82 protein-coding genes and 1 other RNA gene (1 of these 83 only partly in view) are annotated in these 81,556 nt (G+C 45.3%); 60 read left to right on the top strand and 23 right to left on the bottom strand.

Annotation, left to right across the window (positions count from 1 at the left end; translation table 11 throughout):
• Window positions 1-485 precede the first annotated feature (485 nt).
• From L3C95_RS23085 to rpsG, 3 genes are all read left to right on the top strand, one after another.
• On the top strand, window positions 486-776 hold the full coding sequence (locus L3C95_RS23085) for a hypothetical protein (protein ID WP_236391096.1): 291 nt from the start codon (window positions 486-488) through the stop codon (window positions 774-776).
• Between the two features lie 131 nt (window positions 777-907).
• Window positions 908-1,288: a 30S ribosomal protein S12 gene (gene rpsL, locus L3C95_RS23080; RefSeq protein ID WP_012789278.1), complete on the top strand. Its 381-nt coding sequence runs from the start codon at window positions 908-910 to the stop codon at window positions 1,286-1,288.
• A 33-nt stretch (window positions 1,289-1,321) separates the two neighbouring features.
• The gene (gene rpsG, locus L3C95_RS23075; protein WP_236391094.1) at window positions 1,322-1,789 is read left to right on the top strand and encodes a 30S ribosomal protein S7; all 468 of its coding nucleotides are present in this window, start codon (window positions 1,322-1,324) and stop codon (window positions 1,787-1,789) included.
• Between the two features lie 533 nt (window positions 1,790-2,322).
• Here the strand turns inward: rpsG and L3C95_RS23070 are convergent.
• Genes L3C95_RS23070 through L3C95_RS23055 form a run of 4 tightly spaced genes read right to left on the bottom strand, consistent with a single transcriptional unit; the run spans window position 2,323 to window position 8,418 of the window.
• A complete protein-coding gene (locus tag L3C95_RS23070) occupies window positions 2,323-6,168 on the bottom strand; it encodes a hypothetical protein (RefSeq protein ID WP_236391092.1) in 3,846 nt (1,281 codons plus the stop codon).
• 30 nt (window positions 6,169-6,198) lie between these two features.
• The gene (locus tag L3C95_RS23065) at window positions 6,199-6,675 is read right to left on the bottom strand and encodes a hypothetical protein (RefSeq protein WP_236391090.1); all 477 of its coding nucleotides are present in this window, start codon (window positions 6,673-6,675) and stop codon (window positions 6,199-6,201) included.
• Window positions 6,676-6,715: 40 nt separating this feature from the next.
• Window positions 6,716-7,894 (bottom strand): type IX secretion system outer membrane channel protein PorV, encoded by a 1,179-nt coding sequence (porV, locus tag L3C95_RS23060; RefSeq protein WP_236391088.1) that lies wholly within the window; start codon window positions 7,892-7,894, stop codon window positions 6,716-6,718.
• A 20-nt stretch (window positions 7,895-7,914) separates the two neighbouring features.
• Window positions 7,915-8,418, bottom strand: coding sequence for a T9SS type A sorting domain-containing protein (locus L3C95_RS23055; RefSeq protein ID WP_236391086.1), 504 nt, complete (start codon window positions 8,416-8,418; stop codon window positions 7,915-7,917).
• A 393-nt stretch (window positions 8,419-8,811) separates the two neighbouring features.
• Here L3C95_RS23055 and fusA point away from each other — a divergent pair, with 393 nt between their 5' ends.
• Window positions 8,812-10,959, top strand: coding sequence for an elongation factor G (gene fusA, locus L3C95_RS23050; RefSeq protein ID WP_236391084.1), 2,148 nt, complete (start codon window positions 8,812-8,814; stop codon window positions 10,957-10,959).
• 220 nt (window positions 10,960-11,179) lie between these two features.
• Here fusA and L3C95_RS23045 read toward each other — a convergent pair whose 3' ends face one another.
• On the bottom strand, window positions 11,180-11,380 hold the full coding sequence (locus tag L3C95_RS23045; protein ID WP_236391082.1) for a hypothetical protein: 201 nt from the start codon (window positions 11,378-11,380) through the stop codon (window positions 11,180-11,182).
• Window positions 11,381-11,550: 170 nt separating this feature from the next.
• Here L3C95_RS23045 and L3C95_RS23040 point away from each other — a divergent pair, with 170 nt between their 5' ends.
• From L3C95_RS23040 to carA, 33 genes are all read left to right on the top strand, one after another.
• Window positions 11,551-12,150: a porin family protein gene (locus L3C95_RS23040; protein ID WP_236391080.1), complete on the top strand. Its 600-nt coding sequence runs from the start codon at window positions 11,551-11,553 to the stop codon at window positions 12,148-12,150.
• Window positions 12,151-13,466: 1,316 nt separating this feature from the next.
• Window positions 13,467-13,772 carry a 30S ribosomal protein S10 gene (gene rpsJ / locus L3C95_RS23035; RefSeq protein ID WP_012789286.1) on the top strand — a complete coding sequence of 102 codons (306 nt, stop codon included), beginning with the start codon at window positions 13,467-13,469 and terminating at the stop codon, window positions 13,770-13,772.
• 211 nt (window positions 13,773-13,983) lie between these two features.
• Window positions 13,984-14,604 (top strand): 50S ribosomal protein L3, encoded by a 621-nt coding sequence (gene rplC / locus L3C95_RS23030; RefSeq protein ID WP_176842418.1) that lies wholly within the window; start codon window positions 13,984-13,986, stop codon window positions 14,602-14,604.
• Between the two features lies 1 nt (window position 14,605).
• A complete protein-coding gene (gene rplD, locus L3C95_RS23025; protein WP_199657757.1) occupies window positions 14,606-15,244 on the top strand; it encodes a 50S ribosomal protein L4 in 639 nt (212 codons plus the stop codon).
• Window positions 15,245-15,300: 56 nt separating this feature from the next.
• Window positions 15,301-15,600: a 50S ribosomal protein L23 gene (gene rplW, locus L3C95_RS23020; RefSeq protein ID WP_089809394.1), complete on the top strand. Its 300-nt coding sequence runs from the start codon at window positions 15,301-15,303 to the stop codon at window positions 15,598-15,600.
• An 85-nt stretch (window positions 15,601-15,685) separates the two neighbouring features.
• A complete protein-coding gene (gene rplB / locus L3C95_RS23015) occupies window positions 15,686-16,519 on the top strand; it encodes a 50S ribosomal protein L2 (protein WP_199657756.1) in 834 nt (277 codons plus the stop codon).
• Between the two features lie 84 nt (window positions 16,520-16,603).
• A complete protein-coding gene (gene rpsS / locus L3C95_RS23010; RefSeq protein ID WP_089835258.1) occupies window positions 16,604-16,870 on the top strand; it encodes a 30S ribosomal protein S19 in 267 nt (88 codons plus the stop codon).
• Between the two features lie 85 nt (window positions 16,871-16,955).
• On the top strand, window positions 16,956-17,315 hold the full coding sequence (gene rplV, locus L3C95_RS23005) for a 50S ribosomal protein L22 (RefSeq protein ID WP_236391078.1): 360 nt from the start codon (window positions 16,956-16,958) through the stop codon (window positions 17,313-17,315).
• 43 nt (window positions 17,316-17,358) lie between these two features.
• Window positions 17,359-18,156 (top strand): 30S ribosomal protein S3, encoded by a 798-nt coding sequence (gene rpsC / locus L3C95_RS23000; protein ID WP_236391076.1) that lies wholly within the window; start codon window positions 17,359-17,361, stop codon window positions 18,154-18,156.
• A 41-nt stretch (window positions 18,157-18,197) separates the two neighbouring features.
• A complete protein-coding gene (rplP, locus tag L3C95_RS22995) occupies window positions 18,198-18,617 on the top strand; it encodes a 50S ribosomal protein L16 (RefSeq protein ID WP_012789294.1) in 420 nt (139 codons plus the stop codon).
• 72 nt (window positions 18,618-18,689) lie between these two features.
• Window positions 18,690-18,896 (top strand): 50S ribosomal protein L29, encoded by a 207-nt coding sequence (gene rpmC / locus L3C95_RS22990; protein ID WP_110054718.1) that lies wholly within the window; start codon window positions 18,690-18,692, stop codon window positions 18,894-18,896.
• 62 nt (window positions 18,897-18,958) lie between these two features.
• Entirely contained in the window at window positions 18,959-19,216 is a 258-nt protein-coding gene (gene rpsQ, locus L3C95_RS22985; RefSeq protein ID WP_199657752.1) for a 30S ribosomal protein S17, read from the top strand.
• Window positions 19,217-19,287: 71 nt separating this feature from the next.
• The gene (gene rplN, locus L3C95_RS22980) at window positions 19,288-19,656 is read left to right on the top strand and encodes a 50S ribosomal protein L14 (RefSeq protein ID WP_012789297.1); all 369 of its coding nucleotides are present in this window, start codon (window positions 19,288-19,290) and stop codon (window positions 19,654-19,656) included.
• A gap of 159 nt (window positions 19,657-19,815) precedes the next feature.
• On the top strand, window positions 19,816-20,154 hold the full coding sequence (gene rplX / locus L3C95_RS22975) for a 50S ribosomal protein L24 (RefSeq protein ID WP_106604075.1): 339 nt from the start codon (window positions 19,816-19,818) through the stop codon (window positions 20,152-20,154).
• Window positions 20,154-20,729 (top strand): 50S ribosomal protein L5, encoded by a 576-nt coding sequence (rplE, locus tag L3C95_RS22970; RefSeq protein ID WP_236391074.1) that lies wholly within the window; start codon window positions 20,154-20,156, stop codon window positions 20,727-20,729. Before rplX ends, rplE begins: the two co-directional genes overlap by 1 nt.
• Window positions 20,730-20,801: 72 nt before the next feature.
• Complete coding sequence (rpsN, locus tag L3C95_RS22965) at window positions 20,802-21,071, top strand: 30S ribosomal protein S14 (protein ID WP_199657750.1); 270 nt, start codon at window positions 20,802-20,804, stop codon at window positions 21,069-21,071.
• Between the two features lie 126 nt (window positions 21,072-21,197).
• Complete coding sequence (gene rpsH / locus L3C95_RS22960; RefSeq protein WP_199657749.1) at window positions 21,198-21,596, top strand: 30S ribosomal protein S8; 399 nt, start codon at window positions 21,198-21,200, stop codon at window positions 21,594-21,596.
• A 150-nt stretch (window positions 21,597-21,746) separates the two neighbouring features.
• Window positions 21,747-22,301, top strand: coding sequence for a 50S ribosomal protein L6 (gene rplF, locus L3C95_RS22955; RefSeq protein ID WP_236391072.1), 555 nt, complete (start codon window positions 21,747-21,749; stop codon window positions 22,299-22,301).
• Between the two features lie 86 nt (window positions 22,302-22,387).
• Entirely contained in the window at window positions 22,388-22,741 is a 354-nt protein-coding gene (gene rplR, locus L3C95_RS22950) for a 50S ribosomal protein L18 (RefSeq protein ID WP_089835441.1), read from the top strand.
• A gap of 38 nt (window positions 22,742-22,779) precedes the next feature.
• The gene (gene rpsE, locus L3C95_RS22945; RefSeq protein WP_106604070.1) at window positions 22,780-23,298 is read left to right on the top strand and encodes a 30S ribosomal protein S5; all 519 of its coding nucleotides are present in this window, start codon (window positions 22,780-22,782) and stop codon (window positions 23,296-23,298) included.
• Between the two features lie 69 nt (window positions 23,299-23,367).
• Window positions 23,368-23,553 carry a 50S ribosomal protein L30 gene (rpmD, locus tag L3C95_RS22940; protein ID WP_089835247.1) on the top strand — a complete coding sequence of 62 codons (186 nt, stop codon included), beginning with the start codon at window positions 23,368-23,370 and terminating at the stop codon, window positions 23,551-23,553.
• Between the two features lie 111 nt (window positions 23,554-23,664).
• Window positions 23,665-24,111, top strand: a complete 447-nt coding sequence (gene rplO, locus L3C95_RS22935) for a 50S ribosomal protein L15 (RefSeq protein WP_089835246.1) — start codon at window positions 23,665-23,667, stop codon at window positions 24,109-24,111.
• 175 nt (window positions 24,112-24,286) lie between these two features.
• Window positions 24,287-25,630 (top strand): preprotein translocase subunit SecY, encoded by a 1,344-nt coding sequence (gene secY / locus L3C95_RS22930; protein WP_236391070.1) that lies wholly within the window; start codon window positions 24,287-24,289, stop codon window positions 25,628-25,630.
• A gap of 119 nt (window positions 25,631-25,749) precedes the next feature.
• Window positions 25,750-26,550: a type I methionyl aminopeptidase gene (map, locus tag L3C95_RS22925; RefSeq protein WP_236391068.1), complete on the top strand. Its 801-nt coding sequence runs from the start codon at window positions 25,750-25,752 to the stop codon at window positions 26,548-26,550.
• A gap of 115 nt (window positions 26,551-26,665) precedes the next feature.
• Window positions 26,666-26,884, top strand: a complete 219-nt coding sequence (infA, locus tag L3C95_RS22920; RefSeq protein WP_012789309.1) for a translation initiation factor IF-1 — start codon at window positions 26,666-26,668, stop codon at window positions 26,882-26,884.
• Window positions 26,885-26,910: 26 nt separating this feature from the next.
• Entirely contained in the window at window positions 26,911-27,027 is a 117-nt protein-coding gene (gene rpmJ, locus L3C95_RS22915; protein WP_012789310.1) for a 50S ribosomal protein L36, read from the top strand.
• Between the two features lie 36 nt (window positions 27,028-27,063).
• Window positions 27,064-27,444, top strand: a complete 381-nt coding sequence (gene rpsM / locus L3C95_RS22910) for a 30S ribosomal protein S13 (protein ID WP_089835243.1) — start codon at window positions 27,064-27,066, stop codon at window positions 27,442-27,444.
• A gap of 92 nt (window positions 27,445-27,536) precedes the next feature.
• Window positions 27,537-27,938 carry a 30S ribosomal protein S11 gene (gene rpsK / locus L3C95_RS22905; RefSeq protein ID WP_110054730.1) on the top strand — a complete coding sequence of 134 codons (402 nt, stop codon included), beginning with the start codon at window positions 27,537-27,539 and terminating at the stop codon, window positions 27,936-27,938.
• Window positions 27,939-28,099: 161 nt separating this feature from the next.
• Window positions 28,100-28,705 carry a 30S ribosomal protein S4 gene (gene rpsD / locus L3C95_RS22900; protein ID WP_236391066.1) on the top strand — a complete coding sequence of 202 codons (606 nt, stop codon included), beginning with the start codon at window positions 28,100-28,102 and terminating at the stop codon, window positions 28,703-28,705.
• Window positions 28,706-28,831: 126 nt separating this feature from the next.
• Window positions 28,832-29,827 (top strand): DNA-directed RNA polymerase subunit alpha, encoded by a 996-nt coding sequence (locus L3C95_RS22895; protein ID WP_089835240.1) that lies wholly within the window; start codon window positions 28,832-28,834, stop codon window positions 29,825-29,827.
• A 69-nt stretch (window positions 29,828-29,896) separates the two neighbouring features.
• Window positions 29,897-30,379: a 50S ribosomal protein L17 gene (rplQ, locus tag L3C95_RS22890; RefSeq protein ID WP_236391064.1), complete on the top strand. Its 483-nt coding sequence runs from the start codon at window positions 29,897-29,899 to the stop codon at window positions 30,377-30,379.
• A gap of 171 nt (window positions 30,380-30,550) precedes the next feature.
• Window positions 30,551-31,378 carry a hypothetical protein gene (locus tag L3C95_RS22885; RefSeq protein WP_236391062.1) on the top strand — a complete coding sequence of 276 codons (828 nt, stop codon included), beginning with the start codon at window positions 30,551-30,553 and terminating at the stop codon, window positions 31,376-31,378.
• 95 nt (window positions 31,379-31,473) lie between these two features.
• A complete protein-coding gene (carA, locus tag L3C95_RS22880; RefSeq protein WP_149695111.1) occupies window positions 31,474-32,583 on the top strand; it encodes a glutamine-hydrolyzing carbamoyl-phosphate synthase small subunit in 1,110 nt (369 codons plus the stop codon).
• 597 nt (window positions 32,584-33,180) lie between these two features.
• Here the strand turns inward: carA and L3C95_RS22875 are convergent.
• Window positions 33,181-34,407: a pyridoxal phosphate-dependent aminotransferase gene (locus L3C95_RS22875; RefSeq protein WP_236391060.1), complete on the bottom strand. Its 1,227-nt coding sequence runs from the start codon at window positions 34,405-34,407 to the stop codon at window positions 33,181-33,183.
• Between the two features lie 159 nt (window positions 34,408-34,566).
• Entirely contained in the window at window positions 34,567-34,959 is a 393-nt protein-coding gene (locus L3C95_RS22870; RefSeq protein WP_236391058.1) for a DUF1573 domain-containing protein, read from the bottom strand.
• 208 nt (window positions 34,960-35,167) lie between these two features.
• On the opposite strand from L3C95_RS22870, the gene L3C95_RS22865 reads away from it, so the two are divergent.
• Together L3C95_RS22865 and L3C95_RS22860 are read left to right on the top strand one after the other, a co-directional pair.
• Entirely contained in the window at window positions 35,168-37,567 is a 2,400-nt protein-coding gene (locus L3C95_RS22865; RefSeq protein WP_236391056.1) for a thiamine pyrophosphate-dependent enzyme, read from the top strand.
• Window positions 37,568-37,995: 428 nt separating this feature from the next.
• Entirely contained in the window at window positions 37,996-38,706 is a 711-nt protein-coding gene (locus tag L3C95_RS22860) for a response regulator transcription factor (RefSeq protein WP_236391054.1), read from the top strand.
• A 73-nt stretch (window positions 38,707-38,779) separates the two neighbouring features.
• Here the strand turns inward: L3C95_RS22860 and L3C95_RS22855 are convergent, their stop codons facing one another.
• Window positions 38,780-39,490, bottom strand: coding sequence for a YebC/PmpR family DNA-binding transcriptional regulator (locus L3C95_RS22855; RefSeq protein WP_089835233.1), 711 nt, complete (start codon window positions 39,488-39,490; stop codon window positions 38,780-38,782).
• A 163-nt stretch (window positions 39,491-39,653) separates the two neighbouring features.
• On the bottom strand, window positions 39,654-41,150 hold the full coding sequence (locus L3C95_RS22850; RefSeq protein WP_236391052.1) for an amino acid permease: 1,497 nt from the start codon (window positions 41,148-41,150) through the stop codon (window positions 39,654-39,656).
• Between the two features lie 197 nt (window positions 41,151-41,347).
• Between L3C95_RS22850 and L3C95_RS22845 the strand changes: the two genes are divergently transcribed.
• The 3 genes from L3C95_RS22845 to L3C95_RS22835 all read left to right on the top strand — a co-directional run bounded on the left by L3C95_RS22845 (window position 41,348) and on the right by L3C95_RS22835 (window position 44,805).
• Window positions 41,348-42,715: a dicarboxylate/amino acid:cation symporter gene (locus tag L3C95_RS22845; RefSeq protein ID WP_236391050.1), complete on the top strand. Its 1,368-nt coding sequence runs from the start codon at window positions 41,348-41,350 to the stop codon at window positions 42,713-42,715.
• Window positions 42,716-42,848: 133 nt separating this feature from the next.
• Entirely contained in the window at window positions 42,849-43,514 is a 666-nt protein-coding gene (locus L3C95_RS22840; RefSeq protein WP_236391047.1) for a DedA family protein, read from the top strand.
• A gap of 13 nt (window positions 43,515-43,527) precedes the next feature.
• The gene (locus L3C95_RS22835) at window positions 43,528-44,805 is read left to right on the top strand and encodes an MFS transporter (protein WP_236391045.1); all 1,278 of its coding nucleotides are present in this window, start codon (window positions 43,528-43,530) and stop codon (window positions 44,803-44,805) included.
• Between the two features lie 35 nt (window positions 44,806-44,840).
• Here the strand turns inward: L3C95_RS22835 and L3C95_RS22830 are convergent, their stop codons facing one another.
• The 3 genes from L3C95_RS22830 to L3C95_RS22820 all read right to left on the bottom strand — a co-directional run bounded on the left by L3C95_RS22830 (window position 44,841) and on the right by L3C95_RS22820 (window position 47,083).
• A complete protein-coding gene (locus L3C95_RS22830; protein ID WP_236391043.1) occupies window positions 44,841-45,302 on the bottom strand; it encodes a MarR family winged helix-turn-helix transcriptional regulator in 462 nt (153 codons plus the stop codon).
• A gap of 254 nt (window positions 45,303-45,556) precedes the next feature.
• Window positions 45,557-46,495, bottom strand: a complete 939-nt coding sequence (gene mdh, locus L3C95_RS22825) for a malate dehydrogenase (protein WP_236391041.1) — start codon at window positions 46,493-46,495, stop codon at window positions 45,557-45,559.
• Window positions 46,496-46,573: 78 nt separating this feature from the next.
• On the bottom strand, window positions 46,574-47,083 hold the full coding sequence (locus tag L3C95_RS22820) for a peroxiredoxin family protein (RefSeq protein WP_236391039.1): 510 nt from the start codon (window positions 47,081-47,083) through the stop codon (window positions 46,574-46,576).
• A gap of 363 nt (window positions 47,084-47,446) precedes the next feature.
• On the opposite strand from L3C95_RS22820, the gene efp reads away from it, so the two are divergent.
• From efp to accC, 3 genes are all read left to right on the top strand, one after another.
• The gene (efp, locus tag L3C95_RS22815) at window positions 47,447-48,013 is read left to right on the top strand and encodes an elongation factor P (protein ID WP_236391038.1); all 567 of its coding nucleotides are present in this window, start codon (window positions 47,447-47,449) and stop codon (window positions 48,011-48,013) included.
• Between the two features lie 53 nt (window positions 48,014-48,066).
• A complete protein-coding gene (gene accB, locus L3C95_RS22810) occupies window positions 48,067-48,546 on the top strand; it encodes an acetyl-CoA carboxylase biotin carboxyl carrier protein (RefSeq protein ID WP_236391035.1) in 480 nt (159 codons plus the stop codon).
• A 109-nt stretch (window positions 48,547-48,655) separates the two neighbouring features.
• Window positions 48,656-49,993 carry an acetyl-CoA carboxylase biotin carboxylase subunit gene (gene accC / locus L3C95_RS22805; protein ID WP_236391033.1) on the top strand — a complete coding sequence of 446 codons (1,338 nt, stop codon included), beginning with the start codon at window positions 48,656-48,658 and terminating at the stop codon, window positions 49,991-49,993.
• A 77-nt stretch (window positions 49,994-50,070) separates the two neighbouring features.
• Here the strand turns inward: accC and L3C95_RS22800 are convergent, their stop codons facing one another.
• Together L3C95_RS22800 and L3C95_RS22795 are read right to left on the bottom strand one after the other, a co-directional pair.
• Window positions 50,071-50,898, bottom strand: a complete 828-nt coding sequence (locus L3C95_RS22800) for a hypothetical protein (protein ID WP_236391031.1) — start codon at window positions 50,896-50,898, stop codon at window positions 50,071-50,073.
• A 184-nt stretch (window positions 50,899-51,082) separates the two neighbouring features.
• Window positions 51,083-53,281 carry a glutamine synthetase III gene (locus L3C95_RS22795; protein WP_236391029.1) on the bottom strand — a complete coding sequence of 733 codons (2,199 nt, stop codon included), beginning with the start codon at window positions 53,279-53,281 and terminating at the stop codon, window positions 51,083-51,085.
• A gap of 364 nt (window positions 53,282-53,645) precedes the next feature.
• Between L3C95_RS22795 and purL the strand changes: the two genes are divergently transcribed.
• Window positions 53,646-55,898 (top strand): phosphoribosylformylglycinamidine synthase subunit PurL, encoded by a 2,253-nt coding sequence (purL, locus tag L3C95_RS22790; protein ID WP_236391027.1) that lies wholly within the window; start codon window positions 53,646-53,648, stop codon window positions 55,896-55,898.
• 792 nt (window positions 55,899-56,690) lie between these two features.
• On the opposite strand, the gene L3C95_RS22785 is transcribed toward purL, so the two are convergent.
• A complete protein-coding gene (locus L3C95_RS22785) occupies window positions 56,691-57,938 on the bottom strand; it encodes an aminotransferase class I/II-fold pyridoxal phosphate-dependent enzyme (protein ID WP_236391025.1) in 1,248 nt (415 codons plus the stop codon).
• A gap of 119 nt (window positions 57,939-58,057) precedes the next feature.
• Between L3C95_RS22785 and pafA the strand changes: the two genes are divergently transcribed.
• The 3 genes from pafA to L3C95_RS22770 all read left to right on the top strand — a co-directional run bounded on the left by pafA (window position 58,058) and on the right by L3C95_RS22770 (window position 61,396).
• Entirely contained in the window at window positions 58,058-59,749 is a 1,692-nt protein-coding gene (gene pafA, locus L3C95_RS22780) for an alkaline phosphatase PafA (protein WP_236391022.1), read from the top strand.
• Window positions 59,750-59,845: 96 nt separating this feature from the next.
• On the top strand, window positions 59,846-60,625 hold the full coding sequence (locus L3C95_RS22775; protein ID WP_236391020.1) for an enoyl-CoA hydratase/isomerase family protein: 780 nt from the start codon (window positions 59,846-59,848) through the stop codon (window positions 60,623-60,625).
• A 108-nt stretch (window positions 60,626-60,733) separates the two neighbouring features.
• Window positions 60,734-61,396: a hypothetical protein gene (locus tag L3C95_RS22770; protein ID WP_236391018.1), complete on the top strand. Its 663-nt coding sequence runs from the start codon at window positions 60,734-60,736 to the stop codon at window positions 61,394-61,396.
• A gap of 419 nt (window positions 61,397-61,815) precedes the next feature.
• Here L3C95_RS22770 and L3C95_RS22765 read toward each other — a convergent pair whose 3' ends face one another.
• Entirely contained in the window at window positions 61,816-62,199 is a 384-nt protein-coding gene (locus tag L3C95_RS22765) for a hypothetical protein (RefSeq protein ID WP_236391016.1), read from the bottom strand.
• Window positions 62,200-62,351: 152 nt separating this feature from the next.
• On the opposite strand from L3C95_RS22765, the gene L3C95_RS22760 reads away from it, so the two are divergent.
• The 3 genes from L3C95_RS22760 (at window position 62,352) to L3C95_RS22750 (ending at window position 65,570) form a co-directional block, all read left to right on the top strand.
• Window positions 62,352-63,782 (top strand): tetratricopeptide repeat protein, encoded by a 1,431-nt coding sequence (locus L3C95_RS22760; RefSeq protein WP_236391014.1) that lies wholly within the window; start codon window positions 62,352-62,354, stop codon window positions 63,780-63,782.
• Between the two features lie 279 nt (window positions 63,783-64,061).
• Window positions 64,062-64,826, top strand: a complete 765-nt coding sequence (locus L3C95_RS22755) for a phosphosulfolactate synthase (protein ID WP_236391012.1) — start codon at window positions 64,062-64,064, stop codon at window positions 64,824-64,826.
• A 9-nt stretch (window positions 64,827-64,835) separates the two neighbouring features.
• Window positions 64,836-65,570: a shikimate dehydrogenase family protein gene (locus tag L3C95_RS22750; RefSeq protein ID WP_236391010.1), complete on the top strand. Its 735-nt coding sequence runs from the start codon at window positions 64,836-64,838 to the stop codon at window positions 65,568-65,570.
• A gap of 128 nt (window positions 65,571-65,698) precedes the next feature.
• Here the strand turns inward: L3C95_RS22750 and L3C95_RS22745 are convergent, their stop codons facing one another.
• Complete coding sequence (locus tag L3C95_RS22745) at window positions 65,699-66,496, bottom strand: class I SAM-dependent methyltransferase (RefSeq protein ID WP_236391008.1); 798 nt, start codon at window positions 66,494-66,496, stop codon at window positions 65,699-65,701.
• Between the two features lie 103 nt (window positions 66,497-66,599).
• Here L3C95_RS22745 and truB point away from each other — a divergent pair, with 103 nt between their 5' ends.
• Complete coding sequence (gene truB, locus L3C95_RS22740) at window positions 66,600-67,292, top strand: tRNA pseudouridine(55) synthase TruB (RefSeq protein ID WP_236391006.1); 693 nt, start codon at window positions 66,600-66,602, stop codon at window positions 67,290-67,292.
• A gap of 81 nt (window positions 67,293-67,373) precedes the next feature.
• On the opposite strand, the gene L3C95_RS22735 is transcribed toward truB, so the two are convergent.
• Window positions 67,374-69,806 (bottom strand): BamA/TamA family outer membrane protein, encoded by a 2,433-nt coding sequence (locus L3C95_RS22735; RefSeq protein ID WP_236391004.1) that lies wholly within the window; start codon window positions 69,804-69,806, stop codon window positions 67,374-67,376.
• A 109-nt stretch (window positions 69,807-69,915) separates the two neighbouring features.
• Here L3C95_RS22735 and L3C95_RS22730 point away from each other — a divergent pair, with 109 nt between their 5' ends.
• Window positions 69,916-70,662, top strand: a complete 747-nt coding sequence (locus L3C95_RS22730) for a TrmH family RNA methyltransferase (protein ID WP_236391003.1) — start codon at window positions 69,916-69,918, stop codon at window positions 70,660-70,662.
• Window positions 70,663-70,699: 37 nt separating this feature from the next.
• Here L3C95_RS22730 and L3C95_RS22725 read toward each other — a convergent pair whose 3' ends face one another.
• Complete coding sequence (locus tag L3C95_RS22725) at window positions 70,700-71,932, bottom strand: ABC transporter permease (RefSeq protein ID WP_236391001.1); 1,233 nt, start codon at window positions 71,930-71,932, stop codon at window positions 70,700-70,702.
• A gap of 105 nt (window positions 71,933-72,037) precedes the next feature.
• Between L3C95_RS22725 and L3C95_RS22720 the strand changes: the two genes are divergently transcribed.
• Window positions 72,038-73,330, top strand: coding sequence for a DUF5103 domain-containing protein (locus tag L3C95_RS22720; protein WP_236390999.1), 1,293 nt, complete (start codon window positions 72,038-72,040; stop codon window positions 73,328-73,330).
• A gap of 185 nt (window positions 73,331-73,515) precedes the next feature.
• Here the strand turns inward: L3C95_RS22720 and L3C95_RS22715 are convergent, their stop codons facing one another.
• From L3C95_RS22715 to ffs, 3 genes are all read right to left on the bottom strand, one after another.
• The gene (locus tag L3C95_RS22715; protein WP_236390997.1) at window positions 73,516-74,835 is read right to left on the bottom strand and encodes an NAD(P)/FAD-dependent oxidoreductase; all 1,320 of its coding nucleotides are present in this window, start codon (window positions 74,833-74,835) and stop codon (window positions 73,516-73,518) included.
• Between the two features lie 484 nt (window positions 74,836-75,319).
• On the bottom strand, window positions 75,320-75,970 hold the full coding sequence (gene fsa, locus L3C95_RS22710) for a fructose-6-phosphate aldolase (protein ID WP_089835205.1): 651 nt from the start codon (window positions 75,968-75,970) through the stop codon (window positions 75,320-75,322).
• Window positions 75,971-76,203: 233 nt separating this feature from the next.
• An RNA gene (gene ffs / locus L3C95_RS22705) (signal recognition particle sRNA small type) lies at window positions 76,204-76,303 on the bottom strand.
• Window positions 76,304-76,550: 247 nt separating this feature from the next.
• Here ffs and L3C95_RS22700 point away from each other — a divergent pair.
• Entirely contained in the window at window positions 76,551-76,997 is a 447-nt protein-coding gene (locus L3C95_RS22700; RefSeq protein WP_236390996.1) for a DUF5684 domain-containing protein, read from the top strand.
• Between the two features lie 58 nt (window positions 76,998-77,055).
• Here the strand turns inward: L3C95_RS22700 and L3C95_RS22695 are convergent, their stop codons facing one another.
• Entirely contained in the window at window positions 77,056-77,781 is a 726-nt protein-coding gene (locus tag L3C95_RS22695) for an RDD family protein (protein ID WP_236390993.1), read from the bottom strand.
• A gap of 232 nt (window positions 77,782-78,013) precedes the next feature.
• Here L3C95_RS22695 and L3C95_RS22690 point away from each other — a divergent pair, with 232 nt between their 5' ends.
• The 4 genes in view from L3C95_RS22690 to L3C95_RS22675 are tightly spaced (at most 44 nt apart) and all read left to right on the top strand, a layout consistent with a single transcriptional unit that may run on beyond the window.
• Entirely contained in the window at window positions 78,014-78,997 is a 984-nt protein-coding gene (locus tag L3C95_RS22690; protein WP_236390991.1) for a stage II sporulation protein M, read from the top strand.
• Window positions 78,994-79,854, top strand: a complete 861-nt coding sequence (locus L3C95_RS22685) for a DUF4129 domain-containing protein (RefSeq protein ID WP_236390989.1) — start codon at window positions 78,994-78,996, stop codon at window positions 79,852-79,854. The genes L3C95_RS22690 and L3C95_RS22685 overlap by 4 nt, the downstream gene beginning before the upstream one ends.
• A 44-nt stretch (window positions 79,855-79,898) precedes the next feature.
• Complete coding sequence (locus tag L3C95_RS22680; protein WP_236390987.1) at window positions 79,899-81,086, top strand: DUF4350 domain-containing protein; 1,188 nt, start codon at window positions 79,899-79,901, stop codon at window positions 81,084-81,086.
• Window positions 81,086-81,556: the 5' end (the start) of an AAA family ATPase gene (locus tag L3C95_RS22675; RefSeq protein ID WP_236390985.1), read on the top strand. Its footprint extends 510 nt past the window's final position; 471 of the gene's 981 nt are visible here — the first part of the coding sequence; its start codon is at window positions 81,086-81,088; the stop codon falls past the right edge of the window. Before L3C95_RS22680 ends, L3C95_RS22675 begins: the two co-directional genes overlap by 1 nt.

Genomic DNA, 81,556 nt, shown 5'->3' with positions numbered 1-81,556 from the left:
TGCAATAATCTGACGCCTAATCAGGCTCATTTAGCCAGTGGAGCATTAAAGCGAAGATGGATCGCTAAAAAGAAGGTAAAAACAACAGAAATAGCAGTGTAAAGCTTAATTTGCACATCTGTAAAGCTTAATTTGCGCATCTGTAAAGCAAATAATGAATTATTTCAATAACCTGTAAAGTCAATCCTGAAACTTCTTGCAAAAACTGTAAAGTTTTTCTGTACTAAGACAAGGTGGTTATTTTGCCGCTTTGATGCCGCTTTGATACCGCTAATCCTACGTTGATCCTACGTTCATGAACGTAGGATCAACGTAGGATTAGCGGTATCAAAGCGGTATCAAAGCGGACTAAAACCGAAGCTTAAAAGAGTAAATCTGCCCATAATGGGTGCAATTAGACAGGTTTGGTTGATTGTTCCGAACATTTTGTGGGAGAGTGGGCCAATAGGCTAGGCATTCACGGGGAAAAAATGCATCTTTGCAGGATGACACTTTCAGCTTTTCTGGACTCCCTCAGCCAGGATACGCCTCCCGCAGGCATCTCATCTTATCTGACCTCCCTTTGGTGGGAAGGTAAAGGAAACTGGCAAAAAGCGCATGATATAATAGAACACCTGGAAGACGATACAGCCGCCTGGGTGCATGCTTATCTTCACAGGAAAGAAGGGGACCGTGGCAATGCCCGTTATTGGTATGCCAGGGCAGGCCGGAAAATGCCGGAAGTATCATTAGACCAGGAATGGAAAGACATTGTGGCCGATCTGTCAGGTCACTAGCGGGGCCTCTCCAAAAAAATGTTTAAAACATTTTGTTATTAACATGGAGAAATGTACCTTTGCCCTCCCAAATTCCCATTCTGGGTGATTTGGATGTCATTGTAAACCGACAGAAAAAAAACTTAGGTAGAATGCCTACTATACAACAATTAGTAAGAAAAGGAAGAGAAATTATCCGGGCTAAATCCAAGTCCAGGGCTTTAGATAGCTGTCCTCAGCGTCGTGGTGTTTGTACTCGTGTGTACACAACCACTCCTAAAAAGCCTAACTCTGCGCTGCGCAAGGTTGCAAAGGTGCGTTTGACCAATAAAGTAGAGGTGATCGCTTACATCCCTGGTGAAGGACATAACCTGCAGGAACACTCCATCGTGCTGATCCGTGGTGGTAGGGTAAAAGATCTGCCAGGTGTTCGTTACCATATCGTACGTGGTTCCCTGGATACTGCTGGTGTGAAAGATAGAAAGCAGAGCCGTTCCAAGTATGGTACCAAAAAGGAAAAGGCTAAGAAATAATACATTTACAAATAGTTGAAATTTTTCAGATAAATGAGAAAGCAAGCTGCAAAAAAGATGCCTTTGGCTCCGGATCCGCGCTTTAACGACAAGCTGGTTACCAGGTTTGTTAACAACGTGATGGAACAGGGCAAAAAGAGCATTGCCTATAGGATATTTTATGATTCAATTGACAGAGTAAGCCAGATCACCGGTGAAAACGGTTACGAGGTTTGGAAGAAAGCTCTGGCAAACGTAACTCCTTCTGTAGAAGTTAGAAGCCGTCGTATCGGTGGTGCTACCTTCCAGATCCCTTCTGAGGTTCGTCCTGACAGAAAGATCTCCCTGTGTATGAAATGGTTAATCCGTTACGCTGGTGAAAGGAATGGTAAGAGCATGGCTGAGAAACTGGCTAACGAAATCGTAGCTGCAAGCAAAGGTGAAGGTGCTGCTTTCAAAAAGAAAGAAGATACTCACCGTATGGCTGAAGCTAACAAGGCATTCTCCCACTTCAGGATCTAAAATCTACTACCGCTTAAGGTAGATGGTTTATAAAGATATAAGGGAAACATCCTCCGGGCTATACCGGGGGATGTTCTCTTTTTTTGTGCCCGGTATGACCGGATACATATATCGTCTTATGGCTGGACTGCTGTAGAAAGAGCGGCCTGATTGTAAAAGGAGTGTCATTGGCAGGAGCATCGCCTTGAAGAAAGCATACGCCGTTAGGGCCGGTAGAAAGAGAATATACCAGGTATACGCTATGAGAGCACTTCCCATGCGAGGGCTTAAGCTATAGAGAGCAGGTACACGCTATGAGAGCATATGTCACACAAAAGCTTATGCTATAAGAAAGCAAGTAGACGCCAGGAGAGCATGTCGTACGAGAGCTTGGGTTATTGGAGAGCTCTATTGCCACAGGGATGGAGCAGTACTAAGGAACGATCATCTCCATTAGCGAATCTTCCAGTCTGAATACACACAGATAACTGAGAAATAAAACGGCCGGATAACATTCCGTCATCCAGCCGCTTTGAAGTTGTAGTACTTACTATTTATCTGACGTTAACCAATACCCTGATCTTCCCGGGACCTTCCCCATTAAAGTTTTCAAGGGCCTTACCAATTACCTGACCAGGTTTAACCTTATCCAGGTCTGCCTTCATTGCATGTCCTGCTTTGCTGGAAGTTACGAGCAGATCTCCCCTGCGGATAGGACCATTCTCGCCACATACTTTTGTAGGAATCACGCCTATAACACCCATTGGTACTTTATCATCCAGATCACTATCAATATCTTCCTCTGTTAATAGTACCCCCGGTTTGGTTGCATACACACCTGCTACCAGGGTGGAATACGGTTTGGAAGATAGCTCAACGGTTCTGTCGGCGTCTGCTGCTATTACCAGCACATCACCCGGACTATAAGCCTGCACATTTCCGGTCACATCAAATGCTTCCGCCACGTCAGCACCACTGTTCTGGGTACCGCCATTGAAGAAGCCTCTTCCTGCCTTATTAATGCGGGCTACATTAACACTGCTGCTCTGAAATACCGCAATACTACCTGACGGTCCCTGGTGGTTGATCAGCTGTGTAGCGCCGGTACCGGTAGTAGTGATGTGTACCACAGGCTGGGAGTTGGCATTGTTGAAATTGGCAAAGCGGCCGGCTTTACCTGTTCCGAAATTGGGCACGAAACCGGATATGGCGTTGCCAGATCCGTCGCAACTGGCCTCCACGCCGTCGCCATTGCCACCTGCATTGGCAGTGATAGCATTACCGGTACCTTCAGTCAGTGCAACAACCGCAGGGCCATTACCGCCAGGATTGGACGAATAGAACAGTCCCGCATAACCACCGGTGCCGGATGACTCACCAAATATACCTGCAGTGCCGAAGTTGGCGAACATTGAATTTACCTCTCCTTTTACTGCCGGAGATGTAGCCGTGGTCTTGTCTACCATAAAGTTGCCTGCTGTACCATTACCAACAGTCTTTACCGTAATGACGTCGTTTGTGTTGCTTTCATTAAAGATCTCGAATCTGCCTGCCCGGCCTGTAGAAAATGTAGGTACCCAGGCGTATAGGGCATTGCCGGCCCCGTCGATATTGGTCTCCACGCCATTACCATCTTTACCGGCATTGGCAGTGATAGCATTACCATTCCCGTCCGTCAGCGATATCAGGGCTGCGCCATTACCTGAAGGGTTGGAAGCATAAAAAAGCCCTGCGCGGCCACCCGTACCAGATGAAATACCGAAAATACCTGCTGCGCCAAAGTTGCCGAAGATGGTATTTACCTCTGCTCTTACGGCTGCACCTACACTATTAGTATTATTCAGGAGGAAAGAGCTGGCGTTACCGAGTGTGTTATCAGGAATATTACCATTGCCGTTACTAACTACCTCCAGGGTGTTTGCTTCTGTATTAGTCTGATTGCTGTTCTCAAACCTACCGGCCCGGCCAGTACTACCGCCTACGCCTACCTGTCCGAATACACCTATGCCGGTGTTACTGTTGTTGGTGGCAACGAAACCTCTTACACCATAACCTCCCCCGTCATTACGACCGACTACTGCACCTGTTGCATCTGAAGTGGTACGGCCTACAACGGCCTCACCGCCGCCATTATTATCACCCACCACGCCGGCTGAAGTCGGCGAGCTGGTAATGCCATGCAAACCAAAACCTGCAGCGGTGCTGCTACGTACGCCAGCCCCATTACCTGAAGTAGTTACATTGACCACAGTACCATTGCCTACCGATGAGACACTTAATGCGTTATTATTATTCGCATTGTTAAAAATAGATATGCTGGCGGGAATACCATTGTTTGAAGTGGCGGTCAGGCCTGTCCCGGTATTGCTATTTGCATATACGCCGATACCGTTGGCGGAAGCATTACCATATACGCCCAGACCGTTTGGTGTTACGCCATACACTCCCCATCCGGAGCCGTTCTGAGATCCATAAACACCCACACCCAGACCGCCGGTACCATTGTTGACTCCTCTTACAGCGGCCGAAAATCCGCCGGGAGAGGTGCTGGTTATCAGACCTCGCACCGCAGCAACATTGCTGGTGGTGGTATTGTTAACGCCTTCTATAGAAGTGCCGTCTCCGTCGTTGGTGATGGAAAACAGTGTGGCTGCGTTATTTTCGGTCGTAACGTATGGTAAAGAAAATCCGCCGCCACCCAGTGGAGAAGGCGTCCAGCTTGCACCATCGTATTTTAATATTTGTCCGGCGACAGGTGCTGCATTGGATACAGGTATATTTTGCAGACGAACTACATTCGGATTTGGATAAGTACCACCAAGATCACCTCCTGCAGCGCCTTCGGGAGGCAGGGAAGCTGGTATCACACCGGAAGCCAGTTTAGCGAGGGTGATAACACCGTCGGCTACTACAGGATTAGGGTAGGTACCGCTCAGATCACCGCCTGCGGGTACACCGTTAATATCGCCTGCAGGGCCAGCAGGTCCAACGGGGCCGGCGGGACCAACGGGACCTGCTGGGCCAATAGGTCCAATAGGCCCAACCGGACCGGCGGGACCGGGATCACCCTGTGCACCGGCAGGGCCAACGGGGCCAATAGGACCGACAGGGCCAACTGGACCCGGAGTACCAGCAGGGCCAGCGGGACCAACCGGGCCGATCGCACCGACGGGTCCAACAGGTCCAACAGGACCGATAGGGCCAACTGGACCCGGAGCACCAGCAGGACCAGCGGGACCAACCGGGCCGATCGCACCAGCGGGTCCAACTGGACCAACAGGGCCGGCGGGACCGGGATCACCCTGTGCACCGGCAGGGCCAACAGGCCCAATAGGACCGATAGGGCCAATGGGACCGGGAGCACCAGCAGGACCAACGGGACCAGCAGGGCCAATCGCACCAGCGGGACCAACAGGGCCCACAGGGCCGGCAGGCCCAGGATCACCTTGTGCACCGGCAGGTCCGACAGGTCCAATAGGACCCGGGGCACCAGCAGGGCCTACAGGACCAGCAGGGCCAGGATCACCTTGTGCACCCGCAGGTCCAATAGGGCCGATAGGGCCAATGGGACCCGGAGCACCAGCAGGGCCTACAGGACCAACAGGACCGATCGCACCAGCGGGACCCACAGGGCCCACAGGGCCGGCAGGACCAGGATCACCTTGTGCACCGGCAGGTCCGACAGGTCCAATAGGACCCGGGGCACCAGCAGGGCCTACAGGACCAGCAGGGCCAGGATCACCTTGTGCACCGGCAGGTCCAACAGGTCCAATAGGACCGATAGGGCCAACTGGACCCGGAGCACCTGCAGGACCTGCAGGACCAACCGGTCCGATAGCACCGGCGGGCCCAACGGGACCTATAGGACCGGGATTACCCTGTGCGCCGGCAGGACCAACGGGGCCGATAGGGCCAACTGGTCCCGCAGGTCCAGCTGCTCCCGCCGGTCCAGCCGGTCCTTGAGGACCAGCAGGACCCTGAGGACCTGCAGGACCGGGGTTACCGTTAGCCGCATAAAGGGCGTAAGGAACGCTCATTAGTTCTGATGCGCCCAGATTCACGAAACCGCTACCGGTATTCACTTCTACTTTCAGATATTGGTTTGCATTGGCCCAGGGTACGCCGGCAAAAGTGCCGGTGGTGGCATTCCCTTTACCAACTTTAACATTGAATAATCCGAGGGCACTGGTTGCCACCTCATGGGTTTCTTCATATTGCACAGGGCCGACAGCAGAACCGCCCAGAATGGAAATACGCACCGTAATATCCTTATTGGCAACCAGCGTACCGTTGGGGTTACGAACTACCGCCTGGTAATTTGTACCTGAAAGCCCGTTCTGGGCATAGGCACCGTAGCAGGTGGCGGCCAGGAGTATAAGCAGGAGATATAATTTCTTCATGACAATGTGTTTTGTATGCTTACAGGGGATTTACTGTTTCTTACGTTCGAATGATCTCTTTGCCGGGGCGGCGGTTGGAACGGCTCCTTTCGCCGGGGCAGTTATAATTGGAGGCGCTGTTTTTAACGGACTATTATTCCTCTCAGATTCATTGCCCTGTGTAGGGGGCGTTTGGGGTGCCGGCAAATTAACCTCTCTGGCTTTAATTGTTTTTACGGCCTCCGCAGCGCCGACATCTGAGGGGTTTTTACCTGTAGCTGCGCTGCCCGCCTTTAATGTATTGGCACTGCCCTGACGGGTATTGTGCTGGGGACGATAGTCTGTAAAGATCTGCTCCCGGGTGGTGCGGGCATCTTTTGTCTGAGCAGCCTGTTTATTTTCTTTTTGGCGCAGTGCTGAATAGTCCTGTTGGAATGAGGGGAACAATTTGTCCCGGGTACGCTGCTGTGCCTGGGTAGTGCCAAGGACTAAAAGGAGCAGCGTGACCAATAGCATATACGGTTTCATATGTTGGAGTTAATAGATATGTGAGTGATGAAAATGGTATCTATTGACGGTTTCCTGTGCCGATGTGATAGGCAACCGAAAATTTGAGGGTGCGTCGCTGATAAAGACTATTAGCCGTAGGCATGATATAAGCCATGTCTATGGAAACGCCTTTGATGCGGGTACCAACTCCGGCGGAGAAGTGTTGCCGGTAACCTTTTTGCGGATGCTCATAGAAGTAGCCGGTACGTATAAATAGCTGATGCTGGTAAGTGTATTCCATTCCTGCGGCTATTGAAAACTCACGGAGTTCTTCCTGGACACCGCCGGGAGCATCCCAGAACGAGGTAAACAGGGCTGATGTCATACTGCGGTTCGGATCTTTTCCATCCAGTATTTCCCCGGTGGGCTCTCCATTTGCATCCAGCTTATATGTAGGAGGGGTGGGGATAAGCAATTTATTGACATCTGCGAGCACGGTGAACTGATGCTCGACGGTATTGACAAATGAGTAGCCGCCACCGATGCGCAGGTTAGCAGGAAGAAAAGCCCTCCGGTTGTTATCATCGGTATAATTCAGTTTAGAACCAATGTTGGTAAAGGCAATACCCCAGCAGTAGCGGTTACCGGCAGGATCGTTCTTCGCGTAGTTCTGTGAGTAGAAGCCGATATCGCCCGCTACAGCGCTGGCGGGTTTTTGCTGGAGGCCGTTATAACTACCCTGGCCAAGATCACTGCGGATGTAACGGAGGGAGATGGCCAGTGAATAACGGGTCCCCAGTTTACGGGCATACGTTGCATCGATGGCATATTCTCTTGGCTTATAACGTTGCAGTTCAGTACCGTTATCGTCTCTGAAGATGAGCGTGCCATTGGTAAAATAGCGCATGGATACGCCAACGCCTTCGGTATTGTTATTGAAGTTCTTAAAGGCGGCGAGATAGCCCATGTTGGTACGCTGGTCGCTATTGTTGAGGTCCCACATCCAGGGTGAATAGGAAGCGCTGACACCCCAGTCGTCCGCAAAGACGATTTTAGCAGCATTACCAAACAGGGAGTTTGCATCAGCCTCCAGTCCGGTCATGGCATCGCCGGTGCCGCTGCTACGGGCATCAGGGTTCACCATCAGGAAGGCGGCCGCTGTATTGATCGCCTTGATCCCTTTTGTCTGCGCCGTTACGGACGTGCTATGGACAAGCATTCCGGTGGCACATAGCCATATGGTAAATTTTTTAATCATGATCGTTTGTTTTTGAGAGGTTATTGTATCACCAGTTTTTCCTGGTACATATGCCCACCTGCTTTCAGGATGACGGTATAGATACCAGCGGCGAATCGGTTGACGGGCAGCGTGATGAGGATCCTGCCCGCGCCATATGTCCGGGTCTCCTGGTGTACCAGCTGTCCACCGCTGTTGACAATGAGCAGTGCTACAGCATTGTTGGAGAGCAGGTCAAACTGGATCTTCAGGTTGGTGGATGCCGGATTGGGGTAAAGGAGCATGTTGACAACCAGTTCAGTACCTGCGGGAACAGGGGGAAGTTCTTCCGGTTGATGGAAGCCCTGGGTCAGGAGCATGTTCCCTTTCTGGAGGGAGCTGACGGTTATTTCGCCAATGGTGTACTGGAAGATGTAATTACCGGAGGAGCCTCCTCCTCCTGTACTGGCGTTTACCTGCCTGTTGAGTATGAGCTGGGCCCGGGCGGCCGGAACGCCACCGGCAGCAAGGCATAACAGCAGGAATCGTTTGTAGATAGTCCGCATTGAAGATATGTTTGGGGGTGAATTAATGACAACGGCAACAGCATCCCTGCATGACAATGACACAAAATAATTGGGGGTATGGGGTCAGGACATTAACATGATCATATACAAATATGTTTTAAAGGGGAAAAAAAGACAATGGGTAATTATTGGGTGGCGGAATTAATGTTAAAACCGGTAGCGGAAATTGGACAATTGGTTTTCAGGGAGATGTCAGCCTGCGGTCAGGTCGTGAAATTAGTGTAACTTTGCGCCGTTAATCACGGGAGCAAATCCCCTTCTGTAAAGGAATTCTTAAATAACTATCTGGCAAGGCGCCAGGTTTTATTTATTGGTAAAAATCATTTACCTTTGCCCCCCAAATTGCATTAGTAATACAGTCATTTTAATATTATGGCAGACTTAAAATTTCAAAGAAACTTTGGTATTGCGGCGCACATTGATGCGGGTAAAACCACTACCACAGAGCGTATCCTGTACTATACAGGTAAATCCCACAAGATAGGGGAGGTGCACGAAGGTGCTGCCACCATGGACTGGATGGCACAGGAGCAGGAGAGAGGTATTACCATTACATCTGCTGCTACTACCTGTTTCTGGAAATTCCCAACAACCCAGGGAAAGCTTCAGCCAGATACAAAAGAATACAAATTCAACATCATTGACACTCCGGGTCACGTGGACTTTACTGTAGAGGTAGAGCGTTCCCTGCGTGTACTGGATGGTCTGGTAGCATTATTCTGCGCTGTATCCGGTGTAGAACCACAGTCTGAAACTGTTTGGCGCCAGGCTAACCGTTACCGTGTACCTCGTATCGGTTTCGTTAACAAAATGGACCGTGCCGGTGCTGACTTCCTGAACGTGGTAAAACAGGTGAAGGATATGCTGGGTGCTAACCCTGTTCCCCTGATGCTCCCAATCGGTGCTGAAGATACTTTCAAAGGCGTGGTTGACCTGATCACCATGAAAGGTATCATCTGGGACGAAGAAGGTAAAGGTGCTACTTACCAGGAAGTTGAGATCCCTGCTGACATGAAAGATGAGGCAGAGGAGTGGAGAGCTAAACTGGTAGAAGCTGTTGCTGAATACGACGACACCCTGATGGAGAAATTCTTCGAAGATCCAAATTCAATCTCTGAAGCTGAGATCCACGAAGCTATCCGTAAGGCTACTATCGATATCGCTATCATTCCGATGCTGTGCGGTTCTTCCTTCAAGAACAAAGGTGTTCAGAAGATGCTGGATGCGGTTTGCCGTTACCTGCCTTCTCCGCTGGACATCGAAGCAGTAAAAGGTGTTAATCCTGATACTGGCGCTGAGATCTCCCGTAAACCAGATGCAAAGGAACCATTCGCTGCACTGGCGTTCAAGATCATGACCGATCCATTCGTAGGTCGTCTGGCGTTCTTCCGGGCTTATTCCGGTCACCTGGATGCAGGTTCTTATGTACTGAACACCCGTACTGGTAAGAACGAGCGTATCAGCCGTATCATGCAGATGCACGCTAACAAGCAGAACCCAATTGATTTCATCGAAGCTGGTGATATCGGTGCTGCTGTAGGTTTTAAAGATATCAAGACAGGTGATACCCTGTGTCATGAGGACAATCCGATCGTTCTGGAGTCTATGACCTTCCCAGAGCCGGTGATCCACATCGCTATCGAGCCAAAAACTCAGGCGGACATGGACAAGATGGGTATGGCTATCGCGAAACTGGTAGAAGAAGATCCTACCCTGAAAGCAAAAACTGACGAAGAAACCGGCCAGACCGTATTGAGCGGTATGGGTGAGCTTCACCTGGAAATCATCGTTGACCGTATGCGTCGCGAGTTCAAGGTAGAAGTTAACCAGGGTGCGCCTCAGGTTGCGTTCAAAGAAGCATTTACTGCTAAAGTTGAGCACCGTGAAGTGTACAAGAAACAGACTGGTGGTCGCGGTAAATTCGCTGACATCCAGGTTGAGATCGGACCTGCTGATCCAGAATGGCTGAAAGAGAACGATGGTAAGACTTTCCAGTTCATCAACGACATCTTCGGTGGTTCCATTCCAAAAGAGTTCGTTCCTCCTGTACAGAAAGGTTTCGAAAGTGCAATGAACCAGGGTGTACTGGCTGGCTATCCGCTGGACAACCTGAAAGTTCGTCTGTTTGACGGTTCCTTCCACCAGGTTGACTCCGATGCAGTATCTTTCGAGTTGTGCGCAAGAGCTGCTTTCCGTGAGGCTGGCCGTAAGGCTAAACCAGTTCTGCTGGAGCCTATCATGAAAGTTGAAGTACAGACTCCTGACCAGTACATGGGTGACGTAACGGGTGACCTGAACCGTCGTCGTGGTATGCTGGAAGGTATGGAAATGAGAAATGGTGTACAGGTGATCAAAGCTAAAGTGCCACTGAAAGAAATGTTCGGTTACGTAACTCAGCTGCGTTCAATGTCATCTGGTCGTGCAACTTCCATCATGGAGTTCTCTCACTATTCACCTGCTCCGAACAGCATCGCTGAAGAGGAAATAGCAAAAGTGAAAGGTAAAGTGAACGCTGACTAATTATTAGCAGATTCATATCAGAGTTATAAAAAGAAGGGGTGCCTGAAGGCATCCCTTCTTCGTTTACGGCATGTCTGCGCGCCATAGTGTAAGGGCCGGAAATTAATGGGGCAGGCATGCTTCAGAAAGGCATCCCTTTTTGGTTTGCAGCATGTCCGTGCGCATAGTGTAAGGACCGGAAATTAACGGGCCAGGCCTTGCCTCGGAAGGCATTTCTTCTTCATTTACAGCATGTCTGCACACATGGTATGGCCCGTAAAGCAATGGGCCAGGCCTGCTTCCAGCCTGTCTTTCCAGGGAAAATATTGTAGCTGCTGATGCCCGTTGTCCGGGCATTATTTCTTACCTGTGCGCAATGCCGTTGGGTACTGGTGGCTGCTTCCATTGTGTGTTTATCTTTTTTCTCCTCTATTCTATTCATTTTCAATAGCTTTTATTGCCTGAAAGTGCTACGTGGCATTAAATTTGGTAACCCCTTCATATCCCACTTATGTCAATAAGTTATTAAGAGTCATGACTTAACATTTTCACTGCTCCTATGGGCATCTATAATTTTTGATGGCAGCTATTTATCAATTTAAAATTCAGAACATGAAAAAAATTCGTCTATTAACCCTTGTGCTGACTGCATCATTATTGGGCACAACCGCAGTCGCGCAGACGCAACAAGGTAACCTCATGGTAGGATCCGACATTACTGACTTAGGCTTTAATTTTCAAAAGGAGAGTACCATTTTCCATTTCAACCTGAATCCTAAACTGGCTTATTTTATCAAGGACGATCTTGCATTGGGAGGTTATGTGAATTTTGGTCTTCAGACCACCGGAGGCAATGGAACGGATGTGAATTATGGTATTGGGGCATTGGCCCGGTATTACATTCACGATGCGAATGTGCGCAAGCTGGAGTTTTCGAAGCGTGTACGTTTCTTTGGAGAGGCGAATGCGGGATTTGGGGGCAGTAATCCGGCGAATGGTGCTTCGACTAATGGTGTTCAGTTGGGGATAGGGCCGGGATTATCTTATTTTATCACGCCTAATGTGGCATTGGAGGGTTTATTGAAGTATGATGTGATTATAGGCGGGGGTAATTCGACCACGTCACATCAGTTGAATCTGGGTTTAGGCTTCCAGATTTTCCTGCCAACGGCGCGGGCGCGGGCGATCATACAGGAAGAGAGGGGGAAGTAATGTGAGGAGAGCGGGCTGGCATGCTGTCTGAACAGTTTGAATGAACTGGTTGCTAATGAATACAAATGAATGAGAGTTGAATAGTGATCACACTTTACCTTTATCTGGTTCGCGGGGGACGATGTTACTGCGGACTGGAGTTTGCCGAAAACCATATAGAGTAGGCGTGACACCCCTTAAATTCAGTTTTATGACAGCTGCTATTCTCGCTGCAATCCTTGCATTTGTGAACACGATCTTACGTGCTGTGTAACACACGGGCATTATTATTTAAAATGTTTAAGCCCTGGCAATTTGCCGGGGCATTTTTTTGCAAGGTGGTTGGCTGCCGCAGCGGTGACAAAAAGCAGCGGACTTATTTAGTAGTGTGTACGAACTGAACAGAATGACATAACTGATTGAAGATGAATGAAAGTGAATGTTTTAATGTTATGGTGAGCCTTTAAATTCGCGGCGGGATTAGATGATCATCACCTTTGGGATTACCGAAAACCAAGAAGAGAGTAGGTATTAATCAACAATCTAAGTAAATGGATCTGTTAAATCAGTTACTGGCAACACTTATTGCGTTCCTGAATTCTTTATTAGGCGGCCTGTAAAGTTAGGTTTCCTTGTTCCCCAGGAATCCGTTCAGCAGCCACGAGGCTGAACGGTTCCAAGTTATTGGAGCTCTCCGGTTGGGGAGCTCTTTTTATTTGTACTGGAGACCACTATTCCTGTTCATTATTAGCCCTTTTGTTCATTTTCTGTTCAGTCTTTCCATCTATACGAACCGACTGATAATGAATGAAATGAATGGATGTTATTTCCGGGCATGCGCTTAACTTAGGCCCATGCTCCATTAAGTGGTCTGCATTTGGGATTGCCGAAAACCAAGAAGAGAGTAGGCATCACCTTATGGAAAACCTTTTTCAACAACTATGGATTTAATAAACCAGTTATTGGCTTTAGGTCTTAGCTTGCTGAATTCTTTGTTGGGGAATTTACCCATCTGAGGTTTGACAGGTTGAGAAATATTGCTTATTGCATTCCCAGACAGGACAGGCCACCGGTTCCCCGGAGGCCTGTTTTTTTATGGCGGTTATGGGATTACATTGTCTTTGGCAGCCTGTACAATGATTTTTTTGGTATTTAATTGAAAAACAGTATTTTGCTGATCCTCGCTATACTTCTTTGTGTAATATGAAAGGCTGTCCCGGCCTCATATTCACAGTTCCTGATTTATTTTTCCACAAATTATTTGTGAAGTAAAAAAAAACGGGTTACCTTTGCCCTCCCAAATTGTAAGGGTAAAAACAAGAAGAAGTTCATTGCATATGTCTCAGAGAATTAGAATCAAGCTGAAGTCCTACGATCATAATCTGGTAGATAAATCTGCTGAGAAGATCGTTAAAACCGTGCGTAACACGGGCGCCGTGGTAACAGGTCCAATTCCTTTACCAACCGAAAAGAAAATTTTTACGGTGCTGCGTTCACCGCACGTTAACAAGAAGGCACGTGAGCAATTCCAGCTGTGCACGCACAAGCGTCTGTTGGATATCTACACTTCTTCTTCTAGGACAGTAGACGCGCTGAGTAAGCTCGATTTACCTTCCGGTGTGGAAGTTGAAATCAAGGCGTAGGACATCGGCAGGTGGGCGAAAGGTCTGCCTGATTTGATTTAATATGACTGGTTGTTGCCTGGCAGAGGGGTTGAATCACCTTTGCCGGTCAGATAACAACACTCAACGAAATATAGGCCATGCCTTCTGGGTGGCCGCCCAATAAAGCATTTAAACCGCCCATCCTGGGGATAGCAAGATCCACCCCCAGGCGCTGGGTAAAATATATATAATAATGAAAGGTATTATTGGTAAAAAGATCGGCATGACCAGCATCTTCGAACCGAATGGTAAGCAGACTGCTGTTACCATCATCGAGGCCGGTCCTTGCGTTGTAACTCAGGTAAAGACAGTAGAAACTGATGGGTACAACGCTATTCAAGTTTCATTTGGTGAGAAGAAAGAAAAGAACACTCCCAAAGCTGAACTTAATCACTTCGCGAAAGCAAGCACCTCCCCTAAAAGATTTGTAAAAGAGTTCCGCAACCCGGATGTACAAAAAGCTCTTGGTGAGACCATTACCACCGAAATATTTGCAGAAGGAGAAACTATTGAAGTAGTAGGTACTTCAAAAGGTAAAGGTTTCCAGGGTGTTGTAAAGCGCCATGGATTCTCCGGTGTGGGTGAAGCTACACACGGTCAGCACGACAGAAGCAGGGCTCCTGGTTCTGTGGGTGGTTCCTCTTATCCTTCCCGCGTTTTCAAGGGTATGCGTATGGCTGGTCAGACCGGTAACGAACAGGTGAAAGTGAAAGGTCTGAAGATCCTGAAGATATTCCCTGAAAAGAATTATATCCTGGTAAGTGGTTCCGTTCCCGGCCACAATGGTTCAATCGTTTTAATCCAGAAGTAACATGCAAGTTGATATTTTAAATAAAGAAGGTAAGAAAACCGGCAGGACTATTGAGCTTCCTGAGGAAATTTTCGGTGTGGAGCCTAACAACCACGTTATTTACCTGGCTGTAAAACAGTATCTGGCCGCTCAGCGTCAGGGTACTCATAAGGTTAAGACCAGAGCTGAAGTGAAGGGTGCTTCCCGCAAACTGCACAAACAGAAAGGTACTGGTGGTTCCCGTAAAGGTAACATCCGTAACCCGTTGTATAAAGGTGGTGGTACCATTTTCGGTCCTAAGCCACACAGATATGATATTAAGCTGAACAGAAAGGTGAAAGATCTGGCTAAGATCTCTGCCCTGTCTACCAAAGCTAAAGAGAACAGCATCATCGTACTGGAAGATCTGAACCTGGATGCACCTAAAACCAAACAGTTTGCAGGTATCCTGGCTAATCTGAATGTAAATGTAAACGGCCGTAAGACTTTATTCGTACTGCCTGAGTACAATGATAATGTTTACCTGTCTCTGAGGAACATTCCTACCGTTGATAGTGTAATGCTGAGCGATATCAATACTTATGATATCATGAACAGCAACTACATCGTTCTCACGGAGAGTGCTGCTAAGATCTTCACTGAAGAGCCGGTAGAAGCTTAATTGTCAATATTACAAAAACACAGCTTGCGGGCAACCGCAACTCAAAGCTATAAAAGATGAGACTTTCAGACGTTTTAATCAAACCGGTGGTAAGTGAAAAGGTGAACAAAGCCACTGATAAATTCAACCGCTACTACTTCATCGTGGATAAAAAATCCAACAAACTGGAGATCAAAAAAGCAGTGGAAGAATTTTACGGTGTAACCGTAGCTGAAGTGAATACTGCCGTAATGCCGGGTAAGGCTAAACAGCGCTTTACTAAGGCTGGCTTCATCGCTGGTAAAAAACCTTCTTACAAAAAGGCGGTTGTTACACTGGCTCAGGGAGAAACTATAGATCTGTATGCTAACATATAGTGCTCATTCCTGTTAACTACAGGATGATGGATGTATATGCAGATCACTTTTTATAATAGAAACTAGTTAAACACGACACTAGATCATGGCACTGAAGAAATACAAACCGATGACAGCCGGTACCCGTTGGAAAATAGGCAACGCGTACGCAGAGCTGACCACGGATACTCCTGAAAAAAGCCTGCTGGAGCCTGTTAAGAAATCCGGCGGTAGAAACGTACAGGGTAGAAGGTCTATGCGCTACATTGGTGGTGGTCACAAACAACACTACCGTATCATAGATTTCAAACGTGATAAACACAACATTCCGGCTACAGTTAAGACTATCGAATACGATCCAAACCGTAGCGCATTCATCGCTCTGCTGAACTATGCAGATGGTGAAAAACGTTACATCCTGGCTCCTCAGGGTCTGCAGGTAGGTGCTACCGTACTGAGCGGTCCTGATGCAGCTCCGGAAGTTGGTAATGCACTGGTGCTGAAGAACATGCCACTTGGTACTGTTGTTCACAACATCGAGTTACAGCCTGGTAAAGGTGGTGCTATCGCGAGAAGCGCCGGTACTTATGCTCAGCTGTCCAACAAGGAAGAAAAGTATGCCGTACTGAAAATGCCTTCTGGTGAACTGCGTAAAGTGTTGATCACTTGTGCTGCAACTGTAGGTACTGTTTCCAACTCAGATCACGCGCTGCAGTCCATCGGTAAAGCAGGTGCTAACCGTTGGAGAGGTATCAAGCCTCGCAACCGTGGTGTGGCGATGAACCCAGTGGATCACCCGATGGGTGGTGGTGAAGGTAAATCTTCCGGTGGTCACCCAAGATCCAGAACAGGCAAATATGCGAAAGGTCTGAAGACAAGAAAGCCGCATAAGAGCTCTGATAAACTGATCATCAGCAGGAAAAACGGTAAGAAATTATAAAACTTAACGCCTTAACAGTTCCGCTGACGCAGAGAACGCAAAAGCGGAACTGGTAAAGCGGATCAGGAATAAAAACAACAAGACATGGGTCGTTCCATAAAAAAAGGTCCTTACGTTGACCAGAAATTAGAGCAGAAAGTTGAGAAAATGAATGAAGGCACCAAGCGTACTGTTATCAAGACCTGGAGCCGTCGTTCTACTATCACGCCTGATTTTGTAGGCCACACATTTGCGGTACACAATGGTAACAAGTTCATCCCTGTATACGTGACTGAATTCATGGTTGGTCATAAACTGGGCGAATTTGCACCTACCCGCAACTTTAAAGGACACGCTAACAAGAAAATGTAGTAAATCGTTTGAAGTTTAAAGTTTGAGGTTTTGATTCACCTCTAAACCCAAACTTCGAACCTCAAATCACAAATTATAATAGAAAATGGAAGCAGTAGCTAAGCTTAACAATAATCCTACATCTACCCGCAAAATGCGTTTGCTGGCGGATCTGATCCGTGGTCTGGATGTAGAAAAAGCTCTGAATATTTTGAAATTCCATCCTAAGCATCCCAGCGTTCCGTTGGAAAAACTGCTGTTGTCTGCCGTTGCTAACTGGAAAGTGAAGAACGAAGGTACAAGAGCGGAAGATGCTAACCTGCATGTTAAAACCATCTTCGTTGATGGCGGCCGTATCCTGAAGAGAATGCGTCCAGCGCCACAGGGTAGAGGTTATCGTGTTCGCAAGAGAAGCAACCATGTAACAATCGTTGTTGACAGCCGTCCTGCAGTGGAAGCAAAATAAAAGAAACTAAAACTATTTATCTAATAGACAAATAAACCAGAACATGGGTCAGAAAACAAATCCTATTGGTAACAGGTTAGGTATCATCAGAGGATGGGACTCCAATTGGTATGGCGGCAAGAAGGACTTTGCTGGCAAACTGATCGAGGATAACAAGATCAGAACTTACCTGAATGCCCGTATCAACAAAGGCGGCATTTCCAGAGTAGTGATTGAAAGAACTTTAGGTAAACTGATCATCACCATTCATACATCTAAACCTGGTATCATCATAGGTAAAGGTGGTGGAGAGGTAGACCGCATCAAGGAAGAGCTGAAGAAACTGACAGGAAAAGAAGACGTACAGATCAACATCCTGGAGATCCGTCGTCCGGAAATAGATGCAAACATCGTAGCTGAAACCATCGCCAAGCAGATCGAAAGCCGTATCAACTATAAACGTGCGATCAAAATGGCTATCGCGACTGCGCTGAGAATGGGAGCTGAAGGTATCAAGGTTAAAGTAGGTGGCCGTTTAGGTGGTGCTGAAATTGCCCGTTCAGAAGAAATGAAGCAGGGTCGTGTACCTTTGCACACTTTCCGTATGGACATCGATTATGCTTCTCTGTTCGCACTGACTGTATATGGTAAGATCGGTATCAAGGTATGGATCTGTAAAGGTGAAGTACTGGGTGAGCGCGATCTGAATCCGAACGCTATTTCTGCTAAAGACGGTGAAGGCCGTACAGGTGGTGGCGAAAGAAGAGGTGGCGATAACCGTGGTGGTGAAAGAAGAGGCGGTGACAACCGCGGCGGTGGCGAAAGAAGAGGTGGTGACAATCGTGGTGGTGGCCGCAGATAAGCTTACTTAACAATTAACATTAACAATTAACTAATACCAAGATGTTACAGCCAAAGAGAACGAAACACAGGAAGATGCATAAAGGCCGCATCAAAGGTAACGCTAAGCGCGGCGCGGCGATTTCCTTTGGTAGTTTCGGTCTGAAAGCATTAGAACCTAAGTGGATCACCGACAGGCAGATTGAAGCTGCCAGGGTGGCTCTGACCAGGCATATGAAACGTGAAGGTAACGTGTGGATCCGTATATTCCCGGATAAATCTATTACCGCCAAACCACTGGAAGTGAGGATGGGTAAAGGTAAGGGTGCTCCTGACCATTGGGCTGCAGTAGTGAAACCAGGCCGTATCTTATTTGAAGCGGATGGTGTTCCTTTACAGGTAGCTAAAGAAGCAATGGAGCTGGCTGCACAGAAACTGCCAATCAAAGTGAAATTTGTAGTGCGTCCCGATTACGTTGCATAATCCGGCAACCTGCAGGAATGCAAACGCAACGAGAGATAACTATAAACGATAAACCAGAAATTTTATAAAACAATGGCAAAAGATAAGCTGGATCTGAAAGGTTTAAGCGACCAGGACCTGAGAGAGAAAATCTCTGAGGAACAATTACGCCTGAAGAAAATTACATTCAGTCATGCAATTACGCCGATCGAGAATCCAATGAGCATCCGCTCTCTCAGGCGTCAGATCGCACAGCTGAAAACCGAGCTGCGCAAAAGAGAACTGGGCGCACAAGCCTAAATAATAAAATTCATTAATCCTGTCGTGAAAGCGGGAGGGTTGAAGAGTAAATACTTTCAACAATGATCGAAAGAAAATTAAGAAAAACCAGGATTGGTGTGGTATCCAGCAACAAGATGGAGAAAACTATCACTGTAAGCGTTGAGCGTAAGGTGAAACACCCTATCTATGGTAAGTTCGTTAAGAAAACTACCAAGTTCATGGCGCACGACGAGAAAAACGAGTGCAGCATTGGCGATACCGTTAGAATCATGGAAGTTCGCCCTCTGAGCAAGAACAAATGCTGGAGACTGGTAGAAGTTATCGAAAAAGTAAAATAATTATGTGTTTCAAGCTCCTTCCGGCAATCCCGGGTTGAGCCGCTGACTAAACAACTTACAAATCTCATAAGATGATACAACAAGAATCAAGGCTGAATGTGGCTGATAACAGCGGTGCCAAAGAGGTACTGTGTATTAGGGTATTAGGCAACTCAGGCCAGGATTACGCTAAAGTGGGTGACAAGATCGTTGTGACTGTGAAGGATGCAATCCCAGGTGGTGGCGTAAAGAAAGGTATGGTAACCAAAGCTGTTATCGTAAGAACAAAAAACAAGCTGCGCCGTAAAGACGGATCTTACATCCGTTTTGACGATAATGCCGTTGTATTGCTGAACAACTCTGACGAGCCACGCGGTACCCGTATTTTCGGTCCGGTTGCCCGTGAGCTGCGCGATAAGGGATACATGAAGATTATCTCTCTGGCTCCCGAGGTGCTGTAAATCAAAGCATTATAGAGAGTTGAAAGCATAAAGCCAAAAGTTACAACCTTTAGGCTTTGTGCTTTCAGCTTAAAAGCATATCTTTGCAGCCCGTTTCAAAAACGACAATATTAATCAAGCGAAGCAGGTGTTTCGCTTGGCGTTTTAAATAAACAAATAATGAAAACGAGATTCAAGCCTAAGTTCAACATTAAGAAAGGCGACACGGTAGTGGTGATTGCCGGTGATGACAAGGACAGGACCAAGCCCCGCAAGGTGCTGGAAGTGATTCCTGACAAGGCACGCGTTCTGGTAGAAGGTGTGAACATCATCACCAAACATACCAAACCAACTGCTCAGAACACCAAAGGTGGTATCGTTAAGCAGGAGGCTCCTATCGCTATTTCTAATGTAATGTTATGGGATGCTAAGGCTGGTAAACCTACCAAAGTAAGCAGGCAGCGTGATAACGGTAAATTAGTTCGTATAGCTAAAAAATCAGGGGAGGTAATTAAATAATGGCAAACACTACATATACACCCAGACTGCAGGCTAAATACCGTACTGAAGTAATTAGCGCACTGCAAAAGAAATTTAACTACAAAAGCGTAATGCAGGTACCCCGTCTGGTTAAGATCTGTCTGAACCAGGGTATCAATGGCGCTGTTGGAGATAAAAAGCTGGTAGATATTGCTGTTGACGAGATGACCCGTATCTCTGGTCAGAAAGCAATCGCTACTATGTCCAAAAAGGATATCTCTAACTTCAAACTGAGGAAGAACATGCCGATTGGCGCCCGCGTAACACTGCGTGGTAACAATATGTACGACTTCCTGGATCGTTTGATCGCAGTTTCCCTGCCTCGTGTACGTGACTTCAAAGGTGTGAATGAAAAAGCTTTCGATGGCCGCGGTAACTATACCCTGGGTATCACTGAGCAGATCATTTTCCCTGAGATCGATATCGATAAAGTAACAAAGATCTCCGGTATGGATATCACTTTTGTTACTACGGCTAATACCAACGAAGAAGCTTATGAGCTGCTGAAAGAACTGGGTATGCCGTTCAAGAATATCAAAAAGGATAATCAATAATATCTGATAGCAAATTCCAATCCCTGAAAGGGTTTGGAATTTGGAATTTATAACTGGAATCATAAACTTAACATGGCAAGAGAATCCGTAAAAGCCCGTGAGAGGAAGAGAGCTGCACTGGTTGCTAAGTTTGCAGAAAAGCGTGCTACCCTGAAAGCAGAAGGTAACTACGCTGCACTGGACTTACTTCCAAAGAATGCATCTCCTGTTCGCCTGCACAACAGGTGTCAGCTATCCGGCCGTCCAAGAGGTTACATGCGTCAGTTCGGTATGTGTCGTAACATGTTCCGCGACCTGGCCCTGGCTGGTAAAATCCCTGGCGTAAGAAAAGCAAGCTGGTAAGCCAACACCAGTTCCCGAATACCTGTAAAACAGTACTTCAGGACAAACCGGCATTAGTTATTTGATTTTCCTATCTATTACTGATTGGATATCGCATTGTAAAATAGTTTTTAAATTTTAAGAACAATGGTTACTGATCCAATAGCAGACTTCCTGACCAGAATCCGGAACGCGCAAATGGCCAACCACAGGATTGTGGAAATTCCTGCCTCCAAACTGAAAAAACGTATCACCGAGATACTGTACGACAAAGGTTACATCCTGAAGTACAAATTTGAAGAAGATACTAAACAGGGCGTTATCAAGATAGCTCTGAAATATGACCCACAGACCAAAGTACCTGCTATCACTGATATGCAGCGTATCAGCCGTCCAGGTTTACGTCAATATTCTAAGCCAGCTGATTTCAAACGTATCAAGAATGGTTTAGGTGTTGCTATCATCTCTACTTCCAAGGGCGTAATGACCGACAAAGAAGCCAAAGCTCAAAACGTTGGCGGAGAAGTTGTTTGCTACGTTTATTAATATATATGCCCGTTGATGACACAGACTGGTATCCGGTTATGGCTGTCAACAACAGGGAGAAACCAAATGGACCTTCTGACAATTAAGCTTTCTATACGGCGCTGAACACGGAAGAGATCTAATCCAAACATAACAGTAAAAACTGCAATTATGTCTCGTATAGGTAAAAGTCCTATCAAATTGGCCAGCGGTGTAACAGTATCTGTTTCCCCTGCTAATGAGCTGACTGTAAAAGGCCCAAAAGGTGAACTGAAAAGGAACATCGACAGGGATATCAAGATAGAAGTGAAGGATGGCGTTCTGACAGTAGTACGTCCTACTGACCAGATCCGTCACCGTGCACTGCATGGTCTGTACCGCGCACTGATCGCCAACATGGTGACAGGTGTTACAGACGGTTTCAAGAAACAACTTGAACTGGTGGGTGTGGGTTATAAAGCCGCTCACAGCGGTCAGTTACTGGACCTGTCTTTAGGTTACTCTCACAACATCGTTGTTGAGATCCCTAAAGAACTGAAAGTATCTACCCTTACTGAAAAAGGTGCTAACCCTAAGATCATGCTGGAAGGTATTGACAACCAGCTGTTAGGTCAGGTAGCTGCTAAAATCCGTAGTCTGCGTAAACCAGAGCCTTACAAAGGTAAAGGTGTTCGCTACAGTGATGAAGTGGTTCGTAAGAAAGCAGGTAAGTCTGCAGGTAAATAATTTTTAGTTAGCTAATTGGCGGTATCGTCAATTAGCTAATTCAACACCATTCCGGCAGTATCGGAATGAATAAAAATGAAAGAGAAATGAGTACAAAAGTTAATAGGAGACAGAAGATCCGCTACCGCATTCGTAAAAAGGTGGTGGGTGTTGCACAGAAGCCGAGATTATCTGTATTTCGCAGCAATAGCGATATTTACGTGCAATTGATAGATGATACCAATGGTGTTACTTTGGCTGCTGCTTCTTCCCGTGATAAAGATATCAAGGCACAGAAAGGTACCAAGAGCGAGAAATCTAAACTCGTAGGTGCTGCACTGGCTACCAAAGCAAAATCATTAGGTATTGAAACCTGTATTTTTGACCGCGGTGGTTATCTGTATCATGGTCGCGTAAAGAGCGTAGCTGATGGTGCCAGAGAAGCTGGCCTCCAATTCTAATATCGAAATTGATTAAATCGTAATTCGCAAGTAAAAAAATGGCAAAGAATACATTTAATAGAGTAAAGGCCGGTGACCTGGAGCTGAAAGAGAAGGTAGTGGCTATCAACCGTGTTACCAAAACCACCAAAGGCGGACGTACTTTCAGTTTTTCTGCCCTGGTAGTAGTAGGTAACGAGCACGGTGTAGTAGGACACGGTCTGGGTAAGGCTAAGGAAGTGCAGGAAGCTATCACCAAAGGTATCGACGATGCCAAGAAGAACCTGATCAAGGTTCCGGTGATGCACGGTACTATTCCTCACGACCAGTTGGCTAAAGAAGGTGCTGCTAAGGTGCTGATCAAGCCAGCGGCTCATGGTACTGGTGTGATCGCCGGAGGTTCAATGCGTGCCGTTCTGGAAAGCGCAGGTATCACCGACGTTCTGGCAAAGTCCCTGGGTTCTGCTAACCCGCACAACGTGGTAAAAGCTACATTCAAGGCATTAGGCCTCCTGCGTGAGCCGATCCAGATAGCAAAAACCAGAAGCGTATCGCTGAAGAAAGTATTTAACGGATAATAACACTATCCAGTTAGGCAGGACAGGTATTCTGTTCTGGCAAATTGTAAAGTGGCAATTCAAATAACAATGGCAAAGATCAAGATCACTCAAGTTAAAAGTGGTATAGACCGTCCTGAACGCCAGAAACTCACCCTGAGGGCGCTGGGACTGAAAAAAATGCACGCCACTGTAGAAGTGGAAGCTACTCCCCAGATCCTGGGTATGGTGCGTAAAGTGAATCATCTGGTAAAAGTTGAAGGAGAACAGGCGTAATAAATTTTATTACCCGGGAAATAATCCTACATTTATATCCGAAGATTTACGAATAACATTTTACATTTTAAAGCGAGCGGTTAATTTCCGCGTAAGTAAAAACAATTAGAAATGAATCTGCATACGTTACAACCTGCAAAGGGTTCCGTACATAAAGAGAAGCGCCTTGGTCGTGGTGAAGCATCCGGTAAAGGTGGTACATCTACAAAAGGTAATAAAGGTGGTCAGTCACGTGCTGGTTATCAGAGCAAAAGAGGTCACGAAGGTGGTCAGATGCCAATTCAGCGTCGTATGCCTAAACGTGGTTTCAAGAGCTTAAATCCTACTGAATACCAGGTATTTAACATCGGTCAGATCGATCACCTGGTTGAAAAATATGGTCTGCAGGACTTCTCTCTGGAAAACCTGTACATGAATGGGTTGATCAACAGGACCGCGAAAGTGAAGATCCTGGGTCAGGGAGAACTGAAGGCTAAAGTAACCGCAAAAGTGAATGCGATCAGCGAAAAAGCCAAGCAGCTGATAGAAGCAGCGGGTGGAACGGTAGAGCTGGTATAAGATTTCACGACTGAGGAGACGCCTACGGAGTAGTGCGTCTTTTCACATTTTATCAAGCCAGAGAAAACAACACAAATCCCGGCCAGAGTTACTGGATAGCAGCTAATGCAGGTTCGGAATTTGGTCTCGCCTGAGGGGCGGGATGAAATTTTGAATATTAAACATTCATCTTCCTGTGAAGAAATTTATCGAAACGATTAAGAATATCTGGAGCATCGAGGATTTGCGTAACCGCATTCTCACCACATTGCTTCTTGTCCTCATCTATCGTGTAGGATCCTATATCGCGTTACCCGGTATCGATGCCAACAGTTTGGGTATGGGAGAGTTTGCCAACAAGTCAGAGAAAGGTATCCTGGGACTGTTCAATATGTTTGCTGGAGGTTCATTCTCCAGGGCGTCCATTTTTGCCCTTGGCATAATGCCCTATATCTCTGCATCCATAGCCATACAACTGCTTACAATTGCCGTGCCTTATTTTCAGAAACTCCAGAAAGAAGGCGAAAGCGGTAGGAAAAAGATTAATCAGTACACCCGTGTACTGACAGTAATAGTAACCGGTTTCCAGGCGAGCGCATATGTTGCCTTCCTGAAACAGCAATCTGCCGGTTCCATTATTCCTGAATATGGTTCTGCCTTCTTCTGGCTGACCACTACCATCGTACTTACAGCAGGTACCCTGTTTGTAATGTGGCTGGGAGAAAAAATCACAGACAAAGGTATCGGTAACGGTACGTCTATTATAATCATGGTCGGCATCCTTGCCCGTCTGCCACAGGCTATCATCCAGGAGTTCTCCTCCAGGAATGCCCAGAGCAACGGTGGCCCGATGCTGTTCCTGATAGAGCTGGCAGTGTTTGTTCTGATCACTATCGGTCTGATCCTGCTGGTGCAAGGTACCCGTAAGATCCCTGTAAACTACGCAAAACGTATAGTTGGTAACAAACAGTTTGGTGGTGTACGCCAGTTCATTCCGCTGAAAGTAAATGCTGCCGGTGTAATGCCGATCATCTTTGCCCAGGCGATCATGTTTATTCCGGCTACAGCGATTGGTTTTGCTACAGACAGCGGATCCGGATTCATCCGTATCTTCAGTGATCACACCAACGGCTGGTACAACCTGATCTACGCTGTACTGGTAATAGTGTTCACTTACTTCTATACTGCATTGATATTCAATCCGACCTCTATGGCGGATGAAATGAAACGTAACAATGGTTTCGTTCCGGGTGTTAAGCCTGGTAAGGCTACTGCCGACTATATCGGCGCCGTAATGGATCGTATCACGCTGCCAGGCGCATTCTTCCTGGCACTGGTAGGTATCCTGCCTGGTATAGCAGCAGCGGTGAATATCAACAGCAACTTCGCTACCTTCTTCGGAGGTACATCTCTGCTGATCATGGTGGGCGTTATCCTGGATACGCTCCAGCAAATAGAAAGCCAGCTGCTGATGCGCCATTACGATGGGCTCATGAGCACAGGTCGGATTAAAGGAAGAACAGCTCCGGCTAACGTCTGATTAATCCAGGCTACCTGGTATAAAAGCCACAGAAGCATAAGACCAACAGAGTCGTATCTGATGGTTTTATGCTTGCGTGGCTTCATCTTTTAAGTACTTTCCAACCCGCTTTTTTTAGTATGGTGCATTATAAAACGAAGGAAGAAATTGAGCTGATGCGCAAAAGCGCATTATTGGTGAGTGCTACATTGGAAGAAGTGGCTAAGCATCTGAAACCGGGAATGTCCACCCTTGATATCGACGCTATAGTGGAGAAATTCATCGTGGCAAACGGGGCGGTGCCATCTTTCAAGAACTACAGGGGATTTCCAAAGAGCTGCTGTATTTCTGTGAATGCCGAGGTGGTACATGGTATTCCAAATTCCTACGTGTTACAGGATGGAGACATTGTGAGCGTAGATGTAGGTGTATTATTGAACGGATATCACGGCGACAGTGCCTATACATTCGCCATTGGCAATGTGAAACCGGAGGTGCTGGCGCTGATGAAGGCTACTAAAGAAGCCCTTTATAAAGGTATTGAGAAGGCTGTAGCGGGTAACCGTATCGGTGATATCGCTCATGCCATCCAGGAACATACGGAAAAGCAACGTGGTTATGGCGTGGTGCGTGAGCTGGTAGGACATGGCCTGGGCCGTAATCTCCATGAAGATCCACAGGTTCCTAATTACGGGAAGCGTGGAAGTGGTCCGATCATGAAAGAAGGATTGGTGATCGCAATTGAGCCGATGATCAACCTGGGGGTAAAAGAGGTAGAATACATGGAAGATGGGTGGACGGTGATCACCCGCGATGAGAAGCCTTCCGTTCATTTTGAGCATAACGTGGCGGTAATGAAGGGGAAACCTGACATACTTTCGTCTTTTGAGGGGATAGAGAAGGCTGAAAAAAATAATTCAGCATTGAACTCAAGCTATTGATAATTAATGAGTAAGCGTGAAATTGAAATATTATCCACAATTAATTATTCACGTTTATTTGATTAATTTTTCTTTTTCTTAAGATTTCGCTATCTTTGCAGTCCTAAAAATTTTTATGGCAAAACAGGCACTCATTAAACAGGATGGAATAATACTAGAAGCCTTGTCTAACGCTATGTTCCGAGTTAAGTTAGAGAACGGGCACGAGATTTTAGCTACCATTTCTGGGAAGATGAGAATGCACTATATCCGCATCCTGCCTGGTGACAAAGTGGGGGTCGAGATGAGTCCATACGATTTGAGCAGAGGCAGAATAATATTCAGATATAAATAATAATACAGACTTATAACTTATAACTTATGAGGGTAAGAGCTTCCATAAAAAAAAGAAGTGCAGATTGTAAAATTGTGCGCAGGAAGGGTAAATTGTTGGTGATCAACAAAAAGAATCCCCGTTTTAAACAACGTCAGGGATAATCAATTAATACATAACAAGTAAATTAAAATACAAATATGGCACGTATAGCCGGTATCGATCTTCCTAAAAATAAACGTGGAGAAATTGGCCTGACCTACATCTTTGGTATTGGTCGTTCTACCGCTCAGTATATTCTGGAGAAGTCTGGTATAGACTTGAACAAGAAAGTTAAGGATTGGAACGATGATGAGCAGGCTGCTATCCGTAACATCATTAACAGTGAGTTTAAGGTAGAAGGTCAGCTGCGTTCTGAAGTACAGATGAATATCAAGCGTTTATTGGATATCGCTTGTTATCGCGGTCTTCGTCACAGGAAGGGCTTACCGTTGAGAGGCCAGCGTACCCGTACCAATAGCCGTACCCGTAAAGGTAAACGTAAAACGGTTGCAGGTAAAAAGAAAGCGCCTAAGAAATAAACTTGATAATACAAATAACAAGTTCCGGTTTCCAGTAGTCGTATATATGGCAAGAGGAATCTGGAACCTGGAACCTGGAATTTTATATAATTATGGCAAAAGCAACAAATACAAAAACTGCTGCTAACAAAAAGAGGGTAGTTAAAGTAGATAACTACGGTGATGTACACATCTCTGCTAGTTTCAACAATATCATCATCAGCATTACCAACAAGCAGGGTCAGGTTATTTCCTGGTCAACTGCAGGTAAAATGGGCTTCAAGGGTTCTAAGAAGAACACTCCTTATGCAGCTCAGCTGGCTGCTTCTGACGCTGCTAAAACAGCAATGGAAGCAGGTCTGAAAAGAGCAGATGTTTTTGTAAAAGGCCCTGGTGCTGGTCGTGAGAGTGCTATCCGTGCTATCGCTAACTCCGGTATCGAGGTTAACATGATCAAAGACGTTACTCCTTTACCTCACAACGGTTGCCGTCCTCCTAAGAAGAGAAGGGTATAGGATCGATATAATTTGCGGTATTTCGAAAGTGGAGAGTTGGACTTAGCTTCCGCTTCCTGCTTTCGAATTGCCGTTTAAGACTTTTATTAATAATGGGTGTATGATCAGGTTTAAGATTTTTTAAAGATCATATACCGGAACTAAAAAATCTAACAAATAACATGGCAAGGTATACAGGACCAAAGACCAAGATCTCCAGAATTTTTGGAGAACCGATTTTAGGAAACGGTAAGTATTTAGGTAAGAACAGCAACCCTCCGGGTCAGCATGGTGTAACCCGTAAGCGTAAACAGCTGGGTGAATACGCGCTGCAGCTGCGTGAAAAACAGAAAGCGAAATACACTTATGGTGTACTGGAGCGTCAGTTCGCTAATCTGTTCGTTGAGGCTAACCGTCGTAAAGGTGTTACCGGTGAAGTATTGATCAAATTACTGGAGGCTCGTCTGGATAACGCGGTATTCCGTCTTGGTATCGCTCCTTCCCGTCCTGCTGCCCGTCAGCTGGTTTCTCATAAACACATCACTGTTAACGGTGAAGTAATGAACATCCCTTCTTATCAGCTGAAACCAGGTGATATCATCGGACTGAAACCATCTGCAGCAACTAACACTGCTATTACCAGCAACATTCGTGGTAAGAATCCTAAATTCAGCTGGCTGGATTGGAATGAGAAAGAAATGAAAGGTACTTTCATTGCATATCCAGAGAGAGAGAGCGTTCCTGAGAACATTAAGGAGCAGCTGATCGTAGAATTGTACTCTAAATAATAATATGTCTTTAGCCGTTAAGCATGGGTCATTAGTTGCCGACGTAATAATTTTACGTAGGTTACTAAGGGCTGCATGTTAATGGCTAAAGGCAGTTTTACATAAACAATTAAACTTAACATATCAATGGCAATTCTGAATTTCCAAAAGCCTGATAAGATCGTTTTGCAGAAGTCTACTGACTTTGAAGCTCAATTCGAATTCCGGCCGTTAGAACCGGGTTATGGGGTGACTGTGGGTAACGCGCTGCGTCGCGTGCTGCTATCGTCTCTGGAGGGTTATGCCATTGTGGGAATAAAGATAGAAGGTGCAGATCACGAGTTTGCAACTTTAAAAGGAATCACTGAAGACGTAACTGAAATCATCCTGAACCTTAAGCAGGTGCGTTTCAAACGTATCGTTGAGAACGAAGTTAGCAACGAAAAGATTCAGATTTCTATTAAAGGAAAAACTGAGTTCCGCGCTGACATGATCGAAAAAGCTACCAGTGCTTTCCAGATCATGAATCCTGAATTGCTTATCTGTACGCTGGATCCATCTGCAAAGCTGGACATTGAGCTGACTATCGGTAAAGGCCGTGGTTATGTGCCAGCTGAAGAGAACAAACCTAAAGATGCCGTTTTCGGTTACATCGCTATCGACTCTATCTTTACGCCTATCAAGAACGTAAAATATAGCATCGAGAATACCCGTGTGGAACAAAAGACTGACTATGAGAAGCTGATCATGGAAGTGATCACAGATGGCACCATCCACCCGGAAGAAGCTGTAAAACAGGCTTCCCGCATCCTGATCCAACACCTGATGATCATCACTGATGAGAACATCAGCTTCGATACTAAAGACACTGAGAAAGAAGATGTTGTAGACGAACAGACACTGCAGCTGCGTAAGATACTGAAAACGCCGCTGGAAGATCTGGATCTGAGCGTTCGTGCTTTCAACTGTCTGAAAGCTGCTAAAATCAACTCCCTGAGCGAACTGGTACAGTACGAACAGGAAGAGCTGATGAAGTTCAGAAACTTCGGTCAGAAATCCCTCAGCGAAATTGAGCAGGTACTGAACGAAAGAGGTTTACATTTCGGTATGGACCTGTCCAAACTGAAGTTAGACGAAGAATAGAAGAATTAATATCTAAATAAGTACCCTGTAATTCCTGACACGGTACAGGGGAATCAAAAACAAAATGTCATGCGTCACGGAGTAAAATTAAACCACCTCGGCAGAACTGCCGCACACCGCAAGAGCCTGATGGCTAATCTTGCAATGGAGCTGATCAAGCACAAACGTATCACTACTACCCTGGCTAAGGCTAAGGCACTGCGTGTATACGTTGAGCCATTGCTGACAAGAGCAAAGAGCGATTCTACCCACAACCGTAGGATTGTGTTCAGCTATCTGCAGGATAAAGAATCCATCAAGGAACTGTTCGGTGCTATCAGCGAAAAGATCGCTAGCCGTCCTGGTGGTTATACCCGTATCATCAAGTTAGGCAAACGTGTTGGTGACAACGCTGAAACTGCGCTGATCGAACTGGTTGACTTTAACGAGATCTACGGTGGTAAAGCTGAGAAAGAAGCAGCTCCTGCCAAGAAAACACGCCGTGCTGGTGGTAGCAAGAAAAAAGCTACTGAAGAAGGCACAGCAGCAACTGAAGAAAAAGCAGCTGAATAGTTTTAGTTTGCTTCAATTCATAGGAATCCCGGAGATTACTCCGGGATTTTTTTTTGCTTGATTTCCAGAGTACTGTAAAACCATAATGTAGATTAATTATATTTTTTTGTAATATCGTGCTTGTATTGGAAATTGTACGGGAAGATCCGTTTAAAAATCGCTCTATATCTTATGATTTACCTGAAATGTAAAAGCTGTGGGCATTACAATGAGCTCAAATCAGAGTTTCTCACCTTTTGCGCTGAATGTGGCAAAAAGTTGCCTGCTAACTATGCTGAATGGAAGCTAAAACGACCTGAAGGAACCTTTGAAGACTTCCAGCGGGAAAAAGGAGTTAAGCCCAAAAAAGCCAGGAAAAACCACCTGGGCGAACTGCAACAAAAGTACTTAGCATGGGCTGGCCGGCGCGGAGCAATCATCACTGTAATACTGGTAATTGGCCTGGCGGCGGTAGCGGGTGGCTATATTGGCAAGCGTGTGGTGTTCAACCTGATTTATCCGAAAATAAATAAGGCATGGCTGTATTCTTCCTGGGAGACGGCGAAAATAGGCAGGCAGACTATTGAAATCAGCACGCCGATGCATCTTGGAGTGAATGACAAGCCACTCGCTCCTGAAGTGGCCCAGTTCGTTGAGTACGCTAAAAGCTACAGGAACAGGGTAGAAGAGGGGATGCAGGTTGAAGTAAATATGTACAGCTTCCGGCCAAATGTCTCCAACGACCTGGAGATTGCAGGGGCTGCCACCGCCAGCGAGATGAAGAAGAATGAGGAGATCTCAGATCTGAAGTATAAGACAGATACCATTATGCAGAGTGGGATGAACGCCCTGCTGCAGGAAGGCAGTTTTAATTACAAGAGCGGTATCAGGCTTTCTTTCTGTAATTTATTACTTGTAAATGGCCCGCATCGTTGGGAAGTAGTAATCCGTTACCGGGAAGATGACACTACTGCTGCTGCGACCGCACATCGTATTATAAAATCGATTCATGTCAAATAATTGAGGGTAAAGATTAACAATTTGTCGGGAGAAATCTCGATTGTTAATCTTTTATTCAATAACTTTGCACGATTTTTTAAAACGAAAAAATAAGCATGCCTCAGACTAGATCGATCCAGCCAGCCATACTGTTGTTAGACGACGGTACGGTATATCAGGGAAAAGCTTTTGGTAAAATTGGCACCGCCGCCGGTGAATTGTGTTTTAACACTGGAATGACAGGATACCAGGAAGTATTTACGGATCCTTCATATAAAGGCCAGGTACTGATCATGAATAACTGTTACGTAGGTAATTACGGCGTGAAGAAAGACGACGTAGAGAGTGACAGTGTGAAGATCAGTGGATTGATATGCAAGAATATTGCTTATAATTATTCCCGTCAGATGGCTGACGGCTCACTGGAGAAGTTCCTGGTTGATAACAATCTTGTGGCTATCTACGATGTGGATACCAGAGCGCTCGTTGCACATATCCGCAGTAAAGGAGCGATGAACTGTATCATTTCTTCGGAGATCCTGGATGTTGAGCAGTTAAAGGCCGAATTGAAGAAAGTTCCTTCCATGGAAGGCCTGGCGCTATGTGCTGAAGTGTCAACGAAAGAAGCCTACAATGTAGGCGATCCTGCGGCTGATATCCGTATTGCGGTGCTTGACAATGGAGTGAAAAGGAACATGTTGAAGTGTTTGTCCGAAAAAGGTGCTTACCTGCAGGTATTCCCTACAGATACAGCTTTCGAGGAGTGTGAGAAGTTCAAACCACATGCTTATTTCATTTCAAATGGTCCTGGTGATCCTGCGCCACTGAAATATGCAGTAGATACGGTTAAAAAGATCCTGAATGCCAACAAACCAATGTTTGGTATTTGCCTCGGACATCAGTTGCTGGCGCTGGCCAATGATATTCCTACCTACAAAATGCATCATGGTCACCGAGGTTTGAACCATCCGGTTAAGAACCTGGCGACAGGACGTTGTGAGATCACCACTCAAAACCATGGGTTTGCTGTAGATCCAAAAGCGATAGCTGCGAGCCAAACGGTAGAGGTGACGCACGTCAACCTGAATGATTCATCAATAGAAGGTATCCGTATTAAGAACAAACCGGCATTTTCGGTACAATATCACCCTGAGTCCACTCCGGGGCCATATGATAGTCGTTATCTGTTCGATGACTTCTTTAATATGATTAAAGAGAACATGTAATCTTCTTTAGATAAATTGAAAGAGGCGGTCCTGGTTACAGGCCGCCTCTTTTTTTATATAGATTTTTAAAGGTTAAAGCAGGGATTGGAGATTTATGATTTTCTTTAATCGTTGATTATCAATATTATTTGAGGGTATTGGGCAAAAAAATACGGCTCTGTGATCAGAGCCGTTTGCCTTTATAAATTCCACGTTATGAAAAACTGATACAAAAATACGGTATTTAGCTAAAACGTTTTAGTATATCTTAAACTTTTTTACAAAAAGTTGATAATTCCTTTCTGAATGTTAATAACTCAAAGTTCAGAATTATAAAACGCTTCCTGAAATTATTAAGGTTAAATTTATGCTAAACAAGGTTTCGTTATCTCTTCTCTTCCATTCCCTTCGACCTGTTCAGGTGCCTTTCGCAGTTCAAAGATACAAAGAAAATTAACGTAAAAAACATTTTTCTTACTAAAAATCGAATCTTGACGAAAAATGTTGTACATATTATTTTTCTTAATGTAAAAAAAGAGCGTTTTTTGGACCAAAATGTAAAAAAAGGCGATAATCATATTATATGTACTTATTTATAATATGATTATCTCACACCTTCTATATCTTTCCCTCCAGTAGTTCTTCCTTTATAGCTACCCTTCCAGGATAAACTTCCAGTGCCTTCGCCAGGCAGATCATAGCCTTTTTAAGGTCTTCCTTATTCAGTACGTATGCTAACCGGACTTCATTGGCCCCCAATCCTTTCGTTGCGTAGAATCCTGTAGCAGGAGCCAGCATTACCGTCTGCTGTTCATGAGAGAAGGATTCCAGCAGCCATTGGCAGAACTTATCAGCATTGTCAATGGGTAATCTTGCTATTGCATAGAATGCGCCACCCGGGTTAGGACAGAATACGCCTGGAATATCGTTCAGCATCTTTACCAGTATATCCCGGCGCGCCTGGTATTCGGCCTTTATTCCATCAAAATAATCCAGTGGAAGATCTACTGCCGCCTCACCTGCGATCTGGGCAAAAGAAGGTGGGCTAAGCCTTGCCTGGGCAAATTTCATGACAGCATCAAGCACTGTCTGATTTTTCGTAACAAGGGCGCCAATTCTTCCGCCGCAGGCACTGTAGCGCTTGGAGATAGTATCCATGAGAATAACATGATCTTCCAGGCCTTCGAGGTTCATTGCGGAAAAATGCTCTCCTGTATAGCAAAATTCTCTGTATGCTTCATCAGAGAACAGATAGAGGTTATGTTTCAAACACAGCTCCTTTAGCACGGAAAGTTCTTCCTTGCTATACAGATAGCCGGTGGGATTATTGGGATTGCAGATCATTATCGCTTTGGTCCGTGGCGTGATTGCCTGTTCAAAAGCATCCATGGCTGGCAAAGCAAATCCGCTTTCTATGTTAGCTGTTATAGTACGTACATGGATTCCGGCTTCAACCGCAAAACCATTGTAGTTGGCATAAAATGGCTCTGGTACGAGTACTTCATCTCCTGCATCCAGGCAGGCCATGAAGGCAAAAAGAATGGCTTCTGAGCCACCTGTAGTAACAATGATCTGCTGGTGATTCAGCTTGATGCCAAACCGCTCGTAGTAAGTAACCAGTTTACGACGGTAACTTTCATTGCCTGCGCTGTGGCTGTATTCAAGTACTTTGAACTCTGAGTGGCGTACAGCATCCAGTACTGGTTTTGGTGTTTCAATATCCGGTTGCCCGATATTGAGATGATAGACTTTGGTTCCCTTCTTTTTAGCTGCTTCCGCATAAGGGACCAACTTCCTGATAGGAGAAGGAGGCATTTGTTCCCCCCTCTTACTAATGGTAGGCATAAATTGTCTTGATTTTGAGTATACAAAGGTAGTTGATATTAGGGGATATGCGGGCGAAGTCCAGCGTGGAATCTGTCAGGGCTGCAATAAAAAGGCCTTACAGCTCCAGCTGCAAGGCCTTTTTATATCACTTATACGGGTAGTATCTGTATTGATTGATTAGTTTTCAACAGTACCAGTCAGGTGCAGTTCTTTATCCTGATCAACACCTTTTAATCTTACCCAAACAGTCTTATTCTGCTGGCCTACGCTGTTTGCGGAATAGTTGGCAGTGATTTTACCTTTTTTACCTGGCAGGATTGGTTCTTTAGTCCAGCTAGGAGTGGTACAACCACAGCTTGCACGTGCTGTTTCGATCAAAACAGGTTCTTTTGTAGTATTGGTAAATTCGAAATCAACTGATACTGGTTTATTCAGTTTAGTTTTACCAAAATCGATAGTTTCCTGTTTGAATTTCACTTTGGCATCAACAGGGTTGCCGGTCTGTGTTTGCGCCCAGAGAGCAGTGGTTAACAGCATGCTCGCAAATAGGGATAAGATGAATTTTTTCATGTATAATGTGGTTTTAAAACGATTGGTTAAAAAATAGATCATCGTTTAACTTAATAACAAATTTACAGCCAAAATTAATGCAGCACTAAAGAATTTATTAAAATCTTATTAAAAAAAATCAAATTATTTTACGCGTTACATTTTCAAACGTTTTGCAACTGTATAATTAACTATAATTAACCTTACTTTTGTACTTTAACCAAGAGGCATGATAGAAAACAATGAACTGACTATGAATACGGAAAGCCGGTTGTCATTCGATGAATTTCGGAAGGAAGTACTGGATGATTACCGCCTGGCTTGCGAAAGCAGGGAAGTTAGTCTGCTGGCCCGTAAGGAAGTACTTACAGGAAAGGCCAAGTTCGGTATTTTCGGAGATGGAAAGGAAGTGGCGCAGATCGCCATGGCCAAGTATTTCAAGCCTGGAGATTTTCGCTCAGGTTACTACCGGGACCAGACCTTTGCTTTTGCCAGTGGTATTGCCACACCAGAACAATTCTTTTCACAGATGTATGCCGATCCTGATCTGGCCAATGAGCCGTTTTCAGGTGGACGCCAGATGAATTCCCACTTCGCTACTCCAAATCTTGGGAAGGATGGCAATTGGCTGGATCTGACGCAGATTAAGAATACAGCTACGGATATGTCGCCCACAGCGGCACAGATGCCACGCGCCCTGGGACTGGCGTTTGCCTCCAAGCTTTTTCGTGATGTTGAAGTGCTCAAGGAATTTTCAACGCTATCTAACAACGGTAACGAGGTTTGCTTTGCGACTATCGGAGATGCTTCTACTTCGGAAGGTCACTTCTGGGAAACAATGAATGCCGCCGGTGTACTGCAGGTGCCGTTAGCAGTTTTTGTATGGGATGATGGTTATGGCATTTCAGTTCCACGTAAATATCAGACTACTAAAGATTCGATAAGTGCGGCCCTGGAAGGTTTCCGTAAAACGGAAGATTCAAACGGCTTCGATATATATAATGTGAAAGGATGGGATTATGCTTCTATGTGTGAGGTGTTTGAGACCGGCATCAGGAAGATCAGGGAAACGCATATACCAGCATTGTTCCATGTTGAGGAAATGACTCAGCCGCAAGGGCATTCTACCAGCGGATCTCATGAACGTTACAAGAGCAAGGAGCGCCTGGCATGGGAAAAAGAGTTCGACTGTAACCACCAGATGAGGCAGTGGATACTCGATAATGCACTCGCCGATGAATCTACGCTGCTTGCTATAGAAGCTGAGGCGAAAACAGTTGCACAGGATGCCCGTAAAAATGCATGGGAGAAATATATTACGCCTATCCGTCAACAGGTACAGCAGGTAATAGCGCATGGTCAGGCTGTAGCAGCTTTGCCAGGTGTAGATACAGGAATGATAAATAATCTGCTGCATGAGCTGCAGGCAAATCGTGAACCACTCAGGCGCGATGTGCTTAAAACAGCATCTACCATATTGGTTTATCATAAGAAGGTTAAAGCGCCCGCCATGGATGCGCTGAAACATTTTTATGACGACCTGCTCAGCCGTGAAAAGGAAAACTATAATTCCCTGTTGTATGCAGAAGGTGTAAACTCTGCATTGAATGTACCGATAGTGCCGGCAGTTTATAGTGATGATTCAGCTACGGTAAACGGATATGAAGTGTTAAACAAATACTTCGATCAGCTGATAGAAAATAACCCTAAAGTGTTCGCATTTGGTGAAGACGTTGGAAAAATAGGAGATGTGAACCAGGGATTTGCCGGCTTACAGCAGAAGCACGGAACACAGCGGATCTTTGATACAGGCATCCGCGAACTGACTATTATGGGGCAGGGGATAGGCATGGCGGTTAGGGGACTTCGTCCGATCGCTGAAATACAATACCTTGATTATCTGATATACGGACTGCAACCACTTAGTGATGATGTGGCCAGCCTGCAATACCGTACAAAAGGTATCCAGTATTGTCCGATCATCGTACGTACCAGAGGGCACCGGCTGGAAGGAATCTGGCATTCCGGTTCTCCGATGAGTATGATCCTGGGTTCTTTAAGAGGTATGAATGTTTGTGTACCGCGCAATATGGTACAAGCCGCAGGCATGTACAATACTTTGTTGTCAGCCAATGAGCCGGCTCTGGTGATTGAATCACTCAACGGCTACAGACTTAAGGAGCGATTACCTCAGAACCTGGGCAGCTTCACCGTGCCTCTGGGCGTACCGGAAACAATACATGAAGGGACCGATATCACAATTGTTTCTTACGGATCTACACTGCGTGTGATTGAAGAGGCTATTCAGACATTAGAAAAGTTGGGAGTTTCCTGTGAACTAATTGATATTCAAACACTATTGCCTTTTGACACAGGTCATAAGATAGTAGAGTCCCTGAAGAAAACGAACCGGATACTCTTTGTCGATGAAGACGTACCTGGCGGCGGTACTGCTTATATGTTCCAACAGGTGATGGAACTGCAGGGCGGGTACAAATGGCTGGATGTAGCGCCAAGGACCTTAAGTGCACAGGCGCATCGCCCGGCATACGGTTCAGATGGTGATTATTTCTCCAAGCCTAATGTCGAAGATCTGATCAGAGTAGTAATGGAAATGGTGGAAGAGTAAGGATATTGACTATAAAAAATGAAACGCAAGGCTTCCGGGCCTTGCGTTTTGCATTTAGATGTAGTTGTAGGTTTAAGAAGATGTTAATGCAGTATACAAATATTATGAAATACTTTCATGATAAATCAATTAAAATATAATTGAATAATTATTTAATATGGCAGTGTGATCGTCCCCTTCGAAAATAACATTAACCAAATGTTATTTCCTATTGTGAGTGATAATTAATATATTAGACATGCATATTTTTCGTTTGGTCAGGAATGAACGAAAATGAATGAAGATAATAGGTGTTGTGCCGCCAAAATTTAAAAGAATAAAACTAAATTGGATAAACATTTAGTCCACGTTAACAGTTAATAATTCGTCATTTTGTAACAGCTTGTCAGGAGTTGACTTCTAAATTAACCATCAACCCAAATCCATTTATGAAAGCAGGAGTTCTGTTAGTAGAAGATGATCATTTTTTTGCCAAAGTTATCAAGAGCCACCTGGAAAAGGCTGGATATCTGGTTGTGCATTGCTCAGATGGAGAGGAAGGCTGGAATACCTTCCTGGAAAGACCATTCGACATCTGTTTACTGGATGTCGTAATGCCTGGTATGGATGGGTTTGCACTGGCAAGAGAGATCAGGGATAGGAATGATAACGTTCCCATCATATTTACCACTTCACGATATATGGAGCAGGATAAGCTTAATGGCTTTGAATGTGGTGGGGATGATTACCTGGTGAAACCTTTCAACATGGAAGAACTGCTGTGCCGGATGGATGTGTTTATGAAAAGAAGCCGTCTGCTGCAGAACGATAAACAGATTGTGTTTAAGCTTGGATCACTTATTTTCAACTATAGTGAATTCAAAATCTACCATCCGCCAACCGGCGGAACGATCAATCTGCCGCCGAAAGAAGCCGAACTGCTGAAATTCCTATGTGACAATCCCAACAAGCGATTGAAAAGAGAAGGTATTTTGCTGAGTGTATGGGGCAATGATGACTTCTTCACCGGGCGCAGTATGGACGTGTATCTCACACGGATACGCAAACACTTCAAACTTGATAATACCATTAAGCTGGAAACTATTCATGGCAAAGGCTTACGTCTTGTAATTGAAAGCGAAGTTTGCCGCGTGCTCTGATATACCAATCAAGAAATAAAAAGGAAAGGCCTTGTCTCAGACAAGGCCTTTCCTTTTTATCGTAATTACATAATTAACGCAGATTATGGAACACCTGCTGCACGTCGTCGTCCTGTTCCAGACGGTCAATCAGTGTCAACACTTCCTTTGCCTGCTCTTCGTTCAATTCAACGGTTGTGGCAGGGATTCGCTGCAGTTCAGCACTGATTGGAACAATATTTCTCTCTTCCAGCGCCTTTGACATATTACCAAACTCGGTAAAGGGCGTGTGCAGAATAATATTCCCTTCGCTATCTTCTCCTATTTCTTCCAGACCTGCATCGATCAACTCAAGTTCCAGCTCTTCCAGGTTCTGCCCTTCATTTTTTATCTTGAAAACGCCTGTACGGTTGAACAGAAAGCCCACAGAGCCACTGTTACCCAGGCTACCGCCTTCTTTGTTGAAGTGCATGCGTACGTTGGCCACTGTACGGGTAGGGTTATCGGTTGCTGTCTCAACCATTACTGCCACTCCATGAGGAGCATATCCTTCATATACAACTTCTTCATAATCAGTCTTGTCTTTACCCATTGCACGCTTAATAGCCGCTTCTACACGGTCTTTAGGCATGTTAACACCTTTGGCGTTGGCAAAACATCTGCGAAGGGCGGGGTTATTATCCGGATCAGGACCTCCCTGTTTCACCGCAATCGCTATTTCTTTTCCTATCCTGGTAAATTGTTTGGCCATCCTGTCCCATCTGGCAAACATGGTGGCCTTTCTTACTTCAAATATTCTTCCCATATTGGGTATAATTAATTATTAATAAAATCGAGACGCAAAAATAGTCACTTTTATAGTAAAAATGACCTTCTCCGGCCGCTTAACTCAGCAAGGCCGGAAATTCAGACTACCAATGCAGCATGAATTCCGGCCTTGAGATTTCTAATATCGTGAAATAACCTGATTACAATTTTCTGGCCTTACTGTTCTTAACGCTATAACCGAAGTAGATAGCAAAGCCGATCAGCAGCCATACGATCAGTCGTGCCCAGTTTTCAAAGCCCAGACTGATGATCATCGTCAGACAGAATATAGCACCCAGAACAGGAACAAATGGAACCCAAGGTGTTTTGAAAGCACGCTGTAATTCCGGATTGGTCTTCCTCATTACTATCACACCCAGACAAACCAGTACAAAGGCAAACAGGGTACCGATACTGGTCATATCACCTACCACGCTGTCCGGAACGAAAGCAGCGAACAGGGATACAAATATGAAGAACAGTGCCTGTGACCTGTAAGGAGTACGGAACTTAGGATGAAGGTTGGAGAAGACTTTAGGTACCAGACCGTCATTTGACATGGAGTAGAATACCCTTGTCTGACCTAACAGCATCACCAGGATCACAGAAGAGAAACCTGCAAGAATGGCAACAGTTACGAAAGTAGACAGCCAGCCATATCCGTGCATATAAGTATCAATTGCATAAGCTACGGAAGCCTCACCACCTTGTCTCAGGAAGTCTTTATAAGGAGCGATACCAGTCAGTACGTAAGAGAAGAGGATGTACAGCAGCGTACAAATAGCCAATGATACCAGGATACCAACAGGCATATTTTTCTTTGGATTTTTGGTTTCCTGAGCTGCAGTAGATACAGCATCAAAACCAATAAACGCAAAGAACACCACTCCGGCGCCACGTAATACCCCCGGTATACCATGGAACCAGAAGTCGCTGTAGTTGATCACTTTACCATTGTGCATGGTTACAGATCCAGCATCTGCAGGGATAGTGAAAGGAGTGTGGTTCGCTGGATTGATGAACTGCCAGCCCAGGAGGATCAGCAGGATTACGATGGATACTTTCGTAATAACGATGATGTTATTAACAATGGCAGAGCCTTCGATACCACGGATCAGCAATAAAGTGAGCAGTAATAATATGAAGACTGCGGGCAGGTTCATGATACCATGCACACCTGCGTCTGAAGTTTCAAATGGACTGTGTGACCATTGATAAGGTATGACGTACCCAGCCCCGAAGACTTTTTCAATGAGTTTATTCAGGTACTGAGACCAACCAATGGCAACAGTAGCCGCACCGAGCGCATATTCCAGCACAAGGTCCCATCCAATGATCCAGGCAATGAATTCGCCCATCGTTGCGTAAGAGTAGGTATAAGCACTACCGGCAATAGGGATCATAGAGGCAAACTCAGCGTAGCAAAGACCTGCCAGGGCACAACCAATAGCAGCGATAATGAAAGAGATGGTAACAGCAGGACCGGCATGTTGCCCGGCAGCAGCAGCTGTTCTAACAAAAAGCCCCGCACCAATGATAGCGCCTATTCCCAATGCTATAAGTGATCCTGCCCCTAATGTACGTTTGAGACCTTTGTCAGATTCGGATGCTTCAGCTAATAACAGGGAGAGAGGCTTTTTTACAAAAAGTTTGCCCATACTAATGAGATATTGTGGTTGACGTTTAAGTGGTTTAGTTGTTGTTTCGTTTTGTTACAGATCGCCAAATATAAATATCAAAAAGCAAACCCTGAGCTTTTATTTTATGAATGAAGTCACAACTTTACAGTACTAACCTTATTTTTGGGGAATTTTAGCGTTTAGCATAAATATTAATTGTAATTAAAAGGCTTTGCATGAAGAGATCCAACCGGCTTACACTATTTATTTTCATAGCCATGGTATTGGGCATCCTGACGGGATATATTATGAACGTTTCCTATACCGATACCTATGGTGGCGGAAAAGCCGGACAGATGGTCTCCGCTGGCAACAGTTCCCTGGGTAACACTGCCGGATATATTATAGGTCTCTCTACCGGTAAAGGTTCAACCGGAGAAGCTACTATCCGGAAATTTGCAGATAACATTTCTATTCTGACTGATATCTTTCTGCGGCTCGTAAAAATGATTATCGCTCCCCTGGTATTTTCTACATTAGTGGTAGGAGTGGCAAAACTGGGCGACATAAAAGCGGTGGGGCGTATCGGTGGTAAAACCATGTTATGGTTTATTTCTGCCACTTTTATTTCCCTTTTCCTGGGGATGATGCTGGTGAATATCCTGCAACCAGGTCATTCCCTGAACCTGCCGTTACCCGATTCTCACGCAAGTAGTGGAGTGGCAGCTGCGGCCATGACCTTGAAAGGATTTTTCCAGCACGTATTCCCTGACAGTGTGATTAATGCAATGGCGCATAATGAGATCCTGCAGATCGTTGTATTCTCACTTTTCTTCGGCGTAGCTACAGCAGCGGTAGGCGAGTTTGGAACCATCGTGGTAAAGTTTATGGACAGCGTAGCGCATATCATGTTGAAGGTGACGGCTTATGTGATGAATTTCGCTCCCTTTGCTGTATTTGGCGCTATGGCAGCAATCATTTCTCAGAAAGGATTGACCATTTTGCTGACCTATGGCAAGTTCATAGGGCAATTTTATCTGGGTCTTGCCACTTTATGGATAGTATTGGCCTTAGTTGGTTTTCTGATACTCGGACGCCGGGTATTCACCTTACTCGGATTAATAAAAGATCCGTTACTATTAGCCTTTAGTACGGCCAGCAGTGAAGCTGCCTACCCCCGTACAATGGAAGAGCTGGAAAAATTCGGTTGCGATAACCGCATTGTAAGTTTTGTACTGCCTTTGGGTTATTCCTTCAACCTGGATGGCTCTATGATGTATATGACCTTTGCCAGTCTGTTCATTGCGCAGGCTTATAACATGCACCTGGGATTTGAACAGCAGCTCTCTATGTTACTTGTATTAATGATCACCAGTAAAGGTATCGCCGGGGTACCCAGGGCGTCCCTTGTTGTGATCGCCGGTACACTTTCCTTGTTCCATATTCCTGAAGCCGGGTTATTACTGTTGCTGGGAGTAGACCATTTACTGGACATGGGACGTTCTGCTACCAATGTGATTGGTAATGCAATGGCGACCGCGGTAGTATCTAAATGGGAAAATTCCCTGGAAGAGATACCAGCCTCCCAGTTAAAGGAAGTATAACAATTCAATAACAGTTTTATGCTTATTTTGCCCACAGTCTGTTGTGTATGGTATTGAGCATTTTGCTCAATGCTGACAGGAGGCAGTATAAGTGCCTACATTAGTATCTGATTTTGAGATTATTAAAGAATATATGGACCAGTTTATAGAGTTATTCAAGCACCTTATTAACCCACATTGGATCATTGACCATGGTGGCCTGTATTTATTATTGCTGATCATTTTTGCTGAAACAGGGCTTTTTGTTGGTTTTTTCCTGCCTGGAGATTCCCTGCTTTTCGTAGCCGGTATATATGGTGGTTTGCTGAGCGAAAGTTTTTTTAATGTGCCTTTCTTCTTCATAATGGTAATGATTGCCATAGCAGGAGTATTGGGCAATTTCGTGGGTTTCTGGTTTGGCCGTAAGTCGGGACCTTTGCTTTTTAATAGAAAAGACACCTTCTTCTTTAAACAGAAACACCTGTATCAGGCTAAGGAATTCTATGAAAAATACGGCGGCGGAGCCATATTTCTCGCCCGTTTCCTGCCTATTATCAGGACTTTTGCTCCTATTGTGGCCGGCATTGTACAAATGGAGAGAAAGAGATTTATGTTCTTTAATATCGTCAGCTCTTTCTGCTGGGTATTTTCTATGATGCTGGCGGGCCACTACCTGGATAAGTTCTTCCCGTCATTGAAAGAACATCTGGAACTTATTGTAATTATATTGATAATTATTACTACATTACCTGTTCTTATTAAACTAGTTTTTGGTAAAGCAAAACATCCGCATCCTACTCATACCGATGTGAATAAATAAATAGCCACCCGTTATGCAATCCGGTAACCGTTCCGCGTCAATCTTCAATGTTGCAGTGATAGTCGCTTCATTGGGATATTTCGTTGATATCTATGATCTGTTATTATTTACGATTCTGAGAGTACCCAGTCTAAAAGACCTCGGAGTGCCTCAGTCGGAAATTGACTCAGGTGTAGGGTTGTTACTGATAAATGTGCAGATGGCCGGTTTGCTTGTAGGAGGAATCTTCTGGGGCATTATCGGAGACAAGAAAGGGCGTCTCAAGGTATTGTTTGGGTCCATACTACTTTATTCGATCGCTAATATTGCCAATGGTTTTGTGACTGGTACAACCGGATACCTGTTCTGGCGTTTTGTTGCCGGGCTGGGGCTTGCCGGTGAACTGGGCGCTGGTATTACCCTTGTGGCTGAAATATTGCCGAAGGAAAAGAGGGGCTATGGCACTATGATAGTGGCCACCGTAGGTGTTTCGGGAGCCGTTGCTGCCAATTTTATCGCCAAAGTGGTTCCTGACTGGCGGTACTGTTATTTTATCGGAGGTGGATTAGGCCTGTTACTCCTGTTACTGCGCATCAGCGTAATAGAATCACATATGTTTAACCAGACCGCAGAGAAAAATGCGGTGGGAAGGGGCGAGTTCCTGGCCTTGTTCAATAACAAAGAGCGCTTCTTCCGGTATTTGAAATGTGTGCTATTGGGCGCTCCTACATGGTTTGTGGTAGGAATATTAGTAGCATTTTCCAACAAATTTGCCGTTGAAATGGGAGTGAAGTCTCCGATTAATCCGGGAGACGCAGTGGCATTTTGTTACGCCGGATTGGTGTTAGGTGATTTTTCCAGCGGTTTGCTCAGCCAGATATTGAAAAGCCGGCGCAAAGTAATGATGATCTTCCTTGCTTTGACTGCCGTCTGTGTCGGTCTTTATCTCAATCTTCATGGTGCCGAAAAGTGGCTTTTCTATACCGTTTGCTTTGTACTTGGTTTCAGTGTTGGCTTCTGGGCTATCTTCGTTACTATTGCTGCGGAAAGTTTTGGTACCAATCTCAGGGCTACTGTCGCCATCACGGTGCCTAACTTTGCACGCGGTATGCTACCGCTGATCACGATGTTATTTGCCTTCGCCCAGCACTATTTTACTTACCTGCAGAGCGGTGCCATTGTAGCAGTGATTTGTATCACGGCTTCGTTAATTGCATCTTATACCGTAGAGGAAACTTTTGGGAAAGACCTTAATTACGTGGAAGACATAAATTATACAGAGGAGGACGTAAAAAAACTTTCGGCTGATTGAGTACTTGCACTCACGTGGCCTGGAAGATTTTCGCGCTAATAACGTGTCAGGATCTTATCGAGGAGCATGTTTAGCTGTAATGCTTCCTCTTCTGTCAGCGACAGTTTCAGAGAATCTTCAAGATCCGGAAGGTCTACATCCATTACTTTAAGTAAGGCCAGTCCTTTCTCTGTGATCTGTACATCCACCGCTCTCCGGTCTATTTCACTGCTCTTTCTCTCCACTAAACCGGCCTTACGCAGGCGTTCAACAAGGCGTGAAACATCACTCATTTTATCCAGCATTCTCTCTTTTAAAGTATTGATATTAGCAGCTTTAGGGTGTTGGCCTCGTAATATTCTCAGTATGTTGTACTGTTGCATGGTAATGTCAAACTTCTTGAAGAATTGTTGGTGACGTGACACTATCCAGTTGCCTACGAAAATAAGACCTATTAACCCTTTATTATACTCGCTGGTAAATGTTTTCTGCGAGATGAGCTTTTCTATGTTTGACATAAGTGAGAATATAGTCGGGTTAAAAATACGAATATCAATCATGCATTTGGCAAACAAAACATCACGTTTTGTATAATAACCGTTGAAACGAATGTAACAAATCTTTTCAGAGCCGGAAAGGATTTATTCCTGGGAATAGTAAGAGGAGAGTGATGGGAGAGACATATGGCATTCACAGGGTAACAACAAAAAGGCTGACTGATAGCCGGATCATTTTTGGCTATTAGTCAGCCTTTTATATTAGGATCAATATATTAGGCAATTACTTTCATATTGTCCAATACATCCATAACTTCTTTAACGTGGGTGGCTGAAGTGGCGAGTAACGCCTTCTCGCTGTCATTAAGCTGTAATTCGAGGATCTTTTCGATACCGTTTTTACCCAGGACGACAGGAACGCCGAGGTAGATGTCTTTCAATCCATATTCGCCTGTCAGCCATGCGCAGCAGGGGAAGATCCTCTTTTCATCTTTTAGTATCGCTTCCACCATTTGTGCAGCGGCGGCGCCGGGCGCATACCAGGCAGAGGTGCCCAGCAGGTTTACGATTTCGCCGCCTCCTACTTTGGTGCGTTGTATGATAGCTTCCAGTTTATCCGGAGCAACGAGTTCGGTAACAGGAATACCCGATACAGTGGTGTAACGTGGCAGTGGCACCATGGTATCTCCGTGTCCTCCCATCAGGATAGCCTGGATGTCTTTGGGGGAACAGCCGATCTCCTCTGCAAGGAACGCGCGGTAACGGGCCGTATCAAGGATGCCGGCCATACCGAACACCTTACTGCTGTCTTTCTGGGCAGTCAGGTAGGCACAGTAAGTCATTACGTCCAGCGGATTACTTACTACTATAATAATGGCATCGGGCGAATGCTTGACGATGTTTTCAGTAACCGATTTTACAATATTGGCATTGGTGGAGATAAGGTCGTCCCTGCTCATACCGGGTTTGCGGGGCAAGCCGGAAGTGATGACAACGACATCACTATCAGCGGTTTTGAGATAATCATTCGTGACACCCGTTATCCTGGTGCTATAGTAATCAATCGGGGCCTGCTGCCAGCTATCCAACGCCTTTCCTTCTGCAGTGCCTTCTTTAATATCCAACAACACAATCTCCTGCAAAAAATCTCTGTGGGCCAGTACATTAGCACAGGTTGCGCCTACATTACCAGCTCCTACGACAGTAACTTTCATCGTTTGTATTAAATTTTAAGGTGAAGAATATGAGGATAAACAAATGTAACCAATAGCCACTGAAACAGGCCCGCAATGTTAATTCAGATATTCCTGCAGCTGTTCCAGTTTCACAGTGCCTTCAAAGCCTTTCACGAACTGCTGCTTTTTGTCATAAATAAACAGTCCGGGGAAATAATGCAGGTTATAGAAATACATGATCTGGCGGGTTGGCTCGCTGGCCATTATAATATTGGGGTAGTTTTTGATGTTATAATTATTATAGTATACTTTCATCTGTTCCGGTTGAAAAGGCGTGACCATGAGGATCTGTGTCTTTTTGAACTTATCGATGTTCTTCAGCATTTCTTCCGTCAGATGTTTACAATGGTCGCAATCTACGCTAAAAACAAAAACAATTGTCTTGACGTTCTTTCTCAGGTCATTTTTGGTAATAACATGACCGTCGGGCAATGTAAGCGGGAAAGATGGCACTATTGGATACTGAAGATAAGGAGGCTGTTCCTTAGGTACAGACACCGTCCTGGTTTGAGCATGTAACAGGAACGGTAGGCAGCAACAACATAAAAGGAGCAGATATCGTCTCATAAGTCTGATTTTTGAACGCTTGATTTTTGTACGGAACTAAAGGTATCGAATTTTGTAATAGCCTATAAACCAAAGCAAGGAGTATTCGAACCTTTATTTTGAGCGGTTTTTTTACTTAAAAAAGGACTATTCCCGGGCGTTGGAAGGTAAGTATGGACATACTTGCCATTTTTTTATAAAAAAATTACTAGATTACCCTTCCTTACACTATGTTTGCATTCCTAAAAAAAATAATAGGTAAGAAATAGGGTCTCTATAACACTAAAACAAATTAGGAAGCAATCAGTTCCATGAGGGATTTTGCCAGAATGAATTACTTTTGCAGTCCTAATGTATTTTTAACTTTAAATTAAGTATCCTTTTATGGCTACCACTGCAGATATCAGAACAGGATTAATTATTAAGCTGGAGAACAGCTTATATTCTGTTGTAGAGTTTGGTCAGAACAAAACAGCCCGTGCAGCAGCTAAAGTGTGGGCTAAACTGAAAGGTGTTGACAATAGCAGGTCTATTGAACATACCTGGAACTCCGGCGACACAATATACCCTGTACGTGTTGAAAAGAAAACTTACCAGTTTTTATACCAGGATGACAGTGGTTTCAATTTCATGGATAATGAGACTTTTGAGCAGATTGCACTGCCTGAGTCAATGATCGATGCTCCTCAGTTCCTGAAAGAAGGTCAGGAAGTAGCCGTATCTATTAATACAGAGACCGAGCAACCTATGAGCGTTGAATTGCCTGACAAGATCGTTGTAAAAGTTACTTACTCCGAACCTGGTCTGAAAGGCGATACCGCTACCCGTACACTTAAGCCTGCCACAGTTGAAACCGGTGCCACAGTGAATGTTCCCCTGTTTGTAAACGAGGGAGAACTGATCAGGGTAAACACCAAGAATGGTGAATACATCGAAAGAGTAAAAGAATAGTTTTAGTCCATATTTATCTACTTACAAGCATTTCTAAACCAAAAACTGTCTACATGGATTTTAAACAGATTCAGGAGCTGGTCAAGATGGTCAATAAGTCCAACATCAGTGAACTGAGCATAGAGCAGGACAAGTTTAAGATTACAATAAAGCAAAAAGATAACGAGCAACCAGTGTATACTGTTCCAGCAGTAGCACCTGTTTATCAACCAGTACCTCAGGCAGCTCCTGTAGCTCAGGCTCCACAGGCGGCACCTCAGGCAGAAGCTAAAGCCGCTGAAGCTAAGGCCGACAATCTGGTAACCATTAAATCTCCTATGATCGGTACCTTCTATCGCAGTCCTGGCCCAGACAAGCCTTCATTTGTGAATGTAGGCGATGATGTAGCTCCTGGTAAAGTAGTTTGTATCATCGAAGCGATGAAGCTCTTCAACGAGATCGAAAGTGAAGTAAGTGGTAAAATCGTAAAGGTACTGGTAGACGACGCATCTCCTGTGGAGTACGACCAGCCTTTGTTTTTGGTAGAACCTTAATTTTTATTTAAAAGGTTGGAATATTATGAGAAGGAAAGGACACTTACCTGCCTCATAGTTTTCCAACCTTTTAGATTTATTACTCTTTTCTTTAACCTATTGAAAAAACATGTTCAAGAAAATATTGATTGCCAACCGTGGAGAGATAGCCTTGCGTATTATTCGCACCTGTAAAGAAATGGGCATCAAAACGGTGGCTGTTTATTCTACTGCAGATAAAGACAGCCTGCATGTGAAGTTCGCAGATGAAGCCGTATGTATAGGTAAACCACAGAGCAGCGAATCCTATCTTAATATACCTCACCTGATGGCAGCGGCAGAGATCACCAACGCTGACGCTATCCACCCTGGTTATGGCTTCCTGGCAGAGAATGCACGTTTTGCTGAGATCTGCGGAGAGCATGGCATTAAATTCATCGGCCCCACTCCGGAGATGATCCGTAAGATGGGTGATAAGATGACTGCAAAAGAAACTATGATCGCCGCTGGTGTACCAGTTATCCCAGGTTCCGGTGGTTTATTGCAGAGCCTTGATGAAGCTAAGAAACTGGCAAAAGAAATGGGCCTTCCTATCATCCTGAAAGCTACTGCCGGTGGTGGTGGTAAAGGGATGCGTGTAGTATGGAAAGATGAAGAGCTGGAGAATGCCTACAACATGGCTAAAAACGAAGCCCGCGCTGCTTTCAATAACGATGGTATCTACATGGAGAAATTCGTGGAAGAGCCTCGTCACATTGAGATCCAGGTAGCAGGTGATCAATATGGTAAAGTGTGCCACCTGAGTGAGCGTGATTGCTCCATTCAGCGTCGTCACCAGAAACTGGTGGAAGAATCTCCTTCCCCGTTCATGACGCCTGAACTCCGTGAAAAGATGGGGGAAGCCGCTATTAAGGCTGCCGCCGCTATCAATTACGAAAGCGTTGGTACCATCGAGTTCCTGGTAGACAAACACCGTAACTTCTACTTCATGGAAATGAACACCCGTATCCAGGTAGAACATGGTGTGACCGAAGAGGTGATCAATTTTGACCTGATCAAAGAACAGATCAAGATCGCTGCCGGTATTCCTATTTCCGGTAAGAACTATACTCCGGAAATGCACGTAATCGAATGCCGTATCAATGCGGAAGATCCTTACAATGATTTCCGTCCTTCTCCAGGTAAGATCACTACCCTGCATATTCCAGGTGGTCATGGCGTGCGTGTGGATTCTCACATTTATGCTGGCTACGTTATTCCTCCGTATTATGACTCCATGGTGGCTAAACTGATCACCATTGCGCAGACACGTGAGGAAGCGATCAATACCATGGAACGTGCATTGAGCGAGTTTGTGATCGAAGGTGTGAAGACGACCATTCCTTTCCATCAGCAGCTGATGCGTGATGAGAATTTCCGGAAGGGTAACTTTACGACCAAATTCACAGAAACATTCAAACTGGTTTAATCTATCAGTGCGATATAAAGAAAGCCGGCCTGTCTCAGACAGACCGGCTTTTCTGTTTCAAGCAGTCCGGTAATTGTCTATTTGCATTGATAGGTGATGTCCAGGTTGGAATATGTTACATCCAGGAAGTGAGTGCGGCCACCTGTCTTGCTGTTCGGCCTGAACTGTAGCGGGAGACCGTATTTATTGTAACTGACAGCAGCTATTGGATTATTTTCGCTATAGTCCCTGTTCAGGAATTGCCATACTTTGTTGGTTCGGAGATAGTTGACTTTGTTGTCATAAGACGCATAGTAAGTGGTATCAGCATATCCTGAGGATGGGCTAAAGGCTATCTTCTTTACGAGATTCTGCCGGTGGTCATATGTATAAAGTCTAACGTACCACGGCCGGCCGTCACTGTAGTTTGCCGTTTCCTTAATGATCCGGTCTTTGTGGTCGTATTCGAAATGTATGATAAGATACTCTACCACAGGTGAATGGACAGGTAGAGGTAGGGGATGATCTCCGATAATACCAATGCTGTAGAAAGTGTCAAGATAAATCCGGTTCCGGTTGTCATATTTAAACCTGTGCCATTCCCAGAACACATCGCCATATTGTTCCTTTGTGTTGTAGTGGAGGATCTGGTCAGTCAGCCGGTTTTTATTGTCATACCGGTAACTTTCATTTTCACTACCGGTTCCTACGTCCGAACGAAGGCGCAGTACAGGATTTCCCACCGCGTTGTATTCAATCGTATTGGTATTTGTGTACTGAAGGACCTCGTCATAGCCTTCCAGTTTTTGTATCTGGCATAACTGAGCCCCACAATCCGGCCTGACATCGTGTTTGCCGCAGGCTGAAAGCAGCAGGGTAACAGTAACAGCTGTTAGTACATGAATAGGAGTGAGATTTAAGTGCATGAAGTGGCATTTTAGGGGTAAATAAATCGTGTCTTTAAAAAAAGAGAAATCGGCGGACTGCTTAAATACAGAAGAGGAGGGGTATCGGGTTAAGAGTACATTGAAGATAAACAATTACTTATAAAAACACAAAGCCCCGGGTAAATACCCGGGGCTAATCATACACCAAAACAATCTTACGGTTTTATCGCAAGAAAAGCAGCTCTCTGTACTTAGGCAGTGCCCATTGTTTGTCATCTACAAGGAACTCCAGCTTATCCGCATGGTAACGGATAACATCAAAGTACGGCTTAATTTTATCACAATAATCTATAGCTTTCTGGCGACTGTCAGTAACTTTATTAGCTACTTTACGCGCTTCAATCATAGCCTGTACATTCTCACTGATGACGTTAATATGTTCAGCTATTTTTGCAGCGATCTGGGTTTGCGCTTTAACAGCGTTGTCACCGAGACCTATGCCTTTAAGACCATTAATGTTAGTAATCAGGCTGTTCAGATAGTTAATCGCTGAAGGCAGGATCGTGTTGGTAGCCAGATCTCCGATTACACGGGCTTCAATCTGAACTTTCTTCACGTAATCTTCGAGCAGGATCTCATGACGGGCATGTAATTCTTTCTCGTTGTAAACACCTACTTCAGTGAACAGTTTTGTTGCTTTTTCAGTAACGTAAGCATCCAGTGCCTTAGGAGTGGTTTTTACGTTAGCAAGACCTCTCTTTTCAGCTTCTTTTTCCCATTCTTCGCTATAACCGTCACCTTCAAATAAAACTTTCTCCGAATCTACAATATATTTCCGAAGAGTTTGCATAATCGCAATCTCTTTTTTCTCGCCTTTTTCGATCAGCGCGTCAACTTCAATCTTGAAGTTAGCCAGTGTTTTAGCTACGATAGTGTTCAACACGGTCATAGCGGAAGCGCAGTTTGCAGAAGAACCAACGGCACGGAACTCAAACTTGTTACCGGTGAAGGCAAAAGGTGAAGTACGGTTACGGTCAGTATTGTCCAGCAGCAGCTCAGGAATATGACGGTGCAGGTCCAGTTTCAGGATAGCTTCGTCCTGCTCATCGAACTTGTTGCTCACGCGGGTTTTAACTTCCTGCAGTACATCGTACAGGTATTTACCGGAGAAAACAGAGATGATAGCCGGAGGCGCTTCGTTTGCACCCAGACGGAAGTCATTGCTTGGAGAAGCGATAGAAGCTCTCAGCAGGTCTGCGTAGTCATGAACGGCTTTGATCGTGTTAACGAAGAAGGTCAGGAACATCAGGTTGGTCTTCGGAGTTTTGCCCGGAGCCAGCAGGTTCACACCAGTATCTGTAGCCATGCTCCAGTTGTTGTGTTTACCTGAACCGTTGATGCCTGCAAATGGTTTCTCATGCAGTAACACTCTCAGCTTATGACGTTTTGCCACTTTGGTCATTACGTCCATCAGCAGGGAGTTGTGGTCAACCGCGATGTTTACTTCTTCAAAGATAGGAGCACACTCGAACTGAGAAGGTGCCACCTCGTTGTGACGGGTTCTTAAAGGAATACCCAGCTTGTAAGATTCTTCTTCGAAATCGCGCATGAAAGCGTATGCACGCTCAGGAATTGAACCGAAGTAGTGGTCTTCCAGCTGCTGACCTTTGGAAGGAGCGTGACCAACTACGGTACGGCCGCACATTACCAGGTCAGGACGGGCGTTAGCCAGACTTTCGTCTACCAGGAAATATTCCTGTTCCCATCCTAAAGTAGCTGTAACTTTAGTTACATTTTTATCGAAGTAGTTACATACGTCTACTGCAGCTTTGTCCATTGCGGAAAGCGCTTTCAGCAGAGGAGCTTTGTAGTCCAGTGATTCACCGGTGTACGCAACAAATATAGTAGGAATGCAAAGTGTTTTACCGTGACCCTGCTCCAGAATGAAGGGAGGAGAGGATGGGTCCCATGCAGTGTAACCACGAGCTTCGAAAGTAGCGCGCAGACCGCCGTTAGGGAAGCTGGAAGCGTCAGGCTCCTGCTGTACCAGTGCGTCGCCGTCAAAGGTTTCGAGGGCAGAACCATCGCCTTTCAGGGTAAAGAAAGAATCATGTTTTTCAGCTGTAGTGCCGGTCAAAGGCTGGAACCAGTGGGTATAGTGGGTAACGCCTTTTTTCATTGCCCATTGTTTCAGACCAGAAGCGATCTGCTCGGACATTTTACGGTCGATCTTAGTGCCAGATTTGATGGAGTTCATTAAGCTTTTGTAAGCCTCGTCACTCAGATTCTCGCGAACTACTTTTCCTGCGAATACATTGCTGCCGAACACTTCGGTGATCTTATTACCGTTCAGTTGTTCAGGCCTGATTTTTAAATCAACACCAGAAAGGTTTTCCAGTGCGGTGAAGCGTAAGGATTGCATGCTGTAAATAATTTTACACAAAAGAACGCTGTTGCGCTAACATAAGCAAGAATTAAGTTGATTTTAACTAAAAAATTACATTTAGTAGATAAAAAGGTTAAATTTTTTAATTTTTGAATAAAAAATGAATAGTCAGTCAGGTTTAAACTGATATATTTAAAAAAATATAATTCGTTACAACTGCATAGATGTTGCACTATCTGATGATTCAGAGGAGTATATTATATAATATGATACGGGAAGTGGCGGTGAAATAGTTTTACCTGCAAGCGTCTGTAATTGCCAATATCCTTTGTCAATTGCAGGAAAAACCTGTAGGTTTGCATCTTCTTTTTTTATCTATCGTACTTATACATTCAGTTACATGCAAACTAACGTAGAAACTACAGATAAGTTTTCCCAAACTACTGTTGAAACTGCCGAGCAACTTGGTCTTACAGCAGACGAATTTGAGCGTATAAAAGGCATTCTGGGCCGCACGCCGAATTTCACAGAATTAAGTATGTATTCTGTAATGTGGAGTGAACATTGCAGTTACAAGAACTCAATTGTCTGGTTGAAATCACTGCCCCGTGAAGGTGAACGCCTGCTGGTAAAGGCTGGTGAAGAAAATGCCGGTCTGGTGGACATCGGCGATGGTTACGCCTGTGTGTTCAAGATAGAATCCCACAACCACCCTTCCGCTATTGAACCCTTCCAGGGCGCGGCTACCGGTGTAGGCGGGATCCACCGTGATATCTTCACCATGGGTGCGCGTCCTATCGCAGCGCTGAACTCTCTGCGTTTTGGGAATATCAACGATAAAAAAACACAACATCTTATTAAAGGTATCGTTCACGGTATCGGTCATTACGGTAACTGTTTCGGTGTGCCTACCGTTGGTGGTGAAGCATATTTCGAAGATTGTTACGGTACCAACCCGCTGGTGAACGCAATGAGCGTTGGTGTCGTAAAAGTGGGGCAGACAGTATCTGCTACCTCCTACGGTGCCGGCAACCCTGTTTTCATCGTAGGTTCCGCTACCGGTAAAGACGGTATCGGTGGTGCCTCTTTCGCAAGCGCCAACATTACTGAAGACAGCGTGGAAGACCTGCCCTCCGTTCAGGTGGGAGACCCCTTCCAGGAAAAGAAACTGCTGGAAGCATGCCTTGAGATCATCCCGACAGGTGCGTTGGTAGGTATGCAGGATATGGGCGCTGCCGGTATCACCTGCTCTACCGCAGAAATGAGTGCAAAAGGTGAACACGGCATGATCATTCACCTCGATAAAGTACCTACCCGTCAGGAAAACATGAAGGCCTGGGAAATGCTGCTCAGCGAAAGCCAGGAAAGAATGCTTATCGTGCTGCACAAAGGCAAGGAAGCTGAAGTCCTGAGAATATTTGAGAAATGGGATCTGCACTGCGTACAGATTGGTGAAGTAACAACAGAGAAACAACTGAAATTCTACCTGAACGGTCACCTGGAAGCGGATGTTCCTGCTGAAAGCCTGGTACTCGGCGGCGGCGCTCCTCAATATCACCGTGCTTATACAGAGCCGGCATACTTCGAGAAGATCAGATCCTTCGATATTCATAAAATACCTGATACCCTGCATCCACGCTTCGCTGCAGAAAGACTGGTAAAGCTGCCAAACATTGCTTCAAAACGCTGGATCTATACCCAGTATGACAGCATGGTAGGTACTGCAAACGCCAGCACCAATGCACCAAGTGATGCATCTATCGTTACTGTAAGAGGTACCAAAAAAGCCCTTGCAGTGACTACCGACTGTAACAGCCGTTACGTATATGCAGATCCGCATGTAGGTGGCCAGATAGCTGTGGCAGAAGCAGCACGTAATATCGTGTGTAGCGGTGGTGAGCCTGTTGCTATCACTAACTGTCTGAACTTCGGTAATCCTTATGATCCGGAAGTATACTATCAGTTCGTACATGCGATCAAGGGAATGGGTGAAGCTTGCCGTAAATTCAATACACCCGTTACCGGTGGTAACGTGAGCTTCTACAACCAGTCGCCTGATGGTCCTGTATATCCTACTCCAACAATTGGTATGCTGGGTATACTGGATGATATGTCTCAGCGGATCACCCTCAACTTCAAACAGGAAGGTGACCTGGTTTACCTGCTGGGCCGCAGCCGTAATGATATCAGCAGCTCTGAATACCTGCATAAACTGATCGGCATTGAGCACAGTCCCGCTCCTCACTTCCACCTGGAAGAAGAGCAGCGTCTCCATCATACTATCGCTAAACTGAATAAAGCTGGTATCATACAGTCAGCACACGACGTAAGTGAAGGCGGTCTGTTTATATCCCTGCTGGAAAGCGCTATGTCTTCCGGATTGGGCTTTGATATCCATACCAACCACAACTTCCGTAAAGACGCCTACCTGTTTGGTGAAAGCCAGAGCCGTGCGGTGGTAACTATCAGACCGGAAGACAAGGAGAAATTTGACGCTATTTTGCACAGTGTGATCGATGCAACTGAACATTCTGTGAAAGTTGAAAAGATCGGCGTGGTGAAAGGTGAAAACGTTGTAGTTGATAATGAAGATTGGGGTACAGTTGCCAGCTGGAAACTGCCTTATGACGTTGCTATAGAGTCTCATTTATAGTAATAAATGGTACTCAAAAAAGTAAGAGGTATAACATATATCCCACATGGGTGTTATGTTATACCTCTTCTCATTTTATAGCTGTTCATCATACACTTATAACAAATGTGGAATTGGGGAATGCCCGTCTGTAAAGGGTTTGACAAAAGGGGAGTGTTTATTGTACTGTTAATTCCTTTTAACAACTCATTAACAAAATCCCATCTTCGTGTGAATTTATATCACACTGCTTAAACTACTTTTGATGAAGAGAAATGCGAATACACCAGGTCCGATAAAAAGGACCAAGTCCAATAATATTTATCCCATGGAATCAGATTGATTCCTGTTCTATGAAAGCCAATGCCAATTTATCCCCGGAATTAAAAGGATTCCGGCCCTATGAAATCCAGAAATCAGAACAATTATTATCCCTGGAACCGAATGGCTCCAGACCTATGAAACCTAGTTTATTTATCCCAGGAATCTTATGATTCCTAATTCTATGAAGACCAATTGTTCTACCATGTCCTAATGAAAGCTAAGTGAAACTTACACCTAGTGAGAAAGAACGATTTGTTGTGAAGCCCCTCGTATAAACGAGGGGTTTACTTTTTTGTCTCAGTTCCAATATAAACGCAAAAGTTATGCCAGTTAGTATAGGCATTCCCGTGAATTTTCTTTCAGACTTTATTGCTAAGCACCTGTTATTCACTACAGTTGCATGATCTCATTAATTTTTCCGGTAAAAGAAAAGCCCGGATCATGTGATCCGGGCTTTTTCTCTTATACGCTATAGAATATGTGTATCTATTATACCATTGGTATTTCAGCTACCTCATATACTTTCCTGTCCAGTTTCTCTTTTGTTTCGCTGAATGCTTTCAATGTCAGCTCAATATCTTCGTCGGTATGGGCTGCTGTTGGTATCAGACGGTATATGATCTGTCCTTTAGGGATAACAGGATATACTACGATAGAACAGAAGATGTTATAGTTCTCACGCAGGTCCAGACACATTGCAGTTGCTTCAGGAATATCACCCTGCAGGTAGATCGGAGTTACAGGAGAATTCGTTCTGCCGATATTGAAACCGCGGTCACGCAGACCTTTCTGCAGTTTGTTTACATTATCCCACAGTTTGTTCTTCAGGTCTGTGTTTTTGCGCATCAGTTCAACGCGTTTCAGGTGTCCGATTACCAGCGGTAATGGAATTGATTTCGCGAAGATCTGCGAACGCATATTATAACGCAGGTAGTTGATGATAGCTTTATCACCGCTCATGAAAGCGCCGATAGAAGCACCAGATTTTGCGAAGGTATTGAACAGCAGGTCGATCTTGTCCTGAACGCCCTGTTCTTCACCTGTACCAGCACCGGTTTTACCCATAGTACCAAATCCGTGTGCATCGTCTACCATGAAACGGAACTCATATTTTTCTTTCAGGGCGGCAATTTCTTTCAGTTTACCCTGATCGCCGGCCATACCAAACACACCTTCAGTGATCACCAGGATACCGCCGGTACCACCGTTGGCTTTGATCAGCTCTTCTGCACGTTTTAACTGTTTTTCGCAGTCTTCAATGTCATTGTGTTTGAATACATAACGGTGGCCCTGGTGCAAACGCAGACCATCAATGATACTTGCGTGGCACTCCGCATCGTAAACGATCACGTCGCGACGGTTACAAATAGCATCGATCGCACTCATGATACCCTGGTAACCGTAGTTAAGAAGGGTGGTGTCTTCCTTACCCATGAATTCGGATAATTCTTTTTCCAGCTTTTCGTGGAAGTTGGTGTTTCCACTCATCATACGGGCTCCCATTGGAGTGGCAAGACCGTACTCCGCCGCTGCTTTGGCATCAGTAGCACGTACCTCAGGATGGTTGGCAAGGCCCAGGTAGTTATTCAGGCTCCAGACAATTTTCTCGTTACCCCTGAACTTCATGCGGGGACCAATCTCACCTTCCAGCTTGGGGAAAGCAAAGTAGCCATGGGCTCTGTCAGAGTGTTCGCCTATAGGGCCCATGTGCTTAAGCAGTTTCTCAAAAATATCCATATGTTAAATAATAATTAAGAGTGATCATTGAAAACCCGCACAAAGGTATTAAAATATTAGTTTTTGTAAACTTGGGTTACCTTTGAAAATGTGAATAATAAATAATGTATTTAAAAATCATGAATTGTAAGTTCTTGTCGTGTGTGTTCATAACGGCTTCCCTGTTGGTTACACAATTTGCTGACGCTCAGAAAGCTACCTCTCCAAAACCGGGTTACGTCACTGCCTGGAGTAGACCCGCGAAACCTAAAAAAATTACCCGTCCCAAACTGGTGGTTGGCATCGTGGTGGATCAGATGCGTTGGGACTATCTCTATCGTTATGCTAACCGCTATACAGATGGTGGTTTTAAGCGGTTACTGAAAGATGGCTTCTCCTGCGAAAATACGCTAATTAATTATACCCCCACTATTACTGCCTGCGGTCATACCTGCATATACACCGGGTCAGTACCCGCCATACACGGTATAGTAGGTAATGACTGGTATAGCAGGGACCTGAACAGGGATATGTATTGCGCCGAAGATACTGCGGTAAACACCGTAGGCAGCACCTCCAATGCCGGTAAAATGAGTCCCCGCAATATGCAGGTTACCACCATTGGTGATGAATTGCGCATAGCCACCAATTTCAAGAGTAAAGTTGTGGGTGTGGCTATCAAAGATCGTGGCGCCATCCTCCCGGCAGGTCACAGCGCTACCGCTGCTTACTGGTATGATGGTGGTACCGGCAACTGGGTAACAAGTACTTATTACATGAATCAGCTGCCTGACTGGGCCGCAGACTTTAATAGTATGAAATGGCCGGCACGTTATCTCAGCCATCCGTGGACAACTTTATACCCTCTTGAGACTTATCAGTTGAGCACTGCTGACAATAAGCCCTACGAAGGAACTTTCAAACCTGGTAAAGCGCCTGTTTTCCCATACGAACTCGGTGGTGAAACCGGTACACCTTTCAAGACTATCTCTTCTACCCCCTTTGGTAATACCATGACGCTGGAATTTGCCAAAAAAGCTCTGGAGGCGTATCAGCTGGGAAAAGGTGATGCCACCGACATGCTGGCTATCAGCCTGTCATCCACTGACTATGTAGGTCATCAGTTCGGCCCTAACTCCATTGAGATCGAAGATACTTACCTGCGCCTTGACAAAGACCTGGCAGCCTTCTTCCAATACCTGGATGCTGCTGTTGGTAAAGGACAATACCTGTTCTTCATCACTGCAGACCATGGTGTTGCACACGTTCCCGGCTTTATGCAGGAAAATAAGCTCCCCGGCGGTGTCTGGAGTGAGGGAAAAGCTGTAAGTGACCTGAATAAACTGGTAAAGGAGCAAACCGGTGTGGATAAAGCCATTGCCGGTGGCAGCAACTACCAGTTATACCTGAATCATGAAGCCATTGAAAAAGCAGGCAAATCTTCAAAAGATGTACGTGAACTCATTATCAGCGCCTTACTGAAAGATCCTGCCATCAGCAATGCCTTCCCGCTGCAGGAGCTGATGACGACCACACTGGCAGAACCAATGCGTTCAATGATGACGAACGGTTTTAACAGAAAACGTAGTGGTGATATTCAGATAGTGCTCCAGCCAGGATACATTGATGGTGGAAAAACAGGTACTACGCATGGTCTGTGGTATGCGTATGATGCGCATATTCCACTGGTATGGATGGGATGGGGGATCCCTCACGGTAAGAGCAACCGCACTATGGGTATGACGGATATTTCTCCTACCATCGCGGCACTCTTGCATATTCAGATGCCGAGCGGTAACGTCGGACATGTAATTCAGGAAATAGCACGATAGAAACATCATTTCGGAAAGCTGGCGATTTCGGATCACGGAATTTAACAAGTTCTTGTTATATTCATTCTGCGATCTGAAATCGCCAATCCATAAATAATGGCTTTCGAACATATCCTATATGATGTTAAAAGCCGTGTAGCCAGTATAACGCTGCATCGGCCTGAAAAACGCAATGCGCTGAACGGCGCTATGGTAGCAGAATTACGCGCCGCTTTCCAGCAGGCGGAAACTGATCCCGATGTAAAGGTGATCATATTGAAAGGCGCCGGTGAAGCATTTTGCGCCGGGGCAGACCTTGAATATCTCCAGCAACTCCAATTAAATACAAGAGAAGAGAATCTTGCTGATTCAAAAGAACTGATGCAGCTGATGCAACAGATCTATTATCACGATAAAGTAGTAATCGCCCAGGTAGAAGGACATGCGGTTGCCGGTGGCTGTGGTCTCGTCACACTGTGTGATCTGAGTTATGCCGTACCAGAAGCAAAACTGGGATATAGCGAAGTGAGGATCGGGTTCATTCCGGCCCTTGTGGCGGTATTCCTGGTCAGAAAAATAGGCGAGGGGCGTGCGCGCGATTTGCTGCTGACCGGAAGACTGATCACCGCTGAAAAAGCCGCGTATTTCGGCTTGCTGAATGACGTGATACCCGCCGACCGCATCGCGGAACATGTAGCCAAAGTAGCAGACGATCTCTGTACCGGCGCTTCTGCCAACTCCCTGAAAGTAACCAAAAAGCTGATCACATCCGTCTTTGACCAGCCATTGGAAAATGCCCTGGAACAGGCAGCCCGGTTAAACGCGGAAACAAGAGAACATACTGATTGTCAGCGGGGTATAAAAGCGTTTCTGGATAAGGAAAAAATGGTTTGGTAATCCGGTATGATTTTTTCAATATAACCTATGAAGTCAGGCATAGTTGATCCCTATACAGCGGAAATATTATGCGAGGTGACATCCGGCCTTAACTTTAAAACATTGCGGATGAAATACATTACTGTCATGCAAAAAGCTATTTTAACACTTTTATGCTGTTGCCTGATCACTGGTAGCCTGTTCGCCCAGCGACTGGTATCAGACGCGAAGATCGTTTACAGGATCGAAACACCACCACAGGCAGATCCCTCCTTTGAAGGCGGCACACTCACCCAATACATGAAGGGACACCTGAGTAGGGTAGATATAGATTTTAAATCTGTACACTACAGCTATCTCATTAACAGCCGTGAAGAAACAGTGGTAACGCTGATTGACAATCATGGTGATAAATACCTGATCCGCGCTGGTAAGGAAGAATATACCAAAGAGCTGAAGGAATATGCACAGGTGCAGTTCAAAGATGCTGCGGAAACAAAGCAGATTGCAGGGTATAACTGTAAAAAGGCGATTGGTAAAATGCCTGACGGGCAGACATTCGAGGTTTACTATACTACCGACCTTTTGCCGGAAAACAAGCAATACAACCGCCGTTTTGTGAATCTGAAGGGTATACCTTTACAGTTTGAGATCATCAATAAAAACGGCTCCAGAATGCACGTAGTGGCAACCAGGGTTGACCTTTATGCAGTCCCTGGATCTTTCTTTGATGCGCCTAAGTCAGGGTATAAGGAGATCAGCCGCGAAGAGTTGCTGAAAATGGGAAGTTGATCAGATTTTTGCCTCATAATTTTGAAGGGTTCTGTTTTTAACAGAACCCTTTGTTTTTGATAGGGTAGATGACAGTAGTGTTGGTAGTTGCATTTGTTAAAGAGGTCTCACGATAGGGTATCCCTATAGTATGTATTCGGTACCAACGGTGTACCAATGGCCTCATCTTATGTTCATCTTACGTTTTGAACGTAAGATGAACATAAGATGAGGCCATTGGTACACCGTTGGTACCGGATTGGTACCGGGAAGATATTGAACATCCGGTGGAAGTTGTATGGCATATTCGAGGGTTGGGATACACGGTAGGGGCAATGCCCCGGGGCAGGAAATGGCCCCCAATACCAAGCATAAAAAGAAAAAGGTCCCGTTTCAGACGGAACCTTTTTTTTATGCTGTTTGCAAAGTAGTCAATGCGATCAGTTCTTCCTCAGTGGCAACACTATGTGCAGCTGATGAAAATTCATGTTGGAAGGTGGCTGTATTTGTGTAGCATATGGCAAAACATATGTTACATTTCCTTTCTTGATAGTCATTACTGACTTAAAGTTCCAGGAATTATTCTCTGACAGCTTAAAGTTGGAGCTCATAGCACCATTAAAACGAAATCCTGCATCAAGGCTCAGGTTAGTCTTCCCTGACAAACCTGCCAGAGAAAGTCTTGTTTCGTTCTTCTTTATCTTGTCTTTATTATCGGAGGTTAAATTATCGTTGGCTTTAGCCGTCAATCCTGATATTACGAGGATGCCAGCCAATAAAAAAGACAATGAAAAGGTCTGCAATATGTTAGTTATCTGTTTCATTGTATCACAAATGTACAAACTTTTCTATATATTATATAACAAATTCTTAACGAAGATACGAAAAAATCTTAAAGTAATGTTAAATAATTTAAAGAATCTGGGGAGCCCCGGGTGATGGGCGCCCGATTCAAAAAATACTTATATTTACATTAATGAATCAAGACTTTCCATTTTTAAACGACGATTTTGAGGAGTTAAGAGACTTGTTGCAGCAGTTTGAAAACCTGAAAGCTGGCCAGTCTCATTCCTTTCTCGACGAGGATTCTTTCGAACTGATCATAGACTACTATGATGAGCATGATGAACTTCCTAATGCCATGCAGGCTGCTGAAATGGCTATTGAACAGTTCCCTTATTCTTCTACTCTTTTACTCAAAAAGGCCAATCTACTCATAGAATCAAAGAAATACCAGGAAGCAATGGATCTGCTGGAAAAAGCAGCCATACTGGATAGTACAGATATTAACCTCTACATCCTGCAGACTGACGTATACCTTGCCATGAACCAGCACGAAAAAGCTGCAGCTGTGCTGGAAGAACAGATTGCCGTATTTGAGGGAGAAGACAAGACCGAATTACTGCTGGAACTGGCCGATGTATATGACGACTGTGAAGAGTTCGAAAAGGTTTTTGACTGTTTGCGCCTTACGCTCGAACATGATCCAAATAACGAAGAGGCTTTGCATAAAATCTGCTTCTGGACGGAATTTACCGGCCGGAATGAAGAAAGTATACGCCTCCATACCAACATCATCAATGAGCATCCCTACAATCAGCTGGCCTGGTTTAATCTCGGCACCGCTTACCAGGGACTCAAACTGTACGAAAAAGCGATCGATGCTTATCAGTACGCTATCGTAATTGATGAGAAATTCGACTATGCATACCGCAATATGGGCGATGCCTATATCAGGCTGCGTAAATATGCTGAAGCAATTGATGTGCTGAAGAAGCACCTGGAGATCGCTAAACCGGAAGATGTTATTTACGAGGCTATCGGGCACTGCTACGAACGTCAGCGTAAATATACCCAGGCCCGCTATTACTACCGTAAAGCATCCCATTTAAGCCCCAGCGATGATAAGCTCTACTACAAGATCGGTATTGCTTACATGACCGAGGCCAACTGGGAAAATGCTATCAAATCAATCATGAGCGCTATCAAGATCAATAAGAACAGCGCTGAATACCTGATAGCACTGGGCCAATGTTATCTTGAACTGGACAAGAACAAGGAGGGGTTGATCCATCTCCTTGCAGCTGTGCGCATACGCCCTTCCAGCATCACTCCCTGGCAGGAATTTATTCGCGGTCTCTATGTTTCCGGCTTCTTTGAAGAAGCCCTGTCACAGCTGGAAGCCGCCACACAGAAAGTAGGGCACAAACCTGTTCTGCAATACTACCGGGCTGCTATTATGTTTGCAACCGGTAAATCCAAGGAAGGTATGTTACAACTGGAAACAGCGCTTCAGGTGAATGCAAAACATGTGAAGAAACTGATAGAACTGGATCCGACATTGTTGCAACATCCCGGTATCGTAGAACTTATCACCAGGTATAAACGTACCAAAAAAGGGAAGTAATAAAGCTCTTATCAGGAACCCTTGTTCCTTAAATGCGTAATATTATGTGCTGTAATTTTGCACTAAATATTACGCATTTTTTATTTTAATTTACTGGTATTTAGTGTTTTATGAGATAGAAAATTTTCTTTTTGATAAAATCTTTTATTTGAAACTCTTTAAACCGGAATATGTTAATTTTGCGCCGGTTTAATAAAGATGGGCAGATCCCTATTCCAGAAAACCAGTGAAGTATAGTTGTTTGGTTTACAGACCGTCAAGACGAAAAAAAACGTTCAAATGAATTTTAATCTGACACAAATTCCCGATCGGACAAAGAAACCTCGTAACCATGGTCTGACCATGGTGATGGATAAAGGGCTAAGTTTGGAAGAAGCTAAGAATTTTTTATCAGTAGCGTCTCCACATGTTGATATCCTGAAGCTGGGTTTCGGAACTTCGTTTGTAACGCCTAACCTGCGCCAGAAAATAGAATTATACCAGTCTGCCAATATTCCTGTGTATTTCGGCGGAACCTTATTTGAAGCATTTCTTATCCGTAATCAGTTTGATGAGTTTGTGAACGTGATCAAGGATTATGGTATCAAACATATTGAAGTATCTGATGGTTCTATTACCATCCCACATGCTGAGAAATGTGGTTATATCGAGAAGCTGTCGAAGATAGCTGTCGTATTGAGTGAAGTAGGTTCTAAAGATGCAGAACATATCATTCCTCCTTATAAATGGATTGAACTCATGAACGCCGAGCTGGGCGCCGGCGCTACTTATGTGATCGCTGAGGCCCGTGAAAGTGGTAACGTGGGTATCTATCGCGGCTCCGGTGAAGTAAGGGAAGGTCTTGTACAGGAGATCCTCACAAAGGTCCCTTCAGAAAAGATCATCTGGGAAGCGCCGCAGAAAGCACAGCAATTGTATTTCCTGGAACTGATCGGTTGTAATGTGAACCTGGGTAACCTGGCGCCACATGAAGTGATCTCGCTGGAAGCAATGCGTATCGGCCTCAGAGGAGATACTTTCCACCTGTTCCTGGATAAAGCATAATCCATTTTTATGAAGGTGTACGGTCTTATTGGGTATCCACTTAGTCACTCATTCTCGAAAGGTTTCTTTGCCGAGAAATTTGCCCGTGAGGGTATCAGGAATTGCATGTATGAGAGCTTCCCTATACCGGAAATAGCCGGATTACCTGCGTTGATTGCCCAATATCCTGACCTGCAGGGATTGAACGTTACCATTCCCTATAAGCAGGCCGTGATGCCTTACCTGGATGAATTGAGTCCCGCTGCCGCACAAATAGGAGCTGTCAATTGTATCCGCTTTAAAGAGGGACGTAAGGTAGGCTACAATACCGATGCTATCGGCTTCAGAAGATCGCTGGAACCTTTGCTGAAAGCTCACCATAATAAGGCACTGGTGCTTGGTACCGGTGGCGCTGCCAAAGCCGTACAGTATGTGCTGGAAAGCCTGAACATTCCCTATAAGCTGGTCAGCCGGCAGGCTGCTGCTGATTCGATCTCTTATGAACAACTCGATGCTTCCATTATGGCATCTCATACACTGATCGTTAATACAACGCCTTTAGGCATGTATCCCAATGTGGACGCAGCTCCTGCATTACCATATGAGCAATTGACCGATAAGCATCTCCTGTACGATCTGATTTATAACCCTGCTGTAACAGCCTTCCTGCAACAAGGTGCAGACAGGGGCGCGACAATCAAGAATGGTCACGAAATGCTGATATTACAGGCAGAAGCGAGTTGGGAGATCTGGAACAATGACTAAGCTATTCGGGTGAAGAACAATAGTCAAAACGATATTATACAATAAAGGAAAAGCTCCTGCCTTGGCGGGAGCTTTTCCTTTATTGTATCCTGAGTGATCTTCGTAAGGTCACATGATATCATCTCTCATCACTGCGCCTTGATCATGTAGTAAACACAGGTCGTAAAGAAGTTTCTCACGAAAGGTATTGCAGCCACAGGTCCCCATTGCAAGCGGGGTTTCAACCCAAATTTGTATTTATAGATAGGATTGATCAGGTAGAATTGTTTCTTCGTGATCTTATATCCCTGTTCCTTCACGATACGTTCAAAACGTTCAATAGAGATCCCTGTCTCCTTGATCTCCATCAACTCTGCAATGATATTCGGTGGCTCTCCAAATGCACGCAAAACGCCCCTGTAGAGCGGATTAGGCAGCAAATGGATATAAGGCATCATATTCAGTACTTTACTCTCACATGTCTGCTGATGGCCGCCATGTGGCATATACCAGGGTGGAAATCCGAAATAAACCTGCCCACGCGGCGTCAGTAAATTTTTCAGATACCCTATGATCTTTGCCTGGTCAGGTATATGTTCGATGGCATCTTTCAGAATGATGAGATCAAAAGAATGTTTAAACTCACCCAGGAAATCAACATCATAAATATTTTTGTTGATGAGTTGCATGTTACCCGCGTCAACATACTGTTTCAGGTAATCATGTGCCAGCGCAATTTTATCGTCTGAAAGGTCTACACCTACACAATGACAACCTCTTTCCAGGAAAGGTATTAATACGCCTCCTTCACCACAGCCTATTTCCATTATCCGGAGATCGGGCGTCACCGGCATGGCTGCATCTATAAAAGGCAGCACATAGTTAATGGAATTATCCACCTGTTGCTGATATCTGACATTCGCGTTGCTGTGTTGTATTAAAGACATATTATGAAAATTGCGTGAAAATAGTGAAAAAGCGCATATTTTAAACCAGTATGGTATATCACAGGATGAACGCTGCATTCCGGGTTTCTATTATCTTTGCGGGATGAATCAGACAGCAGAAAAAAACATTTACGAAGAAGGACAGGTAATACTTATCAACAAGCCCTTGAAATGGACCTCTTTCGATATCGTAAGAAAGATCAGGAACACGACAAAGGCAAAAACCGGTCATGCCGGTACCCTGGACCCGCTGGCTACAGGACTACTGATCTGCTGTACAGGCAAAATGACAAAAAAGATCAACGAATACCAGGCGCAGGAGAAAGAATACACCGGTACTTTCACTATAGGTGCTGTCACTCCCACCTACGACCTGGAATCGGAACCTACTGATTTCAAGCCACTGGACGGCATCACGGAACAGATGATCCATGATGCTACCCGCCAGTTCCTTGGCGAGCAGCAACAGCTTCCTCCAATACATTCCGCCATCAAACAGAATGGTAAGCCCATTTATGAACTGGCGCGCAAGGGAGTCGAGGTAAAAGTGGAACCCCGCACCGTTTTCATTAAGGAATTTGAGATCACTAAAATAGAAATGCCTGTAGTATACTTTCGTGTTGTCTGCAGTACCGGTACCTACATCCGTTCCCTGGCAAATGATTTCGGCGCCGCCCTCGGGGTAGGGGGCTATATGAGCAGTCTTTGCCGTACAAGAATAGGAGAGTTTAAACTGCAGGATGCCTGGGATATTGAGCAGTTTATTGAGGAAGCGAAGAATGTTGTGAAGAAATAGGAGATTGCTGGCACCGCCAGCAGTCCCGCCTGAAACCGCGGCCGACGCCCGGCTCTATTGGTGTATTGCGCCCGGGCTTGCCTAGAACGGATATCCTATTGCCACGTTCCAAATAATATTATTCCTCCTCCAGGTGGCATCGCCCAGCTGCCACTGACTCAAATACCATCCACTCTTATTTCCCTTAAAATACGGTACCTTGATAGGTACACCCCAATCCAGCCTTATCAAAAAGAAAGAAAAATCAAGTCTTAATCCAGCCCCGGTACCCATTGCGAGATCGCGGTATAGATTCTGCAACCTGAACTCACCGCCCGGACGAACAGTATCCTTCTTCAGCATCCAGATATTCCCGATATCCAGGAATGTCGCACCCTTAAGATTGATACTACCATTGAACAGGCGTAATAAATCAAAACGATATTCAATGTTGCCCTCAAGCTTCATATCGCCGGTCTGGTCAGGGAAATTGCTGGCAGTGATGGAGCTATCTTTGAACGTGCCTGGCCCAAGCGTACGCAACCGCCATGCACGGATACTATTAGGGCCACCAGCTGTAAACTGGCGGATATATGGCATTACGTCTGATTTGCCGTAAGGAATGCCCACACCACCGTAAATACGTGTAGCGAGCGTTGTATGATCAGTCAGCGTCCAGTAATGGCGGTAATCAGCCTCTAATTTGAGGAAGTTGGCAATCGGCATGTTGGTCAGGCTTTCCAGATCGGTGCCTTTCCCGGAAATGCTACCCCAGAGGCTGTTGATACCATTCAGCCATGCACCGGACTCTTCGACATTGGCGCGGAAATAAGAGTAATGATTACGATGCAGTACATCATTGTTACTGTAGATGTAAGTGACATTCTCACCACCAATAAACGCAGGCTCAAAGCTCCTCTTCAGATAAGGATTTTTATTCACGATACTATCGCGGAACCCGGCATTCAGATTTACCCCCACATAGTTGAGGGAGATCGGTTTGACGATCCAACGTTTATAAAGGCTCTGATTCCACTCATATCCGAAAGACGCATTCACGTTGGAGATATAGAATTTGGCAGAACGGGTCAGATAATCGACCCCTGCTGTCAGCCTCGTACGCACGGTAGACCGGTTGCGCTGGGCAATACGGAAAGGAGTAATAAACCGCGGAAATATCAGGCTGACCTGCCCGCCTATTTCCTGCGACTGTAACATCCAGTTGCCCTGGGTGCGGATGAGCTCAACGCCGGTGTTCAGGCTGATATTTAGTTGGGTAGCTGAACGGCCTATATTCAGATGCCGGTAGTTCAGGCTGACACCGCTACCCACGAGGTAGTCAGAGCTGGTGCTGACCTCAAAGTTGGCACCTATCTCCTGACGGCGTTTGGGCGTCATGAAGATATAAGTGTTCAGCGTATTTGGTTTGTCTTTGCTTTCCCTGTACTGCAGGTTTACAAACTGCCAGGCGCCCAGGTCATAGAGACGGCTGATGGCATCGTTGGTACGCTGCTGGGAAAACCGTTCGTCCTTTTTCAGGAGAACTGACCTGTAAAGTACGGCCGGCTTCAGGATGTCCTGACGATAGCGGATGATCAGGTCGCGGCGCTGCGTAGTTTTGAACAGGGAGTCGGCGGTACTGCCATACACCGGGTAATCGGGATAGGCAATAATGCTGTCGAGCGTATACTGCTCGTAATGGAGGGAAGGGTCCTCCGGATTCCAGATCTTGATGGTGATATCCATTTTCGGCCTGTCCTGCCCCTTACGCTCATTATACACGTTAACGATCCCCTCGAAAGGGTTCATGAGGTTGCGGAACAGCGTTTTATGAAGGGTATCGATCTCAAATTCGATTGCATTGCGGTCAAATTTATAATAGCCTGCATTGCGTATCACGCGCATCAGTCTTTCACGCTCACTGCCCAGTGCCTCCTGTTTGTAAGCCATACCTGACTTGATGTGCGCGAGTTTCTCGTTTTCTTTGACCAGTTTCAGCAGATTGGTGTCCGGTATTTCATAACGGATCTTGTTGATCACAAAGTTCTTACCGGTATTGACCTTGTAGGTGACATTGACTTTCTGCCGCTTGATGGACTCCTCGTAATCGACGGTAGCATAGAAATAGCCCTGGTTATTCAGGTAGCTGACCATGCGTTTGACAGATTCTTTGGTTTTGGTAGAATCATAGATCACCGGTTCTTCCAGGTTGCGGGGCGCCAGCATCAGGTTCCAGAACCAGTTGGACTTTTTTTCATTGTACTTCTGGTTGTAGAGCCATACCTTGAAACGGGTACCCATAAACAAAGTATTGGACTGTTGCAGCATTAGTTGTTTGGAAGTAAGTGAGGCGCGGATATCCTGTTTTTCAGCAGTAGATGCTTCTCCTTTCACGTCCACGTCGCTGTCCACATAAAGCACCTGATTCTTTTGCAGGTATTTTGTATTGGAACAAGCAGCCAGCGCCAGTGTGGTCATCAGGATGATTATATAGTTCAGATAAATAATAAGGGAACTATGTGGCCGCTGCTGCATCAGAGTCAATACAATTATTAATAGTTAGAAGCTTTGTTTTCTGTTTATTTCCATAGAGGCCAGTCCGCGTGGCTTTGCCGATTAAAAGAATTCATGTAGGTTTGGCTCTATGTTGTCGAAGGCGCAAATTAAGTATATTCAATCATTACAGCATAAAAAATACCGTCAAAAATCCGGCCAGTTCATTGCTGAAGGCGATAAGATCGTTCCGGAGCTTCTGCAGGAAGGCGTTCCCGTGCAGGAGGTGTATGCAACTGCCGACTGGATCAGTACTCACAGGTCTTTACTGGATCGTACACCCGCCGTACGGGTCACTGAGGTGGAAGAAAGTGTGCTGAAGCAGCTGTCAGCGCTGACTACACCCAATCAGGCATTGGCCCTGCTGGATATTCCCGGATCTGCCGGAGTAACACCCGCAGCTTTAAAAGGGACTGTCTCCCTGGCCCTGGAAACCATTCAGGACCCTGGTAATCTCGGTACCATCATTCGTATAGCCGACTGGTTCGGCATCCGTCAGATCATCTGTTCACCTGATTGTGTAGATGCCTACAATCCGAAAACCATCCAGGCTACGATGGGAAGCATCGCCCGTGTAAATATCCTTGAAAGTGACATCGTTACTTTACTGAAGCAGGCCGGCGTACCTTCTTATGCTGCTACCTTACATGGCACGAATATCACCGAATTTTCGACACTAAAAGAAGGCATTATCCTGATCGGTAATGAATCCCGGGGACTGAGTGAAGCCGTGATTGCTGCCAGTACCTATAAGATTACCATCCCAAGACTGGGAGGAGCGGAATCCCTGAATGCCGGCGTCGCAGCCGGTATCATCTGTGGAAGATTGTTAGTCTGATCGCTAGGGACTTCTTTGTTGATGTCGTTGTCAGCAATCACTTAAATTGTATCGCCTTCACAGGCGTGATCCTCCTGATAATCAGGGACGGTAGCATCAATACCGCTATAGAAAGTACCAGGGTACCGACGTCAATCAGCGCTATATGCCACCAGACGAGGGAAACAGCTGCTACAGACATGTAATAGGACTCCTCTGGCAATTTAAAGAGGCCGGTGGTTTGCTGAAGAATAGCTAAACCAATACCCAGGATATTTCCCAGTACAATCCCTGCCATCACGATATAAGCCGCCTGAGTAACAAATATTGCCTGTATCCTGCGATTCCGTAAACCCAGCGCTTTCAGGATACCTATCATGTTCGTCCGCTCCAGGATGAGGATAAGAATAGCTGTGACCATGTTGATGGCCGCCACAATGGACATGATCACAAGCACAATGGTCTTATTTTTACTTTGTAAACGCAGCCAGGCGAAAATGTTAGGATAGATGTCAGTAATAGAACGAATGAACAGTTGAGCGGGAATGACATTATTAGCAGCGCTGCTTACATCTTCAAACCGGCGGTAATCATCCATGAAGATCTCATATCCTCCAACGCTGCCGGGCTCCCAGTTATTCAGTTTGCGGATCAGTTCAAGATCGCCCAGCACATACGTTTTGTCATATTCTTCAATGCCTGTCTTAAATATGCCGCTGACGGTCAGCTTACGTGCCCTGGGTGCTTGTCCCGGTCCCTGAATAAAATAGATTATAAGCGGATCATGCAGCTTCAGTTGTAATTCTCTCGCAAGCCTGACGGAAATCAACACTTCAGGCGCATAACTGCTGTCGTTATAGTGGATAACACTGCCTTCCTGCAGGAATTGCTGCAGATGCCCCCAGTTGTAATGGCGGTCAACACCTTTGAAGATGACGCCTTCCAGATCTTTTTCTGCTTTTATTATAGCAGATTTGGTGGCATAAGCGTTTACTGTATTGATACCTTTTATCTGTTTGAGTGCTGTTACCATGGAGCTATCTCCGGCAAAGGGAAATTGTTCGGTCAGCGGACCGGCATTCGCCTGGAACTGGGTAATGTGCATATGTCCCCAGAAACTGAATATCTTCTGCTGGACGGCCTCCTGGAAACCATTCACCAGGGCCACAGCCAGTATCATTACTGCTACGCTGATCCCCGTGGCTGCAATAGCAATATTGATAATGAACTTTGAAAAGGAAGATGACCGGTTAAAGGCAATCCGCTTGGCAATGAAGAATGGCAAATTCATAAGACAAATGTATTGAATATAATCATAAACAGCCGGCCGCTTATAATGAAGCTGCACGGTACAAATTGAAAAAATAGTACCTTAATGGTTACTTGAAATGCTATTATGAAGATAAAAACCTTCTTCTGTATACCGGTACTATGTTTACTGGCATACGTTCTACCGGTAGCTGCGCAGGAGAATACCAATGGTCCTGACCACGTTTACTACAGTAATATCCGGTCGGTAAAGCTGAACCAGGCCGGCGATCAGCTCAGTTATCCCATTATTACGTTGAATGGCGATGAAAAGCTGGAATTGAGCTTTGATGATCTTGATAACGACGTGAAGAACTACTTTTACACGTTCGTCCTGTGTAATGCAGACTGGTCAAGGGCACAGATCAACCAGGTGGAGTACCTGCGGGGCTTCTCTGAGAACAGGATACAGAATTACCGTTTTTCCAGCATCGCTTTACAGAAATATACCCACTATTCCGTACAGCTGCCCAATCAGAACTGTTATCCGACAAGGTCAGGCAATTATCTGCTAAAGGTTTACCTGGACAGCGATACCGATCAACTGGTATTGACACGCCGTATGCTGGTAATAGGCAATAAAGCCAGTGTAAGCGGTTTTATCCAGCAGCCGGTTACGCCAAAGATCTTCCGGACACACCAGAAGATCAACTTTTCTGTCAATACCGCCGGACTGAATGTGATAAACCCCTTTGATCAGATGAAAGTGGTCATCTTACAAAACTATCGTTGGGATAATGCCATCCAATTCCCACGTCCTTTGTTCATTAAAGGCAATGTGCTGGAGTATAACTGGGAGGTGGACTGTGTGATGCCGGCAGGTAAGGAGTGGCGCTGGATAGATCTCCGAAGTTTCCGATTGCAGACAGAAAGGGTGAAGACCACAGAGTATGCAAAAGATCATACCGATGTCTATGCCCTTCCCGACTTTGAAAGAGGCGGTAAAATGTACCAGTATATCAAAGATATCAACGGATTGTACTATCTCGCCACGCTGGATGATTACGATCCTTTCTTTGAAGGAGATTATGCGACTGTGCATTTCTCTTTCCCTGTTCCCGAGCCATATGCAGGCTACGACATGTACATATTGGGAGAGCTGACGAACTATGAGTGTAACGATAGTAATAAGATGGTATTTAATCCCGCCAGCAGAGCATATGAAGGAACATTGTTTTTGAAACAGGGTTTTTATAACTACGTATATACATTGGTGGATAATACAGTTGCCGGCAGTAAGCCTGATACGCAGTTGACAGAAGGCAACTGGTGGGAAACGGAGAACAATTATACGATCTTAGTTTATTATCGCGCGTTGGGTGGACGAGCCGATGAACTGGTGACTACCACTACACTGAACTCGATGTTAAGTCGTAAATAGCATCAACATAAAAGTGCAAGGCGTTCATAGTTTCAAGCTATGAACGCCTTGTTCTTTTATTACTGCGGATGATCTGTCGCGTTACAAATGCCTCACTGAAGATCCGCACATCCATATCATTTGTATAAGCAGAGCCTTTTTATTACTGCGAATGATATGTCGTGTTACAAATCCCCTGTGCGGGATCAGCTGACAACCGTCTGGCGGAGTTTCACAATATTTGCAGCACCACGTTTAATGATAATACGTGTACCACGGTCAAAAGTAAAGTAACGGTAGAACCAGTTACTGAACACCACCAGCTTGTTCCTGAATCCCAGGAGGCTCATAAGGTGTACGGCCATCCATACCATCCATGCCATAAATCCGCTCAGTTTCATTCCTGCAAATTCAGCCACGGCATGATTACGTCCAATAGTAGCCATGCTGCCAAGATCGTTGTATTTAAATGCTTTCAGACCACGTCCGGCAGATTTGATCATCTTCACGATATTTTCTGCAAGGTTTCCGCCCTGCTGGATGGCCACCTGCGCCACCATTGGATAACCTTTCGGGAACTTCGGATCATTCACCATCTGGGCAATGTCTCCGATAGCATAAATATTGAGTGTACCGTTCACCAGGTTGAATTCATTCACCTGTATACGGCCGTTGGGTAATATGGACTGCTGCGGAATCCCTGCTACCGGCACACCTTTTACGCCGGCAGCCCACAGTAACGACTGGGTCTTCAGTGTTTCGCCATTGCTGAGCACAAGTGTCTTGCCATCGTATTCTTTCACTACAGCATTGCACAATACTTTCACACCAAGTTTCTCCAGGCTTTCCAACGATTTGCGGGAAGAGTGTTCACTCATGCCGTTGAGGATACGGCCACTACCTTCAATCAGGTAGATGTTCATCAGAGATACCGGCAGTTCCGGGTAATCTTTCGGCATTATATATTTACGCAGTTCCGCGAAAGCGCCTGCCAGCTCAACACCGGTAGGACCTCCGCCCACCATTACAAAGTTCAGTTTTGACTTGATCTGCTCTTCGTCCCCCAGGAGCAGACTTTCCTCAAATTGTTTGATCACATAATTACGGATCTGCACCGCCTCGATGAGCGATTTCATGCCGATAGCATGTTCTTCAATGATCTTGTTACCAAAGAAGTTGGTGGTGCTACCTGTGGCAAGTACCAGGTAATCGTAGTGCAGATCTCCGATACCTGTTTCCAGGATATTTTCTGCAGGCCGTACACCGGTTACCTCGGCCATACGGAAGAAGAAGTTGGGTTGGTGTTTAAAGATGCCGCGAAGCGGAAAAGCAATGCTATCAGTTTCAAGACCAGCAGTAGATACCTGGTAGAGGAGGGGTTGGAAGAGATGATAATTGTTTCTGTCCAGCATTACCACCTGTACGGGGGCGTTTTTGAGTTTTTTGGCTAAGTTGATACCACCAAAACCACCACCTACAATTACTACACGGGGCATTCCTGTTTCCGGAATATTCGGTTGAATCATAATACAATCATTTAGCAATCAAAGAAATAAATTCGAAATGAACGTTGCTTATGTCTTGCGACACTATGTATTCAAACGCCGGAAATTATAAATGCTGCTCAAAGTTACAATACTTTCAGAAAAAAATGAAAGAAATCAGTGTTTACAATAAACGTCATTAACAAAACATGATCGAACTCCGCCAGGAGCTCCGGTGTTTGTAGCGCGGGGTTTCAACCCCGGGATTCGTGTTTGTAACGCAGGGCGTAGCCCCGGGAACCAGTATTACACAGGGTAATCCCGGATTCGGTGTTTGTGACACAGGCGGTTAACCGGGAATCGGCGTTTACGACAAACGTTGTCAACAAAACATAACAGGCTTTGTTAGGTCGTATGTTTGGATCGAATTGAAGATGGGTGGTCCCGGTGCCCTCGTGGTCACACAACAAAAAAAAAATCCCCGATGCATGGCGTGCACCGGGGAGTATACCATCTAAAAATAAGACTACATTTTCTTAGCGTCTTCCAGGAACTTAGCCAGACCGATGTCAGTTAGCGGGTGTTTCAGGAGACCGAGGATTGAGTCCAGCGGACATGTGCAAATGTCTGCACCGGCTTCAGCACATTTGATGATGTGTAAAGGAGAACGGATAGAAGCCGCCAGGATCTCGGTTTTGAAGCCCTGGATGCTGTAGATCTGTGCTATCTGGGCAATCAGCTCAACGCCATCCCAGTTACTGTCATCAATACGGCCAATGAAAGGAGATACAAAGGTAGCACCTGCTTTAGCAGCCAGGATAGCCTGGCCCGCAGAGAATACCAGTGTACAGTTAGTTTTGATACCGTTGTCGGTGAACCATTTCAGCGCTTTGATACCGTCTTTGATCATGGGCACCTTCACCACGATATTTGGGTGGATGGCAGCCAGCTTCTTACCTTCTTCAACGATGGCGTTGAATTCGGTTGACAATACTTCGGCACTGATAGGACCATCTACCAGCTCGCAAATTGTTTCATAATGTTTGAGGATGTTAGCTTCGCCTTTGATGCCTTCTTTAGCCATCAGGGAAGGGTTGGTGGTAACACCGTCAAGAACGCCCAGGTCGTTTGCTTCTTTAATCTGTGCCAGATTTGCAGTATCTATGAAGAATTTCATTGTGAAATGATTTAGTCCTTTTTAATAATTTATTGCCGCCACAATAGTACGGAACAAATAATATATAATCAACAGTACTCACTGATTCATTTGGAATGAATACGTAAACCTGACAATCACGAAATAAACAGTTGAAACGCATTGGGTAGAGCCACAGGTCATCCTTGTGGGAATGAGTAGTTAATAGCATTACAACTGAATCTATCGACTGATGACCTGGAATATCAAAAAAAAAACGGCAAGTTACTTACATCGCACCGCTACAACCGCCTACCCTTGCTACATTCCTGTCCTGGGGGAGTTCAGCAGGAGCTGGTCGTATAAGACTTGCCGGCTGCAAATGTACACTAATTGAAATAAATAACAAATCTTAAAAGAAGAATTATCAGAAATATTTAAAAAAGTAAACAAAAAATGCGTTGCTCAGTGATCAATTTCATCGCATTTGATGTTATATGTCTTGTATTAGTGACCGGTTGAATGCTTGTTGAGCTCCATACTCCAAAAATTTTCACACCACGATCCGGCAGATATTATGTTGATTTTCTATACATATATCCTTTCACCTAAACCTTTAATCATGCAAGACGTTTCCTACGATTCTTCAGGTGCCGTTATGGGCGGCGCATCGATTGTTATCACAGTATTCTACCTGGCTGTCTGCCTTTTGCTCATTGTCAGCTGTTGGAAAATATTTGAAAAGGCTGGTAAGCCAGGCTGGGCAAGCATTATTCCCATTTATAGTTTAATCGTGATGTTGGAAATTGTAGGAAAACCCTGGTGGTATATTTTCTTGTTCCTGATTCCTATCTACGGATGGATCATCCTGCCGATTATGCTGACCCACGATCTCAGCAAGAGTTTTGGGAAGGATGTGGGATTCACGGTGGGATTAATACTCCTGGGAATCATCTTTTACCCGATGCTGGCCTTTAACAAAGACATCCGTTACATCGGTCCTGCCGGCCGTCCCGCCGGACCTTCATTGGATAGTCAGATAGGCAGTATCGGAAAGCCCGCTGTATAAAAAACTTTTTGCCATAATTAGTTCTCCTGCCGGTTGTCATTTATTTGGCGACCGGCAGCTATCGTGTAGTATAGTAATTATAGTCGTTCAGTACCGTTTCCAGGAATTCCGCCGGTTGCATATCCGTTTTGATCTCAAGCACATCTTTTACACGATAGGCAACGCGGGCCGCCAGCTCCGGATTATTTGACTTAATAGCCTGGTCCATCAGTGTTTTAATCTTGTTCATATCCCTGTCAGACAACTTCAGGATCTGCGGGAAATGCGGTTGATAATCCACGTCAGACATGTCCCTGAAGATCGTATCATTCAGACTTGCCTTTGTTTTGGTGCTCACAACGATCGTTCCTGCCACGATATCTCCCAGCCGCTGATCGTAGGGCGATCTTAACATGGCAATGATGGGTATAATACCATTCCAGAAAATATAGGGCGTTTCCAGCATGCGAAACAACCATCTGATCAGGTGCTGGCTGATGCTCGGCTTTCCTCCCTGCATATTCCTCACTTTAATGTTCAGCAGCAGCTTACCAGGCGTCTGCCCGTTCATAATGATCTCAAGCACAAGGAAGTAGAATAACATCGGCAACACCCCCAGGAAAAAATACACCACATAACTGGCCGTCTCGCCCAGTTGCATGTTATACACCGTGTATCCCAATGCTATACAATATACCAGCCTGATGAGCGTATCCAGCAACCAACCCAGAAAACGCTGGAAGAGGTTAGCCGTCTCAAATTCAAGATCTATATTGAAAGAAGTGGGTATTTTTATAGAGGCCATGTATAAATTTACTAATTAATCTATATGTTTGTAAGCAGTCCATAGATCGTAGACCATAAGCGGTAAACCCGGTTCCGAACGGTTCCTGCTGACTAATCTAGCTACATTTATTTAATTAATATTAGCTGCCGGGGTCTTTTTTTTGTATATTCTGAGCAAAATCCTTTCATTGAATATTTGATGGCTTACTTTATGGCCTATCAGCTATGGATGACGGACTAACAGACAGCCCATGCGTGAATCAACCTTCATAAAAAAGAATCTGCAGCGCTGGAAAAGATACCAGGAACAACCTGCCGAAGATCCGGACGAGATGGCGGAACGTTTTACCAGCCTCCTGGACGATCTGGCTTACGCCAAAACCTTCTACAGTTTCAGCAAGGTGACTGGCTACATCAACAGTCTGGCCGCCGGTATCTATCAGCACATCTATGGCAACCGGAAAGAGCAGGATGGCCGGGTCCGCAATTTCTTCATCTACGAGCTGCCACTGCTGTTCCGCAAATACCACCGTTTGTTCCTGTTCTCCTTTTTATTCTTCCTCCTGTTCTGCGTAGTCAGCGCATTCTCTGCCGCCCACGATGAAACTTTCGTACGTGGTGTACTGGGAGATGAATATGTTGGTATGACAGAACAGAATATCAATAACGGAGATCCTTTTGGCGTTTATAAACAGGAGAACGAACTGGTGATGTTCCTGAGAATCGCCCAGCGGAATATTACGGTAGCTATGCTGACCTTTGTAAGCGGCCTCACACTCGGTATCGGTACACTCTGGCTGATGATGAAGAATGCCGTGATGCTGGGAGCTTTCCAGTATTACTTCTTCTCGAAAGGACTGGGCATGAAATCAGTATTGGTGATCTGGATACATGGTACACTGGAGATCTCTGCTATCGTAATAGCCGGTTGCGCCGGACTGGTAATGGTCAGCGGACTGATATTCCCGGGTACGCGTAAAAGATTGGATGCTCTGAAAAATACCGCACGCGATGGCGTTAAGATAGTAGTAACGCTGATACCCGTGTTTATAGTGGCCGCTTTCCTGGAAGGCTTCGTTACCCGCCATACCGCTATGCCTGTCTGGACCAGCGTCAGCATATTGTCGCTGTCATTGCTATTTATCGTTGGTTACTTTATTGTTTACCCGATCTATCTGCATCGTAAAGGATATAAGCTGGGACCAAATGCAACTATTATAAAGCCCGTGAAATGAGGAAGATGCGCGTTCATTATATCCTGATATTATTGTGCCTGCCTTTGTTCATCAAAGCACAGCAGTCTGTGCCTCAGGAACAGTGGGATTCCATGGTAGCTGAAGATATGGTCGCTACAGCGGCGAAAAGAGAGGCGGCTGAAGAAGCGGCAGATGCCAGGGAAAATATCAGTCAGCAAAAAATTCCGGGAGAACATCATCTCTGGGATGAGGCAATGCCGGCAATGGCCGATACAATGTCATCTTACGCAGATTATCCCCTGGTGATACGGGCCGTGCCAGACACCATCATGAAAGTACTGTTGGCAGACGAAGACTTACAATACAAAAAAAAGGAACCGGAACAACGTAAAAAAGTTTCCTGGATTGACAATAGCTTTTCTGCGCTCTTACGGCTGGTAGGGCTTTTCCCGATCACGATCGTGTGTTTTATCATAAGCTGCGTCGGCCTGTTGTTATATCTCTACCTGCGACAAAATGGTTATCTGTTCAAGAGAACGAAACCTGATACTGATAAGACCGTAAAACTGACGGAGGAAGAACTGGATACAGAGACATATCATCAGCAGATAGAACAGGCCATTGCTTCCGGTAAACTCAGGGTGGCAGTAAGACTGTTATATCTGCAAACGTTGCGGGTACTGGTAGATAAAGGAATCGTTACCTATAGCAGGGAGAAAACCAATGCAGCTTATCTGCGCAGCCTGGTGTCTACACCATGGTATAAAACATTTGCGACGCTGACACTGGATTATGAATACATCTGGTACGGAGAAATGCCCGTGAACAATGAGCAGTTCAATGTTATACACAGGCAGTTCCGTCAATTTATGAACGAATTAGGCTATACCCGGTGAAATCAAAACTAATAGCAATAATCAGCGCCATTATCCTGGTATTTTTGATACTGTTGGTCTTCTCGTCACGCACAGGTAAGCCGGACAGCAAAAATATTGATGACAAGGAACTCGCACGGCAAAGCTTTTCCCACAAGGATAAAAGCCCCGGCGGCTGTTATGTGATGTTTAAGACCCTGTCTCATCTGTTTTATTATGATATCAAGCCACAGGTAGTCACCAAGCCTTTTTCCCGTACGTACAACAGGGATGAGACACTGGCTTCTACTGATTACAATCTGTACATCCTGGTGGCTGACAGGCTGTATACTTCAGCAGAAGATGCAAAGAACATGATCAAATTCGCATCTTCAGGTAATCAGCTGTTCATTGCCTCCAATCAGCCCGACAGCATGCTGCTGGAATACCTGAATGTAGCGGTGGATGACGAAGGTATCTTCCAGTCTTTTACAAATGCTGACCAGCGCTATGTGAACAGGAACCTCGCGCCTGACACAGCCTTTTCGCGCAAGGGTATCAAGGCGGGAAGCTTTATCACAAAAATGGATACCAGCCGTACGACTATATTAGGCACGGATGCATTCAACCGTCCCGATTTTGTGAAGGTAGCTGTTGGCGAAGGAGCGGTGTTCCTGCTGTTGCAGCCATCTACTCTCACCAATTATTTCCTGATGCAGGGACGTAATATTGTGTCTCTGGAAAGGCAACTGGCATACACCAATCTGTATATGGACCATGTGTATTGGGATGAATTTTATAAATATCAACGCTATCGCCAGTCGTCCGATTTCAGCGAATGGCAGGTGTTGATGCGTTATCCTGCTATGCGCTGGGCCCTGTGGCTGGCTGTGGCATTACTATTGATCTATATCCTGTTTGAAAGCAAACGCAGGCAGCGTATTATTCCTGAAAAGCCGCTGCTGGTGAATAATTCGCTGGAATTTGTGGATGCGCTGGGACAGTTGTATTATCAGCAGCATAACAACCGCAACCTGGCGCAGAAGATCATTTTGCAGTGGCAGGAGTTTGTACGCACACGCTATTATCTGAATACAAACAACCTGGATGCTGCATTTGCAGACGCTTTATCGCGCAAGGCAGTCATGCCGCTGGAGCAGGTGAAAGATATTCTGAACAGTATTCAGCAGGTGCAATCAGGTTACACTATTTCAGATGAATATTTACAGCGATTTTATAAAAACATACAAGCGTTCTATTTAAATACGAAATAATGGAGGAAACTACATTTCAACCCCGGACTGATTTTACCGCTCTTCATGAAGCGGTAGTGGCCATCCGGGAGCAGATAGGAAAGGTAATTATTGGTCAGCATGAGATGATCGATCTGTTAATAGCAGGCTTGCTTACACAGGGACATGTGCTTATAGAAGGTGTACCGGGAGTAGCGAAGACGCTGACTGCCAAACTGCTGGCGCGCTGTATAGATGCAGACTTTTCCAGGTTACAGTTCACACCCGATATTATGCCTGCGGATGTGATAGGTACTTCCATATTCAATCCGGAGAAAAGAGAGTTTGAATATAAGCGTGGCCCGGTGTTCAGTAACCTGGTACTGATAGATGAGATCAACCGGGCACCGGCGAAAACGCAGGCTGCACTGTTTGAAGTGATGGAGGAAAGGCAGATAACGAATGATGGTATTACGCATCACTTACCTGCTCCTTTTATGGTAGTGGCTACG

Origin of the sequence: Chitinophaga filiformis, from assembly GCF_021646545.1 — a bacterium.
Classification (GTDB): domain Bacteria; phylum Bacteroidota; class Bacteroidia; order Chitinophagales; family Chitinophagaceae; genus Chitinophaga; species Chitinophaga filiformis_A.
The sequence above is the reverse complement of the archived record's forward strand: the minus strand, read 5'-3'. Positions and strand labels throughout refer to the sequence as shown.

Excerpts from the sequence above, each read along its gene's own strand:
- L3C95_RS22835 (WP_236391045.1), top strand. The coding sequence starts at position 43,528 with ATGCAATCCGGTAACCGTTCCGCGTCAATCTTCAATGTTGCAGTGATA.
- rpsE (WP_106604070.1), top strand. The coding sequence starts at position 22,780 with ATGGCAAAGAATACATTTAATAGAGTAAAGGCCGGTGACCTGGAGCTG.
- L3C95_RS22830 (WP_236391043.1), bottom strand. The coding sequence starts at position 45,302 with ATGTCAAACATAGAAAAGCTCATCTCGCAGAAAACATTTACCAGCGAG.
- pafA (WP_236391022.1), top strand. The coding sequence starts at position 58,058 with ATGAATTGTAAGTTCTTGTCGTGTGTGTTCATAACGGCTTCCCTGTTG.
- L3C95_RS23040 (WP_236391080.1), top strand. The coding sequence starts at position 11,551 with ATGAAAAAAATTCGTCTATTAACCCTTGTGCTGACTGCATCATTATTG.
- rplO (WP_089835246.1), top strand. The coding sequence starts at position 23,665 with ATGAATCTGCATACGTTACAACCTGCAAAGGGTTCCGTACATAAAGAG.
- L3C95_RS22795 (WP_236391029.1), bottom strand. The coding sequence starts at position 53,281 with ATGCAATCCTTACGCTTCACCGCACTGGAAAACCTTTCTGGTGTTGAT.
- rplP (WP_012789294.1), top strand. The coding sequence starts at position 18,198 with ATGTTACAGCCAAAGAGAACGAAACACAGGAAGATGCATAAAGGCCGC.
- rpsD (WP_236391066.1), top strand. The coding sequence starts at position 28,100 with ATGGCAAGGTATACAGGACCAAAGACCAAGATCTCCAGAATTTTTGGA.
- L3C95_RS22840 (WP_236391047.1), top strand. The coding sequence starts at position 42,849 with ATGGACCAGTTTATAGAGTTATTCAAGCACCTTATTAACCCACATTGG.
- rplR (WP_089835441.1), top strand. The coding sequence starts at position 22,388 with ATGAGTACAAAAGTTAATAGGAGACAGAAGATCCGCTACCGCATTCGT.
- porV (WP_236391088.1), bottom strand. The coding sequence starts at position 7,894 with ATGATTAAAAAATTTACCATATGGCTATGTGCCACCGGAATGCTTGTC.
- rpsL (WP_012789278.1), top strand. The coding sequence starts at position 908 with ATGCCTACTATACAACAATTAGTAAGAAAAGGAAGAGAAATTATCCGG.
- L3C95_RS22845 (WP_236391050.1), top strand. The coding sequence starts at position 41,348 with ATGAAGAGATCCAACCGGCTTACACTATTTATTTTCATAGCCATGGTA.
- rplQ (WP_236391064.1), top strand. The coding sequence starts at position 29,897 with ATGCGTCACGGAGTAAAATTAAACCACCTCGGCAGAACTGCCGCACAC.
- L3C95_RS22715 (WP_236390997.1), bottom strand. The coding sequence starts at position 74,835 with ATGATTCAACCGAATATTCCGGAAACAGGAATGCCCCGTGTAGTAATT.
- truB (WP_236391006.1), top strand. The coding sequence starts at position 66,600 with ATGAATCAGACAGCAGAAAAAAACATTTACGAAGAAGGACAGGTAATA.
- fsa (WP_089835205.1), bottom strand. The coding sequence starts at position 75,970 with ATGAAATTCTTCATAGATACTGCAAATCTGGCACAGATTAAAGAAGCA.
- rplV (WP_236391078.1), top strand. The coding sequence starts at position 16,956 with ATGGAAGCAGTAGCTAAGCTTAACAATAATCCTACATCTACCCGCAAA.
- L3C95_RS22855 (WP_089835233.1), bottom strand. The coding sequence starts at position 39,490 with ATGGGAAGAATATTTGAAGTAAGAAAGGCCACCATGTTTGCCAGATGG.
- rplB (WP_199657756.1), top strand. The coding sequence starts at position 15,686 with ATGGCACTGAAGAAATACAAACCGATGACAGCCGGTACCCGTTGGAAA.
- L3C95_RS22865 (WP_236391056.1), top strand. The coding sequence starts at position 35,168 with ATGATAGAAAACAATGAACTGACTATGAATACGGAAAGCCGGTTGTCA.
- rpsG (WP_236391094.1), top strand. The coding sequence starts at position 1,322 with ATGAGAAAGCAAGCTGCAAAAAAGATGCCTTTGGCTCCGGATCCGCGC.
- rpsH (WP_199657749.1), top strand. The coding sequence starts at position 21,198 with ATGGTTACTGATCCAATAGCAGACTTCCTGACCAGAATCCGGAACGCG.
- L3C95_RS22770 (WP_236391018.1), top strand. The coding sequence starts at position 60,734 with ATGAAATACATTACTGTCATGCAAAAAGCTATTTTAACACTTTTATGC.
- L3C95_RS22725 (WP_236391001.1), bottom strand. The coding sequence starts at position 71,932 with ATGAATTTGCCATTCTTCATTGCCAAGCGGATTGCCTTTAACCGGTCA.
- L3C95_RS22785 (WP_236391025.1), bottom strand. The coding sequence starts at position 57,938 with ATGGATATTTTTGAGAAACTGCTTAAGCACATGGGCCCTATAGGCGAA.
- L3C95_RS23055 (WP_236391086.1), bottom strand. The coding sequence starts at position 8,418 with ATGCGGACTATCTACAAACGATTCCTGCTGTTATGCCTTGCTGCCGGT.
- L3C95_RS22760 (WP_236391014.1), top strand. The coding sequence starts at position 62,352 with ATGAATCAAGACTTTCCATTTTTAAACGACGATTTTGAGGAGTTAAGA.
- L3C95_RS22730 (WP_236391003.1), top strand. The coding sequence starts at position 69,916 with ATGTTGTCGAAGGCGCAAATTAAGTATATTCAATCATTACAGCATAAA.
- rplD (WP_199657757.1), top strand. The coding sequence starts at position 14,606 with ATGCAAGTTGATATTTTAAATAAAGAAGGTAAGAAAACCGGCAGGACT.
- purL (WP_236391027.1), top strand. The coding sequence starts at position 53,646 with ATGCAAACTAACGTAGAAACTACAGATAAGTTTTCCCAAACTACTGTT.
- rplW (WP_089809394.1), top strand. The coding sequence starts at position 15,301 with ATGAGACTTTCAGACGTTTTAATCAAACCGGTGGTAAGTGAAAAGGTG.
- rpmJ (WP_012789310.1), top strand. The coding sequence starts at position 26,911 with ATGAGGGTAAGAGCTTCCATAAAAAAAAGAAGTGCAGATTGTAAAATT.
- rpsK (WP_110054730.1), top strand. The coding sequence starts at position 27,537 with ATGGCAAAAGCAACAAATACAAAAACTGCTGCTAACAAAAAGAGGGTA.
- fusA (WP_236391084.1), top strand. The coding sequence starts at position 8,812 with ATGGCAGACTTAAAATTTCAAAGAAACTTTGGTATTGCGGCGCACATT.
- L3C95_RS22685 (WP_236390989.1), top strand. The coding sequence starts at position 78,994 with ATGAGGAAGATGCGCGTTCATTATATCCTGATATTATTGTGCCTGCCT.
- L3C95_RS22695 (WP_236390993.1), bottom strand. The coding sequence starts at position 77,781 with ATGGCCTCTATAAAAATACCCACTTCTTTCAATATAGATCTTGAATTT.
- rpsN (WP_199657750.1), top strand. The coding sequence starts at position 20,802 with ATGGCAAGAGAATCCGTAAAAGCCCGTGAGAGGAAGAGAGCTGCACTG.
- L3C95_RS23065 (WP_236391090.1), bottom strand. The coding sequence starts at position 6,675 with ATGAAACCGTATATGCTATTGGTCACGCTGCTCCTTTTAGTCCTTGGC.
- L3C95_RS22690 (WP_236390991.1), top strand. The coding sequence starts at position 78,014 with ATGCGTGAATCAACCTTCATAAAAAAGAATCTGCAGCGCTGGAAAAGA.
- L3C95_RS22870 (WP_236391058.1), bottom strand. The coding sequence starts at position 34,959 with ATGAAAAAATTCATCTTATCCCTATTTGCGAGCATGCTGTTAACCACT.
- L3C95_RS23085 (WP_236391096.1), top strand. The coding sequence starts at position 486 with ATGACACTTTCAGCTTTTCTGGACTCCCTCAGCCAGGATACGCCTCCC.
- mdh (WP_236391041.1), bottom strand. The coding sequence starts at position 46,495 with ATGAAAGTTACTGTCGTAGGAGCTGGTAATGTAGGCGCAACCTGTGCT.
- L3C95_RS22750 (WP_236391010.1), top strand. The coding sequence starts at position 64,836 with ATGAAGGTGTACGGTCTTATTGGGTATCCACTTAGTCACTCATTCTCG.
- map (WP_236391068.1), top strand. The coding sequence starts at position 25,750 with ATGGTGCATTATAAAACGAAGGAAGAAATTGAGCTGATGCGCAAAAGC.
- L3C95_RS22745 (WP_236391008.1), bottom strand. The coding sequence starts at position 66,496 with ATGTCTTTAATACAACACAGCAACGCGAATGTCAGATATCAGCAACAG.
- accC (WP_236391033.1), top strand. The coding sequence starts at position 48,656 with ATGTTCAAGAAAATATTGATTGCCAACCGTGGAGAGATAGCCTTGCGT.
- L3C95_RS22875 (WP_236391060.1), bottom strand. The coding sequence starts at position 34,407 with ATGCCTACCATTAGTAAGAGGGGGGAACAAATGCCTCCTTCTCCTATC.
- L3C95_RS22755 (WP_236391012.1), top strand. The coding sequence starts at position 64,062 with ATGAATTTTAATCTGACACAAATTCCCGATCGGACAAAGAAACCTCGT.
- rpsC (WP_236391076.1), top strand. The coding sequence starts at position 17,359 with ATGGGTCAGAAAACAAATCCTATTGGTAACAGGTTAGGTATCATCAGA.
- L3C95_RS22720 (WP_236390999.1), top strand. The coding sequence starts at position 72,038 with ATGAAGATAAAAACCTTCTTCTGTATACCGGTACTATGTTTACTGGCA.
- rpsS (WP_089835258.1), top strand. The coding sequence starts at position 16,604 with ATGGGTCGTTCCATAAAAAAAGGTCCTTACGTTGACCAGAAATTAGAG.
- rpsJ (WP_012789286.1), top strand. The coding sequence starts at position 13,467 with ATGTCTCAGAGAATTAGAATCAAGCTGAAGTCCTACGATCATAATCTG.
- rplX (WP_106604075.1), top strand. The coding sequence starts at position 19,816 with ATGAAAACGAGATTCAAGCCTAAGTTCAACATTAAGAAAGGCGACACG.
- L3C95_RS22765 (WP_236391016.1), bottom strand. The coding sequence starts at position 62,199 with ATGAAACAGATAACTAACATATTGCAGACCTTTTCATTGTCTTTTTTA.
- rpmC (WP_110054718.1), top strand. The coding sequence starts at position 18,690 with ATGGCAAAAGATAAGCTGGATCTGAAAGGTTTAAGCGACCAGGACCTG.
- L3C95_RS22895 (WP_089835240.1), top strand. The coding sequence starts at position 28,832 with ATGGCAATTCTGAATTTCCAAAAGCCTGATAAGATCGTTTTGCAGAAG.
- carA (WP_149695111.1), top strand. The coding sequence starts at position 31,474 with ATGCCTCAGACTAGATCGATCCAGCCAGCCATACTGTTGTTAGACGAC.
- infA (WP_012789309.1), top strand. The coding sequence starts at position 26,666 with ATGGCAAAACAGGCACTCATTAAACAGGATGGAATAATACTAGAAGCC.
- L3C95_RS22735 (WP_236391004.1), bottom strand. The coding sequence starts at position 69,806 with ATGCAGCAGCGGCCACATAGTTCCCTTATTATTTATCTGAACTATATA.
- L3C95_RS22700 (WP_236390996.1), top strand. The coding sequence starts at position 76,551 with ATGCAAGACGTTTCCTACGATTCTTCAGGTGCCGTTATGGGCGGCGCA.
- L3C95_RS22860 (WP_236391054.1), top strand. The coding sequence starts at position 37,996 with ATGAAAGCAGGAGTTCTGTTAGTAGAAGATGATCATTTTTTTGCCAAA.
- L3C95_RS22820 (WP_236391039.1), bottom strand. The coding sequence starts at position 47,083 with ATGAGACGATATCTGCTCCTTTTATGTTGTTGCTGCCTACCGTTCCTG.
- rplF (WP_236391072.1), top strand. The coding sequence starts at position 21,747 with ATGTCTCGTATAGGTAAAAGTCCTATCAAATTGGCCAGCGGTGTAACA.
- rplN (WP_012789297.1), top strand. The coding sequence starts at position 19,288 with ATGATACAACAAGAATCAAGGCTGAATGTGGCTGATAACAGCGGTGCC.
- L3C95_RS22775 (WP_236391020.1), top strand. The coding sequence starts at position 59,846 with ATGGCTTTCGAACATATCCTATATGATGTTAAAAGCCGTGTAGCCAGT.
- rpsM (WP_089835243.1), top strand. The coding sequence starts at position 27,064 with ATGGCACGTATAGCCGGTATCGATCTTCCTAAAAATAAACGTGGAGAA.
- L3C95_RS22885 (WP_236391062.1), top strand. The coding sequence starts at position 30,551 with ATGATTTACCTGAAATGTAAAAGCTGTGGGCATTACAATGAGCTCAAA.
- rplE (WP_236391074.1), top strand. The coding sequence starts at position 20,154 with ATGGCAAACACTACATATACACCCAGACTGCAGGCTAAATACCGTACT.
- rpsQ (WP_199657752.1), top strand. The coding sequence starts at position 18,959 with ATGATCGAAAGAAAATTAAGAAAAACCAGGATTGGTGTGGTATCCAGC.
- efp (WP_236391038.1), top strand. The coding sequence starts at position 47,447 with ATGGCTACCACTGCAGATATCAGAACAGGATTAATTATTAAGCTGGAG.
- L3C95_RS23070 (WP_236391092.1), bottom strand. The coding sequence starts at position 6,168 with ATGAAGAAATTATATCTCCTGCTTATACTCCTGGCCGCCACCTGCTAC.
- L3C95_RS22800 (WP_236391031.1), bottom strand. The coding sequence starts at position 50,898 with ATGCACTTAAATCTCACTCCTATTCATGTACTAACAGCTGTTACTGTT.
- accB (WP_236391035.1), top strand. The coding sequence starts at position 48,067 with ATGGATTTTAAACAGATTCAGGAGCTGGTCAAGATGGTCAATAAGTCC.
- rpmD (WP_089835247.1), top strand. The coding sequence starts at position 23,368 with ATGGCAAAGATCAAGATCACTCAAGTTAAAAGTGGTATAGACCGTCCT.
- L3C95_RS22850 (WP_236391052.1), bottom strand. The coding sequence starts at position 41,150 with ATGGGCAAACTTTTTGTAAAAAAGCCTCTCTCCCTGTTATTAGCTGAA.
- L3C95_RS23045 (WP_236391082.1), bottom strand. The coding sequence starts at position 11,380 with ATGAATAGAATAGAGGAGAAAAAAGATAAACACACAATGGAAGCAGCC.